The sequence below is a fragment of the Empedobacter falsenii genome (assembly GCF_013488205.1).
GTDB classification, from domain to species: domain Bacteria; phylum Bacteroidota; class Bacteroidia; order Flavobacteriales; family Weeksellaceae; genus Empedobacter; species Empedobacter falsenii_C.
Genome location: NZ_CP040908.1, coordinates 3,597,501 through 3,712,843, shown reverse-complemented (window position 1 = coordinate 3,712,843; position 115,343 = coordinate 3,597,501). Strand labels below are relative to the sequence as shown.

The following is a 115,343-nucleotide window of genomic DNA, read 5'->3' as shown; positions in this document are numbered from 1 at the left end:
ATTCGCTCTGGCGAATATCCCGCATAAAAATCTTGGTTAAACTTCAATCCCGAAAATTGTTCCAATACTGGAATACATTCTTCTTCTGTAACACCTGGATAAACCGTTGATTCGTAAATAACAATATCATTTGGTTTTAACACTTTACCTACCGTTTCCGAAGCTTTTTTCAAAGGAGTCAAGTCTGGTCGATTATTTTTGTCCACTGGCGTAGGAACGGTTACCACATAAATTGTAGCATCTCTAATATCTTCTGTATTTGAAGAGCAAAACAGTCCGTTTTGAGATTCTTCGACAAGGTCAGAATGTGAATTAAAAGGGTTTTGTTTAACTAAAACATTTTGTAGAACATTATTTTCAACTTCTAAAGTTGAATCAATTCCACTATTTAATTCAGCAATACGTTTCTGATTGATATCAAACCCAACAACAGGGTATTTTGTTGCAAATAATCGAGCCAAAGGTAAACCTACGTACCCTAAGCCAATTACTGCTATTTTATGTTGTTGATTCATTTATTATAATATTTTCTGTACCATTGTACAAAGTTATACACTCCTTTGTCAACAGGATAATTAGGATTATAACCAAATTTATCTTTCAACTCTTGGACATCAGCCCATGTTTGATTGACATCTCCTGCTTGCATCGGATACATTTCTAAAATAGCTTTTTCACCTGTCGAAAGCTCAACTTCTTTGATAAAATCCATTAATTGAACAGGTTTACTATTCCCAATATTGTATAATTGGTATTTTTCTTTAATATTTTTATCTTCAAGTATTTTGTCTATTCCTTGAATAATATCATCAATGTAAGTGAAATCACGTGACAAATCACCGTGATTAAAAACTTTTAAGGGTTGATGATTCAAAATAGCATCTGTAAACAAAAACATGGCCATATCTGGTCGTCCCCAAGGTCCATAAACCGTGAAAAAGCGCAAACCTATCGTTTGGAAATTGTATAAATGACTATACGCATGCGCCATTAGCTCGTTTGCTTTTTTAGTAGCTGCGTATAAACTAATAGGATGATCAACGTTTTGATTTGTTGAAAAAGGAACATCTGAAGAGTTTCCGTAAATACTTGAACTACTTGCGTACAGTAATTTTTTGACGTTATAATTTCGGCAACATTCTAAAATATTTAGAAAACCAACTAAATTACTCTGTCCATAGGCATCAGGATTTTCGATACTATAACGAACACCAGCCTGAGCTGCCATATTAACAACCGAATCAAAAGAATATTCTTTAAAAAGTTGAGCTAATGACTCTTTGTCTTCTAAATTCATTCGATAGAAAATCATCTTTTCTTCGTGTTTAGAAGATAGAACTTTCTGATCAAAATTTGAAGCAAATTCTTGATTGATTCCTAATTCTTTTAATCGATCATATTTTAACTGAATAGTGTAATAATCGTTAATATTATCAATTCCAACAACTTTGATATTTTTTTCGATTAATTTTTCAGCTAAATGGTAACCTATAAAACCAGCTACACCAGTTATTAATACTGTTTTCATTATTTCTCCTTTTCAGAAGTCGCAACTACTTTTCTTAATCCAGAACTAGAGAAGCGGTGTGTACGCTTGTTGTAGTAAATTTGAATATTATTATCTAAACAATATTGTTTTCCCGTAAAGTCGATATTTCGATATTCTTCGCCAATAACTCTAACATTTATTGGTAAAGCACTTAACATATCAAACAAATCTTGTTCGGTTTCGTAGGGAATGATTTCGTCGACATATCGACAACCTTCTAATTGAATATAACGCTCTACAATAGATTGAGTAGGACTATTTTTTGAAGGGTCTACACTTGCAGGATCAGTATTAAGCCCTACAATTAAGTAGTCGCATTGTCTTTTGGCTTCTTCGAGCATCATCACATGACCTGCATGAAGAAGGTCAAATATACCGAATGTAATTCCCGTTGTCATTTTATAATAATATTGTTGGAACGACAAATTTAAGGATTTATATTGAATTAATTTTAAGCTTTTATGACATAAAAAAAGCACTCAAATCGAGTGCTAAGTATTTAAATTAATTCAGAATTTATTTTTTCTAAATGCGTGTAAACATTCTTTACTTCCTGCGAATATTCTTTTTGTAGAATTAAATTCGCTGTCGGGGTATTCACAAAAATGGTATTTTGCAAACCAACAAAAGAAGTATAAACATCTGTTCCAATCACCATGTTTCCATTACGATCGACATAATGTCCGTTCATTATAAAATAATCATACAACGATTCGAAAGAACCTAAATCATTCCAAACAAATTTTGCTGGAACTACTTTTATCTTCTTGCTTCGTTCCATTACGGCGTAATCGATACTATTTGATGGAATATTCATTGAAAGTTCTTCGTTCAATTCTCCGTTAATATTGTCAGACCAAGCAATTTTTGAAGCTTCGTAAATATCTTTCTCAAATTTCTTTAATTCTTTCAGTAAAATTTTTGCTTTGAAACAAAACATTCCACTATTCCACAAAAAGTTTCCTTGCTCGATAAAATCTTGCGCAGTAATATGATTTGGTTTTTCGCGGAAAGAAAGTACATTATCTCCTTTGTGCTCAATATAACCATAACCCGTTTCTGGACGAGTCGGATGAACACCAAATGTTACGATATAATCTTTTTCGGCTAGCGCAATCGCTTTTTTCATTGCAACTTGATAAGCTTCCATATCTTCAATCAAATGATCAGATGGTGTAACAATTAGAATATCATCATCCTCAACTGCTAAAGCTGCAAATGCAATTGCCGCTGCTGTATTACGTGGAACAGCTTCTACAATTTTTGTGTATTCAACATCAAGTTTATCTAAAACTTCTTGACTTAAATGGTCATTATCTTTATTCCCAATCACAATTAATTTATCGGCAATTGGACGATTACGTTGAATCGTTAACTCAAATAATGATTGCTCATTAAACAAAGGTAAATATTGTTTTGGATGGCTTTTACGAGAAAGTGGCCATAAACGACTTCCTACTCCTCCAGATAATATCACGTTATAAATACACATAAATTCTTCTAATTCGAACTGACGAAGTTAATAAATTATATTTTAACAAATCTTTTAAAATCATTTTTTTCTTTAACATACAAAAAAAGCGTTCAAAAATTGAACGCTTTAAACTATTATTATTGATTTTATTAAATCATCGAAATACGTAATGTATTTGTAATTCCTTTCTCAAATGCTGGCATTGCATTAAGATTGATGATATAATCACCATATTCTACATAACCTGCATTTTTCGCCAAGATATTTACCTCAGTTACCGTTTGATCGGTAGAAGTATCGCGAGGATCGTAATTGATTGCTTTCACTCCCCACAACAAATTCAACATACGGTTAATACGTTTACTTGGGTTGAATACCAAGATAAATGAATTTGGACGATGAGAAGAAATTTGGAAAGCTGTATAACCAGAATACGTTAAAGTTGCAATTGCTTTCGCTCCTGTATCTTCTGCCATTCTAGCCGCATTATAACAAACCATATCAGTTACAAAACGTTCGTTTTTGATCTTTGGTTTGTGTTCTGGTACATGTACGTGATCATCATCTTCAACAGTTTGAAGAATTTTTGTCATTTTCTCGATAACTTGTACAGGATATTGTCCTACAGAAGTTTCTCCAGATAACATTACCGCATCCGCACCATCAAAAACTGCATTTGCAACGTCAGAAACCTCAGCACGAGTTGGTGTCAAACTAGAAATCATTGTTTCCATCATTTGCGTTGCAACAATAACTGGTTTACGAGCTAATTTCGCTTTGTCAATTAATTTTTTTTGGGCTTTTGGAACGATTTCAAACGGAACCTCAACTCCTAAATCTCCACGAGCAACCATTAATCCATCAGAAAATTCTAAAATATCATCAATATTTTCTAATGCTTCTGGTTTTTCGATTTTAGAGATAATTGGAATTTTTAATGTTCCATTTTCTTTGATAAATTCTGATAAATCTTTTACATCTTGTCCAGAACGAACGAAAGATAATGCAAACCAATCTACACGATTTTCGATTGCGAATTTTGCATCTTCTTTATCTTTTTCTGTTAAAGCTGGTAAAGAAATATTTGTATTTGGTAAGTTAACTCCTTTTTTAGAACGCAATGGACCTCCTTGAATCGTTTCTGCTTTTACAGTATCCGTTCCGTTTGTCTCGATTACTTTGAAGATTAATTTTCCGTCATCAATCAAAATATTTTCTCCCACTTGCACGTCTTGCGCAAACTTTTTGTACGTCATAAAAACTTTTTCTTTCGTTCCTACAACATCTTCGTTTGTGAAAGTTAAAATATCTCCTGGATTGATGATAAAATCTTCGTGTTCCATTTTTCCAATACGTAACTTAGGACCTTGTAAATCTGCTAAAATTGCTGTATTGTAGCCATGATCGTTATTTAATTGATGAATTGTTTCAATCTTACGTTTCACATCCGCATAATCTGCGTGTGAAAAGTTGATACGGAACACATCTGTTCCTTTTCTCATCATTTCTAATAAAATCTCTGGACTTTCTGTTGCCGGACCTAAAGTCGCGACAATTTTTGTCTTTTTAAGATATTGTCTATCGTAAATCATAATTTTTCCCTTTTTTTATGCACAATATTTTGTTAGAAAACCAATTGATCTGCATTGTTAATCAAATCGATATCTATTTTTTTGATCGTTTTTATAAAATCTTTTTCTACAAATGGTAGTTGAAGATATTGTAGTTCATCTTCCCAACCAGAGATTTTTACAACATAATTGCAATCCTTGTAATTTGGTACAAGAATAACGCTCTCTTTGAAAAGATTTGATAAATCTACTTCATTTTTTTTAAAATCGGATTGATTTGGTGTATTTTTAATGATATGATAATCTATTTTATTTGCTTCATCTAACCATTGATAGGTTTCGAAAAAATAAGTATGCTCATCTAACCGAATATCCAAATCGTGAATACGCTCAAAACGCGTATCAAAAGTAGAGTTGAGATGGAAAATAAATTGTGTAGAAGTGTTAAAACTAGAATTTACGCCTATGAGATGAAAATCTATCCAATCATCATATAAGAGTAATTCTGCCATGTTTCTAAACTTTTTCTATTTTCTTTTGTAGCGAATAGTAGGCGCGTTTTGCTGCACTTTCCTCCGCTTTCTTTTTAGAAGTTCCTCTCCCTTTCGAGATGACTTTATCATTGAGACGGATAACTGATACAAAAACCTGCAAATCTTCTGCGTTTTGCTCCTCAAATGTATTGAATCTTATCGTATTTCTCGTTTTTTGACTCCATTCCAAAATCAACGATTTGTGACTTGTAATCGTGTGTTCCAAACGATCTAAATCCGCATAAGGGTCAATAATTTTGATTTGAATAAATTTTTGTACAGCATCTATGCCTCCATCAACATAAATTGCTCCTACCAACGCCTCCAACATATCACCATTTACGTCTTCACCCAAATTGTTGTGATTGTTCATTGGATCCAAATAATCTAACAAGCCAAGTTGTTTGGAAACGGCATTCAATTGTTTACGCGAAACAATTTTAGAGCGCATTTTTGTCAAATAACCTTCTTGTTGATCGGGCGCTTTGTAGTATAAGTACATTGCTGCAGAAGCACCAAGTAATGCATCTCCTAAAAACTCTAATCTTTCAAAGTTTATACTGTTTCCATTTTCATCTTTTTTCTGTGCAGATCTGTGGGTAAATGCTTCTTTAAAAACCTCAACATTGCGAGGAGTATAACCCAAAATCGACTTCAAAAATTTCAAAAAAGGATCAGATGAATTTGAATCATCACGATGATTTTTAAAAGAAAATAATTTTTTTAAGAAAGACATTACTTATACTTCTTAAATATCACACAAGCATTGTGACCACCGAAACCAAAAGTATTACTCAATGCATAATCTACATTTTTCTCTTTTGCTTTGTTAAATGTATAATCGATTTTCGGATCAAGATTTTCATCATCCGTAAAATGATTAATTGTTGGTGGAACGATACTGTTATTGATTGCTCCAATAGCCGAAATCGCTTCAATAATCCCTGCGCCACCTAATAAGTGACCAGTCATAGATTTTGTTGAATTGATTTGAATATTATAAGCATGTTCTCCAAATAATTTTTGAATAGCTTTAGATTCTGCAATATCTCCTAATCCAGTCGATGTACCATGCATATTAATATGATCTACATCTTCTACACTGATATTTGCGTCTAATAAAGCCTCTCTCATCACATTAAGTGCGCCTAATCCTTCTGGATGCGGTGCTGTAATATGGTGAGCATCTGCTGTCATTCCTGTCCCTACTAATTCTGCATAAATTGTAGCTCCACGCGCAATTGCATGTTCGTATTCTTCTAAAATAATACTTCCAGCCCCTTCTCCCATTACAAAACCGTCGCGGTCTTTGTCGAATGGACGAGAAGCAGTTTGTGGATCATCATTTCGTGTAGATAACGCATGTAATGCATTGAAACCTCCAATACTTGCAGCTGTAATCGCAGCTTCTGACCCTCCTGCAACAATTGCATCAGCTTTTCCAAGTCTTAATAACATGTAAGCATCAATAATTGCGTTTGTAGAAGAGGCACATGCCGAAACAGTTGTATAATTAGGTCCCATAAGACCAAATTCCATTGAAATATGACCAGGCGTGATATCTGCAATCATCTTAGGGATAAAGAAAGGATTGAAACGTGGTGTTCCATTTCCTGTTGCGTAATTAGAAACTTCTTCTTCAAAAGTTTTAATTCCACCGATACCAGATCCCCATATAACGCCGATACGCTCTTTGTTTACATTTGCATCTTCTAAGATTCCACTGTGTTTTATTGCCTCTCTAGCTGCAATAATTCCCAATTGGGCACAACGGTCAATTTTTCTTGCCTCTTTACGATCAAAATGATCTTCGATATTGAAGTTCTTGATCTCACAAGCAAATTGTGTCTTAAAAAGAGTTGCGTCAAAAAGCGTAATAGGCGCAGCGCCACTTACACCATTCACTAATCCATTCCAATATTCTTGGTATGTATTTCCGATTGGTGTTAGCGCGCCTAAACCTGTTACTACTACTCTTTTTAATTCCATAAAATAGGAACTATTACTTGTTTAAGTCTTCGATGTATGTTACAGCTTGACCTACAGTAGAAATTTTTTCTGCTTGATCGTCTGGAATTTGGATATCAAATTCTTTTTCGAATTCCATGATTAATTCTACTGTGTCTAATGAATCAGCTCCTAAATCGTTAGTGAAACTTGCTTCTAGCGTAACTTCGCTTTCGTCAACTCCTAATTTATCTACGATAATCGCTTTCACTCTTGATGTAATGTCAGACATAATTTTCTAATTTTAATTGTTGTAAACTAGTGCAAAAATATAAAACTTATATTAAATACAAGCTTTTTTTTATATGCACGCATAAGAACTTGCAAATATAAGCTGAATAAATATTCACGAAAACGTTTAAGTGAATGACATAAGTCAAATTTTTCACGCTTTTTTTTATTGTAACTTTGTGCAAAGTTTTTACCTTTAATATTTTAAAATACTATAAAAATCACAAAAATGAGCATAGAATTGGCATCTTACGGAATAAAAAATTCCAAAATTAACTATCAATTATCTCCTGAAGAGCTTACGGAGAAAATGGTAGAGCTAGGACAAGGAGAAATTACATCTTCTGGAGCAGTAAATATGTTAACAGGAGAATTTACAGGACGTTCGCCTAAAGATCGTTTTATTGTAAAAGATGATATTACAGCAGAAAACGTTTGGTGGGATGGAAACATCAATATTCCTTTCGATTCTGATAAATTTGACGCTTTGTATGATAAAGTTGTTGAGCATTTAAGCAACCGCGAAATTTATGTACGCGATGCTTTTGCTTGTGCTGATGATGCTTACAAAACAAAAATTAGAGCAATTACAGAAACTCCTGCTGCTAATTTATTTATCTATAACATGTTTATTCGTCCAACGGAAGAAGAATTAAAAAACTTTGGTGATGCTGAATGGACAATTATCAATGCACCAACTTTTGTTGCAGACGCTAATGAAGATGGAACAAGACAACACAATTTCTCTATCTTAAATTTTAAACGTAAAATCGTTTTAAACGGTGGAACTGGTTATACAGGAGAAATGAAAAAAGGAATTTTTTCTGCCTTAAACTTCATCATGCCAGTATTCAGAAATACTTTACCAATGCACTGTTCTGCAAACTCTGGTGAAAACGGAGATACAGCAATGTTCTTTGGTTTATCTGGAACAGGAAAAACAACTTTATCGGCAGATAAAAACAGACGTTTGATTGGTGATGATGAGCACGGATGGACAGAAGACAATACTGTTTTCAATTTTGAAGGTGGTTGTTACGCAAAAGTTATCAACTTATCTCCAGAAGGTGAGCCAGAAATTTTTGCAGCGATCAAAGATGGAGCTTTATTAGAAAACTGTAAATTAATTCCAGGAACTAACGAGGTTGATTTTACAGATACATCTATCACAGAAAATACACGTGTTTCTTATCCAATTGATTATATCGAAAATATTGCAGTTCCATCTGTAGGAAAAAATCCTAAAAATATTTTCTTCTTATCGTTTGATGCTTACGGAGTTTTCCCTCCAATTGCAAAATTAAACCCAGATCAAGCGGCTTACTTATTTATCTCAGGATATACATCTAAAGTTGCTGGTACAGAAGCTGGTGTTACAGAGCCTCAAACTACATTTTCTACATGTTTTGGTGCGCCATTTATGCCGTTACACCCAACTAAATATGCTGAAATGTTGAGCGATAAAGTTGAGAAAACTGGTGTAAATGTTTGGTTAATCAATACAGGTTGGAATGGTAAAAAAGAGCGTATGTCTTTAAAAGATACACGTGCGGTTATCAATGCAGCTTTAAACGGAGATTTGAACAACGCAGAATTCAAAAAAGATCCTTATTTCGGGTTTGAAGTTCCAGTTGCAATCGAAGGTGTTGCTTCAGAAAAATTAAGTCCAGCGACTTCTTTTGATTCTACAGCAGCTTACGAAGCAAATGCGAAAGAATTAGCAGATAAATTCAAAGCGAACTTCAAGAAATTCGAAGAATTTGCAACGGCTGATTTATTAGCTGGTGGACCAACTATTTAAGGTTAAGATTGAGGTTGAGAATGAGTTTTTAACTCATTTTGAAAATCAGAAATAAATACAAAACCGAGCAAATTGCTCGGTTTTTTTTTATGTTTTTAAATTTTGGAATAAATCATCAAATAGATACATAGAAAATCAGTAGTTTACTCATCGTTTTTCATCTTTGATAAAAATTACATTTTCAAGTAAAAATCCTTTGTCAACTTAATATAATCTTCTGTGTATTGATGGCGATCGACTTCGATGATTAATTCTTTTTCTTCTACTTCTTTTTCATGAAAACTAAATTCTAACAACACACGTTTTGTTACCGTTGTCGAATTCCCTTTGATATAAACGACTCTAGATAGTTTTAAAGCGTTTTGAGCCGCTATCATACAAAAATCACCCATTTGATCGTATGGAATTATAAAACTCGCTAATCCGTCTTTATGTAGTAATTCAGCAGTTTTTTTTATTAATTCTTCGAAAGTCAACGTTTCTTGCTGGCGTGCTTGTTTACGCGCATCAAAATCAACCGTATCATTCACCGTAAAAAAAGGTGGATTACTGACAATCAAATCATATTTTTTATTGGTTGAATAATCTTGAAGCGATGAATTAAAAATGGTTAATCGATCTGAAAAAGATGCATTCTCGAAATTTTCTTTTGCTTGTAAAAAAGCATCGTTATCAATTTCTATTGCCTCAATCATAGAAAGAGGAAAACGTTGCGCTAACATCAACGAAATTAATCCAGTTCCTGTACCAATGTCTAAAATAGTATTTCCACTTTTTAAATCAGCCCAAGCGCCAAGTAAAACACCATCTGTGCCTACTTTCATTGCGGTTTTATCTTGAAAAATTTCGAATTGTTTGAATCGAAAAGGTTTTCTATTCATTGTAAGGAATCAAAATGTAGAATGTTGTACCGACAGAAATTTCGGTTTCGAAACGAATTGATCCGTCATAATCGTCAATAATTTTTTTCACCATTGGCAAACCAATTCCCATTCCACTATTCTTTGTTGTAAATTTCGGAACAAAAATAGAATCTTGTGATTCGATAGGAATTCCATTCCCATTATCTTGAATGGTGATATGAAGAAAATCTTTAACTAACGCCACATCTACTCTCACTTTTGCTGTACGAGATTGTGGAATAGATTGAAACGCATTCTTAGTAATATTGGTAATAATTCGATTCATATATTGTTTATCAAAACGCATCATGATGATGTTAGGCGAATAATTAAATTCTATAAATTCCATCGGAAATACAAAAAGGGTATTTTTGATAACATCAACCACATCTATTTTTTCGTCTTTACGAGAAGGCATTTTAGCAAAATCTGAAAAAGCTTCGGCTATCGCAGAGATGGTATCAATTTGTTGCAATAAAATATTAGTTGTTCGCATCGTCTTTTCTTCAAGATTCGGATCATTGATATCAAATTTTCGCATATAATTCTGAATCATTAATCGCATTGGTGTTAATGGATTTTTGATTTCATGCGCCACTTGTTTTGCAAAATCTCTCCAGGCTTCTTCACGTTCTTGTTTAGCCAACAAATCTGATTGTTCCCGCAATCGGTACAACATATCATTATAAGAATCTACCAGAACCTTTATTTCATCGTTACCATCGTAACGAATCGGCATATTGTTTACAATAACTTCTGTTTCGCGAATACGATCTGCAAACGACCAAAGTTTATTAAGCGTACGTTTAGTAACAAAATAGACCGCAAATGTTCCAAACAAAAGAATAACTCCAAAAGCCAATCCATAACTACCAATTAATGTAAACATGTCTTGTTGTAAAAAATCTTGGTTAGATTGATAAGGTAGACAGAGAACAGCAATATTTTCGTTGTAATAATTTTTGATATGACTATAAGACGAATAAACATTGTTATCGTAAGCCGTATCTTTATTGGTTACAATAAAATCATTTGATTTTTGTAGTTGGTCTAATATTTTCTGAGGTAAAACATCATAAGTCGTTGAAACTGGCTGTGTGGTTAAAATTTTATTACCACGCAAATCATAAATTACAATATCGGTTTTATTGATATCAGCAATGCGAAGAAAACCATCTTCTAAAATGTCATGAATATTATCTTTGCTTGCTATCCCAGGGTAATTATCCATTTCATAATCTATCGCAGATTCTACCGCTCTAACTTTTCGTTTGAGAATATCTTCGTGATATTGTTTAGTTTGTGCATTGAAATGATTGGCAGTAATCAGCAAGATAGCTCCTGCTGTAAATAACAAAATCGTTACCATATAAATGATAATACGAACGGGTAGCGATAGGTTATTTTTTTTTCTAATCATTTTATTTTTGGAATAATCTTTTGACGTATTTTCCTAAGATATCAAATTCTAAATTCATTGTATCGCCAACTTTCACTTGATTAAGGTTTGTAAACTCCCAAGTATATGGAATAATTGCAACCGAAAACTGCCCTACTTTACTGTCAACAACTGTTAAACTAATTCCGTTAAGACAAATCGAACCTTTTTCTACTGTAACATTTCCAGACGATGCTTCATCATATTCTACTGTAACAAAAAAGCTACCATTTTGGTTTTCTATCGAAACAATTTTTCCGGTTTGATCTACATGACCCTGCACAATGTGACCATCGATACGACCATTGAATTGCAAACATCGTTCTAAATTGATTAAATCACCGTTTTTTAATGTGTTAAAATTTGTTTTTTGTAGCGTTTCCTCTATAGCAGTGACTTTGTAAAGCCCATCTTTGAAATCAACAACTGTTAAACAAACTCCATTATGTGCAACACTTTGATCAATTTTTAATTCATCACAAAAATCAGCCTCAATCCATAAATGTAAATTAGATTGATCTTTCTCCGCTTTAATAAGCTTTCCTACTCCTTCTACGATTCCTGTAAACATGATGTTATTTTTTGTGAAATTAATAATTAATTTAAACTTATAAATGAAAAAGGGATGATTTTAAAACATCATCCCTTAAATATATTAACTCTGTAATAATTTTTACTCTACAGTAACAGATTTTGCCAAGTTACGAGGCTGATCTACATTCTTACCTAATTTAACGGCAATCCAATATGATAATAATTGTAATGGAATAGCTGTTAAGATTGGAGAGAATTCTTCTGCTGTTTCTGGGATTACCACGTAATCATCTGCCATAGCAGTTACTTGCTCGTCACCATCATTAACGATTGCAATTACTTTAGCGCTACGAGATTTAATTTCTTGAATATTAGAAACTACTTTTTCGTAATAACCTTTTTTCGTTGCAATAACAATAACTGGCATATTTTCGTCCAATAAGGCGATTGGTCCGTGCTTCATTTCTGCTGCTGGATAACCTTCTGCGTGGATATATGAAATTTCTTTCAATTTTAATGCTCCTTCTAAAGCCGATGGATAGTTATATCCACGTCCTAAATAAATTGCATTTCTGTTGTCTTTGTATTTTTCTGCGATTTGATCAACAACACCTTCACAGTTGTCTAAAATTTGTTGAACTAAATCTGGAATACGCTCTAATTCGCGTGTTAACAACGTGAATTTTTCTGTTGATAATTCTCCATTGTGTTTACCTAATTTTAAGGCAATCAATGCTAAAATTGTTAACTGAGCTGTAAATGCTTTTGTTGATGCAACACCAATTTCTGGTCCTGCGTGTGTATAAGCACCTGCATCTGTAATACGAGCAATAGAAGAACCTACAACATTATTAATTCCGAAGATAAATGCTCCAGCCTCTTTTGCTAATTTAAGTGCTGCCAATGTATCTGCTGTTTCTCCAGATTGAGAAATTGCAATCACGACATCGTGTTTATTGATGATTGGATTACGGTAACGGAACTCTGATGCATATTCTACTTCTACAGGAATACGAGCGAAATCTTCGATCATATATTCTGCAACTAAACCTGCATGATAAGAAGTTCCACATGCAACAATGATGATACGTTTTGCATTCAAGAATTTTTCTTGATGATCCCAAATACCAGCCATTTTGATAACGCCTTCGTCTACTAATAAACGTCCACGCATTGTATCACGAATAGAACGAGGTTGTTCGTTGATTTCTTTTAACATGAAATGCTCGTAACCACCTTTTTCAATCGCTTCGATATTTAATTGTAACTCTTGAACATCTAAAGAAACCGCTTCGTTATTTTGGATTGTGCGTACATCAACTTCTTTGTCTAAAGTAATTGTTGCCATGTCACCATCTTCCAAATAAACCGCATCTTTTGTAAACTCGATAAACGGAGAAGCATCAGAAGCTACAAAAAATTCGTTTTCTCCAATACCAATTGCCAATGGAGAACCTAAACGTCCTACAACAATTGTATTTGCTTCTTCTTTGTCTAAAACTGCAATTGCATAAGCTCCAATCACTTCATTCAAAGCTAAACGAACTGCATCAGTTAAATTTAAGTTTTGTTCTTCTTGAAATAATTGAATAAAGTTTACTAAAACTTCTGTATCTGTATCACTATGAAAAACGTACCCTTTGTCTTTTAATAATTGTTTGATTGATTCATAATTTTCAATAATTCCGTTATGAACCAATACCAAACGTCCATTATTAGACATATGAGGATGAGAGTTTACATCATTTGGAACACCATGTGTTGCCCAACGTGTATGCCCAATTCCTAAATGAGGTGTTTTATCTAAATTTGCTGATTTATCTTCTAAATCTGAAACTTTTCCTTTTGTTTTTACCAATTCAAAATCGGTACCAGTAGAAAGAACTAAACCTGCACTATCATATCCACGATATTCTAGTCTTTTTAGTCCATTAATAATAATTGGGTACGCTTCGCGATGTCCAATATATCCTACAATTCCACACATAATATTTTATAGTATTTTAGTTAAATTCGTTAAATATAATACGCCCTATTTTTGAGAGTAATATACCAATAATTTCAATTTTTTATCCGCTACTTCCGAATTATTTCCATGTAAAACAATTCTGTATGGATTATAAGCTCTATTATTTTGATAAGGATTTGTACTATTAATAGTTGTTGCATAACTAACAGATGTTATAAAATTACCCATTGTAATAAACATCGTTTGATCTTTAAACTCATTTCCTTTCTCTAACATGCTTTTTAGATGTTTCGTGATATCAATTGTATAATAATCAGTATCTCCTTTTACAATAGGATTAAAGTGAACTGATGTAGGATATGCATTATAGAATTCTAAAACGTCTGCATACAATTCATTTATAACTTTATCATCTTTTTTGTAATTATTCCAAGCAACTAAATAAGGTGGTTTTGGGAAACCTGTAGAACCATCAATATAGAATTTTAATTTTGCACCAAGAATCACAATGTTACTTTTTGTCATCTCAGATTTTAATTCATCTAATTGCGTTTGATTGATTCTTAATTTTGCATAATTCCCACTCATTCCGCTTAAATACAATCTTGCATCACCATTCACTTCATCAGGTTTGATTGTAGAATAAGTTGAACCTACTGCATTGTTCACAATTTGAGAAGCAATAATATTTGCATTATTTGCAGTACCAGAATTCCACTGATTTGTCATATCAAAAGCATAAGTAACACTTACACGTTCTTTATAATCAGTATCAGTATCTTTTTTTTCAGTTGGATTCTTTTTAGAATAATACATATTCAAGTCAATTTTATTTGGATTAAAATTGACAATAAATCCATTTGATTCTTCTACAGAAAACTCTAAACCTTTGATATTTTCACGAATAAATGTTGCGTAATCAGAAAGTAATCCTGTTTTAGCATTTTTAATAATTTTTTCGTCAAAATAATCTGGATCTAAAGAAACTTTGTAACCAGGAACAACCTCAGAAATATTAGAAGTTCCAGTTTTTTGTTTAACAACTTTTCCTGTTACTGTTTTTCCGATTGTAGCTTTTCCAATTACTCTTGAATTAACAGAAATTGGCGTCTCAAGTCCACTTAATGTTGAAAAATATTTTGTGTCTTTGTATAAAACCGTATTAATGTCTTTAATTTTCAACGTCATTGTCAAATCCTTATTACCATACAAAGAATCTACTGCATACTTTGTTGTAATTTGGATTGTATCTGTATCTTTTGGTTTCTCTCCTGGTTTAGAAAGATTGATCGTATCTTTAGAAATTGGATCTTTAGTCGTGTTGTAATAAACTGGAATTACCAAATTCACAGAATCTACTTTAGGTTCTGTTCCAAAATCCTGATCACCAATAGACGAAGGTCTAATTTGTGTATAAAACTTAGAGGATGTAGAACCAAAAATTGGTTCGTTGTACACACCAAAAGCTCCATTTTGAAGTACAAATTTATCTGTACGAAGCGTATCAAAATTTGCATTAAAAGCAATAACATCTAAGGATTTTACATTTCCTTCTGCCTCACCTCTAATCACATTGTTATCTAATCCTAGTGTTTCATTCTCACACGAAACAATTGCTCCCATTCCAATCATCATTGCAACAGACACAGAAAGGACATTCAAAAATTTTTTCATTAATCTAAACAGATTTTAATTAGAGTTCATTACTTCCTCAAGATAGAAGTTATTGTAAACTTCTTTTGCTTGTTCTTTAGAACAATAGTCTAATAGAGGAATATTTTGTTGGTTGATATAGTTTTTCACATCTTCTGGAATCATCTCTTCTCCTTTCGCAACTGCATCTGCATATTGTAAAGAAGCTTGAATCATACCCAAATGTGTAGGTTTTTCTAAATATGTTTGTACATCAGCTTCTACCTTATCAAAAGCTAATTTTTTAACTAATTCGTTATCTAATTCTCCTTCAAATCCGTTGTCAAATAAAGAAACAACAACTTTCGCATCTTGAAAGAAAGGATCGTCAGAATAATATTTTTTTAGATACAATGGTACTAAACTAGACATCCAACCCATTACGTGAACAACATCTGGTTTCCAGTTTAATTTTTTTACTGTCTCTAAAACTCCTTTTGCGAAGAAAATAGAACGCTCGTCGTTATCAGAAAATAATCCATTATCTTCTCCATAAACTTCTTTACGTTTGAAATATTCTTCGTTATCAATAAAATACACTTGTAGTCTTTCTCCTGGAACAGAAGCGACTTTAATGATTAATGGTTGATCCAAATCATTAATAATCATGTTCATACCTGAAAGTCGTATTACTTCGTGTAATTGGTGTCTTCTTTCGTTAATTGCTCCAAATCTTGGCATAAAGATTCTTACATCTGCGCCACTACTTTGCATGATTTTTGGCAAATCTAATGCTTGTGAAGACATCGGATTTTCAGGAAAGTAAGGTACCATTTCTGTTGTTACATACAATATGCGCTTTCCTTCCATAATTTCTACTCTCTTTTCCTAATGAATAATAAGGCACAAATTTACAAAAAAATGTTGATATATTATTTGCTTATAGTAGCTTTGCGAGATATTAGTTTTTTTTTAACAAATCAATGTTATGGTTATATTTAACGAAAAGGAAAAATTAACTCCCGCAATCGTCGAGTTAAAAAACCAAAACAAAACCATTGGCTTTATCCCTACAATGGGCGCTTTACACGAAGGTCACATGTCTTTAGTCAAAGCTTCTAAAGCTCAAAACGACTACACAATCGTCAGCATTTTTGTCAATCCGACACAATTTAATAATGCAGAAGATTTAGCAAAATATCCTCGAACTGAGGAAAATGATAAAGAATTGTTAATGAAAAATGGATGTGATTTTGTCTATATGCCTACTGTTGAGGATTTATATGATGCAAATGAAGGTGCAAAACATTACGATTTTGGCACAATAGACCAAGTGATGGAAGGCGCTTCTCGCCCTGGACATTTTGATGGAGTTGCCACAATTGTTTGCAAATTATTCAAAGCAGTTCAACCAACAAGAGCATATTTTGGAGAGAAAGATTTTCAGCAAATTCGTATCATTCAAGAAATGGTAAAACAAGAAAATTTAGATGTCGAAATTGTTCCAATGCCAATTCATAGAGCAGATTCTGGTTTAGCATTTAGTTCAAGAAATGCACGTTTATCAACGCAACAAACTTCGGATGCCCCTCAAATTTATTCAATTTTATCGCAAGCTGTAACGCTAAAAAATGAAGGAAAAGATGTTGCTGAAGTAAAAGCTTTCGTCGAAAATGAATTCAAAAATTCTCCTTTCGAATTAGAATATTTTGAAATCACAGATGAAGAAACGTTATTGTCTATCGAACATTTTTCTGATGCCAAACATATTCGTGGATTTGTCGTTGCTTATGCAGGCGATGTACGTTTAATCGATAATATTCAGTTTTAATAAAATATAACAAATCCTTTACTCCAATCGAAAAATATTGGAACGGGTTTTGAAATTTATAAGTTCAGTGTAACTTTGCAAAATTATGATGATAGAAGTATTTCACTCTAAAATACATAGAGTTAAGGTAACAGACGCAAAATTAAACTACATCGGAAGTATTACAATCGATGAAGATTTGATAGATGCTGCAAATATGGTAGTTGGTCAAAAAATTCAAATTGTGGTTCAAGAAAACGGAGAACGTTTTGAAACTTACATTATTAAAGGAAAACGTGGAAGTGGAGAAATTTGTTTGAATGGACCAGCGGCACGTAAAGTACAAGTAGGTGATACTGTCATTTTAATCACGTATGCGATGATGGAATTTGAGGAAGCCAAAACCTACGAACCAACAATTGTTTTCCCTAACGAGAACAATCGTTTAGATTAAGAAATTAATTTTCAATAATTTATATGAAGAGTAAGATCAAACAATCGCTCTTCTTAATCATTGCTTCATTGTTAGCCGTTTTTTTTGTCGTGGTAACAGTGAAGCAAATTGATTTCGAACGAGTTGCAAAAGTTTTAAAACAAACCAATTATTTTTGGATTTTTGCATCTATGGCAATCAGTATTCTTACGTATTGGATACGCGCCGCTCGTTGGAATCTTCTTCTAAAACCGATGGGCTACAACACACAAACCTCATCTGGTTTTTGGGCTATTGCATTTGCATATTTTATGAATTTGACCATTCCTCGAAGTGGTGAAGTTGCTCGTGCAACAAGTTTCTATAAAATGGAAAAAGTGCCGTTTGAGAAATCTTTCGGAACAGTAGTTTTAGAACGTGTAATTGACGTTTTATTTTTGGGATTATTTTTCGGTTTAACACTTATTTTCAATTACGAAACATTCATCAAATTTGTTGAATTAGGAAACAAAGAAAAGGCACACCAACCAACAACAGAACCTTCTTTCTTAAAATATTACATCGCAATTGGAGTTCTTGTTTTAGGAATTGGATTAATTGCTATTTTCTGGAAAAAGATTAGTCAATTAAAGTTTTTTGAAAAGATTAAAACGTTTCTATTTGGACTTTGGGAAGGAATAAAATCAATCTCAAAATTAGAAAAAAGAGGTTTATTCATTTTTTATTCTTTCGCACTTTGGATTTGTTATTTTTTAATGACTTTTCTTGTTTTCTTCGCTTTTCCGGACACCAAAAATTTTGGAATACCAGAAGGTTTATTCCTATTGATTGCAGGATCTCTAGGAATGATTTTACCTGTTTCGGGCGGTTTGGCTTATCCGTATATTATGTCGATTGCATTTTCGGCAGTTTATTTAGCAAAAGGCGGAGATCAGCACGAAGGACGAGCAATTGGAGATTATTTTGGATTAATCCTTTATATAGCTCAAGTTGTATCAATGATTAGTTTTGGATTGATTGCTATTTACAAAATCGCACGAATTCGACGAGATTCTACACAATAGTTACATACCTCCAAAGCTACGATTCCAAAGTTTTACCATTTTATTGATTTCCCAAGGATTTATTTTATAAAATATTTTCATAATTATAAAGAAAATAAGATTGACTAACAGTACAAAAAGTAATTCCATAGCGAATAAGTTTTTATTAAATATACATTTTATTTCTTTATCATTTCCAAATATTTAGGTGCTTGTTCCTCTAAAATTTCTGTGATTTTATCGTATTTGTTTTCTTTTACGAGTTTCTCCAATTCAAAATTCGCATAACAATATCGCACATAATCGGTGACTTTATTTTCTGGAATATTTAAACTTTCGATGAAATAATTTGAAGTGAAATAATTCTCTAAATCTTTGATTTTATCTACCTTTTTGAAATACTCGTTTTGTTTTTTATCTTTTTTCTTTTGCCCAGAAATAGATGCTATCCACAAAGAAGGATCCAACAACCCGTTATTATTAATTGTAGAAGTCATGTTAGGATTTATCTTTCGGAAGCGCAAATTTGGATCAAAACCCAAATTCAAATTATCATACAATTCATCTACTTTTCCGTGTTCTAACTTGATGTTATTCTTAAAATTTTTGTCTAATGTATTAATTCGCGCTTCAGCTAGTTCAATCGTTTCAATATTCAAGTGAATCATCAGCATTCCTTTTGCTAAAATATCCGATGTAATTTTGATTTTTCGGTCGATATAAAAATCATGTGTAATCACCAATTCATCTCCAACTGATGCTTTGATCGAAAACATTCCATTTTCGTTTGTCAAAACTCTGGCATTAGTCATTTCATTCAAAATTAAAATATGATCCACAGCATCTTGCCCAACAACGCCATCATCAATGACCACTTTTCCAGTAATCAAAGTTTTTTGCGCAAAAGAAAAAGTGCTTATCAAACCAAAAATTATAACGTATAAAATTTTATTCATTCTTTTGGATTTTTGACAAATAAATCGGTGCTTGTTCCTCTAGAATCTGAGTTATTTTGTCGTAATTATTTGCTGTGACCAATTTGTCTAATTCAAAATTAATATAACAATACTTTACATATTCACTGACTTTATTTTCTGGAATATTCAACGTTTCAATGAAATAATTTGGGGTAAAATAATTCTCCAAATCTTTTATTCTATCTTCTTTTTTGAAATATTCGTACTGTCTTTTTTCTCGCTTCCGTTGACCTGAAATTGCAGTAATCCATGCCGCAGGATTCAATAATCCAAAACTTCCAATATTTGATGTAGCATTAGGATCAATTTTTCTGAAACGCAAATTAGGATCAATTCCCAAATTCAACTGTTTGTACATTTCATCAACTTGGTCATATTTGAGCTTGATATTGTTCTTAAAGTTTTTGTCTAACGTATTAATTCTCGCTTCAGCAAGTTCAATTGTTTCAATATTCAAGTGAATCGTCAGCATTCCTTTTGCTAAAATATCCGATGTAATTTTGATTTTTCGTTCGATATAAAAATCGTGCGTAAAAATCAATTCATCTCCAACAGACGCCTTAATCGAAAACATTCCACTCGCATTTGTAAACGCTTTCGCATTCGTCGATTCATTTGTCACCAAAATATTGTCCACCACATCTTGCCCAGCAATTCCATCATCAATCACCACTTTTCCGGTAATCAAAGTCGTCTGCGCAAATGTAAAAACGCTCAACAAATTCAATAATATAATGTATTTTATTCTACTCATTTTTCTTCATTTTTGCTAAATAAATTGGTGCTTGTTCCTCAATTATAAAAAGAATTTCATCAAAATTATTATCTCGCAACAATTTGGGAAAATCAAAATTTGAATAACAATAATCCAAAAACTCGTTTATTTTTCCTTCAGGAATTTTCAAATCATTCACAAAATAATAGGTCGTAAAAAATTTATGTAACGCCGACAATTGATCTTCTTTCACAACTTTTATCGGAACAGGATTTTTCATTCGCTTTTTTGGACTTTTAAACACATTTAACAACCCAAGCAAATTAACTCCACCAACTTGTTTAATCGTTCTATTCACTCTTTCCTCATCATGTTTAAGATTCAGTTCCGCTTTAAATTCTAGAGAAGTAAAACCTGCTTCATCATTCAATTTTTCTTGAAATGATTTTTCTTTTCCCAAATTTTTGAGCGAATTTTTATCCAATTTCGAGATATTCGCTTCCTTCAATTCAATTACTTCAATATTTACGTGAATCATCACAAAACCTTTCGTAATCGTGCTTTCAGAAACTTTTAATCTTCTTTCTTCAATTCCCGTATGTTTGATTAACAATTCATCATTCAAATTCACATTTATCGAAAATAAGCCAACATTATTCGCTTTTGTTTTGGCTTTTGTCGTTAAGTTTTCAATCAAAGTTCCTTCCAAATCAATAACTTCATCTGCATCATCCACAATAATTTTTCCTGTAATTAAAGTACTTTGAGCATAGGCAGAAATACAAAAAATATAAAAAAAGCTAAGAAGTAAAGTTCTTTTCATTGGCATTTTAAAATATGATTAAAAATAATCGAGAAAACAATTGAAAATCAATATTTAACTCAACTTTATCTAAAGTTGATAATTTGTTAAAAAAGTAAATTATCGTTAACGTTTTTTAGTTGTTGTATTAAAATTTTTCACACTTATAACTCCATATCTTGTCGCGATAAAAGATTATTTTTGTCTAAATTTGAAACTATGGCTAAAACAAAAACTACATATTTCTGCCAAAACTGTGGCACGCAAACCTCGCAATGGATGGGACAATGCAAAAGTTGTGGCGAATGGAATACCATTGTTGAAGAAATTGTGGACAAAGGCGACGAAAAAAAATCGTGGAAAGATAAATCGGATAAAAAAGAGAAAACTTTTGCACTGAATATCCGAGAAATAAATCCATTAGGAGAAATAAGAATTTCGACAAAAAACCAAGAATTAGACCGAGTTTTAGGTGGTGGAATTGTTCCTGGATCAGTGATTTTGGTTGGTGGAGAACCTGGGGTTGGAAAATCCACATTAATGTTGCAAGTAGCCTTAAAGTTAGATACGATTAAAATCTTATATGTATCTGGAGAAGAATCTGTTTCACAAGTAAAACTTCGTGCTGAACGAATTGGAATTGAATCGGATCAATGTTTTATTTTACCTGAAACCAATACGCAAAAAATATTTGCTCACGCCAAAGAAATTCAACCTCAACTGATTGTTGTCGATTCTGTTCAAACACTTCAAACAACTTATGTAGAATCGTCTCCAGGAAGTATTTCTCAAATTCGAGAAACAACTTTTGAGCTAATTCAATACGCAAAAGAAACTAACACACCGATTATTTTAATTGGTCATATTACAAAAGAAGGTGTAATTGCTGGTCCAAAAATTTTGGAGCATATGGTAGATGTTGTGTTACAATTTGAAGGTGATCGCAACCATATTTACCGAATTTTACGTGCAAATAAAAACCGTTTTGGCTCAACTGCAGAAATTGGAATTTACGAAATGCAAGGTGCTGGTTTGCGCGAAGTGACAAATCCATCTGAAGTATTAATTACAAAGAAAGATGAATTATTGAGCGGAAATGCAATTGCAGCAACTTTGGAAGGTGTTCGCCCGATGTTAATTGAAATTCAAGCTTTGGTTTCTACGGCGGTTTATGGAACTCCGCAACGTACGGCGACTGGTTTTGATGCCAAACGATTGAATATGTTGTTGGCAGTTTTAGAAAAACGTGCTGGGTTCAGACTGAATATGAAAGATGTTTTCTTGAATATTACAGGCGGAATTCGAGTGGATGATCCTGCAATTGATTTGGCTGTTATTGTGGCAATTCTTTCATCGAGCGAAGATTCTGCTGTTCCAGATAATTGTTGTTTTGCAGGAGAAGTTGGTTTGAGTGGAGAAATAAGAGCTGTAAATCGTGTTGAACAACGCATTACCGAAGCCGAAAAATTAGGTTTTGATGCAATTTTTGTTTCAAAATACAATAAAATAAAAGATACAGATTTTGGAATTCGAATCGTTAGAATTTCTAAAGTTGAAGATTTATATCGCATGTTATTTCAATAACTTATGAAGAATATTTTTAAAATTAGTTTTATCAAAACTATTATTTTCAATTTTGTCTATTTTAAATTTAGTCAAGCAATTAAATTCCCTGTAATAATTAGCTCTAATTTTAGACTAAAATCTTTACATGGTAAAGTGAATATTCCAATTGATTCTCCTTTTGGATTAATAAAACTTGGTTTTGGAGATGTTTTGATTTTTGATCGAAAATTATCAAAAGGTATATGGGAAAACAAGGGAATAATAAATTTTATTGGTCGATCAAATATTGGTCACGGCTCTAAAATTTCAGTGAGCAAAAGTGGTAGTTTAACATTTGGTCAAAATTTTAACATAACTGCTGAATCTTCTATTGTATGTTACAATAACATTAGTTTTGGCAATAACTGTTTATTATCATGGGATATTCTTATTATGGATACAGATTTTCATAAAATTTATAATCAAGATAAGTCACTTATTAATCCTAATAAAGCAGTAAACGTTGGTGATAACGTTTGGATATGTAATAAAGTACAAATTTTGAAAGGTTTATCTATTGCAAATGGCTGTATAGTAGGAAGTAATACCGTTGTAAGTAAATCATTAAAAATAGAAAACGCTATATATAGTGGAAATATAAATACACCTATCAAAGAAAATATTTCTTGGGAAATATAATTTTTTGATTAACAGTATTTTTTTTTACTTTTATTTCAAACAAAAAAACATTATTATGGATTATTCTAACCAATCTACTCAAGATTTTAATCAACCTCAACAATCTTCTTTTGAAGAAATTAAACCAAAACAAGAAAACAACCTTGTTTTAGCAATCATTAGTACTGTTTTAGGGCTTTGTTCTCCTTGTTGCATCGGTACTATTGTGGGTATTATTGCAATTGTTTTTGCAAATCAAGTGAATACAAAACACAATATTGGCGATTATACAGGTGCTGAACAAGCAGCTAAGAATTCTAAATTATTAGCTTATGTTGCAATTGGTTTAGGCGTAATTGGTGTTATTATCAATGTTGTGATGTTAATTACAGGAGGTATGGATGCCTATATGGAGCAATATAAAAGTATTTTAGAAAGCTCTAACGGAAATTAATCATATGATAAAACGGATTTTGGTTTATGGACTAGCAACGCTTTTACCCATTTTGGTAATTGTCTATTTTTATAGTTATTACAGCAACCAAAATCCGTTTTCTATCAAATGTATGTTTCATGAAATAATAGGTTTATGGTGTCCTGGCTGTGGTGGTCAACGTGCTCTTTCCTTGCTTGTTCACGGGCATTTTTTACAATCGTTACGCTACAATCTTATTTTGCCTTTTGCACTTTACATTTGTGTACAATTGTATTATGCTATTGTTGGAAATATTTTTTTAGGCAAACCAATGTCAGGCAAATTACATCTCCCTGCAAGTTTTGCGCGAAATTTCTTAATCTTCCTTTTGATTTATTCTATTTTGAGAAACATTCCTCTTTCACCTTTTATATATTTGGCTCCAGAGAGTTAGAATCAAAAAAAAATCAGAGAACTATTCCTCTGATTTCTTATTTGTTGTTCGTGGATTTTGGCGCTCCTCGCCTTCTTTCAATTCTCCTCGACGTATTCTATTTTTGTCCGAATCTTTATCGTCATTTGGTAAAGAAACGGGTTGATTTGCCTCACCTAAAACCCATGTTTCAGTCGCATCCCACATCGCTCTAATTTTGATTGGCTCTGGATACAAATAAATTGGTTCTGGTTGTTTACCTGATAAGTAATCGCCTGTATCCCATTTTCCATTTTCATTTTCATCAACCAATAAACGGAATAAATATTCTCCCGGTTCAATAAAATTAAATTCGAAATAGTTTTTATTTGCTGGATTATATAATTCTTCAATTACTGTAAAGTCTTTATCAGTTTTTAGAAATTGTAGGATAAATGGTTTGCTTGGAGTATTTTGAAGCGTTAATTTCAAATGTCCAAAATCGCCACGCGTTCCCATTTTTATTGGATAAGCAAGCGTATCATTCTTCTCTCCTAACACATCTGTCAAAGCATTTGGATAAATATTAACTTCAAATTTTTCGTCTAAATTTTTATCAAAAGCAAAATTCAAGTTCTGTGCATTCACTGTATCAATGGAAACTTTGAATGGAATTGAAACTGTATCTTTAAACACATAAATTTTAGATAAATCCAATGATTTTATTGGCGCATTTGCCTGAATTTTAAATGGTTTATTTGGTGCTAATTTTTGATCATTTAATGCTTTAAATTCTAATTTTCGTTCTGTATTCGATTTTGAATATAATGCACTTACTTCATCTATTTGATCTTTATGTTGAACCTTGAAATTCAATTTAGCGCTTTTTCCTATAATTGTATCCACCTTTGGATTAAACCAAAAGTTAATCGAATCTTGTTTTGGAAACTTCTGAATATAAGCCGTTTTAAATTCTTTTCCTACCGGTGTTATCGTAACATCATCCGTTGCGCCAGTCGTTTTAAAAACAATTAAACCTTCTTGTTTAAAACTCGCTTCAGGTTTACGATAAGCTGGTTTTTGATTGAATAAATTCAAGTTGATTTGTTGATTTGCATTCAACTCAATTGGTTCGTTATGAAAAGCCAAGCGCTCTTTCCCATAATCGTACATCACATTTTCTACCTTATCCTCAAAAGCAATCAATTTATATTTGCCCGAAGCCAAATAATTTAATTGATATTCTCCTTTATCATTGGCTCTAGCAATGTAATATGGTTTCTTTTGCAGAATAATGCTGTCTTTGTATGTACTATCTATTTTATATAGCCCGACCAATATCTTCTCTGGCAATTTGAAATCATAAGACGAATTTACTCGACCTGTCACCTTCAACGAATCAATAAAACTACCTGTCGAAAAAACATATTGAAAGTTTGACAACTTATTATTTTCATTAAAATCTTGAATCGCATCACCAAAATTGAAACTATATGTCGTATTTGGCAACAATGGTTCTTGAAATTTAATCGAAATGTTTTTCTTCGCTAAAGCTTGCGGCGTCACAATTGGTGGAATTTGAAACGATGGCGAAACAACCACATTTTTGCTGTATTCTTTCAGAAGAATGTACTCATCAAAGTTGATTATTGCCTCTTGCAAATTGACATCTACATTTGTTGCCAACGTATCTGGATCAGCTTTTAGGAAAACTGGCGGAGTTTCATCTTTAGGTCCTCCCGTTGGTGAACCTTGTCTTGCACAAGAAATAACCATCAAAATGGTTAACATCAAAAGCGAAAAACGTGTCGTCTTATTCATGGGCGCAAGTTAAGAAAAAGCTTGTTATTAAGCACAAGCAATGGTAATTACACTTATCTTAAAATTTTCTGAAAGATTAAACTTTTTAATGGCTGATGCAATTGTTGCGCCAGTTGTTAACACATCATCAATCAAAATATAATGTCCTGGTTTAAGATTTGGATTGATTTCAAACGCATCTTTCAAATTTTCTAATCGATGTTTTTTGTCTTCATTTACTTGAGATGAATTGTATTTTGTTCTGATTAATCCATCCGAAAAATAATTAATCTGGTTGATTTCTGCCAACGTTCGCGCAAAATCTTCTACTTGATTGTAGCCTCTTGTTTTCAATCGTTTTGGATGCAACGGAATCGGAATAATTCCGTCATAATCACTCAAATCAAACTTAATCAATTGTGCTAAATCAATTCCAATTTCTGGGCGGTTTCTATATTTCATTTCATGTAAAATGGCTTGTGTGGTATTATGATGTTTAAATTCTAACAAAGAAAATGCATTTTCGACCTCGCAAAAATTTCTCAATTTATCATAAGCACGATTATTTTGATCAAAATTAAAATGCGTAAAAACGAGTTTTGTTGAGCACGAAACACACAGAAATTGCGAAGGTTGAATGACGTCTTGACAATCCAAACAACGCATCGGAAAAAATAAATCAACCAAAGAATTTACGATTGTTTTGATTTCCATTACCTTTGCAAATTAAAGTTTAGTACTAAATTTAATGAAAATCATTCGACTTACAAAAGCTTTTACGTTCGAAACTGCACATGCTTTGCATGGTTATGACGGAAAGTGTAAAAATATACATGGACATTCGTACAAATTATTTGTAACTGTGAAAGGAACACCTTCTGAAGACACAAACGATGTGAAACTTGGAATGGTGATGGATTTTGGCGATTTGAAAAAAATTGTGAACAAAGAAATTGTTAATCTTTTTGATCACGCAATTTTATTGAACGAAAATTCGCCTCACAAAACATTAGGAGAAAAATTATTAGCAGAAGGTCACAATGTTGTTTTTACAGATTATCAACCGTCTGCTGAAAATATGATTTTATGGATTGTGGATAAAATCAAGCCTCTTTTACCAACGAATATCGATTTGGTTGCTTTGAAATTACACGAAACTGAAAATTCTTATGCAGAATGGTTAGCGGAGGACAACCAATAAACATTCAGTTAGAAGCTGGTAAAAAAGCCTATTTTTCTTCGGATCATCACTTTGGTGCTCCGAATGAAAAAGATAGTTTGGTGCGTGAAAAATTGTTTGTAAAATGGCTTGACGAAATAAAAGACGATTGTGGTGTTTTATTTTTAATTGGCGATTTATTCGATTTTTGGTTCGAATATAAACACGTTGTTCCGAAAGGATTTGTGCGTATTTTAGGAAAATTAGCCGAAATTTCTGATCGTAGAATTCCTATTTATTTCTTTGTTGGAAACCATGATTTATGGATGAAAGATTATTTGGAAGAACAAATCAATGCGATTGTTTTCCGAGATAAGCAGGATTTTATTATCAATGGGAAAGAATTTTTTATTGTTCATGGCGATGGAAAAGGTCCTGGTGATAAAGGCTACAAACGCATGAAAAAGGTTTTTACAAACAAAGTTTGTCAATTTCTTTTTTATCTACTTCATCCGGATTTGGCAATGTGGTTGGGAATTACAGCTTCGCGAAAAAATAAAATGATTTCGGGTGACGAAGATGTTAATTTTTTGGGCGTTGACAATGAATGGTTAATCATGTATAGCCGCAAACAATTGCATCGAAAATACTACGATTATCTAATTTATGGACATCGACATTTACCAATGGAAATTGCGATAGGCAAAGCGCGTCATATCAATCTTGGCGATTGGATTAACTACTTTACTTATGGTATTTTTGATGGAAAAGAATTCGTATTAAAAACTTACCTCCGTAATCAAGGAGAAGAATCTCGGGATTCTATCATAAAAATTATAGATTAGCAAGCAAATCATAAAAACCCAAAGAAATGCCTCTTTTAGCCATTCTATTTTGGGTTTGCTTTCGCTAAAATATCTTGTTAACATCAACATAATGCTAAAACCTAAGAAGGCAAGATAAGCATCATTATTCCCTCCGTAAAGAATATACGTAATCAGCATTGTTCCAAACATAAAATGCATCAACAAAAAGATTCGTTTCTTTTGCGCTGTCAATTTATTCACATTCTTGAAATGATTAACGATTGAATAAACTAGTATGATTGCAATTGGAATTAAAAACAATTGTTTCCATTCGAAATGCACTATCGTTAGCATCAATTGTTCTTTATAAAAATCGAACATAAAGTAATAATCGAGCAGAAAACTAACTTGAGCAACGATTAATATTGGAAGAATAAATCCTAGAAAACCAAGAATAGGAATTTTTGGTTCTACAACTCTTAAAGTCAAGAAATAAGTAAAAACTACAATTCCTAAGAAAATAAGTGGCGGACTTAATAAAATTGCAAAACTCATAAAAACGCCTATATCAAAAGCATTGTACGTATCGTTTTTTTCGGACTCAAAATAGAGTAATTGCACTGTTACATAAGTCACAAGCAACAAACTTCCAGCAATTCTATAATCTGATAAACCTGCAATAAAAGGCATTATCCACAAAATGTAAGTAAAAGTTGGATAGGAAGAAGTCGAAATTAAATCATTCGTATTGTCGATATACCCCACAAAAGCAATCGTCAAAATCGTCAGGATTACACCTAATTTTTCTAAATTACTCAGATCAATACTGTTAAAATTAGTAACTCCAAGCAACGTAAACAACACAATGATAAAAATCTGTATAAAAAAATTCCTTTTGTCAAGTAGATTAACCAACATTTTATTAACTTTGATGCAAATTAAGCAATAAACTAGAATATGGGAGTTATAACTGATTTATTTTTTGCGATTGGTGATATTTTCAAATGGACTTTTGAAAACTTATTATCTCCAGTTGGTGTTATCTTTGGATGGTTATTTACATTCATCGGATGCGCATTACTTGGATGGTGGTTATATAAAATCGCTAGCTTTGGAACCGAAAATGAAAAAAGATACGAAAGATAATTTATCTTATATTGTATAAAATATATTTTCGAATTAATTCGAAAAACCTCTTATAAATTTTATAAGAGGTTTTTTTTGTCTCCTAAACGTAGAATAAATCCTATTTTTCTACGTTGTAGAAGAACGACTTGTAGATCGATAATTAAATTTTTTGAATTACTAAAACTAAACATACACGATAAAATGGATAATAATTCTACTCAACAAGAGAATAATGAAATTGACTTTGGAAATGTAATTTCTAAATTCTCTAAATCATTTGAAAAATTATTTATTAAGCTAATCCAGTTTATTACTTATTTAAAATCAAAAAAATACATATTTCTATCTTTACTTTTATTTGGTGGAGTAGTTGGATATGTATTAGATAAAATGACAAATAATTATGAGTATAAATTATTTGTAAAAGCAAAATATGGGTATGTTGATAATCTATATAATAAGGTTGATTTAATCAACGCTAAGTTTGCAGAAAAGGATACTATTTACTTAAAAAAGCATGGTTTGTTTTACAATGGAATCTCAAAAATAAAAATTGAGCCAGTAGTGGATCCTTATGAATTTGGAGGAAGAAATGAAGCTAATCTTGAGTTGATGAAAACCTTTTCAGAAGATATGGATTTGAAAAAAATTGTAAATGATGTTGAATTCTATAAAAATTATCCTAATCATTCAATTATTATACAGTCTAATCATCAATATCCAATTGATAAATTTGAAAAAAGTTTATCAAATTATTTAAACAATAATCCTTTGCTTAATGAATTGAAGAAAATTAATTTAGAGAATGATTATGATAAGTTAAAATTCAATGAGAAAACCATGTCTCAGATTGATACTATCTTAAATTCTATAGCTAAAAATAAAGGAAGTCAATCTCTAGTTATAACTGCTGAATCTCAAGTTGGGGATATGCTAAAGATGAAAGACAATTTAGCTAAAGAATCAACCTTTATCAAAATTGGTATATTTGAAGGTAGTGATTTTTACAAAATAATAGATAGTGAAGATTCTTTCAAAAAACTGAAATCTAATCAATTGAAAATCATTTTACCTATTTTTATTTTGTTTTTTACTTTTTTCTATTACTTATTTGCTTATCTAAAAAAATCAATTACAAAAAGAATCACAGAAAAATCATAGATGATTAGTTTAGAGAAAATAAAGCATCTAAAGAATTCTAAACTTTATGAAAGTTTTACAACGAGTGGATTAACATTTATTTTCAGAATACTTGGTATGGGACTAAGTTTTTTGATTATTCGAGTTATTGCAAAAAACTTTGGTATCGAAACTTTTGGTAGTTTTTCCATCATTCAAACAATTGTCAATGTATTATTAATCATTTTTACATTGGGAATACAAAATACATTATTGATTGAATTTAATCGACAAGAGCTTGATCAAAATAGCTTGTTTTCTTTTGTAAATCATACATTCAAGCTAGTCTTTTTTTTCATGTTGATTCCTTCTATTCTACTAATTTTTTATGCAAATTTTCTCGCCAAAAGTTTCAATGATACTAGTTTAGCTAATAGTTTTCGCTTGTTAGGTTTCTTTTTGTTTCCTATTTTGGCTCACGATATTATTGTTTATTATTTTATTGCAACAAAAAATTATTTCAAGTTTGGATTTTTCATGTTCTTTCTACCAAATTTTTTGTTTATAATATCATTATTTTTCTTAAATAATGAAGATAAAAACATTACCAATATTAGTCTAATTTATTTTATAAGCTATCTAGTAACTTTCTTTATTGAATACTCTAGTATTTATCTGAAAAATAAAAAAAACAGGTCTTATATACCGCCTTATAAAAGCATACTAAAAAGATCTATTCCGATGATGATAAGTTGGTTAATGCTATATTTATTAAGTTGGACAGATGTTATCTTGCTAGGAATAATGTCCGAACCGAAAGAAGTAGGGGAATATAATTTAGCATACAAAATAGGTTCATTGTTATTGATATTTTTAAGCACTTACACTGCTGTTGCTCTTCCTAAAATGTCTGAATACTTTGAAAGAAAAGAAATTCATTTACTCAAAAAATATTTAAAGAAATCAAGCTTAAATCTAACTTTAGTTTGTTTACCTTTTTTCTTAATTTTATTATTTTTTGGAAATTTCGTCATTTCTTTCTTTGGAGAAACAAGTTCTAATACTGTCCAAATATTAGTCATTATATCAATTTCAAGTATGCTTAGTGTATTTTTTGGTTGTGTCGATCAAATCTTAAATATCTCGAACAATCAAAATACATTACTCAAAATAAATCTTTTTTATTTTGTAGCGAATATTATACTAAATATTATTTTGATTACATATTTTGGTGCGTTAGGATCAGCTATTGCAACCTTGGTAATAACTATATTAATGAAATTAACTTGTATCTTTTTTATTAACAAAAAACTTGGTTTTTTACCAATTGGAATTTAGAAATGGAAAAAGATTTATCAATTATCATTGTTAATTACAATGGAAGAAAGTATTTCGAAAAATGTATTCAATCAATACAAGAAAATCTTACTCATGTTGAGTATGAAATCATTGTGTTTGATAATTATTCAAGTGATGATAGTATTTCTTATTTAACTAATCATTTTCCAGAAGTCATTCTTATAAAGTCTGAGATAAACTTAGGTTTTGGAAAAGGAAATAATGAAGCTGTAAAGTATGCAAATGCAGAAACAATACTCTTATTAAACAATGATACAATTATTCTTAATGATTTTTCGGAGTTGATTAATTTTGTGAGAAATGATCCTAAAGCTGGGGCAATTGGAATTAATATGCTCGATAAAAACAAAAAATATCTTGTTCCAGGAGGAAAATTTCCAAGTATAGCTTCTTGTTTTAAAATAAAAAATGGTGCTTATACAGGTGATTTTGAGAAAGGAATATTTACTGCTCCTTATTATAAAGTTGATTGGTTGGGAGGTTCTTTTATCTTAATGAGAAAGGCTATTTACAATGAAATAAATGGTTTTGATGAAGATTATTTTATGTATGTTGAAGATGTAGATTTATGTAAAAAAATAGCTGATAATGGTTATCAAAATTACTTTTTTGCAAAATATAATTATATTCATTTTGTTGGTTTCAACCCTAAAAAAAACCCTTTACTCATTAAAGGATATCGAACATATTTGAAGAAACATACTCATGGTTTAAATTATATATTATGTTCTATTGCTTTAACATTAAACAGCTTAGTAAAAAAAATTAAATTAATTATGGTGAAATAATGAAAATTTCTAAACAAAAATATTATTCAATTCTACTTATATTACTCATTCTATTTCAATTATATATTGGGTCTTATAAGACTATTTTTGTTTTAGAGCTTATTCTATTAATACAATATTTTATTACAGAAAAAATTGTACTTCATATAAAATTCATCAAAATTATAGCCTTTATAAGCAGCTTTGTACTCCTTGGATTTGTAGGAACATTCGTTTACAACTATGCTTTTATAGATATTTTTAAGGATTTCATTTTCTTTTTCAAACCTATTTTAGGCATTATATTGGGATATTTATATGCTAGAAAAATTGATAATACTGCTTACTTTGCAAAAGTAATCGTATACTTAGGTTTAGCTTGTGCTATCGCGCATTTATCTATTGTTATTATTTCTTCAGATTTAAGAAATATTTCTTCTATGAGATTGATTACTAAAGATAATTTTATAGAATGTTTTAGCCTAGTTTTCTTGTTATTTTATAAATACTTTTTCAAGAAATCATTCACAAAAAACAAACTTTATAGTACAATTATTTTATGTATTCTTTGTTTATCTATTTTCATCTATTTTTCTAGATTAATGTTTATCATTGTGATACTAGTTTCTTTAGGAGCTTTAGGATTAACAAAATTGAACAAATTTAACTTAACAATAATTATCGCCTTAATTTTTTCAATTATTGGACTATTCTATTATCTAAATAATACGCCTATTAATAGAAATGCTAAGGGATTTGATGGTTTTTTATATAAAATTAAAATGAGCCAATCTGAGATTTATCAATCTAAAGTTAGAATAACCGATCATGGAAAACTTTGGGATCATTGGCGTGCTTACGAAGCCTTAAAATCCATACAATTAATTGAAAATAAACCAGAAACTATTATTTATGGAAATGGATTTGGTTCTTTAATTAATCTTAAATTTCACGCCCCTTTAGATGGTTCTAAAAAAGGAATGAAATACATTTCACACACACATAATGGATATACGTTTATCCTTTATAAATTAGGTGTTTTTGCATTATTTGCATACTTATTTTTTATCTTCAGACTTTACTGGGTTGGACAAAAAAGTAATACATTCGAAGCCAAATTTATTTCTGTATTAGCAATCATTTACTTCTTCACAACACTAACAATAACAGGTATTTATAACCAAAGAGATAATATGATTATTATATTAGGATGTCTATTATTTTATTATTTTAATACATTTAATAAATCGTCTGCCGAAGTTGACCAAGCATAATTCGATTCAATTTCTTTTTTAATCCCTTTAATGTCTGATTGATTATTCAGTATAAAATCATCAAAACATTGTTGAATATTTTGATGCTCAAAATTTATTAAATAAGGCTCAAAAAAAGTAAAGTCTTCCATTGCTGTCATATTATTACATAAGACAGGAATTTTTGCTGCTGCTGCCTCTATAGGAGGAATTCCAAACCCTTCATAAAGTGAAGGATAAATAAAAAATGAAGCACTTCTATAAAAATCAACTAGGTCGTCTTGTGGAACTTGCTCTATGTATTTCACTTTATTCTTTACCTCATCTGGTAATTTCATAAAATATTCTTCAAAGGAATTAGATTCCAACGACTTTTTGCCAACAAAAACCATTGTATAATTATTATAAATTGATTGATTATTAGAAAACAATTGCAATAACTGTAATTGATTTTTACGAGGTTCCACTCTACTTACGTATAAAATATAATCTTTCAATCCATATTTTGATAAAATCTTTTCCTGTATCCTCTTCTTATCATAATCTTCTAAAAACTCTTCATTTACACCATTTGGTGTTACAAGAATTTTTGTTAACTGTATATTAAAGTGTTTAGCAATTTGTTTTTTAGAATAGTTAGAAACTGTCAATAAAATATCTGTTTTTTTTGCACTCCATTTAAACAAAATTGTTCGAGAGATTCTATAGAAAAAAGGAAATTGGTTAGGATAATCAACAAATAAAATATCATGAATTGTATTAATGTATTGACAATTTTCATTTAATTTTCTGAATGGAATAATGTATTGAAAATGCATATAATCATACAAAAAAGATAATTTTGGCAATTCTCCAAACATCCTTTTCCAACGATTTTTTTCTTTGTATTCATATAAAGAAATATTATCAAACTCCAAAAACTCATTCATAATCTCTGTTGTCTGTTCTACGACTCCAAATGTTATTTTAATATCTTTTCTTTTTCTTGATAATTCTTTATATAGCTCTACGATATAAGTTCTAGTCCCTTGATATTCTTTATTCAGTAAATAGGCGTCAACAAATATTTTCATATATTAATTTGAATAAAAGTACTACTTCTTTTCAATAAACTATATTCAAATCCGTTTATTATATGAATTCTGAATATTTTTCATTCGAATATACATCAATTATGAAAATTGCCATTTTAGGAACAAGAGGAATACCAAATTATCACGGTGGATTTGAACAATTTGCTGAATTTTTTGCTGTTTATTTAGCTAATAAGGGAGAAGATGTTTACGTTTATAACTCTTCATTACATCCGTATAAAGAAAAAAAATTTAATGGAGTTAAATTAATCCAATGCAAGGATCCAGAAGATAAAATGGGAACTGCAGGACAATTTCTTTACGATTTGAATTGTATTTTGGATGCTCGCAAACGTAATTTCGATATTATTTTACAATTAGGATATACAAGCAGTACAATATGGTGGTGGTTAATGCCTAAAGGAGCGAAAATTATAACTAACATGGATGGTCTAGAATGGAAACGTAGCAAATATTCAAAAAAAGTCCAACACTTCTTGAAATATGCCGAAAAATTAGGCGCAATACATTCTGATCATCTAATTGCAGATTCTTTAGGAATACAAACCTATCTGAAAAACAAATACAATAAAGACTCTACTTATATTGCTTATGGCGCCGATGCATTTATTAACCCAAATAATTCTATTTTAGATAAATATAAAATTCAAAAAAATAATTATAGTTTATTAATTGCTCGATTTGAACCCGAAAATAACTTAGAAATGATTCTAGATGGTGTGACATCATCTAACAAACATGAAATTTTCTTAGTAATTGGAAAACATGAAACTCCTTACGGAGAATTCTTAAAAGAAAAATATAAATCTTTTTCTAACATTATATTTACTGGAGGCATTTATAATTTCGAGGAATTAAACAATATTCGTTATTATTCACGTTTATACTTTCATGGACATTCTGTTGGTGGTACAAATCCTTCATTATTAGAAGCAATGGCATCCAACTGCTTAATTTGTGCTAATAATAATGAATTTAACAAAGGAGTTCTAAAAGAAAATGCATTTTATTTCTCTAACAAAAATGAAGTAAAACAACTTTATGACACTTTAGTTAAAGAAAATGAATTAGAAAAAATTAAGAAAAACACAGCTTCTATAGAAAATGAATTTAGCTGGAGTATTATCAATCAAAAATATTATAATTTATTAAAAGAAGTTATTTAAATGTCGAAATTAGCAATAATAATTCCTTGTTATAATGAAGAGTTTAGATTAAATTTTAATGAAATTGATTTATTACTAAATCAAGCAAACATAGATGTTTATTTTGCAAATGATGGAAGCAAGGACAATACTGTAAAAAAAATAAATCAGTACATACAAAATAAACCAAACACATTTTTATTTGATTATAAAAAAAATGAAGGTAAAGCCTTTACAATTTATAAATCTTTGGTTTCTTTATATGAACAAAATAAATATACTTATATCGGATATTTAGATGCAGATTTTTCTACAAAATCTGTTGATTTCCTTAGCATGTATAATTATTTACAAAATTCTCCCAAGGAATTTATTCTAGCCTCGAGAATAATGTTGCTTAATTCAAACATCAAACGAAAAAAATACAGACATTACATTGGTAGAATAATACTTACTATAATCAATATAAAATATAAATTAGGAATTTACGATACTCAATGTGGAGCTAAAATTTTTTCTCAAAACATTTTGAATGAAGTTTTAAAAACACCTTTTCAAACCGCATGGTTATTTGATGCAGAAGTCTTCATTCGATTGAAGAAAAGCAATTTGCTTACAAATGGAGTCGAATTTCCTATAACTAATTGGGAAGACGTAGCAGGCTCTAAACTTAAATTAACTGATGGTTTTGAGATTTTAAAAGAAATAAATACATTATATAAAAATTATTAACCAAAACAATGAAACTAAAACTGCATATAGACTATCTATCAGGATTTATTATAAGCTTGATCATATTTATTCTAAAGTTTGGACTTCACGTTCTAAACCCTTCCAATACCAAATGGTTATTAGAAGTTTATCACGATTGGGGACAGCATTTTTTAGGATGGAGTTTCTATCGCAATAGCCCATGGACATTTCCTATTGGAACGAACTCTGAATGGTATTATCCAATTGGAACAAATGTAGGAATTACTGACTCTATTCCTTTATTCGCAATTCCTTTCAAGCTTATATCAGGAATATTACCTATTGACTTTCAGTATTTTGGATTATGGTTTTTAGTATGTTATATCTTAAATGGATTTTTTACCATCAAACTTCTAAAAGTTTTTAATGTTAAGAACATTCTTATTCTATCAACAGCGGTAATAATTATTAATACAAATCCAGTTCTTTTATTTAGAACATTGCACCCTTCTTTATGTGCGCAATGGCTAATTATAGCAAGCTTTTACTTTTATTTCAAACCATTAGAAAAAGGCAAATATGCAGATAAATTTGCTCTATATCATATTATTTTATTGATTATTAGTGGTCTTATACATCCGTATCTTACCTTAATTTCTTTAGCATTTTTCTTCATATATTTTGTTAAAAACATTTTAATTTCTAAAGTTTACGATTGGAAAAAAGGACTTTTCTATTTCTTAAGCGGTATTATTGCTTTATTATTTATATGGTTTATTGTTGGAATATTATCTTTCGATTCAACAAATCTTGAAGTTACAAATGCATACGGCTTATATAGTTGGAATCTAAATTCCTTTTTTAATGGTGGAGGGTTTTCAAAATACTTTCCTCAACTTCCTCAAAAAACTTGGCATCAATATGAAGGATATTCTTATCTTGGAATTGGAAGCATGTTTATGCTTTGCTTGGCTTTTATCTTAACTTTCCCTATTTTTATTATTAGAAAAAAAATAGAAAAAAAAACCTACTTAACTTATTTGCTTTTTAGTGTTGCTCTTTTATTTTTTACAGGTTTTGCTATCACAAATATTGTAACTTATAATGATCAAACGTTATACGAACTAAAAGCCCCTGAACTTATTATAAAATTAGGAAATGTTTTCAGAGCTAGCGCCAGATATATTTGGGTAATATATTATGCTCTATTACTATTTGCAATAATAATTATTTCAAGAATTAAAATAAACCAATATATTATTGGAACCTTATTAATCATATTAGCTTTCGTTAATATTTATGATACAAGCATGTTTTTCACCAACGATAAATATAGCGATGGAAAATATGAAGTCCCATTTGAGAAAGTTGATTTTTTAAATCAAGTTTTTTCTAAAGTAGATCATATCATTATGTATCCACCTTATGAAAATAGCTTAGAAAATCAGAACGATTATCAAGATTTTGGATATTTGGCCTATAAAAATAATTGTAAAATTACTTCTGCTTACGTAGCTAGAACAAATGGTGAAGAACAAGTAAAATTTGAACAGTTAATAAATAAACAATTATTAGAAGGTAAAACTCCAGAAAAATCTGCATTTATTACAAAAATTGACTATTTAGATCGCTTTGCATTATTAATTAATACAGGTAAGTTTGCGATCGAAAAATTTGGACAATATTATATTATTTATCCAAAAGAAATTATCAATCAACAATTTGATTTGAATAATTTTATTAATCAAAACTTAGAAACTAAGTCAAAACTATTTTTAGCAACATTCGAAAAATCTATTTTATCGCAAAATAGAACAGAAAATGTAAAAGGTAATTTTGATGAAATCCTAGTAAAAGAAAAAGTATTATTAATTAGTGGATGGGCTTATATAGAAGGACATAAGAATCCAAGTATAACACATACCAAATTTGTATTAAAAGATATGCTAAACAACGAATTTGTTGTAGATGCTAAAATTTCTGATAGAAATGATATCATGGAAATTTTCAAAGGAGATAGTGCAATGTTAAAAACAGGGGCTCAAGGTGTTTTTAAAATAAATAACTTAAAACCTGGTGATTATAATCTATCTATCGTAATAGAAGATGAAAATAATATTTTGCATTCTTCTGATATACAACAAACAATTTCTATAGGTACTAATGAAATTTTACTTCCTATTTTGACTAAAAATGTTAGTAATAATACAACTGTTAAAGCAAGTATTGATACCATTGAAAAAGACAAAGACAAAGAAAACTCTTTCAAAATAAATGGATGGAGTGCTATAGAGAATCGAGATAATGAAAAAACTAAAGTAGAAATTATCTTAAAAAAGGATAATCAACTTTATGCTATAAAAACCTATAAATCATCACGACCAGATTTAAAAGAAGCATTTCCTAATGAAAAAAACATACAATTTGCAGGTTTTAAAACAGAGTTTTCTATTGCTAAATTACCAAAAGGTAAATATGCGGTTGGTTTAAGAACAATCAGTGATGATGCTAAATTAGTAAACATAACATTCTATAATGAATTGGTTGTTAAATAAAATAAAAGACATTAAGATAGAAAATGCAATAAACTTTTCTATCTTATTGTGTCTTGTTACTTTACCTTTACCTTTTATATACAATAATATCGCAACTATATTATTGCTTATAAGTGTAGTTCTAAATTATAAGTTACTGAAATTTAGTTTTAATCTTTCACTCATACTTCCTGTTATTTTGTTCTGCATTGGAGCAATATCTATCACATGGAGTATCAATAGTGAAGAATCTATTAAAGCTATAAGCAAAACAATTCCTTTACTAATAATTCCTTTTATTTTTATACTGATTCCTCCTATTTCGAATCAGCAGCTACGAAAACTATGCTACACATTTAGTTATAGCATAGCTACTTTTATGGTATTTTGCTTGATAAGAGCTTTATTTAGATTTTTATCAGATCAACAATCTAACTGGTTTTTATATCATAACTTGGTCAGTCTTAAAGTAAATGCCATCTATGTATCTGTTTTTGTATCCTTCTCATTTTTAGCTTTAATTAGTAAAAAATCAAAAAAATGGTTTGATTTTACAGCCTTAGCTATTCTTTTTCTTTCATTAATCTTATTATCCTCAAAAAATCTTATTCTTATTACTCTATTTATTTTTGTTATTTATCTATTCAATAATTATAATAAACTAAGCAAAAAGAACTTATTAATAATTTTTTCTGTAGGAATTATAGTTGCTATTACTGCAGGTAATTATATGTTTAGTCGCTTTTATGCAGAATTAGAAGACACAAAAGATAATACAATAATAGAAGACGGTGTAATTAATGTTTCTTTACATAATGCTTTATATCAGCCAGAATTTGGCGAAAACTATTACTTTTCTGGTACAGCAATTAGACTATATCAATATAGATTATTCAAAGAGTTTATTCAAGAAGATAATATTTTTTGGACAGGTTTTGGATTAAATGCTGCTCAAGATAAAATAATAGAAAAACAAATAGATAGAGGTTTAAGTAAATATTTTGGCGAATTAAATTTTCATAATCAATATTTACAGACTTTTGCCGAATTAGGATTTTTTGGTTTCTGTATAGTACTTTCTTGTGTTTTAATAAATTTATATCATGCAATACGTACCAAAGATTTTGTTCATCTTTCTTTTGCATTAATTACAATAAGTTTCTTTATAACAGAATCATCTCTAAATAGACAAAGAGGTATTATGTTTTTTATTCTATTATATTGCTTATTTAATGTAGTTAAATCGCATTCTCATCTCCTTTCACAACAAGAAGAATAGTTAGATAAATAATCTGAATATCTAATAGAAAAGACCAATTTCTTACATAATATACATCTGTAAAAATACGTTTTTCCATATCCAAATCAGAATCTATAGCACCTCTGTAGCCTTTTACTTGAGATAACCCAGTAATACCTGGCTTCACATAATGTCGTAGATTATATTTTTCAATAATTTCTTTATAATAACTATCTTGAGAAATCATATGCGGGCGAGGGCCAACAATTGACATATCACCTAACAATACATTTATAAACTGAGGCATTTCATCCAAAGAAGTTTTTCTCAAAAATGAGCCTACTTTAGTTATTCTATCATCATTACGTACTGTTGCCTTTATTGAATTTAATTTTGAGTGACGCATTGTTCTAAATTTAATACATCCAAATTCATTCCCATTTAATCCATTTCTTTTCTGAATGAAAAATATCGGCCCCTTAGAATCAATAAAAACTAATAAAGAAATAATTGGAATCAACCAGCTTAATATAAATAGACAAATGAACAGAGCAAATAACTTATCGAAACAAAACTTAATAAATTGATTATAAGATAAATCCAAAGGAAATCTTTTAACTTCCAATATTGGTAAAGTATCAATATAATCTATTTTCAGATTTGTAAAATTATTATATATTGAATAAGGGATATAATTTAACTCAATATGATTTTGTTCTGCTAATATGGATAATTTGCGATAGACATTCTTATCAATTGTTCCAAACTGAGAAATAAAAATATGGTGAATATCATTTGTTACAATAAAACTTTCTACATCTACCTTGTCATAAACTAGCTTGTCTTCTAGCAATTCAAATTTATTTCCTTGAGAAAAATTACCAGTAAGATTAAATCCAAGCTCTTTTCTTGATTCTACAATTTCTACAAATTTTTTGGTATTGATATTTTCATCTACAATCAAAACATTCATCAAATCTAGACCAGCTTTATGTCTTGATCTTCTATAAAAAAATATAAATACACGAAAACAAATCATTAAAACAAGAAGAATCGAAATGTAAATTAATCCTAAATAAAAGGACATCAAATCATACTCTTTTAGACCTGAAATTGCAAACAAAATAACCGAGAAATAGATAAGTTGTAGAAATACTCGTTTAATACTCTTGATTAATTTTGTTTTTCTAGAATCCTCATAAAGTTTAATATTTTGAGAAATTATAATCCAAGAGAGAAGTAATAAGAATAATGCTTTATAATGAGCTTCAAAGACTTCTAAGTAAGAAGGTAAATGCATCAAAGGAAGATGTTCCTTTGGATAAAAATAGATATATTGAAGCCTAACAAAAATGAGAAAAAAACTGATTACACAAATAAAATCAAACATTTGTGGTACAAAATACAAAAACCAGTTTCTTCTTCTATACATAGTATCTTTGTTTAAAATTATTTAGCTGAATTTGAACTATATAATTTATTTAAAGATTTTTTTAATTCATCATTACTTATCATGAATGGATCATAAACATTATTTTGATCAGCTTTCAAGTTTAATGATAAAGTTACAGGATTATATTCTATACTAGGGTTATTAACAAAAAATTTACCTATTACATCTTTATTATCTACTTTAAAATCATTTTCGTTATAACTAAATTTAACTTCTTTAATCGTTGCTATAGTTTGCGCAGGATTAGATCCCATATCTACACGAATATACAATGGTTTTTCTCCTTCTGGAATTTTAAATACAACTTTTTGTAATACTTGTTGACCATAAACAGGAACATGAAGAGATTTTTTTTCATCATATTGATCAGTTGTAGAATAAAACAACTGATATACATCATTCGTCGGAAAAACCCCTTCTAGAGTTACTACTACACCTTTAGTAGAATCCTTCTCTACTTCTTCCTTTTCAGACAAATCATTTCTTCCACCTTTTTTATCTCCACAAGACGATAAGGTTAAAAACGAAGAAATCAATAAAGTGCTTAATAAAAATTTTTTCATACTCAAAACAATAAATTAGATAGTTTTTTCATTAAACGCAAAAAAATCTCTTTTCTTATAAATTCTATTGCATAAATTATAATTCAATAATCCCCAACATCATTGCTTTCTTTATTAGTTCTGCATTATTTGTAACTTCTAGCTTTAAAAATATATTTTTCTTATGTGTTTCTATCGTATGCTTACTCAAAAATGTTTTATCAGCCATTTCGTGTACTGTTAAACCTATTGCTATCAGATTAACAATCTCTTTTTCCCTTTTACTCAAAAAAGAAGAAAAAATACTAGTAGTACCCAATACATTGTCATGCTTTTTATAGGTTTCATTATGTACAGATTTTATTGTTTCAAATAACTCTTTTTTAGAAACCTCTTTCAATAATGCAGCATCTACACATGACTTATCTATGCTATTCGCATAAGAACTAATAACAATTATTTTCCCTAAAAAAAATTGATCCCTAATTTTATGTATTAATTCTAATCCATTTATATCAGGCATAGAAATATCTACAATCAAAATATCAATCAAAACATCATTTAGTTTATCGAGTAGATTAATGGCTTTTGTTGTTGAAAAAACAATTTCGAAATCATCTTCTTGTTCTAATAATCTTATTAAACCATCTAAAAAAAGTTGATGATCGTCAACCAATCCTATTCTTATCTTCTTCATTTAACGTTATAATTATTGTTGTTCCATTTCCTAATACCGAATCCACTTTCAATACTCCTCCTATAAGATTTATTCGCTCATTAATATTCAAAATTCCTATCCCTTGTTTTGTTTCTTTTATATCAAATCCTTTTCCATCATCTTCTATAATCAAATTAAACATCATATGATGTCTTGTCACAGTTATTGAGACATTTTGAGCATCAGCATGTTTATATATATTATGAAGAATTTCTTGTAAAATTCTATAAAGATGTATTTTTTGTTCTTCATCCAACAAATCAAAAGCCTCATTAGGATAGATAATTAATTCGATATTTATTGTTGTTTTCCGCTGAAAAGTCTCAACTAATTCTACAACTAATTCTAAAGCCGTTTTTTGATTTAAAATAGATAAACTCAAATTATGAGAAATTTCTCTAATTTCTTTCATCAAATTTTTTGTTCCAGTCTGTAAATAATCTATATCTTCTTGAGTAAAAACATCTTGATATAGAATATTTTTGAAAACAGCCAACTTATTTCCTACTCCATCATGCAACTCTTTTGCTATTCTGTTTCGTTCATTATCTTGACTTTTCACAACATCTTGCATTCGTTTCACCTCGCTCTGTTGTAGTTGCAATAAATTCTTCTTTCTTTGTTTACTTCGATACAATATTCCTAAACTCAGCAATCCTAAAATACTAATAAGTGATACGATTATTATCCAACGATTTTCTATCTCTTGATTCTTTTGTTGAAGATGCAATAAATCAATCTGAAAATCTTTTCGCTCCACATCAAATTTTGTTTGAATTTCATGAATTTGCTTATTTTTTTCTGTATCTGAAATTTGATTTTTTAAGTCATTCTCTAAACTCTTAAATTTATATGCATTCTTAAAATCAGATAATTTATAATAAACATCAGAAAGTTCTTTATACAAAGCCAAATTGTATTCTTTGTCTTTATTATTATTAATAAGTGATAATGCTGTCTCTAAATAGTTTTTTGATGTTATAAAATCTCGTTCTGCTTTTTTATAATAGATTCCTAAATATAAATTTCCTTGAAATTTGTACCTAGATGTCTTATGTTTATACGCTAGTTTTAATGCTTTTATTAGATTATACTTAGCTTTATCATAATTATTAATATCATTAAAATTAAGATAGATTATCCCGAGATTAAGATATTTATCAACCAATTCATTCTCCAATTTATTATTTATAGCTAACATTAATGAGTTATTGATATAATACAAAGCACTATCTTTATTCGTATCCATATATAATACTCCCAAACTATTATAAGTATTACTCAAAGATTTATACAACCTATTCTTTCGTTGAATCTTTACAGCTTCATGATAATACTTTTTTGCATTAATTGTATCATGTTCAGTAATATAAATATTAGCTATGTTACTCAACACATTAGCAGTATTATCAGATAATTGATCAATACTTTCAGAATATCTAATTGATTGATGAAAATAATTTAATGCTTTTTTATAATTTTTCTGATAATTGTAAATACTTCCCTTTACATTAAAAGCTTTCGCTAATATTTCGTAATCTTTTGATTTTTCAGCATTTAAAATAGATTCATTTAAATAAATCTCACTTATAGAATCTTTTTCAAAAACATAATTACAGTAACCAACACCATAAGCTGTTTTAGCTAACCATTTTTCAGATTTTATATACTTACTCAATTTATACGCTTTTTCTACAGCTATATATGCTTTGTTCAAATCTGCATGGTTTTCATAAATAGAGTAATATTGACGTACAACTTCATCATATTTATTTTGTTGACCAAAAATAATTGTTGAAAAAATAAAAATAGTAAGTAAGTAAAGTTTAATGTTCATGAAATAAAAATACCATAAATATGGTATACCACAGAGATTTCTCTTTACATATTTTTATAAAAAAATTATGAAGAAACTTTTACTCCTTTTTGTCTTAATAACATTTAATCAAACTAATGCTCAACAATTTATAACTAATTTTATTATGGGCGAAAATTTAAATGTATCACTTGATTTTGATTCAGAAAACATTGTAATTACTACAGATAACGCTAATACATATTTCAGCGGAAGTTTAATATTTTCAGATCAGGGGGGGCAAGTAAGAATAATTCCACAAGACAGTTATCAAATTAGAATAAAACCTGCTTCAAAAAACTTTAAATCTACTTTAGAAAATGAAACTGGAACTGTAATAGGATCTAGAAAAGATAACACAAGTAGAAAAGACAATAAAATACAAATTTTTCCTATACCCACAACACAATATCTTAACATATCATCTTCATTAGCTCAAATTGTAAGCTATTCTATTTACAACACAAGTGGAAATCTAAAAATTAGTAAAAATGTTTCTTATACACAAAATTTACTAATAGATGTCTCTTTATTTCAGAAAGGAAACTATATAATCATATTAGAATTTAAAAATTCAAACCCTATATCAAAATATTTTATTAAAAATTAAACAAAACAATTATGAAAAAAATTTTATTATCAACTTTAGTTGCACTTATTGGAGCATCTTCTTTATCTGCACAAATCAATACAAACGCCTTTGACTTATCAGCTTCATCTGGTGATCTTAAAATAAGACGCTATGATAATGGAGACTTAGTTTGGAAAAATGCCATCTCTCCTGTTAACAATCAACTTGTAATCAATTATCATTTAGGATTTACTGAAGGTGTAAGTATTGTTGGTAAAACAGCAATAGAAGGAGATTTATATGGCCAAAATGCAAGTTTTTATGGAACACTTTTAGGTTTTAATACTTTTAATACATTCGATTATAATAACCAAAAAGTAGCTCATTATGGTTTATCTAGAATAGGAAATGTTGTTGGCTTATCTGGATGGGATGGCTTGAAATTCTTTTCTAATGGCACAGAACAAATGGTTTTAACTGCTGGAAAATTAGGTATTGGAACCTCTAATCCTGACGAAAAACTAACTGTAAAAGGCAAAATACATGCAGAAGAAATTATTGTAGATCTGGCTGTACCTGCAGATTATGTATTCCAAAAATACTTTACAGGAAAATCTGAGTTAAAAGCAGATTATGAATTCCCTAAATTAGAAGAAGTAGAAAAATTTGTAAAAGAAAACAATCATTTACCAGGTATTCCATCTGCAAAAGAAATTCAAGAAAAAGGATTAAAAGTAGGTGAAATGAACAATCTTCTTTTACAAAAAATAGAAGAATTGACATTGTTACTAATTGAGCAAAACAAAAAAATGGCTCAACAAGAAGAAAGAATTAATGAATTAGAAACTAAAAAATAATCTATGAAAAAATTATTTAGTTTTTTATTACTTTTACTTATATTCAAAGTATATTCTCAGGTGACTATAGGGAATAAATCCGATGTAATTTCGTATGGTCAAACTGGATTTGTTGAAATTGTTTTTTCTAATAATAGATTTCCTTCAAATATGGGAGCTAATATACATCCTGTTTCTACAGACAATGGTTATACAGGTAAGTTTCCTGAAGGTACACAAGCTGTACAACCAGGAGGGCAAGTAAAAATAACATTAGGTTTTAAACACACTTTTACAACTCCAAGAGTTACAGAATACAAATTTAAAGCAATATATGGTTATGTAACAGCGCAAGGTCAAAATATTACTGAGGAAAAAATCATCTCTATACAGATAAATTATACAAGTAATAATATTCCATGTTCTTTACCAATCCCTACGAATTTACAAAATTATAATATTACAGATTCGCAAGCTAATTTTTCTTGGAATAGTGTCTCAGGTGCGAATGATTATGAAATACTCTTAACAACTCCTAATGGGACTAAAAGCTTTTCTTCAACTACAAACAATCGTCTTATCATTGATTTAGCACCCAATACAACTTACTCTTGGAAAGTTGCAGCCAAATGTTCAAATGGAATTAGAGGAACTTTTAGCGCTGAAAAAACATTCATAACAGCTCCTTTTATTTGTCAGGATGTTATGAATATTACGAATCCTATAATAAATTCAAAAGAATATAAATCTCGAAATATTATAAATGCAAGTGCTCCTATCAATGAAAATTTAAATGTTATTTTTAGATCAAATAGTATTTTCCTTAAACCTGGATTTAATGCTAAATCAAAATTTAGAGCTTATATAAAACCTTGTACAAAGGATAATGAATTTATATCTTTAGAAAATGAAGAATTAACAGCCTATATAGGAATGGGAGAAGATATGATTTCTATTTCGAATAATTTAAGTTATCAAAACACTTTCACCATCTCTCCTAACCCAACATCAAATTTTGTACAAATAAATAGTACAGTTGGTATTAACGAGTGGTTTGTCTATGATATCAATGCAAAAGTTGTTGTATCAGGAAATAATAAAAATGCAACTGCTCTTAAAGTTAATTTACAAACTTTACCAGCTGGCTTATATTACTTCAAATTTGTTGATGATTTGGGTACAATAAACGAAAAAACAATTATTAAGAAATAGTTCAAAAAGTCTCATACAAGTTGTGAGACTTTTTACTTTACTATAAAAGCGAACAACTATCTCCCATAAAAAAATAAAAGATTTACTAAAAATAACAAAAGGCAAACCTCCGTCTGCCTTTTTATGGTATTGTGAATTTATTTATAATAATATCTAGTGCAACTACACATCTGAAACACTATCTTGTCTTAAGATGTTCCTGGTAATTCATGTAAAACTTTAATCTTGTTTTCTATAATATAGGTAATGTCTTTTAGCTCTTTGGGTATTATTTCCGTATTGTTTGAATACCAAAATCCTTTCTTTATTCCATCTAAATATAGACTGTATTGCCAATTATCCTTTACAACAGAAGTATCTTTATATAAAGAACTTTCCGAAATTTTCAAAAAAGAAACTTTTAATGTTTCTATTTCTTTTAAGTTTAACGCAATAGTCTTAATCTTATACTTTCTATCTATATTAAATTTCCCATATTCAAAATTAAGTACCTGACCAATACAATAACTCAATTCACCTTTTTCAGACACAAAAAATATATGAGCTCTACTTTCTCCAGGAATCGCCTTTATTAAACATAATTTTTTATCAATTACTATTTTCTCTTGTTTTAAATTAGTTGTCGTAAAACAAGATTGAATAGTTATAAATACAACTAAGATATTTATAACTATTAATATTTTTTGAATAATTCTCATTTCTATTTACTACTTACAATACTTTTTATCATTTTCGATCTTATAAAAGCCCCATTTAGTAGCATCTTTTTGTATAAAATAGACAACTTCATTATGATACATATACTGAGAATTTAAATCTTTATGATTAGGATAATTTATGGGTAAATTTGATTTTAATTTTAATCTATATGTTTCTCCTTCAAGAAAAGAACAATTTTTATTTTTCTGAATTACAACAACATAAACTTCTGAATTATTTTCTAAAAATAATAATTTATTATATTGATAACTTGTTGAATCAATATTTACTAACCTATATTCTGTTTTATCATTAATATCCTGTAATGATGAACAAGAATACATAATAAAAATAAACAAGAAACAAAATTTTAAGGGTACTCCCATAATACTTCTCTTTTTTCCATTTAGGTACACCTCCTATCCCTATCCTCACTAAGATAAATAAAATAAATCTACAATAACCTTCATCAAAGATGATAAACTATGATAAACTACTGATTACTAAAATCAAAAATTCATCAATTTCTATGTATCTATGTGGTGATTATATTTAAAAGTATAAACAAGTTATTAGTTTTAATTTAAAATAATCTCATTTACAGGAATATCTTTTTTACCTAAAACCATATATATTTTTATATTTTCTTAGATTTAAAATTATTAAAGCTAAAAATAAATATCCTAAATATATCATTTTATAAAAATAAGTAGTTACATCTAGAGGAATATATTTAGATAGATAAATATAAACTTCAAGAGGTCTTCTCCTACACATATATCCGTAAAGATAGTTCGATATAGGATAATTACATTGTAAAGTATATGTTATTATACTTGAAACTAATAGAATAATTAAAAAAATCCAAGTGAATTTATTTCTATATAAAAAAAGAAAAATAAAAATTAGAGGAAGAACAACTCTCGTTAATAAAAATGGTTCATAATTTAATACATAGATTAAGGCAATTATCGAATAAAAAAATACCGAGAATATTAAAAAGTTAAATCGAAATTTCATAATTATTTTTATATATTAACATTGTATTCCATCCTTATATTTTACAATTTCCATAAGCTCAACCACACTCACATCATACTCAACACCTCCTATCCCTTTCCTCACTAAGATAAGTAAAATAAATATACAATAACTTTCATCAAAGATGATAAACTATGATAAACTACTGATTACTAAAATCAAAAATTCATCAATTTCTATGTATCTATGTGGTTATTTTATTCAAAAGTTTAAACAAGTACTAACCTTCATCAAAGATGAAAAAACGATGAGCAAACTACTGATTTCTAAAATCAAAGACTCATCTATTTCTATGTAACTATATGGTCATTTATTCAAAAGCTACAACAAACCACTTCCGTAATCAATAAAAACACACAAGTATTATTATTTTTAAGGGGGACAATTGGGGGGACAATTCACTTCTTATGTAAAATCAATAAGATAATAGATTAATTTTATATAAGTCTTACAACTTGTACTATGAAGAGTCAACCATTAAACTCAGTAAATTGGTTTCAACAATTAATTGAAGAAATCAACAAAATGCAACAAGCATTCGAAGATGGTAACATTAGTTCTTTAGATTTATACCTAATGGAAGAAAGGGATGTGCTACAATACCTAAAAATTTGTAAAAGCACATTATACAATTATAGGAAAAAGAAAATCTTAAAAGCATACAATTACTTTGGACGCAACGTTTATTTCCGACACGAGGTATACGAAGCAATCCTCAAACAATTAATCAAATAACCAAGAGCCTATCAAGGCTCTTTTTTTCTGCCCAATTTCTTCATCACAACCACACAAACACCGAACAAACACCGAAGCGTTACGGCACATAACCGAAGAACAACCGAACAGACGCCGCAGAAAAGTACAACACTAATCAAAACAGTACACACCCTTCCAAATCATTCCATTTCATTGCAACTTATAAAAAGATGTCAATTCCTGACCTAAATTCACTATAACAATTAAAACCAAGTTTAACTAAAAAACACAAAATTATGGGTAAAGTTATTGACAGCATCATTTCAGGTACATCAGGTCGTACAGGACGTATTGTAATTGCAAATGTCAACGGATACGAAATATCTCGTATTCGTCCTAAAAAATCAACCAAAGCTCCATCTCCAAAACAAGCCTTAATCAAAGATCGGTTCAACAAAGCCGTACTCTTTATTGCCAGTTACAGGGAATACGTTAAGGCTTTCTTTGGCACAAAAGTAGGTCTACGATCTACTTACAACGCTGCGATGAGTAACGTAATCAATGCATTTCAATGCGATATGGAAAACTTAGAAATCATTCCTAACTATCACCAAATCCAATTTTCCAAAGGAAAAGGAATCGATCCTCAACCACTAGCCATTAGTTCTCCTACACCACTTACTATTGTAATAGATTGGGCGGACAATGCATCAGGAACCATTGCCGAAACAGACTACATGGTAGCCTTATTAGCAGAAGATAATGATCTAAATGTTGGGACACTATTTTTTCAAACAACAAGTATTCGTGCAGATTTATCACACGAATTTACATTATTACCTCGCTACCAAGACAAAGAGCTACATGTATGGATAGCATTTGTAAATGCAGACAACTTATTTGCATCAAATTCAGCCTATATAGGCAAAATAAAAGTAAGTTAAGCGCGCTATACATCTACACTAAAGCTCATCTAAAGTTTCAAGATGAGCTTTAATCTACTTTTTACTTCTTTCATCTAATTTATTCCGTAAATTTGTTCTCACATTTTAATCTAAATTATTTGAACTATGTTCCTCGAAAATACCTTTAATCATAACAAAAAAAGTGGATGGATAGAAGTCATCTGTGGCTCAATGTTTTCTGGTAAAACCGAAGAACTTATACGCCGTCTAAAACGTGCCGAATTTGCCAAGCAACGTGTCGAAATCTTCAAACCTACGGTAGATACACGTTATGCAGACCGTGAAGTCGTTTCCCACAATCAAAATTCTATTACATCAACGCCAGTTGAGTATTCTTCGGCAATTCTATTATTGGCTGATGATTGCGATGTGGTAGGAATTGATGAAGCACAATTTTTTGATGACGGTATTGTAGACGTAGCTAATCAGTTGGCAAACGAAGGCAAACGCGTTATAGTTGCTGGATTGGATATGGATTTCAAAGGTCGTCCTTTTGGTCCTATGCCCAATTTAATGGCAACTGCCGAGTATGTAACAAAAGTGCATGCAATCTGCGTTCGTACAGGAAATTTAGCCAATTATTCACACCGAAAAATTGACAGTGATCGCCTTGTAGAACTTGGCGAAGTACTAGAATACGAACCATTAAGCCGAATTGCTTTCTGGGAAGAACATAACAAACACAAAGTTGAAAACTTATAATCTAAATCAAATTGCAAGTATCATCAACGGTACTTTGATTGGAAATGGAGACGAAATCATCGATCAAATTTTCTTTGATTCGCGCATGATTGTCAATCCAACTCACGGAATTTTCTTTGCTTTTCACGGAAACCAAAAAGACGGGCATCTGTATTTGCAAGATGCTTATCAAAGAGGAATTCGAAATTTTGTCGTGGAAAAAGCGTTGACGAATTTGCCTCATGCAAATTTTATCGAGGTCGAGAATCCGCTACTTGCTTTACAAAATTGGGCAAAAATTCATCGCAAACAATTTCATTTTCCTGTCATCGGAATCACTGGTTCCAATGGAAAAACGATTGTCAAAGAATGGTTGAATCAATTGTTATGGAAAAAATTCTCGATTGTTCGTAGTCCAAAAAGTTACAATTCTCAATTCGGAGCAGCACTTTCTGTTTTGCAAATGGAGGAGAAAAACGATTTGGGTATTTTCGAAGCTGGAATTTCGATGCCAAATGAAATGCAAAATCTCGAAGAAATTATTCAACCAACAATTGGTGTGTTAACAAAAATCGGAGAAGCGCATTTAGAGAATTTCAAAAATCAAGATGAATTGATTCAGGAAAAACTGAAACTATTTTCTCATGTTGATAAATTAGTTTTCAATATCGAAAATGAAAAAGTCCATCAAGCCATTTTTGAAAACGCTCATTTAGCACAAATAGATAAATACACTTATGGTTACTCCAATTCTGCCACTGTACAAATCAAGCAAATACAAAGTAATCAGACTAATACACAAATTTCTATTTTACATAATCAAGAAGAATTCACCTATTCGATTCCTTTTATCGATGATGCTTCGATTAAAAATAGTTTAATTTGCTTAACGACTTTAATCAGTTTAAATATTGATTACAAACAACTTAAAAACGAATTTAGTCAACTCCTACCAATCGAAATGCGTTTGGAAATTAAAGAAGCGATTAATCATTCAATTTTAATTAATGATACCTTCAATTCTGATCTAAATTCATTAAAAATTGGTTTAAATGTACTAAATCAACAACCGCGCGATAAAAAATCGTTAGTATTGACGGATATTTTACAAAGTAACTTATCTGATCAAGATTTATATCAACAAGCAGCCGATTTAGTCAACCCTTATCATTTTGATGAGATAGTTTTGATTGGAGAAAAAATTTCTCAGTTCAAACATTTATTCGAATCCTATGTTCGTTCATTCAATTCGACTGAAGAATTCTTAGAACAATTCAAACATCAAAATGTAGACAACGAAGCTATTTTATTAAAAGGTGCTCGTCCGTTCAAATTAGAAAAAATCTCGAATGAATTAGAAACACGTTCCAACGATTCTGTTCTCGAAATTAATTTGCAACACCTAATCGAGAATATAAATGTGTACCGTTCGTTGTTAAAACCTACCACAAAATTGATGTGTATGGTAAAAGCGAATAGTTATGGAACAGGAAGTTTTGAGGTCGCAAATACCTTACAAAATAACGGTGTCGATTTCTTGGGCGTAGCAATTGCAGACGAAGGAAAAGAATTGCGCGAAGCTGGAATTACGATTCCAATCATCGTGATGAATCCGGAGCAAAGTAGTTATTCAACGGTTATCGATTATCAATTAGAGCCAGAGATCTATAGCTTGCGCGTCTTGAAACTATTCATTCAAAAACTACAAGAAAAACAGATTTCTTCGCCTTATCCAATTCACCTAAAAATGGAAACAGGAATGAATCGTCTTGGTTTTCACGAAGATGATTTCGAAGAGTTAATCGCCATTCTAAAAGATAATTCGCATGTCTATGTTCGTTCAATTTTCACGCATTTAGCAACTGCTGATATGCCTGAGGAGGAAAATTATGCGAGATACCAATTGAATCGTTTTGATAACAGTTATGCAGCAATTACAACTGCGTTAAACATAAAACCAATCAAACATGCATTAAATTCTCCTGGAATTGTAGCGTATGGAGAGCATCAATATGACATGGTTCGCTTAGGAATCGGGATGTATGGCTACTCAGAATATACCGATTTTATGGAGAAATATTTGAAACCTGTTGTGCGTTTCAAAACAGTTATTTCTCAAATTTCAGAAATAGAAAAAGGCGAAACTGTAAGTTACGGTCGCCGTTTTACAGCCGAGCGTCATACCAAAATTGCAACTTTACCTGTTGGTTATGCAGACGGAATTCGTCGTTCACTTGGTTACGGAAAAGGAAAAGTGGGGATTAACGGACATTTGGCTACAATTACCGGAACTATTTGTATGGATATGATGATGGTTGATGTAACCGATATTCCATGTAAAGAAGGTGATGAAGTAACTATTTTTGGAAACTCACCTACTTTAGCCGACGTCACCGAATGGTTAGGAACAATTCCTTATGAAGTCTTAACTTCGGTTTCCCAACGTATAAAACGCGTTTATTACAAAGAATAATATACTAAAAGAGTTACTGAAAAGTAGCTCTTTTTTTGTATTTTTAAAAAAAATAAATGGATAAAATAATTAGATTAATTGAAGAGTATAGTAACTCTAACGATTCTCTGAACAATGAATTCGAATTAGAAATAACATCTGAACAGATTCTTTTTTATTTAAATGATTTTATCTTAAATGAGGATGATTATCCAACAGAAATTTATGATTCATATCCACTTTCTGTTTCACAAATAGAAAAACTAAAGCCTTTTCTAAAAGTAAATAAAGCTTTTTCTCCCAACTTTTCGAAGTTTTCATATTATTTAAGTTGTTATGAAAATAATGTAGAATAGTTAAACAATTCTACAACTTAGATTCAAAATTGTTATCTTTATTCCTCAATTTAGATCAATTTATGCGCAGTCTTTTTGCTTTCATTTTCATTATTTCAACCATGACCTTTGCACAAGAAACGAAGAACGATTCAACGCGTCTAAAAGTGGGTGTTGTATTGAGTGGTGGCGGCGCAAAAGGTTATGCACATGTTGGCGCTTTGAAGAAGATAGAAGAAGCAGGAATCAAAATTGATTACATCGGAGGTACAAGTATGGGCGCGATTATCGGCGGATTATATGCTGCTGGATATACACCTGACGAACTTGAGAAAATCATGCATCAGTTGGATATTTCTTCGTTAATTACGCAAAATAAAGACCGTGCAGAAATTCCTTTTTTCGAGAAAGCATACAAAGAAAAATACATCTTAGAATTACCTTTTGATAAGTTCAAATTAACGATTCCAAATGCCATCTCAAAAGGGCAAGGTCCACTTGATTTATTGACTTATTTGTTACGTCCAGTTCATGATATTGATGATTTCAATAAACTTCCGACACCTTTTGTTTGTATCGGAACCGATCTCGAAACTGGAGAAGAAAAAGTCTTTCGTTCAGGCTTTTTACCTCGCGTTATTTTGGCTTCGGGCGCTTATCCAACCATGTTAGATCCTGTCGCAATTGATGGTAAAATATATGTTGATGGCGGCGTTGTCAACAATTTCCCTGTGAAAGAAGTGAAAGATATGGGGGCTGATATTATTATCGGTGTCGAATTGGGTGATGGTTTACAAAAACGTGATGATCTAAATTCTGCTATTGATATTTTGAGTCAAATTATGACGATGAGTATCGTTAAAAAAACGGACGAACAGAAAAAACTAGTTGATTTATTGATTAAACCAGAGCTAAAAGAATATGCTGTGACAAGTTTTGATGAAGTAGATTCTATTTACAATCGCGGACTTATTGCATCAGAAAAAGTATATGATCAACTCAAAGAAATTGCAAAAAAACAGCATGCTTCAAACAAAACTCGAAACGAAATTAAACTTGATGATTATGTTTTAGTGAAAGAAATTGAAGTAGAAGGATTGAAAAACTTCAACACAAATTACATCGAAGGTAAGCTAGGGATTCGTACTCCTGAAATTATAAAATATGATGATTTAAAAGCTGGAATTTCGAAATTGTATGCTTCTGGAAACTTCAATAATATCACGTATAAAATCTCAGAAATTAACGATGAAGAGAATTTATTGACGTTAAAAGTTCAAGAAAATAAGACCAAACAATCAATCCGTTTTGGATTACATTACGATGATTTATTCAAAACAGGATTACTTTTAAACTTCACTTCAAAGAATTTATTTGTCAAAAACTCGGTGCTATCTGCTGATGTTGTGGTTGGAGATTATGCGCGATATAACATCAATTTCTTCATTGATAATGGTTATTTTCCAAGCATTGGTTTCAACTCTTTTTCGCATTATTTTGACAAAGAAATTGATTTGAGAAACTTATTCGGTCCAGATAATATCTACAAAAAAGTAAATTACAACTTTAGAGAATACATCAATCAACTCTACATTCAATCGACGATCAAAGAAAAGTTTGCGATTGGCGTTGGATTAGAGCATCAATATGCGAAAGTATTCACGAATAATTATATTACATCTAATGACGAATTTCCTGCAAAATCCGAAGGTTATTATTGGAAAGCGTATGGGTATGTCAAAGCAGATAATCGAAATAATGCAAATTTTGCACGGAGTGGTTTAAAATTTGATGGAAGTTTCAAGTATTTGTTTGATTCTAATGTAGCTGGGTTTGAAAATAACTATTTGTTAGAATCGAATTTAGAGGCAAATTTTCCGTTAAATAATTTCCTAAGTTACAGATTTACTGCTAACTTTGGAACCTTTTTCAACGATAATGTAACGTTGCCTCAGAAGTTTTATATCGGAGGTTATGTTGAACAAGATTTTTTCAATTATACCAAGTTTTATGGGCTTCCTTTTGGCTCTGCGATTGGCGACAATCAATTGCTGTTTGGCTCTCATATACAAGCTCGAATTTTGAAAAATCATTACACAAGTGTATTTATGAATATTGCAAATATCACAGATAGATTTGAGCAATTAAGTTTAACAGATTACAAATATCTTGGGTATGGCGTTACCTATGGCTACGATAGTCCATTAGGACCTTTAAATTTCATTTGGAGTTATTCGCCTTACACAAAAAAAGGATTATTTAATTTAAGTTTAGGTTACTGGTTTTAGAACAATGATAGAATTATTTTACGAAACAGATTTTGAGCTAAAAGATGCTCAAACTTGGATAGATTGGATCGTAGAGAGTATGAAGAATGAAGGGAAAACATTAGAAGATTTAAACTATATTTTCTGTGATGATGAATACTTACTTCAAATTAATCGACAATATTTAGACCACGATTATTACACAGATGTTATCGGGTTCGATAATTCTATTGAAGACGAATTGATGGGTGATATTTTTATTAGCGTCGAACGAATCAAAGATAATGCAGAGCAAAATGGTGTTTCTTTTGAGAACGAATTGGCTCGTGTTGTTATCCACGGAATATTACATTTTGCTGGTTATATGGACAAAGAACCAGATGACAAAGAATTGATGACTGCTAAAGAAAATCAATATTTAGAAACATTTAGTAGCTATCTAAATCAATAATGTTCCACGTGGAACATTTATTATTTTAACAAGAAAAATAAGTTTACAATCAAATGATATTTCAATCAGAATATGATGTAATTGTAGTTGGTGGTGGTCACGCAGGTGCAGAAGCAACAGCGGCAGCAGCCAATTTAGGAGCAAAAACGCTTCTTGTTACAATGAACTTACAAACAATCGGACAAATGTCTTGTAATCCTGCTATGGGTGGAATAGCAAAAGGACAAATTGTTCGCGAGATTGACGCTTTAGGTGGATACTCTGGTATTATTACCGACAAAACTGCGATTCAATTCAAGATGCTGAATCAATCAAAAGGTCCTGCAATGTGGTCTCCACGTGCACAATCAGATCGTATGCGTTTTGCAGAAGAATGGCGTTTATCTTTAGAGAGAACAGAGAATGTTGACTTCTTTCAAGATATGGTTAAAAATTTAATCATTGAAAATGGTAAAGTTTGTGGAGTAATTACAGCAATGGGAATGAAAATTCGTTCTAAATCTGTTGTTCTTACAAATGGTACTTTCTTGAATGGTTTGATTCATATCGGAGAAAAACAATTTGGAGGTGGACGCATGGGAGAATCTGCTGCTTTTGGAATTACGGAACAATTGGTTGATTTAGGTTTCGAAGCTGGAAGAATGAAAACAGGAACTCCTCCTCGTGTAGATGGTCGTTCTATCGATTATACGAAAATGGTTGAACAACCAGGTGATGAAAATCCTTCGAAATTCTCTTACACAAATACGCCAAAATTAACAAAACAACGTTCTTGTTGGATTACCTATACAAATCAAGAAGTTCACGATTTATTGCGCGAAGGTTTTGATCGTTCTCCAATGTTTAACGGAACAATTAAATCGACTGGACCAAGATATTGTCCATCTATCGAAGATAAAATTAATCGTTTTGCAGACAAAGATCGTCATCAAATTTTTGCAGAACCGGAAGGTTGGCACACAATGGAATTCTACATAAATGGATTCTCAACTTCTTTGCCTGATGATATTCAAGCAAGAGCTTTACGTTCTGTTCCTGGTTTTGAAAATGCAAAAATTTTGCGTCCTGGATATGCCATCGAATACGATTATTTCCCACCGACACAATTAAAACATACGTTAGAAACTAAACTAATTGATAATTTATATTGTGCTGGACAAATTAACGGAACAACAGGTTATGAAGAAGCTGCTTCTCAAGGCTTGATGGCGGGTATAAATGCTGTGTTAAAAATTAAAGGAAAAGATCCATTTATCTTAAATCGTAACGAAGCATATATAGGAGTTTTAATCGACGATTTAATTACAAAAGGTACAGAAGAACCTTATCGTATGTTTACGTCTCGTGCAGAATATCGTATCTTATTGAGACAAGATAATGCAGATGAACGTTTAACACGAAAAAGTTTTGAACTTGGTTTAGCCTCAGAAGATCGCTTGAGAAGAATGGAAGAAAAATTTGATAAAGCTGAAAAGCTTGTTAATTATTTCGAAGAAAATTCTATCAAGCCACAAGAGATAAATGATGTAATTGAAGAGCGTGAAGGAACACCTTTGAAACAACCAAACAAAATGATTTCGGTTATTTCTCGTCCTGAATTAAAGCTTTCTGACTTCACAAAATTGAATCGTGTGAAAGAATTTATTGAAACGAATGAATACGATCAAGAAGAATTAGAGCAAACAGAAATTCAGATCAAATACAAAGGTTATATTAAGAAAGAACAACAGAATGCAGATAAATTGCATCGTTTGGAAAATCTAAAAATTCCAGCTGATATAGATTATCATGTTTTTGGTTCGATGTCGATAGAAGCTCGTCAAAAATTAACAAAAATAAAACCTGCAACGGTAGCGCAAGCATCAAGAATTAGTGGTGTGTCGCCAGCAGACATAAGTGTATTATTAATTTACATGGGAAGATAATATGGAAAATGTTCCACGTGAAACATCTCAAGAAAATCCTTCAAAAGAAGGATTTTCTGGTATTAAGAAATTAGATTTAAAAGATTATTTTTTAACAGGAGAAAAGTTCGAGATTTACGAAGATTCAGAAACCGAAGTTTTGTATACTCTCCCCCAGCCTATCGAAAATTTAGGAAAGTATTACGAAAGTAAAAATTACATTTCCCATACCGATGGAAAGAAATCTATTTTCGAACGTTTTTATCAAATGGCAAAATCAATCAATCTAAATAATAAATTAGAATTGATTAATAAAGTTGGTACTGGTAAAAAAATTCTAGATTATGGTTGTGGCGTTGGAGATTTTTTAGAGCATCTTCAAAAAAATGGTTACGATGTTTTGGGAATGGAACCAAATGATTCGGCAAGACGAATTGCGCAATCAAAAGTTGGAATCGAAAAAGTTACTTCTACAGAATTAGAACAGAATACAGAAAAGTATGATGTGATTACCTTGTGGCATGTTTTAGAACATATCCCTAATCTGAAAGAAATAATTACAGAACTAAAGAAACATTTAACAAAAAGTGGTATCTTAGTAATAGCTGTACCAAACCACCAATCGTATGATGCTAAATATTATGGTGAACATTGGGCGGCTTATGATGTACCTCGTCATTTATGGCATTTCACAGAAACCAGCATGCGAAAGTTATTTAGCAACTTTGGTATGAAAATTGAATCTATCCACCCGATGAAATTAGATTCATTTTATGTGAGTCTACTATCTGAAAAATATAAAGGTAATAAGTTAGGTTTTATCAATGCGCTTAGAATTGGTTTGAAGTCTAATACTCAAGCTAAAAAAACAGGTCAATATTCGTCTTTAATCTATATTATTAAAGCTGAAAATTAAAATAAGCGTTTTTAAAGAATGATTATCTAATCAGACGTATTAGGAATCGTTTTTTTTCTAAAACTTTATTAAATCTAATTTATAAAAGCCGTTTTTTAAGATTAATAATAGATAAAATAAATAGCTATGAAAAAAAGTATTTTATTATTTGGGATATGCGCTTCAGCATTTTTAACTTCTTGTGCATCTACAACCGTTGCAAAACAAGAAATACAAACAGGTAAAGAAGTAAGAGGTGCATGGACTTTGACAAATGTAGACTACCAAGGTTTAACAACAAACGAGGTACAAGGTAATGTAAAAATTACTGATGCAGTTGCGAAAGTTTTTGACACAGCAAATCCAGAATGTTATGAAGGTTCTACTTGGAACTTGGTTCAAAACAACAAAAAAGGAACTTACACTTTCAATAATGCAGGTGGAGATTGTCCTTCAGGAACGGCTAACATTATTTGGGATTTACAACAAGATGGTTCTACAACTTATTTCATCTTCAAAGATGTTACAGGAATCAAAGCGAAACAAAATACAGCAGGATATAAAATGCGTGTAGATTATGTTGATGCAAATTCGATGAAATTGGTACAAGATATCAATGCAAACGGAAAAATTGCTCAAGTGATTTATAACTTCGTACGTTAATCAACAATTTAAAAAACTTAGAAATTATGAAAAAAATAAATACTAAAATAGCCGCAATTGTATTAGGAGGATCATTTATGATGTCTTCTTGTACAGCTGTACAAAATGCAAATAATACACAAAAAGGTGCTGGTATTGGTGCTGTAGCTGGTGGTGTTATTGGAGGAATCTTAGGTAATAATATCGGTAAAGGTGGTAACACTGCTTTAGGTGCTGTAATTGGTGCTGCTGTAGGTGGAGCTGCTGGTGGTGTTATTGGTAACAACATGGATAAACAAGCGCAAAAAATTGAGCAAGTTTTACCAGGTGCAGAAGTTGTAAGAACGGAAGAAGGGATTAACTTAATTTTAGATGAAAACTCTAAAGTTACTTTTGATTACAACAAAGCTTCTTTAACTGCTGTTGCTAAATCTAACTTAGATAAATTAGTAGAAGTTTTCAATGAATATCCTGATACAGATTTATTAATCGTTGGGCACACTGATAACGTAGGTTCTCAAGGTTATAATTTACCATTATCTCAAAAACGTGCACAATCTGTAAAAGATTATTTAGTTTCTAAAGGGATTGCTTCTTCTCGTTTAACATCGAAAGGAAAAGGTTTAGAAGAGCCAATTGCTGATAATACAACTGCAGAAGGACGTGCTCAAAACCGTCGTGTAGAAATTGCGATTACTGCAAACGAAAAAATGAAAGCGGACGCTGCTAAAGAAGCTAACGGACAATAATTCATTTCAATATAAAACAAGAAAAGCGTTCAGAATCTGAACGCTTTTTTTATGTTTAATAAGTTTGAGAATTATTTAAAATTAACCACAAACCATTTATTATTGATCTTTTCTAAAGTCACTTGATACGTCTTAGATGATTGATCTTTTAAGTTCGCTTGCACTTCTACCAAAGCTACTTTTTCATCCGCATCCAAAACTTTTGCATCATTAATTGTTGCTTGTTCTAAATTCTTCACCACATCATCAGAAGAAAATTTTTGGAACGTGTTCCACTCTCCACTTCTTGTCAATGCAAAAGCGCCAGAGTAATTTTTCTTTGATAAATTCGTCATAAAACGATTAGAAAGAGATTTTACCATTCCTGCTTCTTTACTCACATGTGCAGGCGTACTTTCAACCGCGGCAGAATCTACAACTTCAGAAGCTCCAACTAAATTCAACGGAACTTTTACTGCTTTACGATTCGTTAAATAACGTTCAGAATTCGGAATTCGAACCAAAATGTCCAAACGATCATTCTTCAATTTTGATGGATCTAAAGATGAATATTTAATATTAATGGCATTCTTTCTGTACAAATCATCCATCGAATTTGGATCGATTGTAGAACGAAATGTATACACAATATTACCTGAATTAAACACTTCTATCGTTGCCGTTACAGCTTGATCCAATTGAATTTCCTCACCTTGCGCATTATAAAAGAATGGCGAAATTGAGATTCCTGTATCATCTTGTTTTAAACTAAAATCAAAACGTTGCACATTAGAAGTTGGTTCAGCAGGAGTTTCTACAGTTTCGGTTGCACCTGGTTTTGGAATTCCATTCACCAAAGGAACTTGATTTCTATTCCATGTAAATTTATTTTGTAACGCAACTTTTTCTGCAATATCAAAAACTTCATCTACCGTTTTTCCATCCAACAACGTACGCACAATTCCCCAACGCGCTTCATTATCCATTGATTGACTTGTGTTATACTCGAAAATAATTTGCAGAGCTTCCTTAAATTTATCTTGTTGCATAACAGGCAAAGCCTTCGAAATTTTGTCTACTGTTTCACTAAAAGTTTGTACAGATGTAGAATCAATTTCAATGTTATCATTTTTACAACTGATAATCATTAAAGCGAAAGAAGCAATGATGAATAAACGTTTCATATAGTTTAGATTAAGTACGTTTTGAGTTAAAGTTATATAAGCAGTAAATATACTAAATACTTGTATTGAAAATGCTATTTTTTTTAACAAAAAAAGCAGACTCCATTTCTGAAATCTGCTCTATATATAAAACAACTAAAACTTGAAAAAATTTCTAAATATCCATAGGAACTTCGATTAACATCAAGCGAGAATCTTTGGCTACATTAAACGAGAACTCGTTAGTATCCTTGATTTCGATGACATCTCTACGTCCTAATTTGTTTCCGTCAAATTCAACTTCTCCTTCCACAACCATAAAGAAAACACCATTTCCTTCTTTTTGTACTTTGTATGTTTCTTGTTTATCTTCTGTATAATTTCCTAAGAAAATCCACGCATCTTGATGAATCCAAACTCCTTGATCATCTGCATTTGGAGAAAGAACTTGGTATAATTCATTCTCTTTTGCTACATCACGAACAGAAATTTGTTGATAACGAGGCTCAACATTCATTTTATTTGGAATAATCCAAATCTGAAAAAAGTGTCCTTCTTGATTTTCATAAGCATTCATTTCGCTATGAAAAACTCCTGTACCTGCACTCATTACTTGTACATCTCCAGACTCAATTACAGAACCTGTTCCCATTGAATCTTCGTGCGAAATTCCTCCTTTTGTAGGAATTGTAATAATTTCCATATTATCATGAGGATGTTTTCCAAATCCCATTCCTCCAGTAATTATATCATCATTTACAACGCGCAAAGCACCAAAATGAATACGTGCTGGATCGTAATAATTCGCAAAACTATAAGAATGTTTAGAGTTTAACCATCCGTGATTTCCTCCTCCTCTTGATTCTGATTTAAATATTTGGTAATTCATAGTAATTTATTTTTATACAAATTTATGGTGCAAAAAAAACTTATCTATTGATATGTGATAAGTTATCAATTAACACACCAAGATGAAGAATAAAACTTTTTTTAAATTATTAATAAAATGTTAAAAATAATTTATATTTTAGCATTCAGTTAACACATGAGACATATATATGCTATCAATTTCAGGCGAATCGACATTTAATGTTATACTTTGGATTCTACTCCAAATCGTTCTTGTTATTATAGTAGCAGTTATTTTGTATAAAGTTTACAAAAAACTTACAAAATGAAAAAAGGTTCCGAAATTTCGGAACCTTTTTAGTTAAAACTAATCGATATGAATGATATTTACGATCCAACCTTTGTAAAAAAACTCTTTAATAAAATGTCAAATTCATACGAAAGAATGAACTATATAACTTCTTTTGGTTTTTCAATTATTTGGAGAAAACAATTTATCAAAGCATTAAATAAAAAAGAATCGAAAATTAAAGTAATTGATTTACTATCAGGATTAGGCGAAAATTGGTCTTATTTAAAAAATAGATTTCCAAACGCAGAATTTTATGCCTTAGATTTTTCAGAAGAAATGGTTGAGAAATCAAGAAAAAAAGGTAAAATAATTTTCCAAAATAAGATAGAAATCTTTCAAGATGATATTTTAAAAAATGAATTAAAATCAGAAGAATTTGATATTATCACGTGTGCTTTTGGTTTGAAAACTTTCAATGAATCTCAAATTGATTTATTAGCGAAACAAGTTTATCGAATGTTAAAAAAAGAAGGACAATTTACATTTATAGAAATATCAAAACCTCAAAATAGTATACTCTATTTCTTATATTCTTTTTACTTAGGTAAAATAATTCCTATTCTTGGCAAACTATTTTTGGAAAATCCAGATGATTATAAAATGTTATGGTTGTACACCAAAAAATTTGAATCATGTAAAAAAGTAGAAGCGATTTTTAAGAAAAATAATTTAAATGTTCAATACAAAGAATACTTTTTTGGATGCGCTTCTGGAATTTATGGAGCAAAAAAAGCTTAGATAATTCTAAGCTTTAGTTATTATTGATTATCCTTCCAATCTATTATTTTATCACGAATAAATTCTGCTAATTTCACTTTACTTTGATGCGTCCAACCAGCAATATGTGGGGCTAAAACAACATTATCTGCTTGAATTAAATACTGAAATTCTTCTGGTAATTCAGATGCAACTAATTTCTCGAAACTCGATTTTTCGAATTCTAAAACATCTAAAGCAGCCCCCAAAACTTTTCCAGTTTTCATTGCTTCAACCAAATCTTTTGTTACAACAGATTTTCCACGAGCTGTATTCACAAAATAAAATGGTTTTTTGAAGTTAGAAATAAATTCTGCATTAATCATTTGCATAGTTTCTGGCGTTTGCGGCGTATGTAAACTCACAACATCAGCTTGCTCAAAAAACTCTTCTAACGTAACTTGTTTTGCAAATTCATCTCCTTTGTTTAGCAAAATATCATAACAAATTACATTGACTTCAAAACCTTGCAGACGTCTCGCAAAAGCGTTTCCCATATTTCCATAACCAATAATCCCAACCGTTTTTTCTTTCAACTCATCACCACGATTTTCTTCGCGTTTCCAAATTCCATTACGAACTTCGTTATCAGCTCTACGCAAATGATGCATCAACATCAACAACATACCAATCGCATGTTCACCAACAGAATCACGGTTTCCTTCGGGAGAATTAAATAAAACAATGTTATTTTCGGCAGCAAACTCTTCGTCAATATTCTCCAAGCCTGCCCCTACTCTACCAATAAACTTTAAATTCGTTGCTTTTGCCAAAAAATCTTTATCAATTGGAAATCTACTCCTTACAATCATTCCATCATATTCATTGATCTTTTGTTCGATGATTTCTTTGGGCGAAGTATAATCTTCATCAACAATAAAACCTACTTCGCGAAGTCCATTATTCAGACATTCATGATTAGAATCGATTGCTAAAATTTTATAAGGCGTATTCATTGCAAAAATTTTAATCAAAGTTACAACGAATGCGAAGATTAATAAATAAATTGATGATGAAATTGGTTACAAACAAATCGTTAATAACATTTTAATTAATTGAAAATGTACAATTTATATTGTTAATTAAATAGATAATTAAGGTTTAAAAAATGATTTTTAAAGCATTTGGTAATACCTTAACTTTTACTTGAAGTGAATCGGTTTTATGAATCTCTCCATCAAGCTGATACGTAATCGGATTATGATCTAAACTTTCAATCTTAAATTTCTTAACTTTTCGATACTTTGCTTTGTTCAAAAAATCAATCTTTTTGGCTAAAACCAATACCGAAAAATAAAACTGCTCGAAAACATCTAAATCTTCTATCATCAATAAATCCAATTCTCCATCAGACAAATCAGCTTTTGGTGTAAAAGAGATCCCGTAACCAGCAATGTTAGAATTAGAACAGAAAAGATAATAAAAACTCTTCTCGATAATTACATCATCTATATAAAGACGAAATAATTTCGATTTATAATTCAACAATGTTTTCACAGATGCATCAACATAACCAGTAATCGTACGCTTTTGATTTTCTTCATACGTTTTGATAACTTCTGCATCAATCCCAAAACCAAGATTACTAAAAAAAAACTTGTTCTCTACTCTACCAACATCAATCGTATGAACTGCATTTGATTTGATAATTTCAATCGCTTTGTTAGGATCTTTCGGAATATTAAGATTTGTTGCCAAACCATTTCCAGATCCGGCAGGAATTATTCCCAATGGAATATTTTTTTTCACCAAAGCACTCGCCACTTCATTGATTGTCCCATCACCACCGCACGCAACAATCACATCCGAATTTTCAGCAATCGCCTCCTTCACCAATTCTTTTGCATGAAATTGATAAGCAGTTTCTTTCAAAACGATTTCATCTGAAGAATCAAATTTTGATTGTAAAAAATCGAGCGAAATATCGTGTTTTGCGTTTCCAGAATTTGGATTAACAATGAAAGTGTACTTCATTTTTTGGGAATTGAAATTTATCAAAACACAAAAATAAGAAATCTAAAAGAATCGAGCTATTTAACGTCTTTTTTTGAGGAAAAACTATCAAAAACTTTCTAACTTTGTAGTATGAAAATTAAAGAAATTCAAAACGAAATAGTAGACGAATTCTCATTTTTTGAAGATTGGGAACAACGCTACGAATATTTGATCGAGTTAGGAAAAAGCTTAAATACTTTACCAGAAGAAGCAAAAACAGATGATAAAATCATCAAAGGTTGTCAATCTTCTGTTTGGTTAGATGCAGAATTGGACGGTGATACTATCGAATTTAAAGCTGATTCTAATGCTATTTTACCAAAAGGAATTGCGGCATTATTGGTGAGAATGTACAATCATCAAACGCCAAAAGATATTTTAGAATCGGATACAGATTTTATCAACGAAATTGGTTTATCAGAATTTTTATCTCCAACACGTGCAAACGGATTATTGGCGATGATAAAACAATTCAAATTTTATGCGATTGCATTTCAATCAAAACAAAATAATAGTTAGACGCATCATCTAATCAACCTTATAAAATAATGAACGACTTTTTAGGCCAAGCATTTATTTTTCTTTTTTCCGCTGTAATCTGCGTTCCTATTTCCAAAAAATTAGGAATGGGTTCAGTTTTAGGTTACTTAATTGCAGGAGTTTTAATTGGACCTTATGTGCTGAAATTTGTTGGCAATGACGGAACAGACATTATGCACGCCACAGAATTTGGTGTAGTAATGATGCTTTTTTTGGTCGGATTAGAACTTGATCCAAAGGAATTCTGGAAGATGAAAAATAAAATCATCAACCTTGGTGGAATGCAAGTTTTGGGGACGATAATTATTGCAACTTTAGTCGGAATGTTTGCCTTGAAAATGGATTTTTCTTTGGCTGTTTCTATAGCTTTTGCAATAACCATGTCTTCAACAGCCATTATTATGCAAACACTTAGCGAGAAAGGATTGACCAAAACAAGCATTGGAAAATCAACTTTTTCTGTTTTGTTATTTCAAGATATTATGGTAATTCCAATCTTGGCAATTATTCCACTTTTAGTCGGAGATTCTTTGATTCAATCCATTGGAGATGATTCTAAAAGTTTGTTAGTTGGTGGACCAGCATTCATGAAAACCTTAGTTATTGTTGGTGCAATTACATTTATTTACGTAATTGCAAAGTACATTATTACACCTTATTTTAAGTATGTTGGACAATTACAAGTTCGAGAAATTTACACCGCTTCTGCCCTACTTTTAGTGATTGGAGTTTCAATTTTGATGCAAAAAGTTGGAATTTCTCCTGCTTTAGGAGCATTTATAGCAGGTGTTGTTTTGGCGAATAACGAATACAAACATCAATTAGAAAGTGATATAGAGCCGTTCAAATCATTATTATTAGGAATCTTTTTTATTGCGGTTGGATCGACGATTAACTTCAAATTAATTGCAGATAAACCTTTTATGATTCTTGGATTAACATTTGGAATAATGTTAATAAAATCATTAGTTTTATGGTTTATTGGAATCAAACATAAATTTGATTTTGATCAAAAATGGCTGTTCATTTTACTTTTATCGCAAGTCGGAGAATTTGCTTTTGTTATCTTATCATTGACTCGAAATTTAGATATTCTAAACAAAGAATGGTACGATCTGATGTTAGCAACAACAGCTATTACAATGGTGATTACGCCTTTACTTTTAGTATTGAATGAGAAATTAATTCTAAAATATTTTGGTGTAAAAACAAAAGTAAAAACAATCATTGAAAACGATAAAATAAATCCAAATTCAGCTGATGGACAAATTATCATCGCAGGTTTTGGAGATTTTGGAAATACAATTAGCCGTGTATTGAAAAGTACTGGAATAAAATCAATTGTTTTGGATAACGATAGCGAGCGTGTAGAGAAAATGCGCAAACAAGGTTTTAATGTATTTTATGGTGATGCAACAAATGTTAACTTACTAAAATCGGCTGGTGCTGAACATGCAAAATATTTTGTAGCTGCTTTGGATCCTCCAGAAATTAATCAAAAATTAGTTTATATTGTTCGTAAAAACTTTCCGAATTTAGAAATTATTGTTCGTGCAAAAAATCGTAGTTATGCGTATAATTATTTGAAAGATGGTATAGACGAAGTTTATCGAGAAAACTTTTTCTCATCTGTTTACGTTGGTAGACAAATCTTAATAAAATACGGTTTTTCTCATGAAGAAGCATCTAAAATTGGTGAAATTTTCATAAAAAGTGACCGAAAGTCGTTACGTAAAATTGCAAAACATGCCGAAAATTCTGATCAATATTTTGAAGCATCTAAGCAAGAATTTGAAAAGCAAATGAAAATGGTTGCAAAAGAAATTAACAATAGGAATAATGGAGAAAACGAATCATAAAAAACTATTAGTTTTACGTTTTTCTGCTTTGGGCGATGTCACAATGATTGCTCCTGTTTTACAAGAGTTTATTGAACAAAATCCTAATGTCGAAGTTTATGTTGCTTCGCGTCCTTTTATGGGAAATATTTTCAAGCAATTTCCTCAAATCAAATTTATTTCAGTTGATTTGAACAAAAAATACAAAAGCTTTTTTAGCTTGTTCAAATTATACAAAGAATTAAAACAATATAATTTTAATTATGTTGCTGATTTTCATAATGTAATCCGATCAAAAGTAATTACAACATTGTTTCAACTTAATGGAACAAGAACCGCTACTTTAGACAAAGGTCGTACAGAGAAAAGAGCTTTAATCAATCAAAAAAATCGCGTTTTTAAGCAATTAAAATTAACAACTGAACGCTATGCTGATGTTTTACGTCAACTTGGTTTTAACGTCGATTTAAAGCATAAAATCGAACCAAAATCGATTAAGGAACCAAAATCAATTGGAATTGCTCCTTTTGCAGCCTTTACAAGTAAAATGTATCCAATAGAAAAGATGAAAATCGTAGCGAAGAAATTAACTGAAAATGGGTACAAAATTTATTTGTTTGGCGGTGGAAAACCTGAAATTGATGAATTAAAAACATGGGAAAATTTCAATCCAAACATCAAATCTTTAGCTGGAACCATCTCTTTTGAAGAAGAATTACAAGCAATTGCTAAATTAGAAGTAATGATTTCTATGGATAGCGCAAATATGCATTTAGCTTCGTTGATGGGAACGCGCACGATTTCTATTTGGGGTGGAACGCATCCGTTTGCCGGATTTTTGGGATATGGACAATCTATGAATGATGTGATACAAGACGAATCGATGAAAATTCGTCCGACTTCTATCTTCGGAAAAGATCCAAAAAAGTTTAAAAACTATGATTATTTTCAAAATTTGAGCGCCGAAGAAGTTTATCAACAAATCGTTGATAAGTTAGAAAAATAATATTTTTAAAAGCATCATATCGATGCTTTTCCTATTTTTATAAGAAATTAAAATCACATGAAGTATACATTTCTTATTCTTGCCTTCTTCTCAAATTTTTTATTTGCTCAAGAACCGAAAGTTATTTTGGTTACGTTGGATGGTGTTCGTTGGAAAGAAGTTTTTCGTGGAGTTGAAAAATCAATTTTAAATGATAAAAAATACAACTCACTTATTGTTCAAACTAATGAAAAATATTGGACAGAAGATTCTATAAAACGTCGCGAATTATTGATGCCATTTACATGGAAAACAATTAAAGAAAAAGGAGTTATTTTAGGAAATCGTGATGAACAAAATTTTGTTAATCTTACCAACAAAAGATTATGGTCTTATCCTGGATACAACGAAATAATTACAGGAAAATCTGATGATGAGCGAATTAAAAATAACAAAGATATTCCGAATCCTAATGTTTCAGTTTTTGAAATTGCAAATCAGCAAAAGAATTTAAACAATAAAGTAATGGCTTTTGGAAGCTGGAGAATGTATACTAATATTTTCAATCAAGAGCGTTCTAAATTGTTTGTAAATGCTGGATATCAAAATAGTTTTAATCAAAATAAATCTGAACGAGAATTGCTTATCGAACGTTTTCAGTTAGAAACGCCAAAACAATGGTGGGGAACTAGATTTGATATTTTTACGCACGAATTTGCCTTAGAAGCCATGAAAAATCAGAAACCTAAATTACTTTTTATAGGTTATGGAGAAGCTGATGATTACGGACATGATGAAGATTACGATCAATATATCACTTCGATAAACCGCAACGATCGTATGATTGAAGAATTATGGAATTATGTCCAAAGCGATCCATTCTATAAAGATCAAACAACTATTATTATAACAACTGATCACGGGCGTGGAAATGGAAACGAGTGGACTGATCACAATGATGAAGTAAAAGGTTCTGACGAAGGATTTATTTTGCTGATTGGAAACGGAATTAATCCTAAAAATTTCAAACAAAAACAAACTTATCTCAATCAAATTGCCTCTACAATTGCTGATTTAATGAAAGTAAAAACATGGAATTATAAGGATTCTGGTAAATCATTACTATAAGGAAAATATAAATACAGAAAGATAAATTAGTATTAATACTTCTTTTAGCATTCCTAAAATTAAATGTTAAATGAAGTATTAATAATGAATCTTCACGTTTTCAAATAAACGATAAAAAAACATCGAAAGAATTCTAAAATCGAAAAATCAGAAAAAGAAGATAAATTTCTTGTGAAAATTGTAAACGATTTTTTAATATTCTATCTTTTTTAATTGATTTTGTAATTACCAACAAACAAATCTTTTAAAAGAGAGAAAAAAGTAGCTAATAAAATTATGTTGAGTAACCGAATTTTATGTTAATATTTTCTTAATTAAGAACCTTTGTGTAAATTTTATTCATTTTAAATCAACTACATAGGTTTATTCTCTAAATTAATACCTCACTATTTTTTTTATAATTTTTAATCTTAATTTAGATAAACATTAAAACATTAAAAATGAAAAAAAAATTACTCGCTACAAGCTTAGTCTTCGGACTATTTTACACAAATGCAAATGCACAAAGTAATTCTCTAAATGAAGTTTTAACGGCAGGTTTTCCTACAAGCAAAATCAAAACCGTAAATCTATCAAGATTAGAAACTCAACTACAAGGTACGTTACAAAACAAATCGAAATCTTTCGAAGTAAGCATCCCTGGTTTGAACAAAACGCAAAAAACTTTTACTATTGTTGAAAATCAGGTATTATCTCCAGAATTACAAGCAAAATATCCTAACATCAAAACTTATGTAGGATATTCTTCAGATAATTCTCAAGACAAAATTGTTTTATCTTATTCTCCTTCTAAAGGAGTAACAGCATTAGTTCTTTCTCCTAACAATAATTATTCTATTGAAAAAAAGAATGGAAATTACGAAATTCTAACATCTAAGGAAAGTAGTATTTTAGGAAATTTTGAGTGTGGTTCTGAAGAGAATTTAAAAACATTCTTAGCAGCAAAAACAGCTAACTCTAGCAACAACAATCCTCTAGGAGTAAGAAAATATAAAATAGGTGTAGTTACAGATTTTGATTTTAATAAATCTCAAGTAGCAGAAGGTGAAATACCTACTAAAGAAACTTCTATGCTAGCTATCGCAAATGTTCTTAATGTTGTGAATTTTGTATATGGTATAGATTTAGCCATAGAATTAGAATTAGTTGATGGTACAGATGAACTTTCTATTCTAACAAAAGAAGATGATAAATATTATTTTTTCAATTTTCTGGGAATAGAAGTAACAAACTTAAATGATTTGACCCAAAAAATATTAGACGACAAAATAGGTTCTGCAAATTATGACGTAGGGATTGTTTTGACAGGAAAAACAAATGGCGGTAAAGCAGGATTAATAGGAAGTGTTTGTAATAATAGTGTAAAAGGTTCTACTTACGCAGGAAATGTAGGTCATTCAGCGTACAAGGCGGCTATGATAGTTGCACATGAGTTAGGTCATCAATTTGGAGCAAATCACGTTCACGCAAGAGCAGAGGAAACTGGAGCTAATGTAGAAACAGGAAGTGGCGTTACTGTAATGGGATACCCAGGTGTTACTGGAACTCATGATGTTGTACCTGATTTTGTTTCTCAGTTTAATCACCATAATCTTAAACAAATTAATGATTATTTAGCAACAACTTCTTGTGGTGTTTTTACACCTAATAATAATACACCTCCTGTAGTTACAGTAGAAAAAAGCGAATATAATATTCCTAAAGGAACAGCATTTAAGTTAAAAGGAACAGTATCTGATGCAGAAAGTCCTGATTTTCTTATTTCAAATTCTTGGGAACAATCAGACCCTTTATTAGGAAAATATACAGGTAATTGGGTTGATACAAGCAGAAACAACACAGAAGGAGCAAACTTTAGAGTTTATCAACATCAAAGTTCACCAATAGCTTATTTCCCACCAATATTAAATGTTGCAGAGGGACAGTTATATTCTACTTGGAATACAGTATCTGATATTGCAAGAGATATGAATTTTACATTACAAGCAAGAGATCTGATAGATTTTGGCACGTCGAAGCTTAAAGGACAAATCGCATCTGAGAAAGTAAAAGTTTCTGTAAAAGAAGAAGGACCTTTTAAAATTACAAATATTGACCTTAATCAATCTATAAAAGCAGGAACTCCTTTTGAAGTGAAATGGGACGTCGCAGGAACAGACAGTGGTAATATTAATGTCAAAAATGTAGCTATTAAATTACTTAATTTTGAAGCGAATGTTAACACAATAGAAGATGCATATACAATATTAGCAAGTAATGTACCTAACACAGGTTCTGCAATTGTAACAATTCCTGAAGGAACTGAGACATCTAAAGCAAATATTATTGTAGAAGCTGTAGATAATATATTCTATGCAGCAAGTCCTAACGTTGCTGTTAATAGATCAATAGAATTGGTATGTAAAACATATGATGTAATTTCTTCTCCATTAACAATACCTGATATGACAGGGCAAAATGCAGGAATTCTAAATTTACCAGCTCTTACAATTGACAATTATAATGGAAATATTGAAAATTTCTCTATCCACACAGATATTACACACGCAAACCAAGGTGAACTTGCTTTTTTGATGGGAAAAGAAAATGTTGATAAAGGATATCAATTCTTGAATTATGCGAATTGTTCAGGAAAGCCAAATATGACTTATGAATACAATAGCTATGGAGGAAACACTTTCGAAAACTGTGGTGTAGCAGGTGCAAAAATCACAGCTATTGGAACAGATTTAGCGAAGTATTATAATGAACCAGCAAATGGAACATATTATTTTAGATTAGCAGATATATCACCTTCTAACCAAGGAACAGTTAACAAATTAAGTGTTGAATTTTGTACAATAAAATCTGAAAAATTAAGTATTTCTAACATTCAAGCGAATAATGAAGTAAAAGTTTATCCTAATCCAAGTAATGGAAATTTCTACATTCGTTTAAGTGCTGGTGCATCAAAAGTAAATGTAAATATTTTAAACATTATAGGACAATCTGTATATAGCAAAGATTACACAACAAACTTCTCTAATGAGATAAAAGTAGAAGTAGGACATTTACCTAAAGGAGTTTATATTGTAAAAACTGATGATGGAAAACAACAACAAACTAACAAAATCATCATTAAATAATAATTTTTAACCAAACAACTTAAATCCAACTGAAAATAAATTTCAGTTGGAATTTTTTATCATATTTAGCTATGAGAAAAATATTTTTTTTACCAATATTGATAGTTCTTAATTTATTATCTTGTTCTGTAAACACTAAACAACAAAATTTTCAACAAAAAGAAATTCAATATGAATTAATTTTAATGCTCAAAGAAAATTCAGTACAAACAGATCAAGAAATAGAAATTATAACTGACATACAAGATTTTACAAAAATTTATAAACAATTAAACTTAACCAGGTTTCCCGGAATTCCTATTCCTAAAATAGATTTTGAAGAAAATAGTATTCTCGTTATCAATAAGAAATTATCTGAAGATATAGAATTTACAGACATTGCGTTGGATAAAATTATTCAAAATAAAGAATGTATCAAGGTTTCTACCAAATTACACAATACAACTATGAATATTAGTAATAAAAATAGAGTATTAAAATTATATAAAATCCCTAAAATAGAAACATCTATTTGTAACTAAATTTAAACCAATATAAAAAATCATTTATTAAAAAATTACCTTTACAATTGCTGACTTGATGAAAGTAAGAACATGGAATTATAAGGATTCTGGAAAATATCTTCTATAAAAAAATCCGATCAAGAATCTCGATCGGATTTATATTTCTAACTTGTTTGTTCTTGGTTAATAAGCTGATTTTCTATTTTTTGATCGATTTCTTTAAAGAATCCGAAACCTTTTAGGATAATGATTAATCCAAAGATTAAAAGACAAATTCCGACTCCTTTTCGTACCATAAATACTTTTTGATCGGTAAAACGTTTTTGAAGCTTTCCTGCCAAAAATATTTTTCCCAGATCTATTACAAAATAGGTGGTCAAAACAACTCCCATATAGAGCATAAAATCGCTTGGATTTGGATATTGAATCATAATTGAAGAGACAATTACAAACCAAAAAACAATGACACCGATATTCAACAAATTCATGATAAATCCATTGATAAACGTTCTCAAATAATTGTTGCTTACAAATCCCGCTTCGCCTTCTATATGTAGCTTTGGTTTAGAGAAATACATAAAAATTCCGTAAATCAATACAAAGAAACCTGCAATGATATAAATGCGGTAAAACTTTGGATGATTGGTCACATAATCTGTAAAATCTTTACTTCCGTAATAGGCTGCTGCAATACACAAAATATCAGCTGCAATAACTCCTAAATCTAGAACTACAGCGGTTTTCCAACTTCTACGCAAACTGGTTTCAATAAGTAAGAAAAATACAGGTCCAATAAGAATTGTACTTAACAAAAAACCTATTAGTATGGCCGAAAATATTATTTCCATAACATAATTAAGGTCTGCAAGATAAGTCTAAAATATGAAACTTAAGCATCAACCAATTCAAAATCTAATTGCTTCTTGATTAAATCTGCATTTAAAACTTTGATTCTAACCGGACTTCCTAACTGATACTTCACTTTAGTTCTTTTTCCAACTAATGCATGATTTTTTTCGTCAAAAACAAAATGATCACCTTTCATAGCACGAGAACGAATCAAACCTTCGCAACGCGTTTCTGGAATTTCAACAAAGATTCCATAATCTTGTACACCTGTAATAAATGCATCAAAAGTTTCGCCAACAAATTGCTCCATGTATTTTACTTGCATGTATTTGATTGACTCACGTTCTGCTTCTGCCGCTATTTTCTCACGAGATGAACAGTGTTTTGCTTTGTCTTCGTAAACAGCCGCTGCAGGAGATTTTTTACCATCTAAATAATCTTGCAATAAACGGTGCGCCATCATATCTGGATAACGACGAATTGGCGATGTAAAATGTGTGTAATAATCGAACGCCAAACCGTAATGTCCAATATTTTCTGTTGTATATTTTGCTTTCGCCATTGTTCGCATAGCCAAAGTCTCAACCATATTTTCTTCTGGTTTTCCTTTCACTTCTGCTAACAATTTATTCATCGAATTAATAGTTGTTTTACGATCTCCAATTTCTAATTCGTAACCAAATTGACGAATAAAATTCTTAAGATCTAATAATTTATCTGGATTCGGATCATCGTGAACACGATAAATGTACGTGTTCGCATTTTCTTTTCCGTGTTTATCTAAACTGATGAATTCTGAAACTTTTTTGTTACATAACAACATGAATTCTTCAATCAATTTATTCGAATCTTTCGAAATTTTGAAGAAAATTCCTTGCGGATTATGCGCTTGATCTAAATCGAATTTTACTTCAACTTTATCAAAATTAACCGCTCCATATTTCATACGTTTTTGACGCATTGTTTTTGCTAATCGATCTAAAGTCAAGATTTCATCTTTAAAATCTCCGTCTTTTCCTTCGATAATTTCTTGTGCTTCCTCGTATGTAAAACGTCTGTCTGAATGCGTTACTGTACGGCCAAACCACGTTTTTACAATCTTCGCATTATCATCCATTTCGAACACACCGGAAAATGTATATTTATCTTCGTTTGGACGTAAAGAGCAAGCTACATTCGACAATACTTCTGGCAACATTGGCACTACTCTATCCACTAAATAAACAGAAGTTGCACGTTTGTATGCTTCTTGCTCAATCAACGAACCTGGACGAACATAATGCGTAACATCGGCAATATGAACACCAATTTCCCAATTTCCATTTTCTAATTTTCGGATTGATAAAGCATCATCAAAATCTTTGGCATCTTTCGGGTCGATTGTAAATGTCGTTACATTTCGCATATCTCTACGGAGCGCTGCTTCAGCTTCATCTATCGAAGTATCCAACTGATTTGCCTCTTCTTCTACTTCTTCTGGAAATTGAGCTGGCAAATCGTATTCTAACAAAATAGCATGAATTTCTACATCCGTATCATCTGGACTACCCAAAACTTGCGTGATTTCACCAAATGGTGAATTAGATCCTTCTGGCCAATTTGTTAATCGAACCACAACTTTTTCTCCTGGTTGAGCATTTTTAATTTTCTCTTTCGGAATAAAGAAATCATGATTACCATTTTGCATCGTTACAAAACCAAAATTTCCGTTTTTTCCTAACTCGAAAATACCAGTAAATTCAGTTTTATTACGCTCGACAATTTCTACAATTTCTCCTTCTGCTCTCGATTGATTGGCATGTTTTTTTGGATAAACATATACGCGAACCGTATCGCCCATTAAGGCATTTCGCGTTTTTCCTTTTTGTACAAAGACATCTTGTTCAAGACCATCAATCATAATATAAGCGCTTCCCGAAGAAGTCAAATCCGCAATCCCAACCATATAATCATTGGTCGCATTGATTTTGTATTTTCCTCTTTCTACTTCAGAAATCTTTTTGTCAGCTAATAAAACATTCAAATTCTTAATCAATAATTCTGTATCAATTCGATTTGTTAGGTTTAAAGCTGCTGCAATTTGTTTATAATTTAAAGGTTTATTCGGATTTTGAAATAAAACTTCGATGATAGACTTCGTAAACTTTGTTATGTTTTTGTCTTTTTTCGCCTTTGTATTTTTAAAATTTCTTCTTGGCATAATTTGTTTTCTGTAAAATCTCTTCTTGTTTTTTCGAGATTTATTTTAAAATAGTTAATAAATAAACATCTTAATTATTTGATTATCAAATTATTTTTAATAACTATTGATAAGATGTTAATAAACAACATAACCACTGCAAAGGTAATATATCCTTTTTCTAAAATAACAATTTACAGCCAATTCTATGTTACGGAAAGGATAAGATTACTTGTAACGTTTTGATTTATTGCGAAAATTGAGCCAAAAAAACTATTTTTGCATTGATAATTAATTGAATGAAAACTAAACCATTATACCAAACCTACTTAATTAACCTTGATCGAGCTATAGATCGGCTTGAATTGATGCAAAAAGAATTCGAAAAATGTGAGATTACTTACGAAAGAATTTCTGCTGTAGATGCCAAAACTTTGGATTCGTCAACCTATAAAGTAAAAAATAAATATGACCGCGATTTAGTTCCTGGAGAAATTGGTTGTTATTTGAGTCATGTGAAAACGCTAGAAACTTTTTTGACTTCTGAAAATGATTTTGCTTTGATTATAGAAGATGATGCAATTTTGGTTGATGATTTTAAATCTGCTGTAGAAAAAGCGATGAATCAATATGATGATCTAAAAGTAAAAGATCATTGGGATGTTTTGAAGTTGTTTAATAGAAAACGAAAACATATCAAAATAGCTGATGTTGACCAAAAATATATAATTGCAGCTTGTGGAACAAGTATTCCAATCACAACAATTGCTGCAATTTGGACAAGAAAAGCAGCAGAAAAATTTCTGAATAAAATTAAAACGCCGCTTCCTACAATTCAACGTCCTATTGATTGTGATTTACAGCATGCTTGGGAATTTGATTTAAGAATATATAATCTTCTTCCATCGCTTGTTAAACCAGCTCCAGTAGAAACGCAAATTCAGATTGATCGCAGTTTAAGAAAGTCTAAATTTCCAAGACAAATTCAATACGAATTGAATCGATTATTTCCTAAATATTTCTATTTAATCAATCATCATGGTTTCAAAAAATTCTATGATAGTTTTATTGCAAAGAAAAACGAACGTATTTCTTAGTTAACAATTTAAATGAAGTATAAATATTTTATTTAAAGTGAATTAACAACCATTATAAACAGTTATAAACATTGTTAATTTCAATATAAAACACAAAAAAAGCAGTTTCAAGACTTTGAAACTGCTTTTTCATTTATAATAATTCGATGCTTTCTTCTTTTAATTTTTCTTTTACTTTTCCGTCCCAAATACTTGCTTGTACTTCGCCAATATGTCGAGATTTTAACATAAACATACACATACGAGATTGTCCAATTCCACCTCCAATTGATTCTGTTAACTGATCATCTAACAACATTGAGTGAAATAATAAGTTCTTGCGATCCGAAGAATCTCTAATTTCTAATTGTTTCGTCAAAGCTTCTTTATCCACACGAATTCCCATCGAGGATAACTCGAAAGCAGATTCTAAAACAGGGTTCCAAACTAAAATATCACCGTTCAAACCTCTAAAACCAGCACTGTTTTCTGTACTCCAATCGTCATAATCAGCGGCACGTGCATCGTGTAATTCTCCATTACTCAATTCTCCTCCAATTCCATAAATAAAAACAGCTCCAAATTCTTTACAAATTGCATTTTCACGTTGTTTCGGCGTAAATGTTGGATACTTTTGTAGTAAATCTTCAGACGAAATAAATGTAATTTGTTCTGGTAAAACAGCTTTCAATTGTGGATATTTCGCCTCTACATTTTGCTCCGTTTGTTTAATAACTTCATAAATTGATTTTACTGTCGAAAAAAGATAATCCAATTGACGATCTTGTGGAACAATTACTTTTTCCCAATCCCACTGATCAACATAAATAGAATGAATTGGCGAATAATCCTCGTCCGGACGCAAAGCGTGCATATCTGTTATAATTCCTTCGCCTGGCTCAATTTCCAATTCTTTCAAACGAATACGTTTCCATTTTGCCAAAGAATGCACAACCACCGCATTTTTATCATTCAAAGATTTTATAGGGAACTTTACAGGTCTTTCGATACTATTCAAATCATCATTAATACCTGTTCCATCCAAAACTACCAATGGTCCAGAAACTGGAATAATGTTTAATTCTTTTTGTAATCCTTTCGAAAATTCTTCTTTTACAAAAGAGATTGCTTGTTCTCTACGTAATAATGCTCTGCTCATCTTTTAATCTTTAAATGATTTGTTTTTTTAACTGATGTAAAAGTAGAACAGCTACAATCAATAAATTTACTATTGACTTAAATTGGTTTAAAAATATTTAATTTAAAATCTAAAATATTATTTATACTTAACAATTTAAACTTTATAATAGTTTTAAATTTAATTTTTAAAATAAAAATCGGTCAACTCTTACGAATTGACCGATTTTGTATCTTATTATAGATGTATAAAATTATCCGTTGTATGAACAAGCAATTTTATCTACACGCCCTTGGTGACGACCACCTTCAAATTCTGTTGCTAAAAATGTATTTACAATTTCTTCTGCATATTCATACGCAATAAAGCGTGCAGGTAATGTTAACACATTTGCATTATTGTGTTGACGAGCTAACTTTGCAATATCAGTCATCCAACATAATGCAGCACGAATTCCTTGGTGTTTATTTGCAGTCATTGTAACGCCTTGCGCACTACCACAAATCAAAATTCCGAAATCTGCTTTTCCATCTTCTACAGCTTGTGCCGTTGGGTGTGCAAAATCAGGGTAATCAACACTCGCTGTTGAGAACGTACCAAAATCCTCAACCTCAAATCCTTGACTTGTTAAAAAGGGTACTAATTTCTCCTTATAATCGAACCCAGCATGGTCCGCTCCGATTGCAATTTTCATTTAATTAACAGGTGTTTTTGTTGTTTTTGTTTAAATAATTGTAAATCAAATGTTAAGTAAAAGTAACAACTTGTTAAAAGATGATTGAATAAAACTAATAACTTTTCGAGAGAAAAATTTGGAAATCTGATTCAAAAAATCAATTAGAAATAAATCAATACAAGTCAAGTAAAAGTTTTCATTTTGGCATAAAAGATTTACACACCGTTATGAATAGTTTTCACAAAACTTCTTTTTAACAAAAGTTGTTTATCAACCAAAATGATAAATTGTTGATAGAATATCTAACTCTTTCATTACAAAACAAAATTACAAATAATAGCTTGTTAATTGCTATTAAATAAAATTTATCTCACTTTAGTTATCCACATATTAACAGTGCTAATAATAATAACATATTTTTCTTTTTTAAAAATTTAAAAATTAATTAAACTATATATATTATTATGAATTGTTAATAGTTGAAAATTGTGTTGAATGATTTTAAGTCTCAAAATGAAAGTTTGATTACTTTTGTGTAGTTCAAAATTTCAAATCAAAATATGAAAACAATCAACGACTACAATTTCGAAAACAAGAAAGCATTGATTCGTGTAGATTTCAATGTTCCGCAAGACGAAAACTTAAATGTGACAGATGATACACGTATTAGAGCTGCAAAACCAACGATCGACAAAATATTGAAAGATGGTGGCGCTGTTGTATTAATGAGTCATTTGGGACGTCCAAAAGGCGAATTCAATGACAAATATTCATTAAAACATATTGCATCAAAAGTTTCAGAAATTCTTGGCGTTGAAGTAATCGTTGCAAATGATGTTATTGGCGATGATGCGAAACAAAAAGTTAGTAATCTAAAACCAGGCCAAGTTTTATTATTGGAGAATGTTCGTTTCCACAATGAAGAAGAAGCAGGTGATAAAGATTTTGCTAAAGCATTGGCTCAATTTGGAGATATTTATGTGAATGACGCTTTCGGAACTGCACACCGCGCACATGCTTCGACTGCAATTATTGCTGAATTTTTCCCGGAAAATAAATGTTTTGGTTTGTTAATGGAACAAGAATTAACAGCTATTAATAAAGTGTTAGCAGACGGAGAAAAACCTGTAACAGCGGTACTTGGAGGAGCTAAAGTGTCTTCTAAAATTACGATTATCAACAATATTTTACCAGTTATTGATAACTTGATTATTGGTGGTGGAATGACGTATACATTTGTAAAAGCAAATGGAGGAAAAATCGGAAATTCGTTGGTAGAAGATGATAAATTAGATTTAGCGAAAGAAATTTTGGCTGAATGTAAAAAACATAATGTAAAAGTTTATTTACCAGTTGACAATGTAATTGCTGATAATTTCAGTAATGATGCAAATACACAAACTGTTCCTTCTGATCAAATTCCTGATGGATGGATGGGAATGGATGTTGGTGTAGAATCGTCAAAAGTTTTTGCAGATGTAATTAACAATTCGAAAACAATTCTTTGGAATGGTCCTTTAGGTGTTTTTGAAATGTCAAATTTTGCAAAAGGAACTATTGCTTTAGGTGATGCAATTGCTGAAGCTACGGCAAACGGCGCTTTCTCGCTTGTTGGTGGTGGAGATTCTGTTGCTTTCGTAAAACAATTTGGTTACGATGACAAAGTAAGCTACGTTTCTACAGGAGGTGGCGCAATGTTAGAATCGTTGGAAGGTAAAGAATTACCAGGAGTTGCTGCAATTTTAAAATAAGAAAGGGAAAAAAATACTTAAAATAGTAGAAAAATTAAGCCGAGCATTTGCTCGGCTTTTTTTGTGACTTTTAAAGTCATCCTGAACTCGTTTCAGGATCACACCTTATAAGAAACTGAGTTTATTTCATTTTGATAATTGTTAATAGTAATTACTTGTTATTTAATAAATTAACTACTTTTCAACTGAGTTATAAAAAAAATGTTTATTGCTTGATTAATTACTCAAATTGTTAATAGTAAACTATTCAATATAAATGAATTAAAAAGTTATGAATAGACTTTATTAAAACTTGTGAATAATGATGATTTTAGAACTAAATTGATTTAAGAAAATTAAAATTGTTAATTATAAAATATTGCTAAACAATAAATTAAAAAGTAATTAAGATAGTTTATCAAAAATTGTTGAAACTGAAATCTCCCTACAATTAGCCATTTTATTTGTAGAAAAGGATTGTTATATTCGTAATGATTTAATAATCAATCTATGAATGAATTTAACCAACGACTAAACGAAGTAGAAAATCATTTGCAACACAATGATCTTGATTTGGGCTATCGCCGATTAATTGATTGTGTGTTGGATTTGGGTGAGAAATCTTTTTACAAAGAGATTATCTCCTATTCGGATCTTTATTATAACGAGAATTCTACGAACGAAAATAAAACAACGCAAGCTTTACAATTGGTGGTAAAGCTGAAACAAGCTCCTCCTCCGCCCTTTCAGAAAGAAGAAACGTTGATATCAACCAACAATGTTGAAAAAGCTTATCATCGTCGGAATTTTAAACTTCATCCGATTACTTTTGATTTGAAATCACGAGAAGTTGTTGGATTAGTTGGAGAAAATGGAAATGGAAAAACAACTTTATTACGTTTGATTTGTGGTGAATTGAAACCAACTTCTGGCGAAATAAATTATCATTTTCTAAAGCAAAACCGTTTAGTTTCGAGCTGAAAACTAAGTTGGTTTATGTGCCGCAACGAATTGAGGTTTTATATGGTTCGTTGATGGAAAATCTACAGTTTACCTTGACATGTTATGATATTTACAGCGAAGAAAATTGGTTGTTGGCGAATGTGATGTTAGCGCGTTTGGGGCTTTGGCCGTACAAGGATTTGCAATGGCGACAATTGTCGTCTGGTTATAAAATGCGATTCGAGTTGGCGCGAACGTTATTGCGTCGTCCAAAAGTGTTGTTATTAGACGAACCTTTGGCGAATTTGGATATTTTGGCGCAACAAATTGTTCTCGAAGATTTGAAATTTTTATCACAATCTATTCGCAATCCTTTTGGTGTTATTTTGAGTTCTCAACAATTGTATGAAGTTGAAAAAGTATCGACAGAAGTTCTCTTTTTGGAGCAAGGAAAGCTTAAAATACAAGGAGATACAAATGATTTGGAAGGTGATTTTACGATTGTTGAAATTGATGTTGAAAACACAAAAGAAGAGTTATTAACAGCTTTATCTAATATCGAAATTAAGCAAATAAAATTCAATGGAGGTTCGTATATCGCGTATTTTGATGATAGAATTTCGATGAATATGATTTTATCCGAAATCGGAAATTCATCATTGAAGGTAAAATATATTCGAGATATTTCGAAATCAAGTCGTCGCTTTTTTGTCAATTAAAACTAACCAACTATGTTCAAAAAAATAAATCAAACTTTAATTACAAAATATCCGCTGATTTGGAATCTAAAATTTATTTGGATTTTGTTGACAGTTTTAGTTTTTAACTTGATTGCATTTATCAACGGATTTCTATTTTTTACTAAAAAATCTCAACTGCAAGAAAGTGGACTTTATGAAGTGTTTTTCAACTCAGGAATTATTATTTATTATCTATTAATTGGTGTCATTATTGGCGTTATTTGGCTGTATTTCTATATTAAAAATAATCGTTTCAAATCAAATTATCCAACCTCGAGAAATTATTTATTCAAAGAATTTTTGGCTGTTTTCTTCATTATATTTTTGATGTTTTATGTACCAAATTCGTTCAAAACTGGTCTGAAATTTCGTGTTTCAAATTATATGAGCGAAGAACAGTATTTGAAAGATATTGACATTATCAATAGAACACAAGGTTTTACACTTCGATCAGAATTTGGTTACGATAATTATTCGAGAAATTTACCTGTTCCAGCTTTTGATTCGTTGGTTTCGGAGAAAGAAACAAGAGAATTGTATGAAAAAAATAAGAGAGAATATTTAAGAGAAAATCCACATGATTCGTATAATGTTTTTTTAGAACCGTATTTCAGAAATCCTGAATTTGAAACCTTATTAAGAGATTATTTTCCCGAGCGATTTAGTTATTCTAAAATTAATTTTAATCAAACATATCAACCTCTAAAAAAGAATAATTCGTCTACAAATCAGCTTTATGAAGAAGCGGCGTATCCCGATGCAGCAGCTGTAGATATGGCTTATGCAACAAGTATAGATTCTGTTTCGTATGCAAGTCCTGTAAACGCTTCAGAAAAACCACAAACGTATTTTAACTTAGCAAGTTTGTATAATTATAGTGTTTTGGCTTTTAACAACCCGAAAGATTCTACTTTAAATCATCAATTTTACGATGAACAATGGATTGCTTTGTTGCAAAAAAATGATCGAAAAGCAATTGAAATTTTATTGAATAGTTATACCGATTTATTAAAAAAACAAGAAATTGGTTATCAATTCAAACATAAAAATTGGATTGATTATTTGCCGCAATATCCGTATTATTTTATAGATTCAAATTTAAACTACAAAGAAATAAATTATAAAAAACAAGATTACATCAACCAATCAAGTTTAAATAGAGTGTATGAAAATATTGAGCTTGCTAAATACAGTTCCAGTTGGTTAGAACTTATTCAATACTATTTACTAATTGCTTTAATCATTACTGTTTTGATTATAACGTTCAGATTTAGTTCGTTCAAAGTTTGGTTAATTTCATTAATTGGCGCAGGAATTTTGGCAATTTTAGGAAGTGTTTTCGGAATTTCTATCAATGCAAGTATCGGTTATACACAATTTGCACCTTATATTATTTTATTTGTTTTTTACATTGCATTTATAGCGATTACACTAATTGGTTTGCGTTCCAAAAAATATAAAGTTTTAACTGGTGTTAATCTTAATTGGTTTGTTGCGACTAATGTTTTTATTGGAATTGTGATGCTTAGTTTTTACACAGATTTACGTGCAGAAATGTTGTATGATCCAACCAATCAAATAAGTGTTTATGATTTGAGACAAACAAATAAAGAATTGTTGATGTTGCAAGAATTTGCAGAAATTTTTCTATACATCAATCCAATTTTATATTTAATAAGTTTTTATTTCATCATCAATCTTTACAAAAAATGGCAAGCAATGCCAGAAGAATAAAAAAGAAAAGCGAGCTAAATCGGCTCGCTTTTCACTTGATAATTGAATGAAAATGAATTTTAAAAACTACTTTAAAAAAACTTACTTATGAAATGAAATAACACATTGTGTTATTCAATAATAATTTTTAAACTCACACAAATTTTAAAATATTCTTTCAAAATTTAAATTAATAGAGGTTAACCTACAAAATTTGTAGGTTAACCCTATTCTTTATGATTTTATGCACATTTAGACGAAGGTCTATTTCCTTTCGCATCACGTTTTTTGTGCATACTAAATTTATCAGATTTCATACGTTTTTCACGATCTTGTTTGTATTGATTGAACTGATTTTTGTCTAAAATTTTCTCTAATTTAGTATCAAAATCGTTTGTACCTTTTTCTGGTCGAGAACCTCTTTCTACTTTTTGAGTAGAATTTTTGTCTCTGTTTGTAAACTCTTTTTTCATGTCAGAATCTCTACTTTCTAACAACGATTTTACTTTTTTCTTTTGAGCAGAACTCAAATTGTATTGATCAAACTCTTTCAATTGTTGATCTACAGTTGGGTGTTCTCTTTGCTCTTTTCTGTTTCCAGATTTTTCACCTTGTTGTGGTCTTTCTTGTGCCGATAATGTCATTACCATCATCATGCTTGCTAATAAAAATACTTTTTTCATTTTGTTTAAATTTTATTGTGTTTATTATTTATGTGTTTTTCTACTATCTGTTGATTTAGATTTTTGAGAAACATTTGGTTTGTTCGATGTATTTTTTTGATCTTTTATATATTGAGCATATTGTTTTTTACTCAAGATTTTCTCTAATTTTTTATTGAAATTTGATGTTGATAAATTACTTTCTAACAGAGATTTTACTTTCTTTTTCTGAGAAGTTGTTAAATTATATTGATCAAATTTTTTCAGTTGTCTATCAACAGAATTTGTTTGCGTATGTTCTACTTTATTCTTTTGTTGTTGATTATTTCCTTGTGGTCTTTGTTGAGCAGAAACTGCCATCACCATCATCATACTTGCTAATAAAAATGCTTTTCTCATAATCTATGTTTTTGTTTACAACTATTACAACTAAATGTTAGAATTATATTCTTTTCATTTTTCTTGAAACAAAGTTGCAACACAAAAAAAAGACGTCAAAAATATTGAGGTAAACGAGTGTTAAGTAGCGGTGAAATCAGGGATTTATTAAAGTTTTTAACAAAATTGTCAAATTTATTAAATAAAAAAATCCATTCTTTCTCGAATGGATTTTGATATATTTTTTTGAAAGATTATTTTATTTTTTTCTCTAACATTTTAGAAAAAGTTTTAGCTGTTTTTGCGAATCCTTCTCCAATTCTCGATTCATCACTATAATTATTACCGAATTGAGTTCCTGGAGCTTCTTTGTAATTGATAACAAATTTTTTATCTTCAAAATTATTAGAATCAACAATAGTAATAGTAGTAGATACTTTTGCAGCTTGTTTCATTACAAATGCATCCCAACCTGGATAAATCCAATCAACTTTAACAATCATTGTGTAAGGAGCATCTGTAGCGTTTTCAGAGAATGAAATTCCAGTAGATTTTGCACCATATTTAGTTAATAACTCCATAAATTTTGGTTCCCATATAGACTCTTTTGCACCAGTCCATTTATCATTCCAAATATCTCCATTTCCAGCATTTTTGCCATTTAGATCAACAATCTTTTTTTGAACATATTCTGCTTCTGTAATGCTATCTGCATTAATTTTTAGATTTGAATAGTCAAAAATAACTTTCATTTTAGATTGTCCTTTTAAGAAATCAACAGTACCAGATTTTACTTTCTCTTTTTGAGCATAAATGTTAGAACCGAGTACAATAATGATTAATAATAAATAGTTTTTCATAATAGTTTTAATAAATTTCAGTAAAAATATAAATATTCTTTAAATAGTTATTGTATAATGATTTAAAGAAATATTATTTAGAAACGTTTATTGTTTATAAATAGTTTGTAAGTCTTGGAAAAATTTTCCTGAAAATAATAATCAAATCGTTTGGTACACTACTTTTGTCTTAACAAAGTTTAACAATATTGTATGAAAGTTTTAATTTCTAAATCAATTGTATTTGTTAATTTTAGAGGAAATTTGAATCAATAATATAAACATTAATTTCAACGAAATTTTGGATATACAACAACTAAACCAACAAATAGAAGCAAAAAGCGAAAGCATTGCAAGGTTGACATCGGAAATCAATAAAGCGATTATTGGACAAGAAAAAATGATTGAAAGTCTATTAATCGGATTACTTGGAAATGGGCACGTTTTATTAGAAGGTGTTCCTGGATTAGCAAAAACATTAGCGATTAAAACATTATCTGATGCTGTTGATGGATCTTTTTCTCGTATACAATTTACACCAGATTTGTTACCTGCCGATGTTGTAGGGACTCTTATTTATAATGTAAAAGAAAACGATTTTAGAATCAAAAAAGGACCAATCTTTGCGAATTTTGTTTTGGCTGATGAGATTAACCGTTCGCCTGCAAAAGTACAATCTGCCTTGTTAGAAGCGATGCAAGAGCGTCAAGTAACGATTGGTGATGAAACGTATCCGTTACAAAAACCTTTCTTGGTTTTGGCAACTCAAAATCCGGTGGAACAAGAAGGAACTTATCCTTTACCAGAAGCGCAAGTTGACCGTTTTATGTTGAAAACTGTAATTACTTATCCAGAATTTGAAGCAGAACGATTGATCTTGAGAAATTCGATTAATCAATCTTTTCCAAAAGTTGAGAAAGTAATCTCTATTCAAGAATTGTTGGATGCACGCGAAATGGTGAAACAAGTTTACATGGACGAAAAAATTGAAAAATATATTTTGGATATTATTTTCGCAACTCGTTTTCCAGAAAAAGTTGGATTAGAAAAATTGGTTCCAATGATTTCATTTGGTTCTTCACCTCGTGGATCAATCAATTTGGCACAAGCTTCTAAAGTGTATGCATTTTTACGCAAACGCGCTTATGTTATTCCAGACGATGTACGTGCAATGGCAAAAGATGTGTTGCGTCACCGTATCGGAATTAGCTACGAAGCAGAAGCAGAAAATGTTACGCCAGAAGAAATTATCGACAATATTCTTAATGTTGTTCCAGTTCCTTAAACCATTATTCAAAATCATTTAAACTTTGGATGCAAAAGAAATCATCAAACGTGTAAAACGTATTGAGCTAAAAAGCAAGCGTAAAGCGAGTAACCTTTTTATGGGTGAATATCACAGTTCATTCAAAGGAAGAGGTATGATTTTTAGTGAAATTCGTCCTTATCAATACGGTGATGACGTTCGTAATATAGACTGGAATAAAACAGCTCGATATAGCGAACCTTATGTAAAAGTTTTTGAAGAAGAACGAGAATTAACCATGTTTTTATTGGTTGATGTTTCGAATTCTGAAAACTTTGGAACACGAAAACAAATTAAAATGGAAACGATTGCTGAATTGAGTGCTACTTTGGCTTTTTCGGCAATTACCTATAATGATAAAGTTGGTTTGATATTATATTCGGATCAAGTGGAGAAATTTATTCCGCCCAAAAAAGGAAAACAACATGTGTTGCGTTTGGTAAGAGAAATTGTTTCTTACGAACCCAAAAGCAAGAAAACTGATTTGGCAGTGACATTGGAAACATTTATGAATTTGGTTCGCCGAAAATCAAATGTTTTTATTCTTTCAGATTTTATTGATTCTTCTGATTACGAAAAAGCGTTGCGAATCGTGGCAAAAAAACATGATGTGACCGGAATTAGAGTTTATGATGAAAAAGAGCAATCTTTTCCAGATGTAGGTTTGGTTCATGTGCAAGATAACGAAACAGGAGAAATTCGCTTGATTGATACTTCATCGAAGAAATTGCGTCAACAATATGCGCAATATTACCGCGATTTAGATCAACGTTATCAATCTATTTTCAAAAAAAATCATTCAGGCGCAATCAGTATTCGTACCGACGAAGATTATGTTCGCCCATTGTTAAACTACTTTAAAAGTCATAAAGCCTAATGAAGAATTTATTGCTTTTAGTAAGTTTTTTTATCCTTCAATTTTCGTTTGCGCAAGAAATTACACCAAAATTGGATCGCACGACAATCAAAATTGGCGAGCCAATCCAATATGAATTGAAAATTGATTACAAAGAAGGAGATAAAGTTGTTTTTCCTACGATTTCAGATTCAATTAATCATCACATCGAAGTTTTAGGTCAAAAAATTGACACGGTAAAAACGGATGGAAAATCTGAAATTGTTCAACACTTAGAATTGACTGGATATGATGCAGGGAAATTTAATATTCCGTCATTTATCATTAAGAAAAATGGAAAAGATTTAACAACAAAACAACTCGAAATTGATATTCAGGATATTGCTGTAGACACAACGAAAAATGCAATTTTTCCTATAAAACCTATAATGGAAGAAGAATATTCTATTGGAGATTATTGGAATAAATATTGGTTGTACGGCATTATTGCGTTGATTTTATTTATCATTGGAATTGTTTTGGTTGTATTATATGTTCGAGCAAAATCGAAATTATCTGGCAAAGATTCGTACAAAACGCCTTATGACGAAGCGAAAGCAAGTCTGAAAGCGTTGGATGCCAAGAAATATTTGAAACGTGGTGAACAAAAAGAATATTACACGCAATTATCATTTATTGTAAGAAGATATTTAGGACGTATTTATAACTTTTCGGCATTAGAAATTTTGTCGGATGATTTGGTAAAATATGTTGCGACAAAGCCAGATGTTTTGCCAGAAGATGTACAAAAATTTAAACAATTTTTGTTCGATGCTGATTTGGTAAAATTCGCAAAACAAGAGTTTGATGAACCGACAAATACTTCGCACCGAAATTGGGTAGATGAATTTGTAGATCGTGTAAAACCATTAGAAATTCCAGAGAATGAAGATTTGAAAAAAGATCAAGTGACGGGAGAAAAATATAAACAGTTTAATAACAATTAGGAATGCTAAATTTTGAGTTTCAAAATCCTTGGATCTTACTCTTATTGCTTGCTTTGCCTTTCTTTATTTTCAGAGAAATTCGCAAAACGAGCCAGAAAAAAGCATCCTTAAAATTACCTTCGCTCAAAGCATTTGGAGGTGCAAAAAGTTCGTTAGCGACGTACAAACCACTTTTATTTTTGATGCGAATTATCGCAATGGCTTTGTGCATTATAGCCTTGGCTCGTCCACGTTATGTAGATGTTACGACAAAAGTAAAATCGGATGAAGGAGTTGATATTTTATTGACTGTAGATACTTCGTTGAGTATGTTAGCGCGCGATTTGAAACCAGATCGTTTAACAGCGTTAAAAGAAGTTGCAAAAGACTTTTCACTTGGAAGAAAAACGGACAGAGTTGGTTTAGTAGAATATTCTGGTGAAGCTTTGACACGTGTTCCATTAACAACAGATCGTGATGTTTTGACGCAAGAAATCGAAATGTTACATTCAGGTAGTTTAGCTGATGGAACAGCAATTGGAGTTGGTTTAGCAACAGCTGTCAATCATCTCAAGAATAGTAAGGCAAAATCTAAAGTCGTTATTCTGATTACAGATGGTGTTGAAAGTGTAAATCCTTCTGGAGATTTGATGTATGTTTCGCCAAGACAAGCCGCTGATATTGCAGCAGAGAAAGGAATAAAAGTATATACAATTGGTATTGGAACAAATGGAATGGCGCCTATGCCTGTTGGTTACGATATGTTAGGTGATTATGTTTTTGAAATGCGTCCTGTACAAATTGATGAAAAACTGTTAGAAGAAGTTGCAGATAAAACTGGAGGTTTATATTTCCGTGCAACAAACAATGAAAGTCTAAAAAACATTTATGACGAAATTGATAAACTTGAAAAAACAGAGATTAACGAAGTCAAATATTATAATTATACCGAATTGTTTGCGCGATTCTTATTGCCTGCATTCATCATTTTGGTATTAGAAGCCATTTTACGTAGAACCGTTTTTAAAGAATTAATCTAATGCAGTGGGGAGAATTACATAATATTTGGTTGATGATTTTATTGTTTGTCGTTATTTTTCTATCGATAACAGTATTTCAGTGGCGCGAACGTGTAAAGAAAACATTTGCAGATAAAGAACTGTTTCCATTTGTTTTTCCAATCACATCTTCAAAGCGTTATGGTTTCAAAATCATTGCATTTTGTGTGGCTTTATTTTTAATGGTAATTGCATTGATGGACCCACTTTATGGTGAACGAGATGTACAAGTAAAGCGCGAAGGAATTGATATGGTTTTCTTGTTAGATTTATCAAGTTCTATGAATGCACAAGATGTCGCTCCTTCTCGATTAGAAAAAGCAACAAAATTAATCACAGAAACATTACATCAATTAGGTGGAGATCGAGCTTCTTTGGTTGCGTTTGCAGCGAATGCTTACACAATTTCTCCATTGACAAATGATTATGCAGCGATCGAAAGTTATTTGCAAAATGTTAATACTGAGTTAATTTCGAGCCAAGGAACAAATTACTTAAATGCGATTCAGGAAGCTGCAAAAACATTCAAAGGTTCGGCGAATACAAGTAAATTAATTGTATTAATTTCAGATGGAGAAGACAACGAAAATACAGTTAATCAAGCTTCTAAAATAGCAAAAGATAACGGAATTCATATTGTATCAGTTGGTGTTGGAACAGACAAAGGAGCTCCAATTCCGATGTACTACAATGGCTACGCAGAAGACTATAAAAAGGACGAAACAGGTTCTACAGTTATTACAAAATTAGAAGATAAAAATCTTCGCGAATTGGCACAAGATACAAACGGAACTTACATTCATTTGGATAATACACAAGATGCATTATCCGCATTATCAATGTATAAAGCCCGATTAGATAAAAACGAAATTGCTAACTCTACAACAAGAGATATGAATCACGTTTATCAGTGGTTTTTAGCGGTTGCGGTTTGTTTACTTTTTGTGGAATTATTAACATCTGAATATAAGATTTTTAACAAAAAGAAATAGTAAGTTTGTATGGTAAAATGATGTACTTTTTAAAACAAATAGGATTTTTAGGAATAATGCTTTTATCCGTTTTTGGTTATAGCCAATCGAAAGCGAAAAGCTACATTATTGAAGGTAATGAGTATTATCAAAAAGGAAAATTTGATAATGCAGAAGTTGCCTACAAGAAAGCTGCCATGGAAGATCCAACTTCTGTCAAAGCAAATTACAATTTAGGAAATGCCTTATTTCAACAAAAACGCTACAAAGAAAGTATAGCGCATTACAAACGTTCTGCTGAAGTATCTAAAACGAATAATGATAAACATTTGGCTTATCACAATTTGGGAAATGCTTTTATGCAGGAAAAAGATTATCAAAATGCTGTTGATAATTACAAACAAGCCTTACGAAATGATCCAAAAGATGATGCTACACGTTACAATTATGCATTAGCAAAGAAGATGTTAGAAAAAGAACGTGAGAAGCAAAAGGATCAGAATAATAAGGATAATAAAGATCAGAACAAACAAGATCAAAATAATCAGCAAAAACAACAACAGCAGCAAAACAAACAGAATCAGCAAAACCAAAATAACCAAAAGCAGAATCAGAATCAATCTCAACAACAACAATCTGATCAGCAAAAACAGCAAAATCAAGGAGGAAATCCGAAAGCTGGTGGTGAAAATGGAAATAATAAAGGACAAGGAAATAATCAATCTCCAGAAATCAAACAAGGAAATAATGGAGACGGTAAAGAACAAGATAATGCAAAGAATAATTTGGGAGACGGTTTGCTAAAAGCATTGCAAAATCAGGAAGCCAAAACCCAACGAAAAATTATTCAACAAAAAGCAGAAAAACAACGAACAACAACATCTAAGGATTGGTAATGACAACGACAAGCGTTTTAAATAGCTTTTTAGTGTTTGCCTTAACGTCTATCACAGCGTTAGCACAACAAATTTCTTTTAAATCTGATGCAGACAAAACGCAGGTCAGTTTAGGAGAAGCATTTAGCGTGGGCTTTTTTATCGAATCTAATACAGATAGTTATTCGATTGATCAACCAATGAAATATCCTCCACATAATGGATTACAAATTGTAGGTGAACAACGCTCGCAAAATGTTTCTTATGTGAATGGAAAAGGAGTGATAGAAGAAGGAATTATCCTTGCTTTTGTTGCTGAAAAAGAGGGTAAATACCGCATTGGAGCTGCTAAGATTGTAATTAATGGAAAAACCTATACATCGAAACCTGTCGATGTTGTAGTGAAAGGAACGGGATTGACGCACAATAATTTTAGAAGTAATACTTCTCAACCAGTCTTTCTGCAAAGTAAAGTTTCGAAAACGAATCCTTATGTGAATGAACAAGTTGGTTTATCAGTAAAATTATACGTAAAAGATTTATCTTATCTTAATCGTAAACAAAACTTTCGTCAAGGAAATTTAGATGGATTAAGCCCAAAAATAGTTAAAAGTTCTCCCGAAAATATCAAGCAAGAAATTGTAGGAGGAAAACAATATTTCTCTGAAGAAATTGCACGTTATTATGTTTTTCCTCAAAAACCAGGAAAGATAGAAATTGATCCGTTTTCGGTAGATGTCGTTTTGCCAACAACGTATGGAGCTGAGCCTGTAGAAGTGCGTAGTAATCCAGTTGTGATTAATGCAAAAGCGCTTCCAGAAGAAGGAAAACCAAAGAACTTTAGCGGCGCAGTTGGTCAATTTAAAATGAATGCTTCGGTTGATAAAAAAGAAGTTGCTACCAATGAAAGTGTAAATTTTGATGTCGAAATTATTGGAACAGGAAACTTTAATACCATTAATTTACCTGAAATTACAACGCCAAAAAATTTAGAAAAATTTGCGCCGAAAAAACGTGATGCATATAAAACATATGATACAGGAATGAAAGGAAAAGTTGCTGAGCAAACAGTTCTTGTACCAAATTTTGGAGGAGAATATACGATTTCGCCTGTAGAATTTAGTTATTTCGATCCTGTTAAAGAGAAATATGTAACCTTGAAATCAGATTCGATTAATTTGTCTGTTTCAGGTTCTAAAACTTCTTCTGCAACTGCTATGGCATCTAATTCACCAGATTCGACAATTTCTGATAAAATAGAAGAAATGACGAATGATGTAAAAGAAGGAAAAAGCGGTTGGTTGTGGTTAACTGGTGGTGTAATTGCATTGAGTGCCGGAAGTTTATTTTTGATGAGAAAGAAAAATAATTCGACACAAAAACAAACAATTGAACCAAAAATAAAACCTCTTAACGAGCAAAATAATTTTGAATCATATCAACCAAAAACAGAAACCCAAAAGTTTACTTTGGTTGAAAAACCAACGATAAATTCTAGTCAAATTTCTGCTGAATTAGATGAGTTGAAGAAAAAAATAAACGCTGAAGACCAAAAAGATTTTTATCAATTACAAGAAAATATTTTGTGTAATGCAGCGCTATTAAAAACAAATACAGATTTAGCTCATTTTTCTGACGAGATGATTGCAAATAAATTGATTGAAAATGGTGTAAGCGAATTAGCCGTAGAACAATGGAAATTGTTGTTGAATAATGCGCGACAAGCGAAATATGCCTTTGGTGGTTTGCATCAAAATTTAGAAGAAGTTTTCGAAGCAACGCAAAATATTTCCGAAGAATTATTACGAAAATAAATTTCAAGTTTTTTAGATAGTAAAAGGGACAATCTCAGTTTTTGAGTTGTCCCTTTTATTTTGAATATTTTTAAGCTTTACGTCCAACATATTGTATGCCAGAAAGCAACTTTTTTGCATCAACTTTCACTTCACTTCCTTTGATTTCTACTCCGTTTGTTGAGATTTTTCCGTTCGATCCAACTTTAGTTTTCCCTACAGAAACACCATCTTTTCCAACCGAAATATTTTCATAATCTTTTTGACTAATTCCAATGCAATCAACAGGATTATTCGCCGAAATTGTCAATTGATTTTCTTCGTTATCATATATAACACAACCTGTATTGATTTGATAATTCCCGACCAATTGTTTCGGAATTGTATAGATTACTTTTTCGTCACTTGCTAAATAAGAAATCGCATAAATACGCTTGTTTGGAATCAAATGATCGATCCAAATTTTCTTCGAAGATTGTTTGTCTTTTGTTATTTGCACATCATTTTCACTATCGCGCAATTCGTCTGGCGCAGTCAACGCAACTTGGCTGTAACGCCCTGTCACTTGCGCTTTCGTATTACTTGCAAAAGCCGTTACAAGTAAAGTAGCTAAAAAGAGTTTTTTCATATTCGATTGATTTAGTTTTGATTATGTTAATCCAAAAATGAAACCATTTTACAATTCGTCCTCGAAAATTGACAATTCGGTAACATATAATTTCAAACGAAAAGTGTTTGTAAGAACTTTGACTCAACAAATTAAAAAAAAACAAATGATGAAAACAATTTTCTTAACAATCGCAATTTTATTCGCTGTATCAACTTTTGCACAAAAGAATTTTGAATCAGATATGAATAAAACTTTAACGGAATGGAACAAAGGAAATCATTCTTCTGAAGCTAATTTTAAGCAATTAATAAATGATTATCCAAATGAATGGTTACCTAAATATTATTTGACTTTTTCTGAAGTTTTGAAAACTTTCGAATCAAAAGATGTGGATAAAAACGAAGAAATTCTTTCGAATGTAAAAACTCAAATCGATGATCTAGTTAAAAATAATCCATTAAATATAGAAATTCTCAATTTGAAAGCGTTGTATTTAACAGCAGAAATTGTGCAGAATCCAATGCAAAATGGTGCAATTTATTATCCAGAAGTAGTACAAATCTATCAAAAATCGTTGATGTTAAATCCTAGTAATCCGCGTTCTGTTTTAGGTTTGGCTGAGTTTAATATCAATGCTGCAAAATATAGCGGAATGGATATTACACAAGATTGTAAAAATGTAAAAAAATCTTTAGCTTTATTTAATGCTGAAAAGCCAAAAAATAATGAACCGATATGGGGAAAAAATCGTGCCGAAGCCTTGTTGAATAACGAATGTAAAAACGTACTATAATGATAGCTTTAGTTGCACAATTTATTCACGAAATTATTTTTTGGTTAATTAATTTGATTGCTTGATATGGATAAGTATTATAAAGGATATTTGAGATTATTTTCATTTGTATTTTCATTTGCAATTTTAGTATATGTATTTGATTTTAGTACAATTAATTTTCAAAATAATTCAAATTTTGATTTAGGTGTAGAAGTAGGCTTGTTAACAGGAAACTTTCTAAAATTTGTTGCTTTAGGGTTGGTCTTTTTAAAATTCTTAGAAGGAATTATTGTTTCTGACAAAAAGTTAATTGTTCGTAATATTTTGATTCTATTTGTAATCAATGTTTTGATTTATAGCGTGATATTTTTTACATCTCCAAATGTATCATTCAATCAATTTTTTCATCCAGAAGCTATCAAATATTTTATCGGATATTTTTCGTTCAGTGTTGCAGCATCTTTTGTGAATACAAGCATTTTTAATGAATATAGAATAGATGTACCAGATTCGCCTAAACCAGAAAAAGTTTTAAGAAAGTATTTTTTACGTTCTATTATTTATACGTTGGTATTGTATTATGTATTCGTGGAGTTTGCGAATCTCCTTTTGCAGAAATATATTTTTTACGATCAATCGATCAATTATCTTTTAGTTGCAGTTATCACGGTTTTCTTTTTGTTTTTATTCTTTATTATCGATCGAAAGAAAAATAAATTAGAACGTAAAATTGTTATCGAATCAACAAAAGCAGAAACAGCAACTGCACAATTCGAAACCTTAAAAAGTCAATTAGACCCACATTTTTTATTCAATAGTTTGAATGTTTTAACTGGTTTGATTGAAGAAAATCCAGATAATGCGATAGATTTTACAACATCGCTTTCTAAGATTTATCGATATGTTTTAGAACAAAAAGACAAAGAAGTTGTGTCGATTCAAGAAGAAATAAATTTTGCAAAAACCTATGTCAACCTTCTAAAATTAAGATTTGAAAATAGCATCGATTTCGAAATTGAACAAATAACTTTCTCTGAAACCGAATTTATTGTGCCACTTTCTTTGCAGATTTTATTAGAAAATACAATCAAACACAATATTGTATCTGATCAAAAACCTTTGAAAATTAAAATTTATAAAAAAGATAATTATTTGATAATTGAAAATTCTTTCCAACCAAAAGAAACCATTAAAGATTCGACAGGAATTGGGCTGAAAAATATTATTAATCGTTATCAATTAATTTCTAACCGAGAAGTGAACATCGAAAAAAATGAACAACTATTTCGTGTAGAACTTCCCATATTAACACAAAAAAATACAACTATGAATACACAAAATTTTGACGAACAACAAGCTTATTTACGTGCAATAGAGCGTGCAAAAGAATTGAAAAAGTTTTATGCGCATTTAGGAACTTATGTTGTAATGAGTTTATTCTTTTTTATTCTGAATTTAGTTACAAATAATGGACATTGGTGGTTTTATTGGCCAGTTTTAGGTTGGGGATTGGGCGTTGCACTAAATGCTGTAAAAGTTTTTGCGTATGGTTCTGGTTGGGAAGAGAATAAAGCCAAAGAAATCTTGGAAAAAGAGCAAAATAAAAAGTGGCAATAAATGAATTTTATAAATCAAATAAAGCAAACAAATTGGGTTAGAATAATTATTTTTTATGGATTGATATTAATCGGAACTTTTCTGATTCGTAAATGTCCTAATTTTTTACAATTGATTTTTGGAGGTTTAGTCGATTTTCAACTGCCTTGGAATATGAATCATGGGTTGATTATTTTTCTAATTAGTTTACTTTTCTATAAATTCTCTAAAGTTAAAAAAGAAGTCTCTCTTCTAGGAAAAGAAGGTTTCAAAACATTGATTTTTCCATTTATATTACTCGTTGGTTATTCAATTTATGGGATAAATAACGATTACGGAATTAATAAACATTTGTGGGCAGCGATTTTTATTTCTGTTACGTTGCTTTATGATATAATGGAAGAATATACTTGACGAGGTTATTTGAACGATGTTTTAGGAAATATATTTTGGATAATAAAAAGCATTGTAACAGGAGTATTTTGGGCTGTTTGGCATTTACTAATTTTTAAAGATTTCGATCAATTTGGAGGTTTTGGAATTTTCATGTTATTGTGCATTGTTTTTTCTTTTGTATTAACCTTTTCAACGATTCGAACAAAATCGATTATTGTTCCAGCAACAATTCATGCTTTAATGGCAAAAACAAATCTCGCAACATTGATCATTTTTGTCATTATACTTGCTTTATTATTTGTTTGGAATAAAATTTTTATGAGAAAACCGACTCGTGAACTAACTTAAAAAAAGATGAAAATATTAATTATAGAAGATGAAAAGCCTGCTGCGCGTTTATTAAAGCGACGTGTAGAAAAATTGGGTTATCAAATACATGAAATGTTGCATTCTGTAGAAGAAAGTGTAGCGTGGTTGAAAACGAATCCAAATCCAGATTTAATTTTTCTGGATATTCAGTTATCAGACGGTTTGTCGTTTGAGATTTTTAATCAAGTTAATGTTTCGTCTGCGATTATTTTTACGACGGCTTATGACGAATATGTATTGAAAGCGTTTAAATTAAATTCGGTTGACTATTTGTTGAAACCTGTTGATGAAGAGGAATTGAAGTTTGCAATTGAAAAATTTGAAAAACAATTTCAGCAAGCATCTTCAAGTTTTAATCTAAATGAATTGAAAAATTTTTTTTCAAATAATCAAACCGAAAAATTTAAAGAACGTTTTTCGATTAAAATAGGAACATCAATCAAAATTATAGAAATCGATAATATTGAATGTTTTTTTAGTGAAAACAAAGCAACGTATATTCATACAAAAGAAAACCGAAATTATTTGGTAGATTTTTCGTTGGATAAAGTGGAAGAACAAATCGACCCGAAAAAGTTTTTTAGAATTAATCGTAGTCAAATTATTCAAATCGATTCGATTAAAGAAATTACAATGTATTCTAATTCTAGATTAAAAATAATTTTAAATACTTACAACGAACAAGATATGATTGTGAGTCGCGAAAAAGTGACAGATTTTAAGAATTGGTTGGATTAAGATTGATTTCTTGCTTTTTTATGAAAATTTGTTCATAAAAACTTTTATTTTTGCATCAACCAATTAATTATCACTAAATACGAATGGAAAATATAATATCATTTTTTCAGAAATTCTCTTTCAATCAAATCGGAACAACTTTCGCCGTACTTTTTGCAGTTATCGATATCTTAGGAAGTATTCCAATTATTGTAGGAATTCGAAGCAAAGTTGGGCATATTCAGTCTGAAAAAGCGTCTATCGCAGCAGGAATCTTGATGATTTCGTTTTTATTTTTCGGAACAAAAATTTTGAAATTAGTTGGTGTTGATGTTCAGTCGTTTGCCGTTGCTGGAGCTTTTGTGATTTTTATCATCGCTATCGAAATGATTTTGGGAATTGAAATCCAGAAAGGAGTCGAATCCAACTCTGCATCCATCGTTCCTATTGCGTTTCCGTTAGTTGCGGGTGCAGGTTCGTTGACAACTGTACTTTCGCTTCGTTCGCAGTTTGCAGATATTAACATTGTGATTGCGATTATATTAAATATGTTAATCGTATATTTGGTGCTGAAATTCGCAGGAAAACTCGAAAAATGGATGGGACCTGGCGTTTTATCGGTGCTTAAAAAAGTATTTGGAGTAATTTTATTGTCAATCGCAATCAAATTATTTACGTCAAATATCGGTGCATTGTTTATGAATGAAATTAAAATTTAAAAATTCATTATCTAATGAAAACATATATTTATATCGCGACAATCGTTTTGTTGATAGGTTTAGGTTACAACCTATATGAGATGGATTATAAAGCTGGTTTTATGGCTGAGGAAAACTTTCGTAGCGTTTTAGGAATTGGAGCATCGGTTTGTGGATTAATTTTAGTATCTGTATACTTTAGTTTTTTCAGATTGCAAACAAATCTTAAGAAATAAACAGTTTTACAACTTATAATAAATGAAAAAGATTAATCCTAGGATTAATCTTTTTTTGTTTGTATCGCTTCGTTTAATTTTTCTAATAAAGTTTTGACAGATTGTTCGATTACTTCAAAAGGTTGATGTTTTGTAGAAGTATAAATCATCACTAAATCAACCGAATAGTTTTCATTAGGTTCAAGTAACAATTTATTTAATCTGTAAGCTTCTTTAGCACGGCGTTTCAATAAATTTCGGTCAACTGCGTATTTAAATTTTTTCTTTCCAACACTTACTCCTACCCTTATATTGTAATCCGCTTTCGGCTTGATTTTGTAGACAAATCTAATCGGATGAGAAACAAATGTTTTTCCATCAGAAAACAATTCATCGAATGCTTTTCTGCTTTTAAGTTTCTCATTCTTACCAAAAGTCAATTTCATATTGCAAAATTCTATGTAAATTTGTTGCTGCAAAAGTAAGTATTCTAAAAAGTTTTAGAATTATGTAACTTTGAAAATAATTTATTTTTATTTAAAACAAAAAAAGAACAATATGTATCCAGCAGAAATAGTAATGCCAATGAAGGCTCAGTTGACTTCTAATGGTTTTGAAGATTTAACTACTCCAGAACAAGTAGAAGCAGCAATAAAACAAGAAGGAACAACTTTGGTAATGGTAAATAGTGTTTGTGGTTGTGCTGCAGGTGCTGCAAGACCAGGAGTTGTAATGTCATTAGATAATGATAAAGTTCCTACACACTTAACAACAGTTTTCGCAGGATTTGATAAAGATGCTGTAGCAAAAGCACGTGAATTTTTTGCTCCATTTCCTCCAAGTTCTCCAGCAGTTGCTTTATTCAAAGATGGTGAATTAGTACATATGTTAGAGCGTCACCACATCGAAGGGCACTCTGCAGCAGCTATTGCAGAAAACTTAAAAGCAGCTTACAACGAGTTTGCTTAAGACTAAATTTGAAGGTTATTTCAAAAATATTTTAAAAAGTGGAGCAATTTGTTCCACTTTTTTTGTGTTCAAAATTCTTATAAAAAAGAGTTTTATAAATTTTAATTCGAGGAAAAGTTTAAAAACCTGAATTAACATCATAACATAAAATATATCATATCAAATTGATTGCTAAACCTATGAAATAGAGAAAAATGTATCAAAATAATCTGTAAATTAGCAATTCGAAATTTTTTAATATATTATTTAATAAACAAATGAGAATAGCAGTCGTAGGCGCTACCGGAATGGTCGGCAGAGTTATGCTCCAAGTTTTGGAAGAAAGAAATTTTCCAATCACTGAAATTATACCAGTAGCATCAGAAAGATCAATAGGAAAAACTATTGAATACAAAGGAAAAGAATACAAAATTGTATCAATGCAGGATGCTGTAGAAATGCGAGCTGATATCGCAATCTTTTCAGCAGGTGGAGAAACTTCCAAACAGTGGGCGCCTAAGTTTGCAGAAGTCGGAACAACTGTAATTGACAATTCATCGGCTTGGAGAATGGATCCAGATCGTCCGTTGATTGTACCAGAAATCAATGCAGATATTTTAACAACAAATGATAAAATCATCGCAAATCCTAACTGTTCTACAATTCAGTTGGTAATGGTGTTAAATCCTTTGCATAAAAAATATGGAATTAAACGTGTTGTTGTTTCTACGTATCAATCGGTTACAGGAACTGGTAAAGATGCAGTTGAACAATTGAATGGAGAAATTGAAGGACGTGATGTTGCGAAAGTTTATCCATATCAAATCTTCAAAAATGCATTGCCTCATTGTGATGTTTTTGATGAAGAAACAGGTTATACAAAAGAAGAATTGAAATTAACGCGTGAGCCTCGTAAAATTATGCGTGTGGACGAAATGAATATCACTGCTACTGCGGTTCGTGTTCCTGTGCAAGGAGGACATTCGGAGTCGGTGAATATTGAATTTGAGAATGATTTTGATTTAGCCGAAGTTCGCAAATTATTAGCAGAACAGGAAGGTGTAACAGTACAAGATAATCCAGACACAAATACTTATCCAATGGCTTTCTATTCAGAAGGAAAAGACGATGTTTTTGTAGGACGTATACGTCGTGATTTATCTCAACCAAATGCATTAAATTGTTGGATTGTTGCAGATAATTTACGCAAAGGTGCAGCTACAAATGCAGTTCAAATTGCTGAATATCTAGTAAAACATAATTTAGTTGGATAAAAAAATCAATTAAAAATGAATATAAAGTCGCTCTTGTAGCGACTTTTTTTTATGTTTAATGAATAAGTTTTCAGAACTTTAACAAATATTTTACGCTATCAAAGCAACCAGAAGCGTAATTTTCGCATCTAAATAATAAGAAAGAAAAAGTATTTTGGACGAAAAACAACTCATAAAAGCTTGTATCAGCAATGATTCGAAAGCACAGCGGCTGCTTTATGAAAAATATGATGCGCGATTTTTTGCGGTTTGTAAACGTTATTTTACCGATATACAACAAGCGGAAGATGCGTTGGTAAAAGGATTCTTGAAAATTTTTCAGAATCTTGAGAATTATTCGTTCGAAGGAAGTTTTGAAGGATGGATGCGAAGAATTATGATTAATGAATGTTTGATGGAGTTGCGGAAAAATAAAATTTTTCATCTCAATGTTGACGATTACTCCTCTTCCATTTCATCTAACCAAGAAGCTTCGCAACAAATAGAAGAAGATGATGTGATGAAACTCCTCGATTATCTACCCGAAGGCTGTCGTCTCGTGTTTACCCTCTACGTTATTGAGGGGTATAAACACAAAGAAATTGCCGAAAGTTTGGGCATTACAGAAGGAACATCGAAATCGCAACTTAATTTAGCGAAGACGAAATTGAAGGAAATGTTAAGTAAGAATGAAAATATAAAATCAAGTTTATCGTGAACACAAACGATCCAATAGAAGATTTATTTCGATCAAGAAGAAACGAAACTGTCGGCGAAAAACCAAGAGATTTGGTGTGGAAACGTATTGAATCTGGTTTGCAGAACGAGGAAAAGAAAAAGAAACCTATTCGCGAATTTGTTTCGAGTGTATGGTTTTCTGCTGCTGTTTTCGCGTTGATTGCGATTCCTTACTTTGTACTTTTTATCGAGAATATTAATACTGAAAATAGAGAAAATTCACTTGAAATTGTTAAAACAAATGTCCCAGTTATTGAGCAATCACCTCCTGAACAAGAAGAAATAGTGGTTTTAGAATCGAAAGATAAAGATTTGGAAAAACCTCTAGAAATAGTAAAGAATGATAAAGTTACAAAAGAGCCTGTTTATAAAGTAATGGAAGGGCATTCTGCTGGTGCAATTGATGATAAAGGATATTTTCCTCAATTATCTAAAGCGTCCGCTCCAAATGCTCCAGTTACTTTATCAGCACCGCAAGCAATGGAAGCTCGTTCTAAGGTTTTAGATTCGATAGAAAAAGAAGGTCAATATGCTAAAGCAAATAGTCAAAATTTTGGCTATACAAAAGATTCAGTCATTTCGGATAAGTTAGCAGGAAAAGCTTCAGGTGTCGTGATTAGGGGTGTTTCTAAAATGAAAGATACTTCTGATGTGATGAAAATGACGGTTGTTGCAGAAACACGAGCTGCAAATGCTTCGTTAGAAACAGCTTCGATGATGGATGTTTCTCCAAAAAAATCTGAAATTGACAAATATGCAATTGTTTATAAACCTTTAAAGTTTACAGTAAAATCGGATATTCTACGTACTAATTTTAAATTACAAAAGAAATCAAAAAATAAAATTTCGTTTGAAAGTACAACGAATAATCTTGTCATTACATTCGAAAAAGTAAATGATAAAATTGTTTTAACAACAAACGAACCAAAGGTTGATGCAACGCTTTTGGGAGTTTTGGAAAAAAATAAAAAAGAAATATTTAAATATTATCAATTAAAATAAAATGTTAATTTAGTAGAATTGAATGAATTAACATTTATGAAAAAATTTTTATCTCTAACTTTAATATTACTTGGTTTTACTTTTTCCTTGGCTCAAGATTTATATTTGGTTAAATTAAAACCAAAGGAAAATACATCAAATTTTTTATCAAACCCTTTGCAGATGCTTTCTCAACGATCATTAGATAGAAGAGAAAAGTATAAAATTTCGATTACTGAGGAAGATGTTCCTATATCTGAGTATAGAATTAATGAACTTAAAAAATTATCATTAAATTATATTGGGCATTCGAAATGGTTGAATACTGTAATGGTAGAGATTTCTGATGAAACTATTTTGAGTAAATTAAAAGCATTAAGTTTTGTTGAAACTGCAGAATCTTTGGTTCGTAATTCAGTTCCTAAATCATCAAATAAAAATTTGTCAAAATGGAAAGATCTAATACATAATTCAGAAGAGTTTAATTATGGTTATGCTAATGATTTTATTGACCAAATTAATTTAAAACCACTTCACAATAATAATATTTTAGGACAAGGAGTTTTGATAGCAGTTATTGATGCTGGCTTTCCTAGAGTTGATAAAATTTCAGCATTTGATATATTGCGTAAAGAGAATAGAATTCTTGACACCTATGATTTTGTAGATAAAAAAGAAAATGTATATGATGCAGATAATCATGGAACAATGGTTTTATCTACAATGACAGCAGAAGTTGAAGGAAAGTATGTTGGAACTGCTCCAAAAGCTACATATTCGTTATATCGATCAGAAGACAATACTTCAGAAACTCCAAAAGAGTTGATGTATTGGGTTCAAGCTGCAGAAAGAGCAGATAGTGTAGGATCTGATGTTATTAATACTTCTTTGGGATATTATGCTTTTGATGATGCGAGATACGATTATACATTTGATAATATGGATGGAAAAACGACACTAATTTCTAAAGGAGCTGAAATAGCTGCTAATAAAGGAGTTTTTGTTGTGGTAGCAGCTGGTAATGAAGGAAATGATCCTTGGAAAATGATTTCAGCACCTGCAGATGTTAAAAATGTGTTTTCAATTGGAGCAAATGATATATACAAAAATCCCGTAGCATTTTCGTCTTTTGGACCAAACGCATTAGGGGAAATTAAACCAAATGTATCAGCTTTAGGACAAAATATTGTAGTTTATTTGCCTGATGGAAGTTTAACTTATTCGAATGGAACTTCATTTGCATCACCAGTTTCAGCAGGAGCTGTAGCATTAATGATTCAACAATTTCCTAAAATTAAACACGATATTTTAAAAGATAAAATTCAAGAATCTGCTCATCTTTTTTCCTTTCCTTCAAATCAATTAGGCTATGGCGTACCAAATTATTATAAGGCATCTCAAGATTTATTGAAAACAAATGAGTTAGAGAACTTAAAATCAAAAAAAATATATCCGAATCCTTTTCAAGATATTATTAATATAAAATCTAAAGAAGAAATCGCAAAAATAGAATTATATAATTTGATTGGACAAAAGATTATTTCGATGAATAATCGAAATTCTATTTCAACAAATCAATTAAAATCTGGAGTTTATTTAATTCATATTACAGATTCTAAAGGAAATGTATTAGTAGAGAAAGTTGTTAAGAAGTAAATTATTTCCGAAGTCTAATGATTAATTTTTGACTTCGGAAATTTTATTTTGAATAATGTTTTATTGCATTTTCTTTGTCTTGATTCATCGCGGTGATTAAATCATCTAACGAATCAAATTTCTTTTCATCTCGCAAATGTCCTAAAAATTCAAGGCGAATTGTTTCTCCATAAATTTCTCGATCAAAATCCAAAATATTCACTTCTACCCGATGTTCGCGAGAATTGGTAACCGTTTCTCTAAATCCGATGCTCAATAAACCTAAATATTTTTGATTATCCACAAAAACATCAACCGCATAAACGCCATCTTTTGGAATCAATTTATTGGGATCAACTTGTAAATTAGCGGTAGGAAAACCAAGTGTACGCCCAATTTTATCACCATGAACAACTTCTCCAGAAAGTGGATAATGATAGTTCAACGCTTTGTTTGCATACGCGATATTTCCTTCGATAAGTGCATTTCTAATTTTTGTAGAACTCACCGCCACATCATTTTCTTCGACAGCTTGCAATTGAATCAAATTGAAACCATATTCTTTCGAAAGAACTTGTAATTGCTCAAAATTTCCTTCTCTATTTTTCCCGAAATGATGATCGTAACCAATCACTAACGTATCAATATTGATTTTATCAACCAATAAATTCTTGACAAATTCGACAGAAGTTACTTGGGAAAAATCTTTTGTAAACGCTTGAATAATCAAATGTTCTAACCCAAATTGACGTAAAACATTTTCTTTTTCCTCTAAAGTATTCAAGAATTTAAGATCACAATTTGGTTGTAAAACCATTCGAGGATGTGGATTAAAAGTAATCAGAACACTTTCCCCATCAATTTCATTTGCAATTGTATTGAGTTGTTTTAGAATAGATTGATGTCCAATGTGTACACCATCAAACATGCCCAAAGTAAGGACGGGACGTTTGATAGGTTTGATTTCTTCTAAGGATTGATAAACGTTCACTAAAAATGATTTTGCACAAAATTAAGGCTTTCAAATCGAACTTCAAATCTATTTTTAATTTCCTTTGATTGTAATATTCTGATTACTAATCAAAATATTATGACAAAAATCTTAAAAAGTATATAAATTATACAATGTTTTTAACTTACCTTTGCACCCAAATAAAATAAACTAAATCATTTCATATAATGGCAAATCAAAAGAAAGGTAAGATTGCACAGGTTATTGGACCTGTAATTGACGTTATTTTTGATAACGCAGAAGGCCTTCCAAATATTTATGATGCATTAGAGGTTCCTCGTCAAGGAAAAGAAACATTAATTCTTGAAGTCGAGCAACACATCGGTGAAGATACTGTACGTTGTATCGCAATGGATAGTTCTGATGGTTTACAAAGAGGTCAAGAAGTTATCGCTTTAGGAAAACCAATTATGGTTCCTATTGGAGAAAACATCAAAGGACGTGTATTTAATGTAGTTGGAGATGCTATTGATGGTTTAGGGAATTTAGACAAAGAAAACGGTTTACCTATTCACCGTCCAGCTCCAAAATTCGAAGAATTATCAACATCTGCAGAAGTTTTATTTACAGGGATTAAAGTAATTGACTTAGTAGAGCCATACGTAAAAGGTGGTAAAATTGGTTTATTTGGTGGTGCCGGAGTAGGTAAAACAGTATTAATTCAGGAGTTGATGAACAACATCGCTAAAGGACACGGAGGTTTATCTGTATTCGCTGGTGTTGGTGAGCGTACTCGTGAAGGTAATGACTTAATGCGTGAGATGATTGAAGCTGGATTAATTAATTACGGTGAAGATTTCATGCACTCTATGGAAGGTGGATCTTGGGATTTATCTAAAGTAAACAGCGAAAACATGAAAGAGTCTAAAGCTGCTTTCGTTTTCGGACAAATGAATGAACCTCCAGGTGCACGTGCTCGTGTTGCTTTAACAGGTTTAACATTAGCTGAATATTTCCGTGATGGAGATGGACAAGGTCAAGGACGTGACGTATTATTCTTCGTAGATAATATCTTCCGTTTTACACAAGCAGGTTCTGAGGTTTCTGCCTTATTAGGACGTATGCCATCAGCCGTAGGTTATCAGCCAACATTAGCAACTGAAATGGGTGCTATGCAAGAGCGTATTACATCTACTAAAAACGGATCTATTACATCTGTACAAGCAGTATATGTACCTGCCGATGATTTAACTGACCCTGCGCCAGCTACGACTTTCGCGCACTTAGATGCTACAACGGTATTAGATCGTAAAATTGCTTCATTAGGTATTTACCCAGCGGTAGATCCATTGAACTCTACATCTCGTATCTTATCACCAGCAATTATTGGTAAAGAACATTACGAAACAGCACAACGTGTAAAAGAAATCTTACAACGTTACAATGCTTTACAAGATATCATCGCGATTTTAGGTATGGAAGAGTTATCAGAAGAGGATAAGTTAGTTGTACACCGTGCACGTCGTATCCAACGTTTCTTATCTCAACCATTCCACGTTGCAGAACAGTTTACAGGTATCCCAGGTGTTTTAGTAGACATCAAAGATACAATCAAAGGATTCAACATGATCTTAGATGGTGAAGTTGACCAATATCCTGAGGCTGCATTCAACTTACGTGGTACAATCGAAGAAGCGATTGAAGCTGGAGAAAAAATGTTAGCAGAAGCTAAATAATATAGTTTAACCATACAAAGAGTGCTTACGTTTCTTTTCTTTTTGAAAGTTGCTAAGTACTCTTTTTTTTAAAAACAATAGGATTATGCACTTACAAATTATTACGCCAGAATTCGTAGTTTTCGATGCAGAAGTAGATGCTGTTACTTTACCAGGGAAAGATGGTGAATTTCAGTTATTAAATAACCACGCTCCTATCGTTGCAACTTTAGGTGAAGGAACAATCAAAATTAAAGTTCACACAAAAACTTTCGAAGATTTCGATAATCAATCTGGTAAAGTTTACAGTTCTCCATCTAATGAATCTACATTATTGTTAGATATCAAAGGAGGAACAATAGAAATGAACAATAATAAAGTAATAGTTTTAGCAAACTAATTACTTTTTTATCATAAAACTTAAAAGGAGATCAATTTTGATCTCCTTTTTTTATATTTTCTACTTAATATTCTCTTTTTTACTTCAAATTTTATTCTGTTTAAATGCTTTTTATAGATTTCGAAAGAAATATTTTTAACTTTTTGGTGTAAATATTCTTTATAAATTGATTTTGTAGATTTATTTTCTGAAAACTTATTATAAATTTTATTATTTAGAAAATTATTCTAATTTCACATCTAATATAAAACTACAAAGTGTAGTTAGAAATGAATAATTTTTTTAAAGATGAAGTACAATTCTAAAAAACATTCTTTTGGACACGGCGTCCTGCTTCACAGCATCTATAATTGTATCAATAGTAAAATTCGAATGTGCAGCTGCTAATTTCAGCTAACTAACCTACCCTACTATTTATTAATCGTAGTCACATTCAAAACAATTTTATTATGTCAACAGAAAAACAATTACATTTCGATACTTTACAAGTGCACGCAGGTCAAGAAGTAGACCCAACAACAGGCTCTCGCGCTGTTCCAATTTATCAAACATCTTCTTATGTATTTAATGATGCCGAACACGGAGCAAATTTATTTGCTTTGAAAGAATTTGGTAACATTTACACAAGAATTCAGAATCCAACAACTGACGTTTTCGAAAAACGTATTGCTGCGCTCGAAGGTGGTGTTGCGGCATTAGCTGTTTCATCGGGACAAGCGGCACAATTTATTGCTTTAAATAATATTTTAGAATCAGGTGATAATTTTGTTTCAGCTTCTAATCTTTATGGCGGAACATATAATCAATTCAAGGTTGGTTTTAAGCGTTTAGGTGTTGATGTTCGCTTTGCCGAAGATGCAGATCCAGCTAAAATTGAATCATTAATTGATGAAAATACAAAAGCGATTTATGCAGAAACGATAGGAAACCCGAGTTTTAATGTTCCAGATTTTGAAGCAATCGCTGCAATTGCACAAAAACACAACATTCCATTTATTGTGGATAATACGTTTGGTGCGGGCGGTTATATTTTCAAACCTTTAGAACATGGAGCAAATGTTGTCGTTGAATCTGCAACAAAATGGATCGGTGGACATGGAACTTCGATTGGTGGAGTTATCGTGGATGGCGGAAATTATGATTGGGGTAATGGTAAATTTCCACAATTTTCTGAACCATCAGAAGGTTATCATGGTTTAGTTTTTTCCGATGTCTTCGGGGTGAATGGACCTTTTGGGAATATTCAGTTTATTATTCGTGCTCGCGTAGAAGGTTTGCGCGATTTTGGTCCCGCAATTTCACCTTTCAATTCTTTCCTATTGTTACAAGGTTTAGAAACGTTGTCGTTAAGAGTTCAGAAACATTTGGACAATACGTTAGAAATTGCGCATTGGTTAGAACTTCATCCGCAAGTAGAAAAAGTGAATTATCCTGGATTAATTACTTCTCCAAGTCATCATTTGGCAAAAAAATATTTGAAAAATGGTTTTGGGGCTGTTTTATCGTTCCAAATTAAAGGAAATGCAGACAAAGCGAATCAATTTATTGATAGTTTAGAATTGATTAATCATTTAGCAAATGTTGGTGACGCAAAATCGTTAATTATTCATCCTTCCGCAACAACTCATCAACAATTGAGCGATGGTGAACAAAAATCTGCTGGAGTTTTTCCAGGATTATTGCGTCTTTCTGTCGGAATCGAATATATTGATGATATCAAAAATGATCTTCAGCAAGCTTTTGATAAAATTAAGTAAACAAAGTATTTTAGCTATAAATTAATTCAGTGAATTTTCATCAATATAATTATACAAAGCCATTTCAATTAGAAAATGGTCAAATTCTCGAAAATTTAACCATTGCTTATCATACAGCGGGAACATTGAATCCCGAAAAAAACAATATCATCTGGGTTTGTCATGCTTTAACGGCAAACTCGGATGTTTTCGATTGGTGGGCTGGTCTTTTTGGAGAAAATGAATTGTTCAATCCAAAAGATCATTTTATTATTTGTGCAAATGTGATTGGTTCTAATTACGGAACAACAAATCCGTTGTCTACAAATCCTGAAACAAATTCGCCTTATTATAGAGATTTTCCTACAATTACGATAAAAGATATGTCAAATGCGCATCAATTGTTAGCAGATCATTTAGGAATTTCAACTATTCATTTATTAATTGGTGGTTCACTCGGTGGTCAACAAGCGTTAGAATTTACGTTGCTGAATCAAGTTAAAGTGGATAATTTGGTTTTGTTGGCGACAAACGCGATACATTCTCCTTGGGGAATTGCGTTCAACGAATCGCAGCGTTTAGCTATCGAAGCCGATTCAACTTTTAATGATAAAACTGAGAATGGAGGAAGAAATGGATTGATTGCAGCACGTACAATTGCGATGTTGTCTTACCGTACCTATATTATATATGAACAGAAGCAAAAAGACGAGGATTCTGTTTACAATGATTTCAAAGCTTCTTCTTATCAAAAATATCAAGGTGAAAAATTAGCAAACAGATTCAATGCTCATTCTTATTGGACACTTTCGAAAGCCATGGATTCACAAAATCTGGCTCGAAATAGAGAATCTTTAGAGAAATCTTTGTCTCAGATTTCTTCGAACACTTTAGTGATTGGAATTTCCTCGGATATTTTATTTCCACCAAGTGAGCAAAAATTTATAGCGAATCATATTCCAAATGCAAAATTCATCGAAATAGATTCTATTTTTGGACACGATGGTTTCTTGGTCGAATTACAAGAATTAAATACAATTTTGGAACATCTCGTATAATATTATGAAATGAATAATTATATGAAGCTCGATTTATTCGAGCTTTTTTTATTTATAAATAGATTCTACTTCGTAGAATTTCTCCCGAGTCGCTCCTTCAAAAGTATCCATTTTACTTTTCTTTTGTTCAAGAAAAGCAAAACGTCTAATCATTTTGTGCGTTAAAAACGGGCTTTTCCCGTCTAAAATTATCGATCTATCGTTTTAAATCCAAACATTTCAAAAAATATTTCTCATCATACCAGTAACTTAAGAGAAGAATGTAAAATAAATGTAAATTATGTTTGGAAAAACGAATAATGCAGGCGTATATTTGCAACCTCAATACGAAAGACGAGTAGTATTGAAATTGACATAGGGACTTATATAGCGACAAAAATTATTTAAAAATAAATTTGCGAGTTTAGAAATAAGTTTTACCTTTGCAAACCGATTCTGAAAGGAGTTTTGGAGTGAAAGTAAATTGACTTATTAAAATAAAAACTTTAAAAATTTTCGAAATAAAATTTGTTAGTTAAAAAATAAGTATTACCTTTGCAACCGCAAATACCGAGAGGTTTTGCTAAGATGAGGAGTTCATTTGAAATTATAAAATATACAGAAGAAAAAATAGCCGAATAAAACGAAGTCAATCCTTGAATAATGGAGCTATAGGAAATTCGAAGTTGTAAAAAACAGAAGCTAACGCTTCAAAAAAAATTATTTACAATGGAGAGTTTGATCCTGGCTCAGGATGAACGCTAGCGGGAGGCTTAACACATGCAAGCCGAGGGGTATATTTCTTTCGGGAGATAGAGACCGGCGCACGGGTGCGTAACGCGTATGCAACTTGCCCTACTGAAAAGGATAGCCCTTCGAAAGGAGGATTAATACTTTATAATAGAAATCATGGCATCATGAATTTTTGAAAGATTTATCGCAGTAGGATAGGCATGCGTAAGATTAGTTAGTTGGTGAGGTAACGGCTCACCAAGACGATGATCTTTAGGGGGCCTGAGAGGGTGAACCCCCACACTGGTACTGAGACACGGACCAGACTCCTACGGGAGGCAGCAGTGAGGAATATTGGACAATGGGTGGAAGCCTGATCCAGCCATCCCGCGTGTAGGATGACGGCCTTATGGGTTGTAAACTACTTTTATCTGGGGATAAACCTACTTACGTGTAAGTAGCTGAAGGTACCAGAAGAATAAGCACCGGCTAACTCCGTGCCAGCAGCCGCGGTAATACGGAGGGTGCAAGCGTTATCCGGATTTATTGGGTTTAAAGGGTCCGTAGGCGGATTAATCAGTCAGTGGTGAAATCTCATAGCTTAACTATGAAACTGCCATTGATACTGTTAGTCTTGAGTGATGTTGAAGTTGCTGGAATGTGTAGTGTAGCGGTGAAATGCTTAGATATTACGCAGAACACCAATTGCGAAGGCAGGTGACTAAACATAAACTGACGCTGATGGACGAAAGCGTGGGGAGCGAACAGGATTAGATACCCTGGTAGTCCACGCCGTAAACGATGGATACTTGCTGTTGGATTTTCGGATTCAGTGGCTAAGCGAAAGTTATAAGTATCCCACCTGGGGAGTACGTTCGCAAGAATGAAACTCAAAGGAATTGACGGGGGCCCGCACAAGCGGTGGAGCATGTGGTTTAATTCGATGATACGCGAGGAACCTTACCAAGGCTTAAATGCAATTTGACAGATCTAGAAATAGATTTTTCTTCGGACAGAATGCAAGGTGCTGCATGGCTGTCGTCAGCTCGTGCCGTGAGGTGTTAGGTTAAGTCCTGCAACGAGCGCAACCCCTATCATTAGTTGCCAGCGTTTAAAGACGGGGACTCTAATGAGACTGCCGGTGCAAACCGCGAGGAAGGTGGGGACGACGTCAAGTCATCACGGCCCTTACGTCTTGGGCTACACACGTGCTACAATGGTAAGTACAGAGGGCAGCTACTTGGCAACAAGATGCGAATCTCAAAAACTTATCTCAGTTCGGATTGGAGTCTGCAACTCGACTCTATGAAGCTGGAATCGCTAGTAATCGCATATCAGCCATGATGCGGTGAATACGTTCCCGGGCCTTGTACACACCGCCCGTCAAGCCATGGAAGCTGGGGGTACCTGAAGTCGGTGACCGTAAAAGGAGCTGCCTAGGGTAAAACTGGTAACTAGGGCTAAGTCGTAACAAGGTAGCCGTACCGGAAGGTGCGGCTGGAACATCTCATATTTAGAGAACGACGAATTTTCTTCTATTAGTAGAAGATTGATTTTGATTCGGCTTTTTATTCTGTAGTATTATATAAATATATTAGAAGTTAGATATTAGAATTGAGAACTTAGATAAATCTAAATACTTATCTCTCAATACTAAAATCTTACAACTAAAAAGACCACTCTTTAAGAGTATTAAAGAGTCTCATAGCTCAGCTGGTTAGAGCGCTACACTGATAATGTAGAGGTCGGCAGTTCGAGTCTGCCTGAGACTACAAACGTACAACGTTAAACGTTCTACGTAATACGTAAAAAGAGGGGGATTAGCTCAGCTGGCTAGAGCGCTTGCCTTGCACGCAAGAGGTCATCGGTTCGACTCCGATATTCTCCACAAAATTAGTTTTTATGACTAATAGAAGAGTTCATTGACATTATTGAAAAAAAACATACAATCAAAACAGATTTAGAGATAAATCAAAGTTTATATAAGGTATACAATTAATCAAGAAAACGAGTAAGATTAACATAACCGCTCAATAATATGACGGTTAAATCGAGAAAAAAGTTACAAAGGGCGTACGGCGGATGCCTAGGCTTTGAGAGGCGATGAAGGACGTGATAAGCTGCGATAAGCTACGGGGAGCGGCACATACGCATTAATCCGTAGATTTCCGAATGGGACAACCCGGCATGTTGAAGACATGTCACTCACGTAAGTGAGAGCGAACGTTGGGAACTGAAACATCTAAGTACCAATAGGAAAAGAAATCAATTGAGATTCCGTAAGTAGTGGCGAGCGAACGCGGATTAGCCCTAAAGACTTTATAATGATAATAGAATAACCTGGAAAGG

The 115,343-nt window shown here is 31.0% G+C and carries 109 protein-coding genes, 2 tRNA genes, 2 rRNA genes and 1 pseudogene (2 of these 114 cut by a window edge); 72 read left to right on the top strand and 42 right to left on the bottom strand.

The window, feature by feature from the left end:
- The 9 genes from FH779_RS17310 to FH779_RS17270 all read right to left on the bottom strand — a co-directional run.
- A protein-coding gene (locus tag FH779_RS17310) for a nucleotide sugar dehydrogenase (protein WP_180905576.1) crosses the window boundary here: on the bottom strand, window positions 1-515 show its beginning. Its footprint begins 805 nt before the window's first position; the window shows 515 of its 1,320 coding nt (coding positions 1-515); it begins with the start codon at window positions 513-515; the stop codon falls past the left edge of the window.
- Complete coding sequence (locus FH779_RS17305) at window positions 512-1,528, bottom strand: NAD-dependent epimerase/dehydratase family protein (protein WP_180905575.1); 1,017 nt, start codon at window positions 1,526-1,528, stop codon at window positions 512-514. Before FH779_RS17305 ends, FH779_RS17310 begins: the two co-directional genes overlap by 4 nt.
- A complete protein-coding gene (locus FH779_RS17300; protein WP_114998507.1) occupies window positions 1,528-1,947 on the bottom strand; it encodes an adenylyltransferase/cytidyltransferase family protein in 420 nt (139 codons plus the stop codon). The genes FH779_RS17305 and FH779_RS17300 overlap by 1 nt, the downstream gene beginning before the upstream one ends.
- Before the next feature lie 101 nt (window positions 1,948-2,048).
- Window positions 2,049-3,041 carry a mannose-1-phosphate guanylyltransferase gene (locus tag FH779_RS17295; protein ID WP_180905574.1) on the bottom strand — a complete coding sequence of 331 codons (993 nt, stop codon included), beginning with the start codon at window positions 3,039-3,041 and terminating at the stop codon, window positions 2,049-2,051.
- Window positions 3,042-3,172: 131 nt separating this feature from the next.
- The gene (gene pyk, locus FH779_RS17290; RefSeq protein ID WP_180905573.1) at window positions 3,173-4,615 is read right to left on the bottom strand and encodes a pyruvate kinase; all 1,443 of its coding nucleotides are present in this window, start codon (window positions 4,613-4,615) and stop codon (window positions 3,173-3,175) included.
- Between the two features lie 32 nt (window positions 4,616-4,647).
- Complete coding sequence (locus FH779_RS17285) at window positions 4,648-5,106, bottom strand: IPExxxVDY family protein (protein WP_180905572.1); 459 nt, start codon at window positions 5,104-5,106, stop codon at window positions 4,648-4,650.
- Window positions 5,107-5,110: 4 nt separating this feature from the next.
- Window positions 5,111-5,863: a ribonuclease III gene (gene rnc / locus FH779_RS17280; RefSeq protein ID WP_180905571.1), complete on the bottom strand. Its 753-nt coding sequence runs from the start codon at window positions 5,861-5,863 to the stop codon at window positions 5,111-5,113.
- Window positions 5,863-7,116 carry a beta-ketoacyl-ACP synthase II gene (gene fabF / locus FH779_RS17275; protein WP_125349147.1) on the bottom strand — a complete coding sequence of 418 codons (1,254 nt, stop codon included), beginning with the start codon at window positions 7,114-7,116 and terminating at the stop codon, window positions 5,863-5,865. Before fabF ends, rnc begins: the two co-directional genes overlap by 1 nt.
- 13 nt (window positions 7,117-7,129) lie before the next feature.
- Entirely contained in the window at window positions 7,130-7,366 is a 237-nt protein-coding gene (locus tag FH779_RS17270) for an acyl carrier protein (RefSeq protein WP_038336002.1), read from the bottom strand.
- Window positions 7,367-7,594: 228 nt separating this feature from the next.
- Here FH779_RS17270 and pckA point away from each other — a divergent pair, with 228 nt between their 5' ends.
- The gene (gene pckA, locus FH779_RS17265) at window positions 7,595-9,166 is read left to right on the top strand and encodes a phosphoenolpyruvate carboxykinase (ATP) (RefSeq protein ID WP_180905570.1); all 1,572 of its coding nucleotides are present in this window, start codon (window positions 7,595-7,597) and stop codon (window positions 9,164-9,166) included.
- Between the two features lie 173 nt (window positions 9,167-9,339).
- On the opposite strand, the gene FH779_RS17260 is transcribed toward pckA, so the two are convergent.
- The 6 genes from FH779_RS17260 to FH779_RS17235 form a co-directional block, all read right to left on the bottom strand.
- The gene (locus FH779_RS17260; protein ID WP_244957988.1) at window positions 9,340-9,990 is read right to left on the bottom strand and encodes a tRNA1(Val) (adenine(37)-N6)-methyltransferase; all 651 of its coding nucleotides are present in this window, start codon (window positions 9,988-9,990) and stop codon (window positions 9,340-9,342) included.
- Between the two features lie 49 nt (window positions 9,991-10,039).
- Complete coding sequence (locus FH779_RS17255) at window positions 10,040-11,488, bottom strand: ATP-binding protein (protein ID WP_244957987.1); 1,449 nt, start codon at window positions 11,486-11,488, stop codon at window positions 10,040-10,042.
- 1 nt (window position 11,489) lies between these two features.
- The gene (locus tag FH779_RS17250; RefSeq protein WP_180905568.1) at window positions 11,490-12,077 is read right to left on the bottom strand and encodes a riboflavin synthase; all 588 of its coding nucleotides are present in this window, start codon (window positions 12,075-12,077) and stop codon (window positions 11,490-11,492) included.
- 102 nt (window positions 12,078-12,179) lie between these two features.
- Window positions 12,180-14,027, bottom strand: a complete 1,848-nt coding sequence (gene glmS / locus FH779_RS17245) for a glutamine--fructose-6-phosphate transaminase (isomerizing) (RefSeq protein WP_180905567.1) — start codon at window positions 14,025-14,027, stop codon at window positions 12,180-12,182.
- Between the two features lie 45 nt (window positions 14,028-14,072).
- Complete coding sequence (locus tag FH779_RS17240; protein WP_038336008.1) at window positions 14,073-15,683, bottom strand: DUF4270 family protein; 1,611 nt, start codon at window positions 15,681-15,683, stop codon at window positions 14,073-14,075.
- Window positions 15,684-15,698: 15 nt separating this feature from the next.
- The gene (locus tag FH779_RS17235; RefSeq protein WP_038336009.1) at window positions 15,699-16,511 is read right to left on the bottom strand and encodes a glycogen/starch synthase; all 813 of its coding nucleotides are present in this window, start codon (window positions 16,509-16,511) and stop codon (window positions 15,699-15,701) included.
- A gap of 118 nt (window positions 16,512-16,629) precedes the next feature.
- Between FH779_RS17235 and panC the strand changes: the two genes are divergently transcribed.
- The 3 genes from panC to FH779_RS17220 all read left to right on the top strand — a co-directional run bounded on the left by panC (window position 16,630) and on the right by FH779_RS17220 (window position 18,948).
- Window positions 16,630-17,472, top strand: coding sequence for a pantoate--beta-alanine ligase (gene panC / locus FH779_RS17230; protein WP_180905566.1), 843 nt, complete (start codon window positions 16,630-16,632; stop codon window positions 17,470-17,472).
- An 85-nt stretch (window positions 17,473-17,557) separates the two neighbouring features.
- The gene (gene panD / locus FH779_RS17225) at window positions 17,558-17,905 is read left to right on the top strand and encodes an aspartate 1-decarboxylase (protein ID WP_180905565.1); all 348 of its coding nucleotides are present in this window, start codon (window positions 17,558-17,560) and stop codon (window positions 17,903-17,905) included.
- A gap of 23 nt (window positions 17,906-17,928) precedes the next feature.
- On the top strand, window positions 17,929-18,948 hold the full coding sequence (locus tag FH779_RS17220) for a lysylphosphatidylglycerol synthase transmembrane domain-containing protein (RefSeq protein ID WP_180905564.1): 1,020 nt from the start codon (window positions 17,929-17,931) through the stop codon (window positions 18,946-18,948).
- A 158-nt stretch (window positions 18,949-19,106) separates the two neighbouring features.
- Here the strand turns inward: FH779_RS17220 and FH779_RS17215 are convergent, their stop codons facing one another.
- Genes FH779_RS17215 through FH779_RS17205 form a run of 3 tightly spaced genes read right to left on the bottom strand, consistent with a single transcriptional unit; the run spans window position 19,107 to window position 21,442 of the window.
- Window positions 19,107-19,883, bottom strand: a complete 777-nt coding sequence (locus tag FH779_RS17215; RefSeq protein ID WP_180905563.1) for a hypothetical protein — start codon at window positions 19,881-19,883, stop codon at window positions 19,107-19,109.
- Window positions 19,876-20,658, bottom strand: a complete 783-nt coding sequence (locus FH779_RS17210) for a hypothetical protein (protein ID WP_180905562.1) — start codon at window positions 20,656-20,658, stop codon at window positions 19,876-19,878. Before FH779_RS17210 ends, FH779_RS17215 begins: the two co-directional genes overlap by 8 nt.
- Complete coding sequence (locus FH779_RS17205; protein ID WP_180905561.1) at window positions 20,651-21,442, bottom strand: hypothetical protein; 792 nt, start codon at window positions 21,440-21,442, stop codon at window positions 20,651-20,653. The genes FH779_RS17210 and FH779_RS17205 overlap by 8 nt, the downstream gene beginning before the upstream one ends.
- 198 nt (window positions 21,443-21,640) lie before the next feature.
- Here FH779_RS17205 and radA point away from each other — a divergent pair, with 198 nt between their 5' ends.
- The 4 genes from radA to FH779_RS17185 are packed head-to-tail and all read left to right on the top strand — an operon-like array spanning window position 21,641 to window position 24,513.
- The gene (radA, locus tag FH779_RS17200; protein ID WP_038336016.1) at window positions 21,641-23,005 is read left to right on the top strand and encodes a DNA repair protein RadA; all 1,365 of its coding nucleotides are present in this window, start codon (window positions 21,641-21,643) and stop codon (window positions 23,003-23,005) included.
- A 3-nt stretch (window positions 23,006-23,008) separates the two neighbouring features.
- Window positions 23,009-23,665, top strand: a complete 657-nt coding sequence (locus FH779_RS17195; RefSeq protein ID WP_038336017.1) for an acyltransferase — start codon at window positions 23,009-23,011, stop codon at window positions 23,663-23,665.
- A 55-nt stretch (window positions 23,666-23,720) separates the two neighbouring features.
- Window positions 23,721-24,098 (top strand): CD225/dispanin family protein, encoded by a 378-nt coding sequence (locus FH779_RS17190; protein WP_038336018.1) that lies wholly within the window; start codon window positions 23,721-23,723, stop codon window positions 24,096-24,098.
- A 4-nt stretch (window positions 24,099-24,102) separates the two neighbouring features.
- A complete protein-coding gene (locus FH779_RS17185) occupies window positions 24,103-24,513 on the top strand; it encodes a DUF2752 domain-containing protein (protein ID WP_084106918.1) in 411 nt (136 codons plus the stop codon).
- A gap of 21 nt (window positions 24,514-24,534) precedes the next feature.
- On the opposite strand, the gene FH779_RS17180 is transcribed toward FH779_RS17185, so the two are convergent.
- Together FH779_RS17180 and FH779_RS17175 are read right to left on the bottom strand one after the other, a co-directional pair.
- Window positions 24,535-26,292 (bottom strand): Ig-like domain-containing protein, encoded by a 1,758-nt coding sequence (locus FH779_RS17180; RefSeq protein WP_038336019.1) that lies wholly within the window; start codon window positions 26,290-26,292, stop codon window positions 24,535-24,537.
- A gap of 27 nt (window positions 26,293-26,319) precedes the next feature.
- Entirely contained in the window at window positions 26,320-26,985 is a 666-nt protein-coding gene (locus tag FH779_RS17175) for a ComF family protein (RefSeq protein ID WP_038336020.1), read from the bottom strand.
- 34 nt (window positions 26,986-27,019) lie between these two features.
- Between FH779_RS17175 and queD the strand changes: the two genes are divergently transcribed.
- Together queD and FH779_RS17165 are read left to right on the top strand one after the other, a co-directional pair.
- On the top strand, window positions 27,020-27,472 hold the full coding sequence (gene queD / locus FH779_RS17170) for a 6-carboxytetrahydropterin synthase QueD (protein WP_180905560.1): 453 nt from the start codon (window positions 27,020-27,022) through the stop codon (window positions 27,470-27,472).
- Window positions 27,448-28,275 carry a UDP-2,3-diacylglucosamine diphosphatase gene (locus tag FH779_RS17165; RefSeq protein WP_052217843.1) on the top strand — a complete coding sequence of 276 codons (828 nt, stop codon included), beginning with the start codon at window positions 27,448-27,450 and terminating at the stop codon, window positions 28,273-28,275. Before queD ends, FH779_RS17165 begins: the two co-directional genes overlap by 25 nt.
- On the opposite strand, the gene FH779_RS17160 is transcribed toward FH779_RS17165, so the two are convergent.
- On the bottom strand, window positions 28,210-29,154 hold the full coding sequence (locus FH779_RS17160) for a DUF6427 family protein (RefSeq protein ID WP_038336021.1): 945 nt from the start codon (window positions 29,152-29,154) through the stop codon (window positions 28,210-28,212). The two genes, FH779_RS17165 and FH779_RS17160, sit on opposite strands and share 66 nt — an antisense overlap.
- Window positions 29,155-29,193: 39 nt before the next feature.
- Here FH779_RS17160 and FH779_RS17155 point away from each other — a divergent pair, with 39 nt between their 5' ends.
- From FH779_RS17155 to FH779_RS17135, 5 genes are all read left to right on the top strand, one after another.
- On the top strand, window positions 29,194-29,382 hold the full coding sequence (locus FH779_RS17155) for a hypothetical protein (protein WP_038336022.1): 189 nt from the start codon (window positions 29,194-29,196) through the stop codon (window positions 29,380-29,382).
- A 183-nt stretch (window positions 29,383-29,565) separates the two neighbouring features.
- Window positions 29,566-30,525: a hypothetical protein gene (locus FH779_RS17150; RefSeq protein ID WP_038336023.1), complete on the top strand. Its 960-nt coding sequence runs from the start codon at window positions 29,566-29,568 to the stop codon at window positions 30,523-30,525.
- The gene (locus tag FH779_RS17145) at window positions 30,526-31,821 is read left to right on the top strand and encodes an oligosaccharide flippase family protein (RefSeq protein WP_038336024.1); all 1,296 of its coding nucleotides are present in this window, start codon (window positions 30,526-30,528) and stop codon (window positions 31,819-31,821) included.
- 2 nt (window positions 31,822-31,823) lie between these two features.
- The gene (locus FH779_RS17140) at window positions 31,824-32,630 is read left to right on the top strand and encodes a glycosyltransferase family 2 protein (protein WP_052217844.1); all 807 of its coding nucleotides are present in this window, start codon (window positions 31,824-31,826) and stop codon (window positions 32,628-32,630) included.
- Window positions 32,630-33,883 carry a hypothetical protein gene (locus tag FH779_RS17135; protein WP_038336025.1) on the top strand — a complete coding sequence of 418 codons (1,254 nt, stop codon included), beginning with the start codon at window positions 32,630-32,632 and terminating at the stop codon, window positions 33,881-33,883. Before FH779_RS17140 ends, FH779_RS17135 begins: the two co-directional genes overlap by 1 nt.
- On the opposite strand, the gene FH779_RS17130 is transcribed toward FH779_RS17135, so the two are convergent.
- A complete protein-coding gene (locus FH779_RS17130; RefSeq protein ID WP_038336026.1) occupies window positions 33,835-34,935 on the bottom strand; it encodes a glycosyltransferase family 4 protein in 1,101 nt (366 codons plus the stop codon). The two genes, FH779_RS17135 and FH779_RS17130, sit on opposite strands and share 49 nt — an antisense overlap.
- Window positions 34,936-34,997: 62 nt before the next feature.
- Between FH779_RS17130 and FH779_RS17125 the strand changes: the two genes are divergently transcribed.
- Genes FH779_RS17125 through FH779_RS17110 form a run of 4 tightly spaced genes read left to right on the top strand, consistent with a single transcriptional unit; the run spans window position 34,998 to window position 40,607 of the window.
- A complete protein-coding gene (locus FH779_RS17125) occupies window positions 34,998-36,122 on the top strand; it encodes a DUF1972 domain-containing protein (protein ID WP_306459997.1) in 1,125 nt (374 codons plus the stop codon).
- Window positions 36,123-36,833, top strand: a complete 711-nt coding sequence (locus FH779_RS17120; RefSeq protein ID WP_038336027.1) for a glycosyltransferase — start codon at window positions 36,123-36,125, stop codon at window positions 36,831-36,833.
- 8 nt (window positions 36,834-36,841) lie between these two features.
- Window positions 36,842-39,349 carry a DUF6311 domain-containing protein gene (locus FH779_RS17115; RefSeq protein ID WP_152606156.1) on the top strand — a complete coding sequence of 836 codons (2,508 nt, stop codon included), beginning with the start codon at window positions 36,842-36,844 and terminating at the stop codon, window positions 39,347-39,349.
- Complete coding sequence (locus FH779_RS17110; protein ID WP_038336029.1) at window positions 39,330-40,607, top strand: O-antigen ligase family protein; 1,278 nt, start codon at window positions 39,330-39,332, stop codon at window positions 40,605-40,607. Before FH779_RS17115 ends, FH779_RS17110 begins: the two co-directional genes overlap by 20 nt.
- Here FH779_RS17110 and FH779_RS17105 read toward each other — a convergent pair.
- From FH779_RS17105 to FH779_RS17090, 4 genes are all read right to left on the bottom strand, one after another.
- Entirely contained in the window at window positions 40,567-41,958 is a 1,392-nt protein-coding gene (locus tag FH779_RS17105; RefSeq protein WP_180905559.1) for an exopolysaccharide biosynthesis polyprenyl glycosylphosphotransferase, read from the bottom strand. The genes FH779_RS17110 and FH779_RS17105 overlap by 41 nt on opposite strands.
- A gap of 59 nt (window positions 41,959-42,017) precedes the next feature.
- Window positions 42,018-42,584 carry a hypothetical protein gene (locus tag FH779_RS17100; protein ID WP_038336030.1) on the bottom strand — a complete coding sequence of 189 codons (567 nt, stop codon included), beginning with the start codon at window positions 42,582-42,584 and terminating at the stop codon, window positions 42,018-42,020.
- Between the two features lie 76 nt (window positions 42,585-42,660).
- Entirely contained in the window at window positions 42,661-43,260 is a 600-nt protein-coding gene (locus FH779_RS17095; protein WP_180905558.1) for a response regulator transcription factor, read from the bottom strand.
- Window positions 43,232-45,118 carry a tetratricopeptide repeat-containing sensor histidine kinase gene (locus FH779_RS17090; protein ID WP_180905557.1) on the bottom strand — a complete coding sequence of 629 codons (1,887 nt, stop codon included), beginning with the start codon at window positions 45,116-45,118 and terminating at the stop codon, window positions 43,232-43,234. The genes FH779_RS17095 and FH779_RS17090 overlap by 29 nt, the downstream gene beginning before the upstream one ends.
- Window positions 45,119-45,185: 67 nt before the next feature.
- Here FH779_RS17090 and FH779_RS17085 point away from each other — a divergent pair, with 67 nt between their 5' ends.
- Genes FH779_RS17085 through FH779_RS17075 form a run of 3 tightly spaced genes read left to right on the top strand, consistent with a single transcriptional unit; the run spans window position 45,186 to window position 47,755 of the window.
- Window positions 45,186-45,746, top strand: a complete 561-nt coding sequence (locus tag FH779_RS17085) for a T9SS type A sorting domain-containing protein (RefSeq protein ID WP_180905556.1) — start codon at window positions 45,186-45,188, stop codon at window positions 45,744-45,746.
- An 11-nt stretch (window positions 45,747-45,757) separates the two neighbouring features.
- Window positions 45,758-46,564 carry a hypothetical protein gene (locus FH779_RS17080; protein WP_180905555.1) on the top strand — a complete coding sequence of 269 codons (807 nt, stop codon included), beginning with the start codon at window positions 45,758-45,760 and terminating at the stop codon, window positions 46,562-46,564.
- A 3-nt stretch (window positions 46,565-46,567) separates the two neighbouring features.
- Window positions 46,568-47,755 (top strand): 3-coathanger stack domain-containing protein, encoded by a 1,188-nt coding sequence (locus FH779_RS17075; RefSeq protein ID WP_180905554.1) that lies wholly within the window; start codon window positions 46,568-46,570, stop codon window positions 47,753-47,755.
- Window positions 47,756-47,943: 188 nt separating this feature from the next.
- Here the strand turns inward: FH779_RS17075 and FH779_RS17070 are convergent, their stop codons facing one another.
- Entirely contained in the window at window positions 47,944-48,453 is a 510-nt protein-coding gene (locus FH779_RS17070) for a hypothetical protein (protein WP_180905553.1), read from the bottom strand.
- Window positions 48,454-48,462: 9 nt separating this feature from the next.
- Window positions 48,463-48,840, bottom strand: a complete 378-nt coding sequence (locus FH779_RS17065; RefSeq protein ID WP_180905552.1) for a hypothetical protein — start codon at window positions 48,838-48,840, stop codon at window positions 48,463-48,465.
- 1,117 nt (window positions 48,841-49,957) lie between these two features.
- On the opposite strand from FH779_RS17065, the gene FH779_RS17060 reads away from it, so the two are divergent.
- From FH779_RS17060 to FH779_RS17010, 11 genes are all read left to right on the top strand, one after another.
- Window positions 49,958-50,230, top strand: a complete 273-nt coding sequence (locus FH779_RS17060; RefSeq protein WP_038336224.1) for a helix-turn-helix transcriptional regulator — start codon at window positions 49,958-49,960, stop codon at window positions 50,228-50,230.
- Window positions 50,231-50,487: 257 nt separating this feature from the next.
- Window positions 50,488-51,135 (top strand): DUF6266 family protein, encoded by a 648-nt coding sequence (locus FH779_RS17055; protein WP_180905551.1) that lies wholly within the window; start codon window positions 50,488-50,490, stop codon window positions 51,133-51,135.
- A gap of 126 nt (window positions 51,136-51,261) precedes the next feature.
- On the top strand, window positions 51,262-51,858 hold the full coding sequence (locus FH779_RS17050; RefSeq protein ID WP_180905550.1) for a thymidine kinase: 597 nt from the start codon (window positions 51,262-51,264) through the stop codon (window positions 51,856-51,858).
- Window positions 51,845-54,310, top strand: a complete 2,466-nt coding sequence (locus FH779_RS17045; RefSeq protein WP_180905549.1) for a bifunctional UDP-N-acetylmuramoyl-tripeptide:D-alanyl-D-alanine ligase/alanine racemase — start codon at window positions 51,845-51,847, stop codon at window positions 54,308-54,310. The genes FH779_RS17050 and FH779_RS17045 overlap by 14 nt, the downstream gene beginning before the upstream one ends.
- 56 nt (window positions 54,311-54,366) lie before the next feature.
- On the top strand, window positions 54,367-54,645 hold the full coding sequence (locus FH779_RS17040) for a DUF7683 domain-containing protein (protein WP_180905548.1): 279 nt from the start codon (window positions 54,367-54,369) through the stop codon (window positions 54,643-54,645).
- Between the two features lie 101 nt (window positions 54,646-54,746).
- The gene (locus FH779_RS17035; RefSeq protein ID WP_244957986.1) at window positions 54,747-56,912 is read left to right on the top strand and encodes a patatin-like phospholipase family protein; all 2,166 of its coding nucleotides are present in this window, start codon (window positions 54,747-54,749) and stop codon (window positions 56,910-56,912) included.
- Window positions 56,913-56,916: 4 nt separating this feature from the next.
- Window positions 56,917-57,342 (top strand): rRNA maturation RNase YbeY, encoded by a 426-nt coding sequence (gene ybeY / locus FH779_RS17030; protein ID WP_038336219.1) that lies wholly within the window; start codon window positions 56,917-56,919, stop codon window positions 57,340-57,342.
- 53 nt (window positions 57,343-57,395) lie between these two features.
- A complete protein-coding gene (gene mnmG / locus FH779_RS17025; RefSeq protein ID WP_180905546.1) occupies window positions 57,396-59,267 on the top strand; it encodes a tRNA uridine-5-carboxymethylaminomethyl(34) synthesis enzyme MnmG in 1,872 nt (623 codons plus the stop codon).
- Window position 59,268: 1 nt separating this feature from the next.
- On the top strand, window positions 59,269-60,162 hold the full coding sequence (locus FH779_RS17020) for a class I SAM-dependent methyltransferase (protein ID WP_180905545.1): 894 nt from the start codon (window positions 59,269-59,271) through the stop codon (window positions 60,160-60,162).
- Window positions 60,163-60,288: 126 nt separating this feature from the next.
- Window positions 60,289-60,804 carry a lipocalin family protein gene (locus FH779_RS17015; RefSeq protein ID WP_038336217.1) on the top strand — a complete coding sequence of 172 codons (516 nt, stop codon included), beginning with the start codon at window positions 60,289-60,291 and terminating at the stop codon, window positions 60,802-60,804.
- A 26-nt stretch (window positions 60,805-60,830) separates the two neighbouring features.
- Window positions 60,831-61,532 (top strand): OmpA family protein, encoded by a 702-nt coding sequence (locus FH779_RS17010; RefSeq protein WP_038336216.1) that lies wholly within the window; start codon window positions 60,831-60,833, stop codon window positions 61,530-61,532.
- Between the two features lie 71 nt (window positions 61,533-61,603).
- Here the strand turns inward: FH779_RS17010 and FH779_RS17005 are convergent, their stop codons facing one another.
- Both FH779_RS17005 and FH779_RS17000 read right to left on the bottom strand, forming a co-directional pair.
- Window positions 61,604-62,695, bottom strand: coding sequence for a hypothetical protein (locus tag FH779_RS17005; RefSeq protein ID WP_038336214.1), 1,092 nt, complete (start codon window positions 62,693-62,695; stop codon window positions 61,604-61,606).
- A 154-nt stretch (window positions 62,696-62,849) separates the two neighbouring features.
- Complete coding sequence (locus tag FH779_RS17000; protein WP_038336213.1) at window positions 62,850-63,563, bottom strand: pirin family protein; 714 nt, start codon at window positions 63,561-63,563, stop codon at window positions 62,850-62,852.
- 336 nt (window positions 63,564-63,899) lie between these two features.
- Between FH779_RS17000 and FH779_RS16995 the strand changes: the two genes are divergently transcribed.
- Window positions 63,900-64,613, top strand: a complete 714-nt coding sequence (locus FH779_RS16995) for a class I SAM-dependent methyltransferase (RefSeq protein ID WP_180905544.1) — start codon at window positions 63,900-63,902, stop codon at window positions 64,611-64,613.
- Between the two features lie 20 nt (window positions 64,614-64,633).
- On the opposite strand, the gene FH779_RS16990 is transcribed toward FH779_RS16995, so the two are convergent.
- Window positions 64,634-65,587, bottom strand: coding sequence for a 2-hydroxyacid dehydrogenase (locus tag FH779_RS16990; RefSeq protein WP_180905543.1), 954 nt, complete (start codon window positions 65,585-65,587; stop codon window positions 64,634-64,636).
- Window positions 65,588-65,732: 145 nt separating this feature from the next.
- Window positions 65,733-66,605, bottom strand: coding sequence for a diacylglycerol/lipid kinase family protein (locus FH779_RS16985; RefSeq protein ID WP_180905542.1), 873 nt, complete (start codon window positions 66,603-66,605; stop codon window positions 65,733-65,735).
- Between the two features lie 111 nt (window positions 66,606-66,716).
- Between FH779_RS16985 and FH779_RS16980 the strand changes: the two genes are divergently transcribed.
- The 6 genes from FH779_RS16980 to FH779_RS16955 all read left to right on the top strand — a co-directional run bounded on the left by FH779_RS16980 (window position 66,717) and on the right by FH779_RS16955 (window position 74,763).
- Window positions 66,717-67,145, top strand: coding sequence for a SufE family protein (locus FH779_RS16980; protein WP_038336207.1), 429 nt, complete (start codon window positions 66,717-66,719; stop codon window positions 67,143-67,145).
- Window positions 67,146-67,174: 29 nt separating this feature from the next.
- Window positions 67,175-69,025 (top strand): monovalent cation:proton antiporter-2 (CPA2) family protein, encoded by a 1,851-nt coding sequence (locus tag FH779_RS16975; RefSeq protein WP_180905541.1) that lies wholly within the window; start codon window positions 67,175-67,177, stop codon window positions 69,023-69,025.
- Complete coding sequence (locus FH779_RS16970) at window positions 69,006-70,010, top strand: glycosyltransferase family 9 protein (RefSeq protein WP_180905540.1); 1,005 nt, start codon at window positions 69,006-69,008, stop codon at window positions 70,008-70,010. The genes FH779_RS16975 and FH779_RS16970 overlap by 20 nt, the downstream gene beginning before the upstream one ends.
- 57 nt (window positions 70,011-70,067) lie before the next feature.
- Complete coding sequence (locus FH779_RS16965) at window positions 70,068-71,117, top strand: alkaline phosphatase family protein (protein ID WP_180905539.1); 1,050 nt, start codon at window positions 70,068-70,070, stop codon at window positions 71,115-71,117.
- Between the two features lie 440 nt (window positions 71,118-71,557).
- Window positions 71,558-74,242 carry a reprolysin-like metallopeptidase gene (locus FH779_RS16960; protein ID WP_180905538.1) on the top strand — a complete coding sequence of 895 codons (2,685 nt, stop codon included), beginning with the start codon at window positions 71,558-71,560 and terminating at the stop codon, window positions 74,240-74,242.
- Window positions 74,243-74,313: 71 nt separating this feature from the next.
- The gene (locus FH779_RS16955; RefSeq protein WP_180905537.1) at window positions 74,314-74,763 is read left to right on the top strand and encodes a hypothetical protein; all 450 of its coding nucleotides are present in this window, start codon (window positions 74,314-74,316) and stop codon (window positions 74,761-74,763) included.
- 146 nt (window positions 74,764-74,909) lie between these two features.
- Here the strand turns inward: FH779_RS16955 and FH779_RS16950 are convergent, their stop codons facing one another.
- Both FH779_RS16950 and rnr read right to left on the bottom strand, forming a co-directional pair.
- Window positions 74,910-75,593 carry a LysE family translocator gene (locus FH779_RS16950; protein WP_180905536.1) on the bottom strand — a complete coding sequence of 228 codons (684 nt, stop codon included), beginning with the start codon at window positions 75,591-75,593 and terminating at the stop codon, window positions 74,910-74,912.
- A 41-nt stretch (window positions 75,594-75,634) separates the two neighbouring features.
- On the bottom strand, window positions 75,635-77,794 hold the full coding sequence (rnr, locus tag FH779_RS16945) for a ribonuclease R (protein WP_180905535.1): 2,160 nt from the start codon (window positions 77,792-77,794) through the stop codon (window positions 75,635-75,637).
- A gap of 278 nt (window positions 77,795-78,072) precedes the next feature.
- On the opposite strand from rnr, the gene FH779_RS16940 reads away from it, so the two are divergent.
- Complete coding sequence (locus tag FH779_RS16940) at window positions 78,073-78,870, top strand: glycosyltransferase family 25 protein (protein WP_180905534.1); 798 nt, start codon at window positions 78,073-78,075, stop codon at window positions 78,868-78,870.
- A gap of 133 nt (window positions 78,871-79,003) precedes the next feature.
- Here the strand turns inward: FH779_RS16940 and asnA are convergent, their stop codons facing one another.
- A complete protein-coding gene (gene asnA, locus FH779_RS16935) occupies window positions 79,004-80,008 on the bottom strand; it encodes an aspartate--ammonia ligase (RefSeq protein WP_180905533.1) in 1,005 nt (334 codons plus the stop codon).
- Window positions 80,009-80,240: 232 nt separating this feature from the next.
- The gene (rpiB, locus tag FH779_RS16930; protein WP_180905532.1) at window positions 80,241-80,681 is read right to left on the bottom strand and encodes a ribose 5-phosphate isomerase B; all 441 of its coding nucleotides are present in this window, start codon (window positions 80,679-80,681) and stop codon (window positions 80,241-80,243) included.
- A 542-nt stretch (window positions 80,682-81,223) separates the two neighbouring features.
- On the opposite strand from rpiB, the gene FH779_RS16925 reads away from it, so the two are divergent.
- The 4 genes and pseudogenes from FH779_RS16925 to FH779_RS16910 all read left to right on the top strand — a co-directional run bounded on the left by FH779_RS16925 (window position 81,224) and on the right by FH779_RS16910 (window position 85,809).
- Window positions 81,224-82,414, top strand: a complete 1,191-nt coding sequence (locus FH779_RS16925; RefSeq protein WP_180905531.1) for a phosphoglycerate kinase — start codon at window positions 81,224-81,226, stop codon at window positions 82,412-82,414.
- A gap of 831 nt (window positions 82,415-83,245) precedes the next feature.
- Window positions 83,246-83,353: pseudogene (locus FH779_RS17750) on the top strand (ATP-binding cassette domain-containing protein); the annotation flags it as partial.
- 38 nt (window positions 83,354-83,391) lie between these two features.
- Window positions 83,392-84,054: an ATP-binding cassette domain-containing protein gene (locus tag FH779_RS17650; protein ID WP_180905529.1), complete on the top strand. Its 663-nt coding sequence runs from the start codon at window positions 83,392-83,394 to the stop codon at window positions 84,052-84,054.
- Between the two features lie 12 nt (window positions 84,055-84,066).
- Window positions 84,067-85,809, top strand: a complete 1,743-nt coding sequence (locus FH779_RS16910; RefSeq protein ID WP_180905528.1) for a hypothetical protein — start codon at window positions 84,067-84,069, stop codon at window positions 85,807-85,809.
- A 221-nt stretch (window positions 85,810-86,030) separates the two neighbouring features.
- Here the strand turns inward: FH779_RS16910 and FH779_RS16905 are convergent, their stop codons facing one another.
- The 3 genes from FH779_RS16905 to FH779_RS16895 form a co-directional block, all read right to left on the bottom strand.
- Complete coding sequence (locus tag FH779_RS16905; protein WP_180905527.1) at window positions 86,031-86,471, bottom strand: hypothetical protein; 441 nt, start codon at window positions 86,469-86,471, stop codon at window positions 86,031-86,033.
- 24 nt (window positions 86,472-86,495) lie between these two features.
- Window positions 86,496-86,849, bottom strand: a complete 354-nt coding sequence (locus FH779_RS16900) for a hypothetical protein (protein WP_180905526.1) — start codon at window positions 86,847-86,849, stop codon at window positions 86,496-86,498.
- A gap of 233 nt (window positions 86,850-87,082) precedes the next feature.
- On the bottom strand, window positions 87,083-87,688 hold the full coding sequence (locus FH779_RS16895; RefSeq protein WP_221627923.1) for a hypothetical protein: 606 nt from the start codon (window positions 87,686-87,688) through the stop codon (window positions 87,083-87,085).
- Between the two features lie 262 nt (window positions 87,689-87,950).
- On the opposite strand from FH779_RS16895, the gene FH779_RS16890 reads away from it, so the two are divergent.
- From FH779_RS16890 to FH779_RS16860, 7 genes are read left to right on the top strand one after another with little or no spacing between them, the layout of a single operon-like run.
- On the top strand, window positions 87,951-88,952 hold the full coding sequence (locus FH779_RS16890; RefSeq protein WP_394368127.1) for an AAA family ATPase: 1,002 nt from the start codon (window positions 87,951-87,953) through the stop codon (window positions 88,950-88,952).
- Window positions 88,953-88,977: 25 nt separating this feature from the next.
- Window positions 88,978-89,850 (top strand): DUF58 domain-containing protein, encoded by an 873-nt coding sequence (locus FH779_RS16885; protein WP_038336175.1) that lies wholly within the window; start codon window positions 88,978-88,980, stop codon window positions 89,848-89,850.
- Window positions 89,850-90,815, top strand: a complete 966-nt coding sequence (locus FH779_RS16880; RefSeq protein WP_180905524.1) for a BatD family protein — start codon at window positions 89,850-89,852, stop codon at window positions 90,813-90,815. The genes FH779_RS16885 and FH779_RS16880 overlap by 1 nt, the downstream gene beginning before the upstream one ends.
- A gap of 2 nt (window positions 90,816-90,817) precedes the next feature.
- Window positions 90,818-91,834: a vWA domain-containing protein gene (locus FH779_RS16875; protein WP_180905523.1), complete on the top strand. Its 1,017-nt coding sequence runs from the start codon at window positions 90,818-90,820 to the stop codon at window positions 91,832-91,834.
- A complete protein-coding gene (locus FH779_RS16870; protein WP_180905522.1) occupies window positions 91,834-92,844 on the top strand; it encodes a vWA domain-containing protein in 1,011 nt (336 codons plus the stop codon). Before FH779_RS16875 ends, FH779_RS16870 begins: the two co-directional genes overlap by 1 nt.
- A 17-nt stretch (window positions 92,845-92,861) precedes the next feature.
- Window positions 92,862-93,719 (top strand): tetratricopeptide repeat protein, encoded by an 858-nt coding sequence (locus FH779_RS16865; RefSeq protein ID WP_180905521.1) that lies wholly within the window; start codon window positions 92,862-92,864, stop codon window positions 93,717-93,719.
- Window positions 93,719-95,512: a BatD family protein gene (locus FH779_RS16860; protein WP_180905520.1), complete on the top strand. Its 1,794-nt coding sequence runs from the start codon at window positions 93,719-93,721 to the stop codon at window positions 95,510-95,512. Before FH779_RS16865 ends, FH779_RS16860 begins: the two co-directional genes overlap by 1 nt.
- A gap of 70 nt (window positions 95,513-95,582) precedes the next feature.
- On the opposite strand, the gene FH779_RS16855 is transcribed toward FH779_RS16860, so the two are convergent.
- Window positions 95,583-96,119, bottom strand: coding sequence for a hypothetical protein (locus tag FH779_RS16855; protein WP_180905519.1), 537 nt, complete (start codon window positions 96,117-96,119; stop codon window positions 95,583-95,585).
- A 37-nt stretch (window positions 96,120-96,156) separates the two neighbouring features.
- Between FH779_RS16855 and FH779_RS16850 the strand changes: the two genes are divergently transcribed.
- The 7 genes from FH779_RS16850 to FH779_RS16825 all read left to right on the top strand — a co-directional run bounded on the left by FH779_RS16850 (window position 96,157) and on the right by FH779_RS16825 (window position 100,888).
- The gene (locus tag FH779_RS16850) at window positions 96,157-96,894 is read left to right on the top strand and encodes a tetratricopeptide repeat protein (protein WP_180905518.1); all 738 of its coding nucleotides are present in this window, start codon (window positions 96,157-96,159) and stop codon (window positions 96,892-96,894) included.
- 66 nt (window positions 96,895-96,960) lie between these two features.
- The gene (locus FH779_RS16845) at window positions 96,961-98,493 is read left to right on the top strand and encodes a histidine kinase (protein ID WP_180905517.1); all 1,533 of its coding nucleotides are present in this window, start codon (window positions 96,961-96,963) and stop codon (window positions 98,491-98,493) included.
- Window positions 98,494-98,886 carry a hypothetical protein gene (locus tag FH779_RS17620; RefSeq protein WP_244957985.1) on the top strand — a complete coding sequence of 131 codons (393 nt, stop codon included), beginning with the start codon at window positions 98,494-98,496 and terminating at the stop codon, window positions 98,884-98,886.
- Window positions 98,887-98,895: 9 nt separating this feature from the next.
- Window positions 98,896-99,216, top strand: coding sequence for a CPBP family glutamic-type intramembrane protease (locus FH779_RS17615; RefSeq protein ID WP_244957984.1), 321 nt, complete (start codon window positions 98,896-98,898; stop codon window positions 99,214-99,216).
- 6 nt (window positions 99,217-99,222) lie between these two features.
- A complete protein-coding gene (locus tag FH779_RS16835) occupies window positions 99,223-99,975 on the top strand; it encodes a LytR/AlgR family response regulator transcription factor (protein ID WP_114998638.1) in 753 nt (250 codons plus the stop codon).
- Between the two features lie 83 nt (window positions 99,976-100,058).
- The gene (locus FH779_RS16830; protein ID WP_114998639.1) at window positions 100,059-100,673 is read left to right on the top strand and encodes a MarC family protein; all 615 of its coding nucleotides are present in this window, start codon (window positions 100,059-100,061) and stop codon (window positions 100,671-100,673) included.
- Between the two features lie 14 nt (window positions 100,674-100,687).
- Window positions 100,688-100,888, top strand: coding sequence for a hypothetical protein (locus tag FH779_RS16825; RefSeq protein WP_038336158.1), 201 nt, complete (start codon window positions 100,688-100,690; stop codon window positions 100,886-100,888).
- Window positions 100,889-100,932: 44 nt separating this feature from the next.
- Here FH779_RS16825 and rnpA read toward each other — a convergent pair whose 3' ends face one another.
- Complete coding sequence (gene rnpA, locus FH779_RS16820) at window positions 100,933-101,313, bottom strand: ribonuclease P protein component (RefSeq protein ID WP_038336156.1); 381 nt, start codon at window positions 101,311-101,313, stop codon at window positions 100,933-100,935.
- Window positions 101,314-101,425: 112 nt separating this feature from the next.
- Between rnpA and FH779_RS16815 the strand changes: the two genes are divergently transcribed.
- The 5 genes from FH779_RS16815 (at window position 101,426) to FH779_RS16795 (ending at window position 106,443) form a co-directional block, all read left to right on the top strand.
- The gene (locus tag FH779_RS16815; protein ID WP_038336154.1) at window positions 101,426-101,836 is read left to right on the top strand and encodes a BrxA/BrxB family bacilliredoxin; all 411 of its coding nucleotides are present in this window, start codon (window positions 101,426-101,428) and stop codon (window positions 101,834-101,836) included.
- 257 nt (window positions 101,837-102,093) lie between these two features.
- Window positions 102,094-103,089 carry an aspartate-semialdehyde dehydrogenase gene (locus FH779_RS16810; protein WP_038336152.1) on the top strand — a complete coding sequence of 332 codons (996 nt, stop codon included), beginning with the start codon at window positions 102,094-102,096 and terminating at the stop codon, window positions 103,087-103,089.
- Window positions 103,090-103,243: 154 nt separating this feature from the next.
- On the top strand, window positions 103,244-103,786 hold the full coding sequence (locus FH779_RS16805) for an RNA polymerase sigma factor (protein WP_038336150.1): 543 nt from the start codon (window positions 103,244-103,246) through the stop codon (window positions 103,784-103,786).
- Window positions 103,783-104,808 (top strand): hypothetical protein, encoded by a 1,026-nt coding sequence (locus FH779_RS16800; protein WP_180905516.1) that lies wholly within the window; start codon window positions 103,783-103,785, stop codon window positions 104,806-104,808. The genes FH779_RS16805 and FH779_RS16800 overlap by 4 nt, the downstream gene beginning before the upstream one ends.
- 36 nt (window positions 104,809-104,844) lie before the next feature.
- Window positions 104,845-106,443, top strand: coding sequence for a S8 family serine peptidase (locus tag FH779_RS16795; RefSeq protein WP_180905515.1), 1,599 nt, complete (start codon window positions 104,845-104,847; stop codon window positions 106,441-106,443).
- A gap of 43 nt (window positions 106,444-106,486) precedes the next feature.
- Here FH779_RS16795 and FH779_RS16790 read toward each other — a convergent pair whose 3' ends face one another.
- Window positions 106,487-107,413: a bifunctional riboflavin kinase/FAD synthetase gene (locus tag FH779_RS16790; RefSeq protein ID WP_180905514.1), complete on the bottom strand. Its 927-nt coding sequence runs from the start codon at window positions 107,411-107,413 to the stop codon at window positions 106,487-106,489.
- A gap of 188 nt (window positions 107,414-107,601) precedes the next feature.
- Here FH779_RS16790 and atpD point away from each other — a divergent pair, with 188 nt between their 5' ends.
- The 8 genes from atpD to FH779_RS16750 all read left to right on the top strand — a co-directional run.
- Window positions 107,602-109,110, top strand: coding sequence for a F0F1 ATP synthase subunit beta (gene atpD, locus FH779_RS16785; RefSeq protein ID WP_114998651.1), 1,509 nt, complete (start codon window positions 107,602-107,604; stop codon window positions 109,108-109,110).
- Window positions 109,111-109,195: 85 nt separating this feature from the next.
- On the top strand, window positions 109,196-109,489 hold the full coding sequence (locus FH779_RS16780; RefSeq protein WP_038336143.1) for a F0F1 ATP synthase subunit epsilon: 294 nt from the start codon (window positions 109,196-109,198) through the stop codon (window positions 109,487-109,489).
- Between the two features lie 449 nt (window positions 109,490-109,938).
- Complete coding sequence (locus FH779_RS16775; RefSeq protein WP_180905513.1) at window positions 109,939-111,246, top strand: O-acetylhomoserine aminocarboxypropyltransferase/cysteine synthase family protein; 1,308 nt, start codon at window positions 109,939-109,941, stop codon at window positions 111,244-111,246.
- A gap of 29 nt (window positions 111,247-111,275) precedes the next feature.
- On the top strand, window positions 111,276-112,283 hold the full coding sequence (locus tag FH779_RS16770; protein WP_180905512.1) for a homoserine O-acetyltransferase family protein: 1,008 nt from the start codon (window positions 111,276-111,278) through the stop codon (window positions 112,281-112,283).
- Between the two features lie 705 nt (window positions 112,284-112,988).
- Window positions 112,989-114,507, top strand: a 16S ribosomal RNA gene (locus tag FH779_RS16765).
- Between the two features lie 185 nt (window positions 114,508-114,692).
- Window positions 114,693-114,766, top strand: a tRNA-Ile gene (locus tag FH779_RS16760).
- A 42-nt stretch (window positions 114,767-114,808) separates the two neighbouring features.
- Window positions 114,809-114,882 (top strand) — tRNA-Ala (locus tag FH779_RS16755).
- Window positions 114,883-115,049: 167 nt separating this feature from the next.
- Window positions 115,050-115,343, top strand: a 23S ribosomal RNA gene (locus tag FH779_RS16750) (it continues 2,490 nt past the right edge of the window).
- The 16S and 23S rRNA genes sit together here with 2 tRNA genes alongside, the layout of an rRNA operon.

Excerpts from the sequence above, each read along its gene's own strand:
- FH779_RS17205 (WP_180905561.1), bottom strand. The coding sequence starts at position 21,442 with ATGAAAAGAACTTTACTTCTTAGCTTTTTTTATATTTTTTGTATTTCT.
- FH779_RS17125 (WP_306459997.1), top strand. The coding sequence starts at position 34,998 with ATGAATTCTGAATATTTTTCATTCGAATATACATCAATTATGAAAATT.
- FH779_RS17135 (WP_038336025.1), top strand. The coding sequence starts at position 32,630 with ATGAAAATTTCTAAACAAAAATATTATTCAATTCTACTTATATTACTC.
- FH779_RS16990 (WP_180905543.1), bottom strand. The coding sequence starts at position 65,587 with ATGAATACGCCTTATAAAATTTTAGCAATCGATTCTAATCATGAATGT.
- FH779_RS17140 (WP_052217844.1), top strand. The coding sequence starts at position 31,824 with ATGGAAAAAGATTTATCAATTATCATTGTTAATTACAATGGAAGAAAG.
- pckA (WP_180905570.1), top strand. The coding sequence starts at position 7,595 with ATGAGCATAGAATTGGCATCTTACGGAATAAAAAATTCCAAAATTAAC.
- FH779_RS17005 (WP_038336214.1), bottom strand. The coding sequence starts at position 62,695 with ATGAAACGTTTATTCATCATTGCTTCTTTCGCTTTAATGATTATCAGT.
- FH779_RS17145 (WP_038336024.1), top strand. The coding sequence starts at position 30,526 with ATGATTAGTTTAGAGAAAATAAAGCATCTAAAGAATTCTAAACTTTAT.
- FH779_RS16830 (WP_114998639.1), top strand. The coding sequence starts at position 100,059 with ATGGAAAATATAATATCATTTTTTCAGAAATTCTCTTTCAATCAAATC.
- FH779_RS17155 (WP_038336022.1), top strand. The coding sequence starts at position 29,194 with ATGGGAGTTATAACTGATTTATTTTTTGCGATTGGTGATATTTTCAAA.
- FH779_RS17035 (WP_244957986.1), top strand. The coding sequence starts at position 54,747 with ATGACCTTTGCACAAGAAACGAAGAACGATTCAACGCGTCTAAAAGTG.
- FH779_RS16955 (WP_180905537.1), top strand. The coding sequence starts at position 74,314 with ATGAGAAAAATATTTTTTTTACCAATATTGATAGTTCTTAATTTATTA.
- FH779_RS17195 (WP_038336017.1), top strand. The coding sequence starts at position 23,009 with ATGAAGAATATTTTTAAAATTAGTTTTATCAAAACTATTATTTTCAAT.
- FH779_RS17180 (WP_038336019.1), bottom strand. The coding sequence starts at position 26,292 with ATGAATAAGACGACACGTTTTTCGCTTTTGATGTTAACCATTTTGATG.
- FH779_RS17115 (WP_152606156.1), top strand. The coding sequence starts at position 36,842 with ATGAAACTAAAACTGCATATAGACTATCTATCAGGATTTATTATAAGC.
- FH779_RS17055 (WP_180905551.1), top strand. The coding sequence starts at position 50,488 with ATGGGTAAAGTTATTGACAGCATCATTTCAGGTACATCAGGTCGTACA.
- rnr (WP_180905535.1), bottom strand. The coding sequence starts at position 77,794 with ATGCCAAGAAGAAATTTTAAAAATACAAAGGCGAAAAAAGACAAAAAC.
- FH779_RS17160 (WP_038336021.1), bottom strand. The coding sequence starts at position 29,154 with ATGTTGGTTAATCTACTTGACAAAAGGAATTTTTTTATACAGATTTTT.
- FH779_RS17070 (WP_180905553.1), bottom strand. The coding sequence starts at position 48,453 with ATGAGAATTATTCAAAAAATATTAATAGTTATAAATATCTTAGTTGTA.
- FH779_RS16845 (WP_180905517.1), top strand. The coding sequence starts at position 96,961 with ATGGATAAGTATTATAAAGGATATTTGAGATTATTTTCATTTGTATTT.
- FH779_RS17250 (WP_180905568.1), bottom strand. The coding sequence starts at position 12,077 with ATGTTTACAGGAATCGTAGAAGGAGTAGGAAAGCTTATTAAAGCGGAG.
- FH779_RS16875 (WP_180905523.1), top strand. The coding sequence starts at position 90,818 with ATGCTAAATTTTGAGTTTCAAAATCCTTGGATCTTACTCTTATTGCTT.
- FH779_RS16855 (WP_180905519.1), bottom strand. The coding sequence starts at position 96,119 with ATGAAAAAACTCTTTTTAGCTACTTTACTTGTAACGGCTTTTGCAAGT.
- FH779_RS16780 (WP_038336143.1), top strand. The coding sequence starts at position 109,196 with ATGCACTTACAAATTATTACGCCAGAATTCGTAGTTTTCGATGCAGAA.
- rpiB (WP_180905532.1), bottom strand. The coding sequence starts at position 80,681 with ATGAAAATTGCAATCGGAGCGGACCATGCTGGGTTCGATTATAAGGAG.
- atpD (WP_114998651.1), top strand. The coding sequence starts at position 107,602 with ATGGCAAATCAAAAGAAAGGTAAGATTGCACAGGTTATTGGACCTGTA.
- radA (WP_038336016.1), top strand. The coding sequence starts at position 21,641 with ATGGCTAAAACAAAAACTACATATTTCTGCCAAAACTGTGGCACGCAA.
- FH779_RS16980 (WP_038336207.1), top strand. The coding sequence starts at position 66,717 with ATGAAAATTAAAGAAATTCAAAACGAAATAGTAGACGAATTCTCATTT.
- FH779_RS17620 (WP_244957985.1), top strand. The coding sequence starts at position 98,494 with ATGAATTTTATAAATCAAATAAAGCAAACAAATTGGGTTAGAATAATT.
- FH779_RS16950 (WP_180905536.1), bottom strand. The coding sequence starts at position 75,593 with ATGGAAATAATATTTTCGGCCATACTAATAGGTTTTTTGTTAAGTACA.
- FH779_RS16940 (WP_180905534.1), top strand. The coding sequence starts at position 78,073 with ATGAAAACTAAACCATTATACCAAACCTACTTAATTAACCTTGATCGA.
- FH779_RS16910 (WP_180905528.1), top strand. The coding sequence starts at position 84,067 with ATGTTCAAAAAAATAAATCAAACTTTAATTACAAAATATCCGCTGATT.
- rnc (WP_180905571.1), bottom strand. The coding sequence starts at position 5,863 with ATGTCTTTCTTAAAAAAATTATTTTCTTTTAAAAATCATCGTGATGAT.
- FH779_RS17020 (WP_180905545.1), top strand. The coding sequence starts at position 59,269 with ATGGAAAATGTTCCACGTGAAACATCTCAAGAAAATCCTTCAAAAGAA.
- FH779_RS17110 (WP_038336029.1), top strand. The coding sequence starts at position 39,330 with ATGAATTGGTTGTTAAATAAAATAAAAGACATTAAGATAGAAAATGCA.
- FH779_RS16880 (WP_180905524.1), top strand. The coding sequence starts at position 89,850 with ATGAAGAATTTATTGCTTTTAGTAAGTTTTTTTATCCTTCAATTTTCG.
- FH779_RS17040 (WP_180905548.1), top strand. The coding sequence starts at position 54,367 with ATGGATAAAATAATTAGATTAATTGAAGAGTATAGTAACTCTAACGAT.
- FH779_RS16900 (WP_180905526.1), bottom strand. The coding sequence starts at position 86,849 with ATGAGAAAAGCATTTTTATTAGCAAGTATGATGATGGTGATGGCAGTT.
- FH779_RS17185 (WP_084106918.1), top strand. The coding sequence starts at position 24,103 with ATGATAAAACGGATTTTGGTTTATGGACTAGCAACGCTTTTACCCATT.
- FH779_RS16825 (WP_038336158.1), top strand. The coding sequence starts at position 100,688 with ATGAAAACATATATTTATATCGCGACAATCGTTTTGTTGATAGGTTTA.
- FH779_RS17190 (WP_038336018.1), top strand. The coding sequence starts at position 23,721 with ATGGATTATTCTAACCAATCTACTCAAGATTTTAATCAACCTCAACAA.
- FH779_RS17105 (WP_180905559.1), bottom strand. The coding sequence starts at position 41,958 with ATGTTTGATTTTATTTGTGTAATCAGTTTTTTTCTCATTTTTGTTAGG.
- FH779_RS17085 (WP_180905556.1), top strand. The coding sequence starts at position 45,186 with ATGAAGAAACTTTTACTCCTTTTTGTCTTAATAACATTTAATCAAACT.
- FH779_RS17090 (WP_180905557.1), bottom strand. The coding sequence starts at position 45,118 with ATGAACATTAAACTTTACTTACTTACTATTTTTATTTTTTCAACAATT.
- FH779_RS17100 (WP_038336030.1), bottom strand. The coding sequence starts at position 42,584 with ATGAAAAAATTTTTATTAAGCACTTTATTGATTTCTTCGTTTTTAACC.
- FH779_RS17270 (WP_038336002.1), bottom strand. The coding sequence starts at position 7,366 with ATGTCTGACATTACATCAAGAGTGAAAGCGATTATCGTAGATAAATTA.
- FH779_RS17305 (WP_180905575.1), bottom strand. The coding sequence starts at position 1,528 with ATGAAAACAGTATTAATAACTGGTGTAGCTGGTTTTATAGGTTACCAT.
- FH779_RS16995 (WP_180905544.1), top strand. The coding sequence starts at position 63,900 with ATGAATGATATTTACGATCCAACCTTTGTAAAAAAACTCTTTAATAAA.
- FH779_RS16850 (WP_180905518.1), top strand. The coding sequence starts at position 96,157 with ATGAAACCATTTTACAATTCGTCCTCGAAAATTGACAATTCGGTAACA.
- asnA (WP_180905533.1), bottom strand. The coding sequence starts at position 80,008 with ATGAGCAGAGCATTATTACGTAGAGAACAAGCAATCTCTTTTGTAAAA.
- FH779_RS17050 (WP_180905550.1), top strand. The coding sequence starts at position 51,262 with ATGTTCCTCGAAAATACCTTTAATCATAACAAAAAAAGTGGATGGATA.
- FH779_RS17175 (WP_038336020.1), bottom strand. The coding sequence starts at position 26,985 with ATGGAAATCAAAACAATCGTAAATTCTTTGGTTGATTTATTTTTTCCG.
- FH779_RS17255 (WP_244957987.1), bottom strand. The coding sequence starts at position 11,488 with ATGATTAGAAAAAAAAATAACCTATCGCTACCCGTTCGTATTATCATT.
- FH779_RS16985 (WP_180905542.1), bottom strand. The coding sequence starts at position 66,605 with ATGAAGTACACTTTCATTGTTAATCCAAATTCTGGAAACGCAAAACAC.
- FH779_RS17220 (WP_180905564.1), top strand. The coding sequence starts at position 17,929 with ATGAAGAGTAAGATCAAACAATCGCTCTTCTTAATCATTGCTTCATTG.
- FH779_RS16905 (WP_180905527.1), bottom strand. The coding sequence starts at position 86,471 with ATGAAAAAAGTATTTTTATTAGCAAGCATGATGATGGTAATGACATTA.
- FH779_RS17010 (WP_038336216.1), top strand. The coding sequence starts at position 60,831 with ATGAAAAAAATAAATACTAAAATAGCCGCAATTGTATTAGGAGGATCA.
- FH779_RS17065 (WP_180905552.1), bottom strand. The coding sequence starts at position 48,840 with ATGGGAGTACCCTTAAAATTTTGTTTCTTGTTTATTTTTATTATGTAT.
- queD (WP_180905560.1), top strand. The coding sequence starts at position 27,020 with ATGAAAATCATTCGACTTACAAAAGCTTTTACGTTCGAAACTGCACAT.
- FH779_RS17095 (WP_180905558.1), bottom strand. The coding sequence starts at position 43,260 with ATGAAGAAGATAAGAATAGGATTGGTTGACGATCATCAACTTTTTTTA.
- FH779_RS17060 (WP_038336224.1), top strand. The coding sequence starts at position 49,958 with ATGAAGAGTCAACCATTAAACTCAGTAAATTGGTTTCAACAATTAATT.
- FH779_RS17260 (WP_244957988.1), bottom strand. The coding sequence starts at position 9,990 with ATGAAAGTAGGCACAGATGGTGTTTTACTTGGCGCTTGGGCTGATTTA.
- FH779_RS16960 (WP_180905538.1), top strand. The coding sequence starts at position 71,558 with ATGAAAAAAAAATTACTCGCTACAAGCTTAGTCTTCGGACTATTTTAC.
- panC (WP_180905566.1), top strand. The coding sequence starts at position 16,630 with ATGGTTATATTTAACGAAAAGGAAAAATTAACTCCCGCAATCGTCGAG.
- FH779_RS17240 (WP_038336008.1), bottom strand. The coding sequence starts at position 15,683 with ATGAAAAAATTTTTGAATGTCCTTTCTGTGTCTGTTGCAATGATGATT.
- FH779_RS16870 (WP_180905522.1), top strand. The coding sequence starts at position 91,834 with ATGCAGTGGGGAGAATTACATAATATTTGGTTGATGATTTTATTGTTT.
- FH779_RS16925 (WP_180905531.1), top strand. The coding sequence starts at position 81,224 with ATGAAAACAATCAACGACTACAATTTCGAAAACAAGAAAGCATTGATT.
- FH779_RS16865 (WP_180905521.1), top strand. The coding sequence starts at position 92,862 with ATGATGTACTTTTTAAAACAAATAGGATTTTTAGGAATAATGCTTTTA.
- FH779_RS16835 (WP_114998638.1), top strand. The coding sequence starts at position 99,223 with ATGAAAATATTAATTATAGAAGATGAAAAGCCTGCTGCGCGTTTATTA.
- rnpA (WP_038336156.1), bottom strand. The coding sequence starts at position 101,313 with ATGAAATTGACTTTTGGTAAGAATGAGAAACTTAAAAGCAGAAAAGCA.
- FH779_RS17120 (WP_038336027.1), top strand. The coding sequence starts at position 36,123 with ATGTCGAAATTAGCAATAATAATTCCTTGTTATAATGAAGAGTTTAGA.
- FH779_RS17075 (WP_180905554.1), top strand. The coding sequence starts at position 46,568 with ATGAAAAAATTATTTAGTTTTTTATTACTTTTACTTATATTCAAAGTA.
- FH779_RS16860 (WP_180905520.1), top strand. The coding sequence starts at position 93,719 with ATGACAACGACAAGCGTTTTAAATAGCTTTTTAGTGTTTGCCTTAACG.
- ybeY (WP_038336219.1), top strand. The coding sequence starts at position 56,917 with ATGATAGAATTATTTTACGAAACAGATTTTGAGCTAAAAGATGCTCAA.
- FH779_RS17015 (WP_038336217.1), top strand. The coding sequence starts at position 60,289 with ATGAAAAAAAGTATTTTATTATTTGGGATATGCGCTTCAGCATTTTTA.
- glmS (WP_180905567.1), bottom strand. The coding sequence starts at position 14,027 with ATGTGTGGAATTGTAGGATATATTGGACATCGCGAAGCGTACCCAATT.
- panD (WP_180905565.1), top strand. The coding sequence starts at position 17,558 with ATGATGATAGAAGTATTTCACTCTAAAATACATAGAGTTAAGGTAACA.
- FH779_RS17295 (WP_180905574.1), bottom strand. The coding sequence starts at position 3,041 with ATGTGTATTTATAACGTGATATTATCTGGAGGAGTAGGAAGTCGTTTA.
- FH779_RS17235 (WP_038336009.1), bottom strand. The coding sequence starts at position 16,511 with ATGGAAGGAAAGCGCATATTGTATGTAACAACAGAAATGGTACCTTAC.
- FH779_RS16795 (WP_180905515.1), top strand. The coding sequence starts at position 104,845 with ATGAAAAAATTTTTATCTCTAACTTTAATATTACTTGGTTTTACTTTT.
- FH779_RS17300 (WP_114998507.1), bottom strand. The coding sequence starts at position 1,947 with ATGACAACGGGAATTACATTCGGTATATTTGACCTTCTTCATGCAGGT.
- FH779_RS17210 (WP_180905562.1), bottom strand. The coding sequence starts at position 20,658 with ATGAGTAGAATAAAATACATTATATTATTGAATTTGTTGAGCGTTTTT.
- FH779_RS16970 (WP_180905540.1), top strand. The coding sequence starts at position 69,006 with ATGGAGAAAACGAATCATAAAAAACTATTAGTTTTACGTTTTTCTGCT.
- FH779_RS16810 (WP_038336152.1), top strand. The coding sequence starts at position 102,094 with ATGAGAATAGCAGTCGTAGGCGCTACCGGAATGGTCGGCAGAGTTATG.
- FH779_RS17165 (WP_052217843.1), top strand. The coding sequence starts at position 27,448 with ATGGTTAGCGGAGGACAACCAATAAACATTCAGTTAGAAGCTGGTAAA.
- FH779_RS17150 (WP_038336023.1), top strand. The coding sequence starts at position 29,566 with ATGGATAATAATTCTACTCAACAAGAGAATAATGAAATTGACTTTGGA.
- FH779_RS17215 (WP_180905563.1), bottom strand. The coding sequence starts at position 19,883 with ATGAATAAAATTTTATACGTTATAATTTTTGGTTTGATAAGCACTTTT.
- FH779_RS16965 (WP_180905539.1), top strand. The coding sequence starts at position 70,068 with ATGAAGTATACATTTCTTATTCTTGCCTTCTTCTCAAATTTTTTATTT.
- mnmG (WP_180905546.1), top strand. The coding sequence starts at position 57,396 with ATGATATTTCAATCAGAATATGATGTAATTGTAGTTGGTGGTGGTCAC.
- FH779_RS16895 (WP_221627923.1), bottom strand. The coding sequence starts at position 87,688 with ATGAAAAACTATTTATTATTAATCATTATTGTACTCGGTTCTAACATT.
- FH779_RS16975 (WP_180905541.1), top strand. The coding sequence starts at position 67,175 with ATGAACGACTTTTTAGGCCAAGCATTTATTTTTCTTTTTTCCGCTGTA.
- FH779_RS17080 (WP_180905555.1), top strand. The coding sequence starts at position 45,758 with ATGAAAAAAATTTTATTATCAACTTTAGTTGCACTTATTGGAGCATCT.
- FH779_RS16815 (WP_038336154.1), top strand. The coding sequence starts at position 101,426 with ATGTATCCAGCAGAAATAGTAATGCCAATGAAGGCTCAGTTGACTTCT.
- FH779_RS17000 (WP_038336213.1), bottom strand. The coding sequence starts at position 63,563 with ATGAATTACCAAATATTTAAATCAGAATCAAGAGGAGGAGGAAATCAC.
- pyk (WP_180905573.1), bottom strand. The coding sequence starts at position 4,615 with ATGATTTACGATAGACAATATCTTAAAAAGACAAAAATTGTCGCGACT.
- FH779_RS16775 (WP_180905513.1), top strand. The coding sequence starts at position 109,939 with ATGTCAACAGAAAAACAATTACATTTCGATACTTTACAAGTGCACGCA.
- fabF (WP_125349147.1), bottom strand. The coding sequence starts at position 7,116 with ATGGAATTAAAAAGAGTAGTAGTAACAGGTTTAGGCGCGCTAACACCA.
- FH779_RS17285 (WP_180905572.1), bottom strand. The coding sequence starts at position 5,106 with ATGGCAGAATTACTCTTATATGATGATTGGATAGATTTTCATCTCATA.
- FH779_RS17130 (WP_038336026.1), bottom strand. The coding sequence starts at position 34,935 with ATGAAAATATTTGTTGACGCCTATTTACTGAATAAAGAATATCAAGGG.